Origin of the sequence: Variovorax atrisoli 110B, assembly GCF_000382045.1 — a bacterium.
Classification (GTDB): Bacteria; Pseudomonadota; Gammaproteobacteria; order Burkholderiales; family Burkholderiaceae_C; genus Variovorax; species Variovorax atrisoli.
Map to the genome: position 1 here is coordinate 1 of NZ_KB907457.1, position 110414 is coordinate 110414.

Annotated in this window: 116 protein-coding genes, 1 tRNA gene and 1 pseudogene; 49 read left to right on the forward strand and 69 right to left on the reverse strand. The window is 66.4% G+C overall.

Translation table 11 applies throughout. The features are described 5' to 3' along the window. The 14 genes and pseudogenes from G369_RS36110 to G369_RS38670 all read right to left on the reverse strand — a co-directional run. The coding region (locus G369_RS36110) for an Imm6 family immunity protein (protein ID WP_038115483.1) at positions 1–410 on the reverse strand (410 nt) is incomplete at its 3' end. Positions 411–554: 144 nt separating this feature from the next. Further along, a complete protein-coding gene (locus tag G369_RS0121400) occupies positions 555–797 on the reverse strand; it encodes a hypothetical protein (RefSeq protein ID WP_019656082.1) in 243 nt (80 codons plus the stop codon). Positions 798–966: 169 nt separating this feature from the next. After that, a complete protein-coding gene (locus tag G369_RS38660; RefSeq protein WP_157773750.1) occupies positions 967–1716 on the reverse strand; it encodes a hypothetical protein in 750 nt (249 codons plus the stop codon). Positions 1717–1846: 130 nt separating this feature from the next. Further along, positions 1847–2107 (reverse strand): hypothetical protein, encoded by a 261-nt coding sequence (locus G369_RS0121410; protein WP_019656084.1) that lies wholly within the window; start codon positions 2105–2107, stop codon positions 1847–1849. A gap of 75 nt (positions 2108–2182) precedes the next feature. Next, positions 2183–2686: a GNAT family N-acetyltransferase gene (locus tag G369_RS37715; RefSeq protein ID WP_080647880.1), complete on the reverse strand. Its 504-nt coding sequence runs from the start codon at positions 2684–2686 to the stop codon at positions 2183–2185. Between the two features lie 241 nt (positions 2687–2927). After that, positions 2928–3371, reverse strand: coding sequence for a hypothetical protein (locus G369_RS0121415; protein ID WP_019656085.1), 444 nt, complete (start codon positions 3369–3371; stop codon positions 2928–2930). Positions 3372–3415: 44 nt separating this feature from the next. Then, the gene (locus tag G369_RS39515) at positions 3416–3625 is read right to left on the reverse strand and encodes a hypothetical protein (protein ID WP_244164367.1); all 210 of its coding nucleotides are present in this window, start codon (positions 3623–3625) and stop codon (positions 3416–3418) included. Between the two features lie 218 nt (positions 3626–3843). After that, positions 3844–4710 carry a hypothetical protein gene (locus G369_RS0121420; protein ID WP_019656086.1) on the reverse strand — a complete coding sequence of 289 codons (867 nt, stop codon included), beginning with the start codon at positions 4708–4710 and terminating at the stop codon, positions 3844–3846. Positions 4711–4820: 110 nt separating this feature from the next. Beyond that, positions 4821–5129, reverse strand: a complete 309-nt coding sequence (locus G369_RS39130; RefSeq protein WP_167333972.1) for a hypothetical protein — start codon at positions 5127–5129, stop codon at positions 4821–4823. Positions 5130–5941: 812 nt separating this feature from the next. After that, positions 5942–6400 (reverse strand): hypothetical protein, encoded by a 459-nt coding sequence (locus tag G369_RS39520; protein ID WP_244164368.1) that lies wholly within the window; start codon positions 6398–6400, stop codon positions 5942–5944. Positions 6401–6550: 150 nt separating this feature from the next. Beyond that, positions 6551–7030: pseudogene (locus G369_RS39840) on the reverse strand (TniQ family protein); the annotation flags it as partial. Continuing rightward, positions 6933–7889, reverse strand: coding sequence for a TniB family NTP-binding protein (locus G369_RS36115; RefSeq protein WP_019656088.1), 957 nt, complete (start codon positions 7887–7889; stop codon positions 6933–6935). The pseudogene G369_RS39840 and the gene G369_RS36115, both read right to left, overlap by 98 nt. After that, the gene (locus tag G369_RS36120) at positions 7886–9847 is read right to left on the reverse strand and encodes an integrase catalytic domain-containing protein (protein ID WP_019656089.1); all 1962 of its coding nucleotides are present in this window, start codon (positions 9845–9847) and stop codon (positions 7886–7888) included. The genes G369_RS36115 and G369_RS36120 overlap by 4 nt, the downstream gene beginning before the upstream one ends. Further along, complete coding sequence (locus G369_RS38670) at positions 9804–10484, reverse strand: hypothetical protein (RefSeq protein WP_157773753.1); 681 nt, start codon at positions 10482–10484, stop codon at positions 9804–9806. Before G369_RS38670 ends, G369_RS36120 begins: the two co-directional genes overlap by 44 nt. On the opposite strand from G369_RS38670, the gene G369_RS38675 reads away from it, so the two are divergent. From G369_RS38675 to G369_RS0121445, 3 genes are all read left to right on the forward strand, one after another. Continuing rightward, positions 10483–10722, forward strand: coding sequence for a hypothetical protein (locus tag G369_RS38675; protein WP_157773754.1), 240 nt, complete (start codon positions 10483–10485; stop codon positions 10720–10722). The genes G369_RS38670 and G369_RS38675 overlap by 2 nt on opposite strands. Positions 10723–11543: 821 nt before the next feature. After that, positions 11544–13274, forward strand: a complete 1731-nt coding sequence (locus G369_RS0121440) for an ATP-dependent nuclease (RefSeq protein ID WP_019656090.1) — start codon at positions 11544–11546, stop codon at positions 13272–13274. Then, complete coding sequence (locus tag G369_RS0121445) at positions 13264–14691, forward strand: UvrD-helicase domain-containing protein (protein ID WP_019656091.1); 1428 nt, start codon at positions 13264–13266, stop codon at positions 14689–14691. Before G369_RS0121440 ends, G369_RS0121445 begins: the two co-directional genes overlap by 11 nt. Positions 14692–14719: 28 nt before the next feature. Here the strand turns inward: G369_RS0121445 and G369_RS0121450 are convergent, their stop codons facing one another. Then, a complete protein-coding gene (locus G369_RS0121450) occupies positions 14720–15889 on the reverse strand; it encodes an HNH endonuclease signature motif containing protein (RefSeq protein ID WP_019656092.1) in 1170 nt (389 codons plus the stop codon). A gap of 129 nt (positions 15890–16018) precedes the next feature. Here G369_RS0121450 and G369_RS0121455 point away from each other — a divergent pair, with 129 nt between their 5' ends. Both G369_RS0121455 and G369_RS0121460 read left to right on the forward strand, forming a co-directional pair. After that, on the forward strand, positions 16019–16951 hold the full coding sequence (locus G369_RS0121455; protein ID WP_019656093.1) for a hypothetical protein: 933 nt from the start codon (positions 16019–16021) through the stop codon (positions 16949–16951). 538 nt (positions 16952–17489) lie between these two features. Continuing rightward, on the forward strand, positions 17490–18473 hold the full coding sequence (locus G369_RS0121460; protein WP_020723203.1) for a hypothetical protein: 984 nt from the start codon (positions 17490–17492) through the stop codon (positions 18471–18473). Position 18474: 1 nt separating this feature from the next. Here G369_RS0121460 and G369_RS0121465 read toward each other — a convergent pair whose 3' ends face one another. The 4 genes from G369_RS0121465 to G369_RS37170 all read right to left on the reverse strand — a co-directional run bounded on the left by G369_RS0121465 (position 18475) and on the right by G369_RS37170 (position 22096). Beyond that, the gene (locus tag G369_RS0121465; protein WP_019656095.1) at positions 18475–18954 is read right to left on the reverse strand and encodes a PIN domain-containing protein; all 480 of its coding nucleotides are present in this window, start codon (positions 18952–18954) and stop codon (positions 18475–18477) included. After that, on the reverse strand, positions 18951–20072 hold the full coding sequence (locus G369_RS0121470; protein ID WP_019656096.1) for an ImmA/IrrE family metallo-endopeptidase: 1122 nt from the start codon (positions 20070–20072) through the stop codon (positions 18951–18953). The genes G369_RS0121465 and G369_RS0121470 overlap by 4 nt, the downstream gene beginning before the upstream one ends. Next, a complete protein-coding gene (locus G369_RS36125; RefSeq protein WP_019656097.1) occupies positions 20072–20656 on the reverse strand; it encodes a hypothetical protein in 585 nt (194 codons plus the stop codon). The genes G369_RS0121470 and G369_RS36125 overlap by 1 nt, the downstream gene beginning before the upstream one ends. A 396-nt stretch (positions 20657–21052) precedes the next feature. After that, on the reverse strand, positions 21053–22096 hold the full coding sequence (locus G369_RS37170) for a hypothetical protein (RefSeq protein ID WP_157773755.1): 1044 nt from the start codon (positions 22094–22096) through the stop codon (positions 21053–21055). Positions 22097–22128: 32 nt separating this feature from the next. On the opposite strand from G369_RS37170, the gene G369_RS0121485 reads away from it, so the two are divergent. Both G369_RS0121485 and rpoH read left to right on the forward strand, forming a co-directional pair. Then, positions 22129–23010 (forward strand): competence protein CoiA family protein, encoded by an 882-nt coding sequence (locus G369_RS0121485; protein WP_157773756.1) that lies wholly within the window; start codon positions 22129–22131, stop codon positions 23008–23010. A 313-nt stretch (positions 23011–23323) separates the two neighbouring features. Then, on the forward strand, positions 23324–24265 hold the full coding sequence (rpoH, locus tag G369_RS0121490) for an RNA polymerase sigma factor RpoH (protein ID WP_019656100.1): 942 nt from the start codon (positions 23324–23326) through the stop codon (positions 24263–24265). Positions 24266–24323: 58 nt separating this feature from the next. Here the strand turns inward: rpoH and G369_RS0121495 are convergent, their stop codons facing one another. From G369_RS0121495 to G369_RS0121520, 6 genes are read right to left on the reverse strand one after another with little or no spacing between them, the layout of a single operon-like run. After that, positions 24324–25148 carry a DNA alkylation repair enzyme gene (locus G369_RS0121495; RefSeq protein WP_019656101.1) on the reverse strand — a complete coding sequence of 275 codons (825 nt, stop codon included), beginning with the start codon at positions 25146–25148 and terminating at the stop codon, positions 24324–24326. Positions 25149–25164: 16 nt separating this feature from the next. Further along, on the reverse strand, positions 25165–25785 hold the full coding sequence (locus tag G369_RS0121500) for an SCO family protein (RefSeq protein WP_019656102.1): 621 nt from the start codon (positions 25783–25785) through the stop codon (positions 25165–25167). A 17-nt stretch (positions 25786–25802) separates the two neighbouring features. After that, on the reverse strand, positions 25803–26708 hold the full coding sequence (gene cyoE, locus G369_RS0121505) for a heme o synthase (RefSeq protein WP_019656103.1): 906 nt from the start codon (positions 26706–26708) through the stop codon (positions 25803–25805). Continuing rightward, complete coding sequence (locus G369_RS0121510) at positions 26705–27934, reverse strand: COX15/CtaA family protein (RefSeq protein ID WP_019656104.1); 1230 nt, start codon at positions 27932–27934, stop codon at positions 26705–26707. The genes cyoE and G369_RS0121510 overlap by 4 nt, the downstream gene beginning before the upstream one ends. 22 nt (positions 27935–27956) lie before the next feature. Next, the gene (locus G369_RS0121515) at positions 27957–28637 is read right to left on the reverse strand and encodes an SCO family protein (protein ID WP_019656105.1); all 681 of its coding nucleotides are present in this window, start codon (positions 28635–28637) and stop codon (positions 27957–27959) included. Next, the gene (locus G369_RS0121520; RefSeq protein WP_020723206.1) at positions 28624–29499 is read right to left on the reverse strand and encodes an SURF1 family protein; all 876 of its coding nucleotides are present in this window, start codon (positions 29497–29499) and stop codon (positions 28624–28626) included. The genes G369_RS0121515 and G369_RS0121520 overlap by 14 nt, the downstream gene beginning before the upstream one ends. Positions 29500–29526: 27 nt before the next feature. Between G369_RS0121520 and G369_RS0121525 the strand changes: the two genes are divergently transcribed. Further along, the gene (locus G369_RS0121525; protein ID WP_019656107.1) at positions 29527–29757 is read left to right on the forward strand and encodes a twin transmembrane helix small protein; all 231 of its coding nucleotides are present in this window, start codon (positions 29527–29529) and stop codon (positions 29755–29757) included. A 145-nt stretch (positions 29758–29902) separates the two neighbouring features. Here G369_RS0121525 and G369_RS0121530 read toward each other — a convergent pair whose 3' ends face one another. The 8 genes from G369_RS0121530 to G369_RS0121565 form a co-directional block, all read right to left on the reverse strand. Then, the gene (locus G369_RS0121530) at positions 29903–30784 is read right to left on the reverse strand and encodes a cytochrome c oxidase subunit 3 (RefSeq protein WP_019656108.1); all 882 of its coding nucleotides are present in this window, start codon (positions 30782–30784) and stop codon (positions 29903–29905) included. Positions 30785–30853: 69 nt separating this feature from the next. Continuing rightward, the gene (locus tag G369_RS0121535; RefSeq protein WP_019656109.1) at positions 30854–31072 is read right to left on the reverse strand and encodes a DUF2970 domain-containing protein; all 219 of its coding nucleotides are present in this window, start codon (positions 31070–31072) and stop codon (positions 30854–30856) included. Beyond that, positions 31069–31695 (reverse strand): cytochrome c oxidase assembly protein, encoded by a 627-nt coding sequence (locus tag G369_RS0121540; RefSeq protein WP_019656110.1) that lies wholly within the window; start codon positions 31693–31695, stop codon positions 31069–31071. The genes G369_RS0121535 and G369_RS0121540 overlap by 4 nt, the downstream gene beginning before the upstream one ends. 59 nt (positions 31696–31754) lie before the next feature. Then, positions 31755–31868, reverse strand: coding sequence for a cytochrome oxidase small assembly protein (locus G369_RS39525; protein ID WP_019656111.1), 114 nt, complete (start codon positions 31866–31868; stop codon positions 31755–31757). Positions 31869–31896: 28 nt separating this feature from the next. Further along, on the reverse strand, positions 31897–33540 hold the full coding sequence (gene ctaD, locus G369_RS0121550; protein WP_019656112.1) for a cytochrome c oxidase subunit I: 1644 nt from the start codon (positions 33538–33540) through the stop codon (positions 31897–31899). A 43-nt stretch (positions 33541–33583) separates the two neighbouring features. Further along, positions 33584–34762, reverse strand: a complete 1179-nt coding sequence (coxB, locus tag G369_RS0121555; RefSeq protein WP_019656113.1) for a cytochrome c oxidase subunit II — start codon at positions 34760–34762, stop codon at positions 33584–33586. A gap of 61 nt (positions 34763–34823) precedes the next feature. Further along, positions 34824–35300 carry a DUF2244 domain-containing protein gene (locus G369_RS0121560; RefSeq protein WP_020723207.1) on the reverse strand — a complete coding sequence of 159 codons (477 nt, stop codon included), beginning with the start codon at positions 35298–35300 and terminating at the stop codon, positions 34824–34826. A gap of 240 nt (positions 35301–35540) precedes the next feature. Further along, entirely contained in the window at positions 35541–36458 is a 918-nt protein-coding gene (locus tag G369_RS0121565) for a class I SAM-dependent methyltransferase (RefSeq protein ID WP_019656115.1), read from the reverse strand. 41 nt (positions 36459–36499) lie between these two features. Between G369_RS0121565 and G369_RS0121570 the strand changes: the two genes are divergently transcribed. From G369_RS0121570 to G369_RS0121580, 3 genes are all read left to right on the forward strand, one after another. Further along, a complete protein-coding gene (locus G369_RS0121570) occupies positions 36500–37225 on the forward strand; it encodes a ComF family protein (protein ID WP_020723208.1) in 726 nt (241 codons plus the stop codon). Positions 37226–37259: 34 nt separating this feature from the next. Beyond that, positions 37260–37721 carry a tRNA (uridine(34)/cytosine(34)/5-carboxymethylaminomethyluridine(34)-2'-O)-methyltransferase TrmL gene (gene trmL, locus G369_RS0121575; RefSeq protein ID WP_019656117.1) on the forward strand — a complete coding sequence of 154 codons (462 nt, stop codon included), beginning with the start codon at positions 37260–37262 and terminating at the stop codon, positions 37719–37721. Positions 37722–37851: 130 nt separating this feature from the next. Beyond that, on the forward strand, positions 37852–38145 hold the full coding sequence (locus G369_RS0121580; RefSeq protein WP_019656118.1) for a DUF4148 domain-containing protein: 294 nt from the start codon (positions 37852–37854) through the stop codon (positions 38143–38145). Between the two features lie 36 nt (positions 38146–38181). Here the strand turns inward: G369_RS0121580 and G369_RS0121585 are convergent, their stop codons facing one another. Both G369_RS0121585 and G369_RS0121590 read right to left on the reverse strand, forming a co-directional pair. Next, positions 38182–38652, reverse strand: a complete 471-nt coding sequence (locus G369_RS0121585) for a MaoC family dehydratase (protein ID WP_019656119.1) — start codon at positions 38650–38652, stop codon at positions 38182–38184. A 78-nt stretch (positions 38653–38730) separates the two neighbouring features. Then, positions 38731–39351, reverse strand: coding sequence for a ParA family protein (locus G369_RS0121590; protein WP_019656120.1), 621 nt, complete (start codon positions 39349–39351; stop codon positions 38731–38733). A gap of 100 nt (positions 39352–39451) precedes the next feature. On the opposite strand from G369_RS0121590, the gene kefF reads away from it, so the two are divergent. Together kefF and kefC are read left to right on the forward strand one after the other, a co-directional pair. Continuing rightward, positions 39452–40213 carry a glutathione-regulated potassium-efflux system oxidoreductase KefF gene (kefF, locus tag G369_RS0121595; protein ID WP_026346534.1) on the forward strand — a complete coding sequence of 254 codons (762 nt, stop codon included), beginning with the start codon at positions 39452–39454 and terminating at the stop codon, positions 40211–40213. Beyond that, positions 40214–42103, forward strand: a complete 1890-nt coding sequence (gene kefC, locus G369_RS0121600; protein WP_019656122.1) for a glutathione-regulated potassium-efflux system protein KefC — start codon at positions 40214–40216, stop codon at positions 42101–42103. Positions 42104–42131: 28 nt separating this feature from the next. On the opposite strand, the gene G369_RS0121605 is transcribed toward kefC, so the two are convergent. Together G369_RS0121605 and G369_RS0121610 are read right to left on the reverse strand one after the other, a co-directional pair. Beyond that, positions 42132–43082 carry a M14 family metallopeptidase gene (locus tag G369_RS0121605; RefSeq protein ID WP_019656123.1) on the reverse strand — a complete coding sequence of 317 codons (951 nt, stop codon included), beginning with the start codon at positions 43080–43082 and terminating at the stop codon, positions 42132–42134. 7 nt (positions 43083–43089) lie between these two features. Then, positions 43090–44085, reverse strand: coding sequence for a Bug family tripartite tricarboxylate transporter substrate binding protein (locus tag G369_RS0121610; RefSeq protein ID WP_019656124.1), 996 nt, complete (start codon positions 44083–44085; stop codon positions 43090–43092). A 114-nt stretch (positions 44086–44199) separates the two neighbouring features. On the opposite strand from G369_RS0121610, the gene G369_RS36135 reads away from it, so the two are divergent. Next, positions 44200–45096 (forward strand): MurR/RpiR family transcriptional regulator, encoded by an 897-nt coding sequence (locus tag G369_RS36135; protein ID WP_051127624.1) that lies wholly within the window; start codon positions 44200–44202, stop codon positions 45094–45096. Here the strand turns inward: G369_RS36135 and G369_RS0121620 are convergent. Further along, positions 45085–45981, reverse strand: coding sequence for a 4-hydroxyphenyl-beta-ketoacyl-CoA hydrolase (locus G369_RS0121620; RefSeq protein WP_019656126.1), 897 nt, complete (start codon positions 45979–45981; stop codon positions 45085–45087). The two genes, G369_RS36135 and G369_RS0121620, sit on opposite strands and share 12 nt — an antisense overlap. A 103-nt stretch (positions 45982–46084) precedes the next feature. Here G369_RS0121620 and G369_RS0121625 point away from each other — a divergent pair, with 103 nt between their 5' ends. The 10 genes from G369_RS0121625 (at position 46085) to G369_RS0121670 (ending at position 58677) form a co-directional block, all read left to right on the forward strand. Further along, positions 46085–46858 (forward strand): crotonase/enoyl-CoA hydratase family protein, encoded by a 774-nt coding sequence (locus tag G369_RS0121625; protein ID WP_019656127.1) that lies wholly within the window; start codon positions 46085–46087, stop codon positions 46856–46858. After that, entirely contained in the window at positions 46855–48714 is a 1860-nt protein-coding gene (locus tag G369_RS0121630) for a feruloyl-CoA synthase (RefSeq protein ID WP_019656128.1), read from the forward strand. The genes G369_RS0121625 and G369_RS0121630 overlap by 4 nt, the downstream gene beginning before the upstream one ends. Before the next feature lie 42 nt (positions 48715–48756). After that, positions 48757–49533: an SDR family NAD(P)-dependent oxidoreductase gene (locus tag G369_RS0121635; protein WP_019656129.1), complete on the forward strand. Its 777-nt coding sequence runs from the start codon at positions 48757–48759 to the stop codon at positions 49531–49533. A gap of 58 nt (positions 49534–49591) precedes the next feature. After that, positions 49592–50728 carry an ABC transporter substrate-binding protein gene (locus G369_RS0121640; protein ID WP_019656130.1) on the forward strand — a complete coding sequence of 379 codons (1137 nt, stop codon included), beginning with the start codon at positions 49592–49594 and terminating at the stop codon, positions 50726–50728. 44 nt (positions 50729–50772) lie between these two features. Next, a complete protein-coding gene (locus G369_RS0121645; protein WP_019656131.1) occupies positions 50773–51813 on the forward strand; it encodes a branched-chain amino acid ABC transporter permease in 1041 nt (346 codons plus the stop codon). Positions 51814–51975: 162 nt separating this feature from the next. Beyond that, entirely contained in the window at positions 51976–53787 is a 1812-nt protein-coding gene (locus G369_RS0121650) for a branched-chain amino acid ABC transporter ATP-binding protein/permease (protein ID WP_019656132.1), read from the forward strand. A 1-nt stretch (position 53788) separates the two neighbouring features. Next, positions 53789–54523: an ABC transporter ATP-binding protein gene (locus G369_RS0121655; RefSeq protein WP_019656133.1), complete on the forward strand. Its 735-nt coding sequence runs from the start codon at positions 53789–53791 to the stop codon at positions 54521–54523. 84 nt (positions 54524–54607) lie between these two features. After that, positions 54608–56353 carry a tannase/feruloyl esterase family alpha/beta hydrolase gene (locus tag G369_RS0121660; protein WP_019656134.1) on the forward strand — a complete coding sequence of 582 codons (1746 nt, stop codon included), beginning with the start codon at positions 54608–54610 and terminating at the stop codon, positions 56351–56353. 25 nt (positions 56354–56378) lie between these two features. Beyond that, positions 56379–58136 carry an acyl-CoA dehydrogenase family protein gene (locus G369_RS0121665; RefSeq protein WP_019656135.1) on the forward strand — a complete coding sequence of 586 codons (1758 nt, stop codon included), beginning with the start codon at positions 56379–56381 and terminating at the stop codon, positions 58134–58136. A 46-nt stretch (positions 58137–58182) separates the two neighbouring features. Next, positions 58183–58677: a MarR family winged helix-turn-helix transcriptional regulator gene (locus G369_RS0121670; RefSeq protein WP_019656136.1), complete on the forward strand. Its 495-nt coding sequence runs from the start codon at positions 58183–58185 to the stop codon at positions 58675–58677. Positions 58678–58701: 24 nt separating this feature from the next. Here the strand turns inward: G369_RS0121670 and G369_RS0121675 are convergent, their stop codons facing one another. Continuing rightward, entirely contained in the window at positions 58702–59355 is a 654-nt protein-coding gene (locus G369_RS0121675) for a TetR/AcrR family transcriptional regulator (RefSeq protein WP_019656137.1), read from the reverse strand. A 132-nt stretch (positions 59356–59487) separates the two neighbouring features. Here G369_RS0121675 and G369_RS0121680 point away from each other — a divergent pair, with 132 nt between their 5' ends. The 5 genes from G369_RS0121680 (at position 59488) to G369_RS0121700 (ending at position 62865) form a co-directional block, all read left to right on the forward strand. Beyond that, entirely contained in the window at positions 59488–59925 is a 438-nt protein-coding gene (locus G369_RS0121680; protein ID WP_019656138.1) for a VOC family protein, read from the forward strand. Positions 59926–59968: 43 nt separating this feature from the next. Continuing rightward, positions 59969–60496: an SRPBCC family protein gene (locus tag G369_RS0121685; RefSeq protein ID WP_019656139.1), complete on the forward strand. Its 528-nt coding sequence runs from the start codon at positions 59969–59971 to the stop codon at positions 60494–60496. A 17-nt stretch (positions 60497–60513) separates the two neighbouring features. Then, positions 60514–60933 carry a VOC family protein gene (locus G369_RS0121690; RefSeq protein ID WP_019656140.1) on the forward strand — a complete coding sequence of 140 codons (420 nt, stop codon included), beginning with the start codon at positions 60514–60516 and terminating at the stop codon, positions 60931–60933. Between the two features lie 35 nt (positions 60934–60968). Continuing rightward, positions 60969–62435, forward strand: coding sequence for a DHA2 family efflux MFS transporter permease subunit (locus G369_RS0121695; RefSeq protein WP_019656141.1), 1467 nt, complete (start codon positions 60969–60971; stop codon positions 62433–62435). Positions 62436–62505: 70 nt separating this feature from the next. Beyond that, entirely contained in the window at positions 62506–62865 is a 360-nt protein-coding gene (locus G369_RS0121700) for a DUF1428 domain-containing protein (protein ID WP_019656142.1), read from the forward strand. A 43-nt stretch (positions 62866–62908) separates the two neighbouring features. Here G369_RS0121700 and G369_RS0121705 read toward each other — a convergent pair whose 3' ends face one another. The 3 genes from G369_RS0121705 to G369_RS0121715 form a co-directional block, all read right to left on the reverse strand. Further along, a complete protein-coding gene (locus tag G369_RS0121705; protein WP_019656143.1) occupies positions 62909–63667 on the reverse strand; it encodes a sulfite exporter TauE/SafE family protein in 759 nt (252 codons plus the stop codon). Positions 63668–63753: 86 nt separating this feature from the next. After that, positions 63754–64599 (reverse strand): intradiol ring-cleavage dioxygenase, encoded by an 846-nt coding sequence (locus G369_RS0121710; RefSeq protein ID WP_019656144.1) that lies wholly within the window; start codon positions 64597–64599, stop codon positions 63754–63756. 133 nt (positions 64600–64732) lie between these two features. Further along, the gene (locus tag G369_RS0121715; protein ID WP_019656145.1) at positions 64733–66334 is read right to left on the reverse strand and encodes a glycosyltransferase family 39 protein; all 1602 of its coding nucleotides are present in this window, start codon (positions 66332–66334) and stop codon (positions 64733–64735) included. A 201-nt stretch (positions 66335–66535) separates the two neighbouring features. Here G369_RS0121715 and G369_RS0121720 point away from each other — a divergent pair, with 201 nt between their 5' ends. Then, positions 66536–67456 carry a LysR family transcriptional regulator gene (locus G369_RS0121720; protein ID WP_019656146.1) on the forward strand — a complete coding sequence of 307 codons (921 nt, stop codon included), beginning with the start codon at positions 66536–66538 and terminating at the stop codon, positions 67454–67456. Between the two features lie 235 nt (positions 67457–67691). Beyond that, positions 67692–68165, forward strand: a complete 474-nt coding sequence (locus tag G369_RS0121725; RefSeq protein WP_019656147.1) for a DoxX family protein — start codon at positions 67692–67694, stop codon at positions 68163–68165. Between the two features lie 117 nt (positions 68166–68282). Here the strand turns inward: G369_RS0121725 and G369_RS0121730 are convergent, their stop codons facing one another. Continuing rightward, complete coding sequence (locus tag G369_RS0121730) at positions 68283–68996, reverse strand: Crp/Fnr family transcriptional regulator (protein WP_019656148.1); 714 nt, start codon at positions 68994–68996, stop codon at positions 68283–68285. A 69-nt stretch (positions 68997–69065) separates the two neighbouring features. Between G369_RS0121730 and G369_RS0121735 the strand changes: the two genes are divergently transcribed. From G369_RS0121735 to G369_RS0121745, 3 genes are all read left to right on the forward strand, one after another. Continuing rightward, positions 69066–70775, forward strand: a complete 1710-nt coding sequence (locus G369_RS0121735; RefSeq protein WP_019656149.1) for an adenylate/guanylate cyclase domain-containing protein — start codon at positions 69066–69068, stop codon at positions 70773–70775. Between the two features lie 120 nt (positions 70776–70895). Then, positions 70896–71285: a hypothetical protein gene (locus tag G369_RS0121740; RefSeq protein ID WP_019656150.1), complete on the forward strand. Its 390-nt coding sequence runs from the start codon at positions 70896–70898 to the stop codon at positions 71283–71285. 31 nt (positions 71286–71316) lie between these two features. Then, positions 71317–71697 carry a hypothetical protein gene (locus G369_RS0121745; protein ID WP_019656151.1) on the forward strand — a complete coding sequence of 127 codons (381 nt, stop codon included), beginning with the start codon at positions 71317–71319 and terminating at the stop codon, positions 71695–71697. A gap of 9 nt (positions 71698–71706) precedes the next feature. Here G369_RS0121745 and G369_RS0121750 read toward each other — a convergent pair whose 3' ends face one another. The 8 genes from G369_RS0121750 to G369_RS0121780 all read right to left on the reverse strand — a co-directional run bounded on the left by G369_RS0121750 (position 71707) and on the right by G369_RS0121780 (position 80164). Then, complete coding sequence (locus G369_RS0121750; protein ID WP_019656152.1) at positions 71707–72771, reverse strand: maleylacetate reductase; 1065 nt, start codon at positions 72769–72771, stop codon at positions 71707–71709. 167 nt (positions 72772–72938) lie between these two features. Continuing rightward, on the reverse strand, positions 72939–73976 hold the full coding sequence (rtcA, locus tag G369_RS0121755) for an RNA 3'-terminal phosphate cyclase (RefSeq protein WP_019656153.1): 1038 nt from the start codon (positions 73974–73976) through the stop codon (positions 72939–72941). Then, entirely contained in the window at positions 73969–74823 is an 855-nt protein-coding gene (locus G369_RS36140) for a nucleotidyltransferase domain-containing protein (RefSeq protein ID WP_019656154.1), read from the reverse strand. Before G369_RS36140 ends, rtcA begins: the two co-directional genes overlap by 8 nt. Positions 74824–74863: 40 nt before the next feature. Beyond that, entirely contained in the window at positions 74864–75820 is a 957-nt protein-coding gene (locus G369_RS0121765; protein WP_244164369.1) for a ribonuclease Z, read from the reverse strand. A gap of 8 nt (positions 75821–75828) precedes the next feature. Then, positions 75829–76482: a zinc-ribbon domain-containing protein gene (locus tag G369_RS0121770; RefSeq protein WP_019656156.1), complete on the reverse strand. Its 654-nt coding sequence runs from the start codon at positions 76480–76482 to the stop codon at positions 75829–75831. A gap of 98 nt (positions 76483–76580) precedes the next feature. Further along, positions 76581–77810: an RtcB family protein gene (locus G369_RS0121775; protein ID WP_019656157.1), complete on the reverse strand. Its 1230-nt coding sequence runs from the start codon at positions 77808–77810 to the stop codon at positions 76581–76583. 337 nt (positions 77811–78147) lie between these two features. Continuing rightward, positions 78148–78289, reverse strand: a tRNA-OTHER gene (locus G369_RS38680). Positions 78290–78610: 321 nt separating this feature from the next. Next, complete coding sequence (locus tag G369_RS0121780) at positions 78611–80164, reverse strand: vWA domain-containing protein (RefSeq protein WP_019656158.1); 1554 nt, start codon at positions 80162–80164, stop codon at positions 78611–78613. Positions 80165–80375: 211 nt separating this feature from the next. On the opposite strand from G369_RS0121780, the gene rtcR reads away from it, so the two are divergent. The 6 genes from rtcR to G369_RS0121810 all read left to right on the forward strand — a co-directional run bounded on the left by rtcR (position 80376) and on the right by G369_RS0121810 (position 85340). After that, a complete protein-coding gene (gene rtcR / locus G369_RS0121785) occupies positions 80376–81986 on the forward strand; it encodes an RNA repair transcriptional activator RtcR (RefSeq protein WP_019656159.1) in 1611 nt (536 codons plus the stop codon). Positions 81987–82002: 16 nt separating this feature from the next. Next, positions 82003–82548, forward strand: a complete 546-nt coding sequence (locus G369_RS0121790) for a 2'-5' RNA ligase family protein (RefSeq protein WP_019656160.1) — start codon at positions 82003–82005, stop codon at positions 82546–82548. Positions 82549–82557: 9 nt separating this feature from the next. Further along, a complete protein-coding gene (locus G369_RS0121795) occupies positions 82558–83136 on the forward strand; it encodes a 3'-5' exonuclease family protein (protein ID WP_019656161.1) in 579 nt (192 codons plus the stop codon). 11 nt (positions 83137–83147) lie between these two features. Continuing rightward, positions 83148–83993, forward strand: a complete 846-nt coding sequence (locus tag G369_RS0121800; protein ID WP_240650044.1) for an alpha/beta hydrolase — start codon at positions 83148–83150, stop codon at positions 83991–83993. Between the two features lie 10 nt (positions 83994–84003). Then, on the forward strand, positions 84004–84963 hold the full coding sequence (lhpI, locus tag G369_RS0121805) for a bifunctional Delta(1)-pyrroline-2-carboxylate/Delta(1)-piperideine-2-carboxylate reductase (RefSeq protein WP_019656163.1): 960 nt from the start codon (positions 84004–84006) through the stop codon (positions 84961–84963). 146 nt (positions 84964–85109) lie between these two features. Then, positions 85110–85340 (forward strand): hypothetical protein, encoded by a 231-nt coding sequence (locus tag G369_RS0121810; protein WP_019656164.1) that lies wholly within the window; start codon positions 85110–85112, stop codon positions 85338–85340. Between the two features lie 52 nt (positions 85341–85392). Here the strand turns inward: G369_RS0121810 and G369_RS0121815 are convergent, their stop codons facing one another. Together G369_RS0121815 and G369_RS0121820 are read right to left on the reverse strand one after the other, a co-directional pair. Next, on the reverse strand, positions 85393–85755 hold the full coding sequence (locus tag G369_RS0121815; RefSeq protein WP_038115491.1) for a hypothetical protein: 363 nt from the start codon (positions 85753–85755) through the stop codon (positions 85393–85395). Between the two features lie 99 nt (positions 85756–85854). Further along, positions 85855–86463 (reverse strand): TetR/AcrR family transcriptional regulator, encoded by a 609-nt coding sequence (locus G369_RS0121820; protein ID WP_019656166.1) that lies wholly within the window; start codon positions 86461–86463, stop codon positions 85855–85857. 109 nt (positions 86464–86572) lie between these two features. Between G369_RS0121820 and G369_RS0121825 the strand changes: the two genes are divergently transcribed. Beyond that, positions 86573–87085, forward strand: coding sequence for a DinB family protein (locus G369_RS0121825; RefSeq protein WP_019656167.1), 513 nt, complete (start codon positions 86573–86575; stop codon positions 87083–87085). A 24-nt stretch (positions 87086–87109) separates the two neighbouring features. Here the strand turns inward: G369_RS0121825 and G369_RS0121830 are convergent, their stop codons facing one another. Continuing rightward, positions 87110–87532, reverse strand: a complete 423-nt coding sequence (locus tag G369_RS0121830) for a hypothetical protein (protein WP_019656168.1) — start codon at positions 87530–87532, stop codon at positions 87110–87112. Between the two features lie 219 nt (positions 87533–87751). Between G369_RS0121830 and G369_RS38685 the strand changes: the two genes are divergently transcribed. The 3 genes from G369_RS38685 to G369_RS0121845 all read left to right on the forward strand — a co-directional run bounded on the left by G369_RS38685 (position 87752) and on the right by G369_RS0121845 (position 89149). Continuing rightward, complete coding sequence (locus G369_RS38685) at positions 87752–87922, forward strand: hypothetical protein (RefSeq protein WP_019656169.1); 171 nt, start codon at positions 87752–87754, stop codon at positions 87920–87922. A gap of 167 nt (positions 87923–88089) precedes the next feature. After that, entirely contained in the window at positions 88090–88668 is a 579-nt protein-coding gene (locus G369_RS0121840; RefSeq protein ID WP_019656170.1) for a DJ-1/PfpI family protein, read from the forward strand. Between the two features lie 70 nt (positions 88669–88738). Then, positions 88739–89149, forward strand: coding sequence for a ribbon-helix-helix domain-containing protein (locus G369_RS0121845; RefSeq protein WP_019656171.1), 411 nt, complete (start codon positions 88739–88741; stop codon positions 89147–89149). Between the two features lie 19 nt (positions 89150–89168). Here the strand turns inward: G369_RS0121845 and G369_RS0121850 are convergent, their stop codons facing one another. The 4 genes from G369_RS0121850 to G369_RS0121865 form a co-directional block, all read right to left on the reverse strand. Beyond that, positions 89169–90173 (reverse strand): Bug family tripartite tricarboxylate transporter substrate binding protein, encoded by a 1005-nt coding sequence (locus G369_RS0121850; RefSeq protein WP_019656172.1) that lies wholly within the window; start codon positions 90171–90173, stop codon positions 89169–89171. A gap of 125 nt (positions 90174–90298) precedes the next feature. Continuing rightward, the gene (gene pcaF / locus G369_RS0121855) at positions 90299–91504 is read right to left on the reverse strand and encodes a 3-oxoadipyl-CoA thiolase (protein WP_019656173.1); all 1206 of its coding nucleotides are present in this window, start codon (positions 91502–91504) and stop codon (positions 90299–90301) included. Between the two features lie 130 nt (positions 91505–91634). Continuing rightward, positions 91635–92288: a 3-oxoacid CoA-transferase subunit B gene (locus G369_RS0121860; protein ID WP_019656174.1), complete on the reverse strand. Its 654-nt coding sequence runs from the start codon at positions 92286–92288 to the stop codon at positions 91635–91637. Continuing rightward, positions 92285–92986: a 3-oxoacid CoA-transferase subunit A gene (locus G369_RS0121865; protein WP_019656175.1), complete on the reverse strand. Its 702-nt coding sequence runs from the start codon at positions 92984–92986 to the stop codon at positions 92285–92287. Before G369_RS0121865 ends, G369_RS0121860 begins: the two co-directional genes overlap by 4 nt. A 138-nt stretch (positions 92987–93124) precedes the next feature. Here G369_RS0121865 and G369_RS0121870 point away from each other — a divergent pair, with 138 nt between their 5' ends. Then, the gene (locus tag G369_RS0121870) at positions 93125–93910 is read left to right on the forward strand and encodes an IclR family transcriptional regulator domain-containing protein (RefSeq protein ID WP_019656176.1); all 786 of its coding nucleotides are present in this window, start codon (positions 93125–93127) and stop codon (positions 93908–93910) included. Between the two features lie 130 nt (positions 93911–94040). Further along, positions 94041–95513, forward strand: coding sequence for an esterase-like activity of phytase family protein (locus G369_RS0121875; protein WP_019656177.1), 1473 nt, complete (start codon positions 94041–94043; stop codon positions 95511–95513). Positions 95514–95552: 39 nt separating this feature from the next. Here the strand turns inward: G369_RS0121875 and G369_RS0121880 are convergent, their stop codons facing one another. The 11 genes from G369_RS0121880 to G369_RS36145 form a co-directional block, all read right to left on the reverse strand. Then, positions 95553–96566: a Bug family tripartite tricarboxylate transporter substrate binding protein gene (locus G369_RS0121880; protein ID WP_019656178.1), complete on the reverse strand. Its 1014-nt coding sequence runs from the start codon at positions 96564–96566 to the stop codon at positions 95553–95555. A 102-nt stretch (positions 96567–96668) separates the two neighbouring features. Next, positions 96669–97709, reverse strand: a complete 1041-nt coding sequence (locus G369_RS0121885; RefSeq protein WP_019656179.1) for a branched-chain amino acid ABC transporter permease — start codon at positions 97707–97709, stop codon at positions 96669–96671. After that, on the reverse strand, positions 97706–98569 hold the full coding sequence (locus tag G369_RS0121890) for a branched-chain amino acid ABC transporter permease (RefSeq protein ID WP_019656180.1): 864 nt from the start codon (positions 98567–98569) through the stop codon (positions 97706–97708). Before G369_RS0121890 ends, G369_RS0121885 begins: the two co-directional genes overlap by 4 nt. Next, positions 98562–99290 carry an ABC transporter ATP-binding protein gene (locus tag G369_RS0121895; protein WP_019656181.1) on the reverse strand — a complete coding sequence of 243 codons (729 nt, stop codon included), beginning with the start codon at positions 99288–99290 and terminating at the stop codon, positions 98562–98564. Before G369_RS0121895 ends, G369_RS0121890 begins: the two co-directional genes overlap by 8 nt. Positions 99291–99435: 145 nt before the next feature. Further along, positions 99436–100155 carry an ABC transporter ATP-binding protein gene (locus tag G369_RS0121900; RefSeq protein WP_019656182.1) on the reverse strand — a complete coding sequence of 240 codons (720 nt, stop codon included), beginning with the start codon at positions 100153–100155 and terminating at the stop codon, positions 99436–99438. A gap of 12 nt (positions 100156–100167) precedes the next feature. Then, entirely contained in the window at positions 100168–101421 is a 1254-nt protein-coding gene (locus G369_RS0121905; protein ID WP_019656183.1) for an ABC transporter substrate-binding protein, read from the reverse strand. A 50-nt stretch (positions 101422–101471) separates the two neighbouring features. Then, a complete protein-coding gene (locus G369_RS0121910; RefSeq protein WP_019656184.1) occupies positions 101472–102452 on the reverse strand; it encodes a tripartite tricarboxylate transporter substrate binding protein in 981 nt (326 codons plus the stop codon). Positions 102453–102512: 60 nt separating this feature from the next. Further along, positions 102513–103976 carry an aldehyde dehydrogenase family protein gene (locus G369_RS0121915; protein ID WP_026346538.1) on the reverse strand — a complete coding sequence of 488 codons (1464 nt, stop codon included), beginning with the start codon at positions 103974–103976 and terminating at the stop codon, positions 102513–102515. 134 nt (positions 103977–104110) lie between these two features. Continuing rightward, the gene (locus G369_RS0121920; protein WP_019656186.1) at positions 104111–105118 is read right to left on the reverse strand and encodes a hypothetical protein; all 1008 of its coding nucleotides are present in this window, start codon (positions 105116–105118) and stop codon (positions 104111–104113) included. A 139-nt stretch (positions 105119–105257) separates the two neighbouring features. Continuing rightward, a complete protein-coding gene (locus tag G369_RS0121925; protein ID WP_019656187.1) occupies positions 105258–105791 on the reverse strand; it encodes a cupin domain-containing protein in 534 nt (177 codons plus the stop codon). Positions 105792–106016: 225 nt separating this feature from the next. Further along, the gene (locus G369_RS36145; protein WP_019656188.1) at positions 106017–106979 is read right to left on the reverse strand and encodes a LysR family transcriptional regulator; all 963 of its coding nucleotides are present in this window, start codon (positions 106977–106979) and stop codon (positions 106017–106019) included. Between the two features lie 159 nt (positions 106980–107138). Here G369_RS36145 and G369_RS0121935 point away from each other — a divergent pair, with 159 nt between their 5' ends. The 3 genes from G369_RS0121935 to G369_RS0121945 all read left to right on the forward strand — a co-directional run bounded on the left by G369_RS0121935 (position 107139) and on the right by G369_RS0121945 (position 110369). Next, positions 107139–108236, forward strand: coding sequence for a nuclear transport factor 2 family protein (locus G369_RS0121935; protein WP_019656189.1), 1098 nt, complete (start codon positions 107139–107141; stop codon positions 108234–108236). Beyond that, entirely contained in the window at positions 108236–109756 is a 1521-nt protein-coding gene (locus tag G369_RS0121940; protein WP_244164370.1) for a L,D-transpeptidase family protein, read from the forward strand. The genes G369_RS0121935 and G369_RS0121940 overlap by 1 nt, the downstream gene beginning before the upstream one ends. Positions 109757–110180: 424 nt before the next feature. Further along, the gene (locus tag G369_RS0121945) at positions 110181–110369 is read left to right on the forward strand and encodes a Flp family type IVb pilin (RefSeq protein ID WP_020723211.1); all 189 of its coding nucleotides are present in this window, start codon (positions 110181–110183) and stop codon (positions 110367–110369) included. The last annotated feature ends 45 nt before the right edge of the window (positions 110370–110414 follow it).

The window sequence follows — 110414 nt, forward strand, 5'->3', positions numbered from 1 at the left end:
CCTGCGATCCTGGCTCGGCTTTCATCGGACAGCATCGGCGCGATATTCATCAGTGCGTGCCACTCACCCTCACCGAAATTCTCGACGCTCTCGGATGGTGACATGTTCATCTCACGGCACGCCTGTAGAGCGGTCAGGCCAATTACAAGAAAAGCGGCCGTCATCGCGCGGCCCGCATCGCTGTTGGCCTCATACAGGGTCGACCGGAAGGGCAAGTTCGCTTCGCCATCGATGTATTCGCAAATCAGACGAGGGTCAACGTCGCGCCCCTTCACCCATTCCCAAGAGAGTTTTAACCCCTGCGCCAAAAGCACTCTGTCTTCGCCGGTCAGGTCGCTAGCGTCAAGAAGACGGTCTGCGATCAAAAGCCAAAGAGCCAGATTTTTTGGAAGGGTGAAATCGCAATCCATAAATCAATTCTTCTACGAACCAGATTGAATGTCGGCTCTGGGGCGCATTGTCCCAACATGTCGAATAGCCGCTTCTGGCCGATAGCCGATGCGTCACGACGAGCGGGACAGGCGTTGCAGGGGCTGAGGTTGAGATCAACCGTACTACGTCACCTCTCCCCAAATGAAGTCGCCATCGCTATCCCATAGCTCGATCTTGCCGTCGGCCTTTAGATTGCCCCAGATGTAATTGCTGTCCTGATCCCACAATTCAATTTTTCCGCCCGATTGCAGCTTTCCCCATATGTAGTTGCTCTCGCTGTCCCAGATCTCGATGGCTCCGTCCACTTTCAGGTTGCCCCAAAGGTAGTTGCTTTCACTGTCCCAGAGTTCGATCTTCCTCGTCATCTTTCCTCCTATTGAATCAGCTGCTTCATTCCCGGCAATTTACCGCTCGACGCGCACCTCCTCCTGGGCCTAAGACGGGGCTACAGCAAGGTGCCGAGTGCTTGCCGCCAGGCAAACGCCTACTAGAGGCCTGCCCGAACGTCGCGGCACAAAGTGGAAGAAGGCTGCGTTAGTTGTCGCCGGTTTCCGTCTCATCGGTGATGTCAAAGCTTGCGAATATGCAAGCATCCAGCATGCATGGGTAAATGTTGAGCGCGCGCGAGATCTGGTGCAAACAATCTTGCACGAATAGATATACCGCTTCATCAGTCAGCGAAGCACCTGAGGGAACGAAACTTGCACCAAACTCTTTGAGCTTCTTCAGGACCCGGCTGTCCAGCGGCACTTCGTAGCGGGACACTCCTAGCCACTGAATAAAGTTGCGCGACTGCTTCTGTCCCAAACCCGGGTATTTGCTCCCGAGCAGGTAATTGACTACTGCCTTTTCTTTGAGGATAGTTGGATAGGTTCGAAGTGTCTCAAGGTGTATGAGAAGTACAGGCCACTCGCCCGCCTCGAGATTCTCCCAAATTGTCGCGAGGTTGCTCGCAATCGTAGGAGCCCGCCGGAGTCCCGCATTTGTCATTTCCGTCGTCAAGAATTCGCGCAGGGTCTTGGACTTCCGACATTTGGCAAGGTCTAGTGCGAGACTAGTTGAATTCAGGAATCGACTTACCGCCGACCTGGGTCCAGAGCGTTGCTGCGTAGTGACTTGACAGCCAACGAGCGCATGCCAGACGTTCTGCTCTGAGAGGTCGATTCCGATACGCCGAACGTTCAGTTTGTAGCGACGACGAGGTAGGGACTTGCTCCTGTTGTCTCGTACTAATTGCTCCCACTTCGAGAGAGTGACCTCGTCGAACGTCCAGCTTGCGAGCATGTGTAACTCCCTTTGATACCTGATATCGCGCACGCGGCTGACTCCGCACAAGGCCAAGTAGTCCTAGCGAGCGCCTCTTGGGGCCCGAGCACGCGGATGTCGGCGTATGGCCGCATTCTGCCTGCCGGCCTCATTCCCTGAACGCGACCTTTTGAGCGCGTAGGTCCACAAGCAAGACCGTCGACCCGTCAAGCTCGACGCCCCTGTGTACCGACGTGAAGACGGCGGACCAGTGGACCGGCGTCTTTCCCTCACGCTCGCTCAGCACAGGATCAGGCTGGACGTCCAGGAGCGAACCCTCCATTCCGCTGGAGTTTGCGAACTCCACGGCGAGCGCTTTTGCCTGCGAGGCCGCCTCATCCCGAGAGAGGTGCCGAATGAAATTGCTCATGAGCTTTGAAACTGCGGGGTCGCGGTGAAGGTCGGCTTCTGGCCGACCAGTGTCGAAGCACTGCCAGCTGAATTTCTATGGAGCGAGGATTGCCCATCGCTCGTGATCGCGCCAACGCCCGTTGATTTTCAAGTAGCGAGGTGAGTACCCTTCCTGCAGAAAGCCGCAGGCTTTTACAAGCGCGATTGAGGCGACGTTGGTCGGCTGGATGTTGGCCTCCAACCGATGCAACTTGAGGTTTCGGAAAGCAAATCGAACTACTGCTTCTAATCCCTTCCGCATCAGGCCTTGTCTCTCGTGACCGGCGAAAACGTAGTAGCCGAGGTATCCACTTTGGAACGCGCCCCTGACGATATTGGTGATGTTGAAGACGCCGACGAGGCAATCGTCGGCATGCCGGAAAACAAGAAATGCTGCGTTTTCATACGTAGACATTCTTTCTAGGTACGCTCGAAAATGTTCAGGCGTGGATGGCGGCAAGGTCCAAGGGCTGTGAAGGGCTCCACTCTTCTTAACCGAGGCAAGGAACTCGCGCTCGTCAGACGATTTAGGTGGCCGAAGATAAACAGGCTGCCGCATTTCAGGTGTTAGCAATATCTGAGGGAGGCCGCGACATCTTGCCCGATCGAACAAGCATCGCGAATGACCGGTCTTGGCCGCATTGTGCCGGCACGGCGAACGGCCGGTTCTGGCCGACTGTAGCCGGTCGCGACAGCATCGCGAACGGGCCCAAACCGGCTGTGCGGATTTCTCCAAACCTGACCCTCAAATTGGCGCGATGCAAGCGGACTTTGGCTGCGACCGGTGAAGACGGAGGGGCCTACGGTTGGTCTCCAGCCGTCGGGTCTCCCAGCCACCATCGCATGGTGCGCGCGGCAGCAATCTCGCCGTCACTCAGGCCTTCAGTCGCTTGCACAGACGCGAGCGCATCGATTGCTGCCTGCTTCCCAAGCACTCGGGCGAAATACTGGGGAAGTTGCTCGACGCTGAGGTCGTAGCTTGGCAGAGACGCTCGCATGCATTCGACCAAGTCAAATTCCTTGGTCGGCTCTGCTGTATCGAGCAATCTGCCAGCCAGCTCTTGCCGCTGAGACCGAAATTCTTTGGGCGCACTCTCGACGAAGACTGCGAACAGGCCTGCAAAAACCTCGGCGGGTGCACACCGGCTCAGCCGCGACCTGAGAAAAGCAAGTTGCTGGGGGTTGTCCGCTCCGAAGCGGTCTGCCGACTGGAGCACGGCAGCAAGAACCTCATCACGTTTCATTGGCCGCCCTTCAACTTCTGGTTATGGCCGAATTCCGTCTTCGCCTACACATGTCCTAAGTCATCGAGCTGGCGAAGCTCCTCGGCCCCCTCTTCGGACGCCTGAAGGATGTTTCGCAGAATCTGCGGAGTGATTGACCGACCAGCCTCGCTGACAAGAGGTTGATGCCCATAACGCTCCAGAGTTGAAAGAAGCGCACGCGCTTTTGCAAAGACGTCTTCGGTTCGATTGGAAAAAATCTCCTGGTCAAACACGGGCTTTCCGGTGGACAGACGGTCTCGCACGTCGAGGACTCCGAGGTTTGTGATACGCCGAACTTCGCCTACCAACGAGGCGGACGGGTCACACGGAGCTGTAGAAATGGTCACACGGCTCATCTTCGTTGGGAAGTGATAGGGAATGGCTGGTCTTGGCCGAGTCCTGCCACATCAGTGCTCAGGTATAAAGCGTGCCCGCAGTCAGCGCCGCGTGACTATGCAAACTGCGGGACCGATTTGTACACCGCTTCGCATACGCACTTGGCGGCCTCTGTCGAGATGAGACTCCTGTTCCAAACCAGAACCTGTCGCAGCGAGTAATCGAGTGCCCCGTCGTCGTCAGTCCTAAACAGAAACAAGACGGCGTGGACGGTAGCCCTGAAATGCTTGAAGCGCGCCGCAGCAGCTTGAATATGCTTCGGGTAGGCAGGCTTCGGCTCCTGGAACAGGCCAAAGATTTCGCGTCTGTAATGTTTAGGGACCTCGGAATCCCCATAAGTCGCCAACATGCAGTCGTGTTGGTCGACCGTACCCAGCAAGAGGTCCGAGACGCATAGCACGACGATGTTGAAGGTTCCTTTTTCGATCGAGAGGAACTTGATGGGCTTACCTCCCGACTCGACTTTGCTAAGCAAAGTGCTCTGAGCGCGAAAGATCTCGGCTTGCTCGTCGGCACCATCTTTCATTACCTGATAGACGGTTGAAGCTGCGAGTTGCTTTGCGATATCTTCCGCTGTCTTTCGGTCCTGCTGCAGTAAGCGAAGCTCAAAATAGACGGCTTCGCCCGATGGCAGAGTCATCTTGAAATCGATAGAACTGGTCTGTTCGGCTATCTGCTTCGCTTCGTAATCCAGAGGGAATCCCGCAAGCTCAAACTGATAGGCGAAAGTGACTTCCAACAGGAGTGCCAAGAAATTGCTCTTATCGTTTGATTTGGCAATGCCTTTGAGAAGCTGGCCATAGCGGCCAATCTTTTCAAGGTAGTGAAGCTTGGCGAGAAGGCTCTCAACATGTTCAGCCGGCTGCTCCGCGCCCCCGGACGCTTTGATCGCAGCTTCGATGACTTGGCGCTCAAGGGACATATCGAGATTGTGGGTTAGTTTGGAGCGTCCGGTATCGGTCGATCATGCAGGTTGCAGGGTGATTCGACAAAAATATCTGGTCCTCACTAGAGATGAACACGGGCGAGACTTCAACAGGAATCACTCTCTTGTGGGCCAGAGTTCGCTCTCCGTCTGTCAACAGGTTCCATTCTTCCGTCGGGAAACTGCCTGAACACCACTTCATCAATGACCACCGCCTTAGGAAGTCCGAGCCGCTCTTTTTCCGCGGAGAGCTTGGCAAACCGCTCCGCCAGGCGCCGCTTGAACTCAGGCGTCTGCATCAACCGAAGCACCGATCGGGCCATAATGGTCTTCCCTGTAACTGCGATTTCGCTAGCTTGAACGCTCGTGCTTGGGCTTCCAGGCAACACCAGATGGACTAAAGGATTTTGAATCATTGAGAAGGATATATGGGCCTTCGCGTTGATATCTTGGCCCGCTATCTATTGAGGCTTGAGTCGCCAATGCTTGCCTCGCCCCATCCGCAGTCAAATGGTCTGCACGCATCGGCAGCGCCCCCATCCTTGCGAGTCGTTTCAAGTTCGATAGAGGTTTCTCCGCCTGATTATCTATACGCACTACGCCCTGACGGAGAGCGGCCAGCGTAGCTCGCCCATTTTTCAACAGCATCCAATCCCATTCGGACAGGGGCAAGTCATGAAGAGCAACCGCCTTCGCAGCTACCAACGCCCCTTCACACCATTGACATTTACTCAAATACGCGACACCTGATTTTTTTATCCCTGCGCAGACCATGTCGAAAGGCAGGACAACAGGTCGCCGGCAATGCGGGCAAGCGTCTTCCAGCAAACAATGATGAAGTGGGCAGAAGCGCCAAGGAATGAAACGGCAATGAATCTCAAAGCAACTCTCACGTCGTGTCGCCAGACAGCGCGGGCAAAACCGAGAGCGCGGCCATCCCTCTCGAGTCGTAAGCAACAGGCTGGGACCTATCGTCCCGAGGCCTTTGAGACGACCGAAAACATTGACGGCAAACGAAAACTGCTTTGATACACCACAGTGCGCGAGGACTCTTCGTCCGGCGCCCGAAGTGATTGCCAAGTCGAAATCGCGAACATCAGGAAGGTCCAGATGAGCCAGGAAGGCAACGACGGTCTCACCTTGCGAAAGCGCGGCGCGGGTCACCCAAGAAGCAGGGGACTCGAACGGAAGGGGCTCCGGCAAGCCAATCATGCCGTGCGGCAGCTGCTTAGCCTTCAACACGATCAAAGAGCTCCAGTTGCCCTTTGGCAGGCCTACCGCCGCGCCTCGGACCATGTCGAAGAGGATCCGATGCCCCGCCATCCAGCATTTTCAACAGCTGTCGAGCGGTCTCTTGATCGGCCGCTTCGACACCCTGTTTCGCCAGCCGCAACAAGCCGGGCTCGTAAACCAGCAGGCGCAACGTCTGGATTTCTTCGCTGAGTTGCCCAAGCATCGAGCCCACGCGAGCCAAGCCTCGCTCGACGATCACGGCCATCTCGTCCGGACTTGGTACTTCCACAGCGCGCGCCGAAGACATCCGCTCTCCGGGCCTGCTCAGCACACCAAAGGCATGGATCAGACGGGATGCACCATCAGGACTGATGTGATTGAGCCAGCTTGGCAGCGCGCAAGTACGCACTCCTGCGACCACTGCCGCGCTGTTGCGCTCCAGGCGGCCCTTCATGGCGCTGCACCAAGCCAGAATCCGGGCTGAGGGCCTGGCCGATGCCGCGGAGCGCCGAAGATATCGCCCGCAACAGCAAATTTCTACGGCGGGACGCTGCCATGACAAGGCGATCCCACAATGCGGGCACCGGTCTATCAGCATCGTCTGGTGGACTGGGCATGCAGGAGCAGCTGCGACCTCCCATTCCGCCTTGCAGGACATGCTTTCCTGCAAGCACTCCGGGCACACCTGAGCATGTTTGACTCTCAGCGAAGCGACGGAACCCCAGTCCCAACCAAGAAAGGAGTATCGTCTTCGTCGATCCACATGCCGCCGGTACTTCAGGCGTGTTATCAACCACTCTGGCGAAACGCCAGCCAGGAAAGCGAATGCTTCCGCGTCACGGGTCGTCATCCAGCGAATCGACTGCGCGCCCGCGTAGTTGGCAAGTTCAGAAAGCGTTACCCCGTTGGCATGGGAACACCTCAGAAGAAAGCCCAGACCGGATTCGCCTTCGCGGGCTGAAACGGCCACCGGAAGGGGTTGGAGGTCATTCAGCATACGGATTTCCCAAGCTGGCATGCTTCCCGTAGACGCGATCGAAGGCCGTCCGCAAATGCTCCGCACCAATCTGAGGAAAACCGCCATCAGCGGCAATCAATACTGCTTCCGTCACTAGACGCTTGAACGCGCGCAGGTTGCCAGCAGTAGCTTTCTGCATCCGCACGGCTTCGTCCTTCTCGGCAAGCAAGCTGAGATCAATTCCCTTGCTCTGTCTCACGAACGCCCTGATGAAACCTTGCCACATGGATCCGGCCTCAAATGACTGGAGCAAGTGACGCGCGCTGATCCGGCTTGCAAGATGGAGATCCACGCCTGTTAGATCAGCAAGTTCCTCTCCCCCAAAGAGGGCAAGTCCCAAAGGCACTTCGTCCATCAACTCCCGAAGGCAGTCGGTGACGTTGTTACCTTCCTCGGTACGGATACGCATCCGAGTCTGCAGCAGCAGGTGGTGAGCCTCATCGACAAACAGCAGACGTGTTCCTTTTTGCTTGAGCGCGTCAATCAATACGTTGCGTTTGACGCCCAGCGTATGCGCGCTGACATTGGGAAAGGGATAACGGATCTGGCGCAGCAAACTGCCGACGAGCTGGCCGACCGTCGGCCGCTTGGAAAGCCGAACCGCCAAAGCGCCATGCCCGGTCTCAAATAGGTTGGAACTCGGCAAGGAGCTACGGAAATACCGGATCAAGGCCGTCTTTCCCGAGCCTGTGGGACCACTCACGACAACTCCCTGTTGTGTCGAGAATTCGCGACTGAGCTGAAACACGCGATCGCAGCTAGCCAAGATGTCCTTGAAGCCGGGGTGACTGACCATGATGCGATCAACCGGTATCGCGGTCGCCAGGGCGTACGACGAGTAGGTGAAAAGCCGCCTTGCGATGGTCTGCCGCTCTTCTTCGTCCGGCCAATCGACATCACTTTCGTCGTTGCCGCGCGCGCTCATCGGGCCTCCAGGTCGAAAGCCTCGAACTCCGGGATCTCGCTTTCTGTCGTGATGTTCTCCACGGGGGGAGGCGCTTGCTGCGGTTCGGTGGGGCAGGATTTCGTGGGTTGCGGAAGTCCCACTGAAGTGACCCCTGCTGCGCGAGCAGCCAACAACGAACTCTTTCGGCTCTTAGGCCGGGTCGCATCCATCCAATGATCGTGGAGCCGCATTCGCGCCTCCCAAAGATCGTCCACCGTCCCTTTGGTACGTAGAACCTCGCGCTCGAATCGCCGAATCGTCCGGTGCTGATTCAACGAGAGCCCGTTCGCATAATCGGTGCGGCGAGACGGACTTTTCACCCATTCGGTCAAGCGCTTGGGATGCTGGATGTACAGATGGCTCATGTCGTCGGGATCCATCTTGCACAGCGTCTTGAAGGGCTTGTCGAATTCGTTCCGCCACGGCTTCAACTCATCCGACCCGTAAGGAACACCTTCGAAAATCACACCGCCTTGAGAGACCGTGTAGTGCTTCGAATGTCCAGTAATGAGACGCAAGTTCTCCATGCTTCCTGGGTAGACAGCCGGCGGACAGCGCTCCAACCCTTGTTGGAAGAGATCCAAGGGCCTCGCCAGCTTTTGCTCGTTGACTTTCAGGGGATGCACCTCTGCGACAAACATCGTGAGCCCTTTGACAAGGTCATCGAAGCTGATCAGGGCATCCTTGTAAGGATCGATTCGAGCCACATTGGCGATCTTCCGATGCACCCGTCCACGCGCCAGCGTCAGGAAGTCGAGCTCGCCGAAAAAACGTTCGACGTGTGGCTTCAACCATGGAGTACGTACCCTGCAATAGGTCACGTCGATCCCGAGCTCCCAGGACATTCGCTTGAAGGCGTTGGAATGAAACTCAAGCCCGTTGTCCAGGACCCATTCATCCGCCAGTCCGTAGGACAGCCAGGGATGCGTCAAGCCAAGTCCTTTCGTCAGCTCGTCTTTCGGCAGGACCGAACTACGCAGCACACCTGAAACGCTGCTCACGCCGGGGCCATAAAAGCTGAGATAGAAGCCGAGCACGTAGTACGAATAGGCATCGAGCGCAACTGTCAACAGTGGTCGTCCAAGCGGCAACCCCGTGCGAGGGCAAACGACAACGTAGTTCAGCGGGGTGTGGTCCACTTCGACTCGCTGAAGGGGATACGCAGCACCAGCACCATCGATGCTCGTTCGACAGACCATCCGCGCTCGCCCATCGCCGTCGCGCGCTGCAATACGGCGATATGCGTCGATGTCTTTGACCCGCCGTGAAAGGGTCGTGAAACTGACCGTCGCTTCTGCTTCCTGCAGCTGCCCATTGCCCACAGCGACCTTCAACTCCCGCCTCAGGCAGTCGTGCGCATGTCGCAGCGAGTGACGATCTCGGGTGAGATAGTTTGCCTCGAGCGTTTCCACGATGAGTTTCTCCACAATCCCGGGGAGGCGACGCTGACTGACTCGAGCCTTGGTCAGGCTCACCAGTGCAACGGGATTCAGCTCTGCCTTTTCATACGCGCGGATCCAGCGCATGACCGCTGACGCTGAAGGCGGGGAAGCGTCTGCGCTGGACTCTGCAACGTGGCGAATGACCCTGGCGATGCGGGAGCGCTGACCTCGGCTCACGTGCGCGGCCCGAATGGCGTGAACATAGCGAAGTCGATACTCGATTTGCTGCTGCCACTCCAGCTTGAGGGCTGACACATCGATCAGTGCAGGCCATCTTTTTTCTTCCGCCTGGCTTGTATCGGCGCTCGCCGGATCAAAGACGACCTTCAGGCGGCCACTCCAGACCCGTCGAACCAACTCGGCCTCACGCATGTTCTGAACTCGACGCGTCAGCACCTCCTCCAGCTGGACAACCCCGTCGGGCAGCACCCGGACGAGTTCCAGGCTACGTTCACCACAACGCAGTGCCAAACCAACTCTCAAGGCGAAATTCATGTGAAGCCTCCAAAGGATTCAATGGAAAGACAAGACTGGAGTCGTCTATGGCAAGCGACCTGGAAACCCGCATCGCACGCGCTGCGATCAGATGCAGGACATCGGCGCGCGATGCGGCGCTTCGTTTCGCCAGCGACCCGATTGCCAAGCCGCGTGGACATTCGCCCACGCAGGCTAGGAGACGAAGACGAGTCGCCGGGTCGATTCCGGATTTGCGGTAACGCAGAACAAGGGCCGCTCGCTCGTGCGCCTTGGCACGCCGAATCGCCCCCTCGTCCAGTACCAGGAAATCTGCTTGGTGTGTTTTCAGTTCGGCACGTGCATAGTCAAAAGCGCCTCGATAACGCTCAACGCGCGCTCCCAGCTTGACCTCGACGACGACACGGCTTCCGTCGGCGTACGTCGCCAGGAAATCCGGGGTGAACCGAGAGCCTGAGGGTTGTTTGAGCTGGAAAGGCTGATGCCGCAGTCGAACGATGCTCGGGCAGAGCGCGGCGCGCAGTACGAAGTCACGTTCAAGGGAAGACTCGCATTCCACCGGTTCTTCGAAGATGCCCGGCAAATTCAGCCGGCGCACGGTTCGAATAGGCGAACGCGAGACCACCCTGCGCGCGGGCGCAGGGAAATCAAAATCCATGGAGTTCTCCAGGCAAAAGAAGACCATCTCGACCTTCAAAAAAGTCGAGGCGATTCTTGACAGGGGAGCTTCGCCGGAAGAAACTGTGGTTGCCGACCGTTGTAGTTTCTTCAACGGGGGAAGCGCCGCCAGCCGAAAGGTTGAGCGGCGTTTTTCTTTACATGGCTACCTCCTCGTTTTTGCGGGAGCCGCGGGGTTCTTCGGACTCAGTCCGTGTGTGGGCCGCACGCTCAGCTGACAGTTCGAGCATGTCAGCGATCTCTTCAGTCCAAGCAAAAATTCCTCGCCGTCCCGGAAGATTGAACGCCAGGAATGGGAGCAGCCCGCGGCCGTGCGCCGCATTGAGCGAGGTTGTCGATCGATAGTGCAGCACCTTGCAAAGGGCGACAGCATCCATCACAGGGCCAAATTCAGACCACAGTCGCTGTTTTAAGCTCGTATGCATGATTCAACCTGGGAATCAAAGATCGAGGGAGTTTTCCTTTCCTTGAATGTTCTCTCAAAATTTCTAGGCTGTCCATGTGATTTGGGCCTAATTTGAGGCATCTACCGGCATGCTGAATATTGGGGCCTTCGGCCACAAAGCTCAAAAAACCACTTTTTCAACGGATATATCGAATTTGGATTATTTTTTCCAACGAATCTCATCGTATATATCAAAAAATTTAGCCGCTAAACTGAATGCCACGAAAGGCCCTCGAAAATCGCATGGCCCATTTCGCTGAGTAAGTTGATAGAAACGCCCGAGGTGGCCAGGAATGGCCGGCCGTGCGTGGGTGATGACACTTGCGGATCGATCGATAAGCAGCGATTGCCGTCGATCCCGGATAAGACGTCGACGGCAGCCTGGTCAGAAGCGGAGGTTGACGCTCGAATCTCGAAAGATGGCTGAAGACTGATTGCGATCACGCCCCTGGGGCCGCTTTGCGATAGACCAAGCTTCCAGTGAGCGTCAAAGGCTCTGGGTCGGTTGGCCTCTGAAGCGGCTGGCGCAGCGAACCAAGCTGGGAGAATAGAACGGATACTTGGTGACATAGTGCATGCGACCTTGGGAGGGACATGGCGCGCATCCGACGGCTGGAAATCCGCAACTTCCGCTCGATCAAGTCGCTCGATTGGGCGCCTTCACCCGGCATCAATTGCCTCATTGGTCCAGGCGACAGTGGCAAGTCGACCATTCTTGACGCCATTGATCTATGTTTGGGCACGCGGCGCAGCATTGCGATCGCCGACACTGACTTCTATGGGCTTGTCGTCACCGAGCCCATCGTAATCACAGTGACGCTGGGTGGCCTGTCCGACGAGCTATTAAGTCTGGAGGCCTACGGCGAGTTTCTGCGAGGGCATGACGCAATGACGGGACAGATCGAGCCGGAACCAAGGGCCGACATCGAGACTGCATTGACGCTACGCCTCGAGATCGGCGCTGACCTGGAACCGTCGTGGCTGCTGTACTCGGAGAGGGCGCAAGAGCAAGGTCTGGAACGTGGGCTCGCCTGGAAACATCGCGCCGCGCTGGCGCCGGCGCGCATCGGCAACTACGCCAGCGCTCACCTGTCCTGGAGCCGCAGCTCTGTGCTCAACCGGCTGACTGATGAACGCCCCGATCTCGGCGCCGAGCTGGCTCGTGCAGCACGGGACGCGAGGACAGGGTTCGGCAACCAGGCGGGAGCCCAACTGGCCGAGACCCTCCAGGTCGTGACGCGTACCGCCACCACCCTGGGCGTGCCCGTCGGCCAGGCCCAGGCGATGCTAGACGCGCACGCGGTTTCCATCGGAGATGGTGCGATCGCGCTGCACAGCGAGATCGGCATCCCACTGCGCTCGCTGGGTACGGGATCTGCACGCCTGCTGATGGCGGGGCTGCAGCGAGAGGCCGCTCAAGCGGCGACCATCGCCCTCGTGGACGAAGTCGAGTTTGGTCTGGAGCCCCATCGGCTCAAGCGCCTGCTCGATTCCCTGGGAGCCAAGGACGCAAACCTGCCCCTGCAGGCATTCATGACGACGCACTCACCGGTTGCGCTGCGCGAGCTCTCCGGCAACCAGCTGTTCATCGTCCGGCGCGAGGGTGATGGCCACGTTGTGCGCCCTACGGGCGCGACCGATCAGGTGCAAAGCATCCTGCGCACAGACCCAGAGGCTTTCCTTGCGAAGTCGATCCTGGTCTGCGAAGGGGCCAGCGAGATCGGACTGGCACGAGGCCTCGACCAATACGGCGTGGAGGATCACAACCGGACGTCGTTCTTCGCGCTCGGCGGCGCGTACGTCAACGCAGGCGGCAGCACACCGGACCAGTGTCTGGAGAAGGCGCTCGTCTTGCGCCGGCTAGGCTACAACGTGACTGCCTTCATTGATGCAGACAAACCGCCGACATCGGCGCTCCTTACGACGCTTGCCACCGAGGGCATCGGCCTCCTCACTTGGCGGGCGGGCCGCGCGTTGGAGGATGAACTGTTCATCAGCATGGCGGACGCAGCGATAGATTCCCTGCTCGGCTACGCTATCGAACGCATTGGCCGAGATGATGTGGCCGAGCATATTCGGTCCAAATCCGAAGGTCAGCAGACCCTCGAAGCCATCGAGGCTGAGAGAGCAGCGCTGGGCAGCTATTCGCCAGCGACACGAGAGCTCCTGGGGCGTGCGGCGCGGGTCAGCAAGAGCGGCTGGTTTAAGTCCGTTTCTGCCTATCAGCACGTCGGCCGCAGGATCGTGGGACCGCAGTGCAACAGCTCGGAGGCCGGATTCCTCGACGTGCTGAACCGGCTGTGGGCATGGACCCATGCCGCCTGAGCTCGACCTGACCGCGGTCGCTCGCGGGTCGGTTACAGCCCCGGCCGGTTGCGGCAAGACGCAGCTCATCGCCGATACCTTAGCGGCGCATACCGGCAGCAAGCCCATCCTGGTCTTGACCCACACCAACGCCGGTGTCGCGGCATTGCGGGCTCGCATGGCCAGAGCGGCCATCCCCAGCTCGGCCTATCGGATCTCGACGATCGACGGCTTCGCGATGCGACTCGCTGGGAAGTTTCCGCTGCGTAGTGGCCTTCCTGCCCAAACGCTGGAACTCGCCAATCCGGGCCAGGACTATCCGGCGATTCGAGAAGCAGCGGCCACCCTGCTGCAGGCTGGACACATCAACGCGCCGCTCCGGGCTACCTACGCAAGGCTCCTAGTCGATGAATACCAGGACTGCAATGCGGCGCAACATCGCCTTGTAGCCTGGGCTGCGCAGACGCTGCCGACGTGCGTGCTCGGTGATCCCATGCAGGCAATCTTCGGGTTCGGCGGCAATCCCCTGGTCAACTGGCAAGTCGATGTCGAGGCGCAGTTTCCCTCAATCGGCATGCTGCAGACACCTTGGCGCTGGCGGCTGGCTGGCACTGAGCAGTTGGGGCAATGGCTGCTGAACGCGCGGGCGCTGCTTCAAGCCGGACAGCCCGTAGACCTGCGGGGAGCGCCGCCTGAAGTGCAATGGGTGCAACTGGCCGCGGCGACGGCCGAAGAGCAGCGTCGGGCCGCCGCAAGGACGCGCGGGCGCAACGCGCAGGACAGCGTGCTCATCATCGGCGACGCGATGAATGTTCGCGGGCGCTACCAGCTGACCAGCCAGACTCCTGGCGCGACGGTTGTGGAGCGCGTCGATCTCGTGGAACTCATCCAGTTCGCACGAGTCTTTGACCCTTCTGGCGCCAATCCGCTGAGGCAAGTGGTCGAGTTTGCCGCGAGCCTAATGACTGGCGTGGGGGCGGCCGGGCTAATGGAGCGCGTGCGCGTTCTGCAGCATGGCAGGCCTCGCAATCCACCGACGCCGATCGAGGCTGCAGCCTTGGCGTTTGCTCAAGGTCCCAGCGTCGCGGAGGCTTCTCGTTTGCTGCAGGCCTTCGCTCGGCAGCCGGGCACTCATGTGTATCGCCCCGAAGTGCTGCGCTGCTGCCAAGCTGCCATGCAGGTCGCCGCTCGTGGGACTGGCACGTTTCACGCAGCAGCACTTGAAGCGCGCGAGCGTCAACGTCATATGAGCCGGCCGGTTGCTCGACGAGCAGTTGGCAGCACCTTGTTGCTCAAAGGACTGGAGGCCGATGTTGCGGTTGTACTTGAGCCACAAGCAATGACGGCTTCACACCTGTATGTTGCGTTGACACGAGGCGCACGGCAAATCGTGGTTTGCTCGCCCACCAGCATGCTTATGCCACGCCCGGGCACTTAAAGCCGCGGGCACCTTTTTCGCACTGGATCTATTCGGCGTCGGTGTCGTCCCATTCCCCGATGTCATCGGACTCTTCATCGTCCCAGCCGCCGAAGGGCCTGATCAAGCCGGATTTGTAGAGCCCCGCTTCATAAGTGCGCGTCTTCAGACCCTCCAGAGCATTCCGCATGCCGATCACAGTACCAATGATATGCAGCTTGCCCCCGTCCCCACGCTTTAACGTCTTGACCTGGACGAGGCTACCGATGTCTTGTGCGCCACGCAGCCAACCAGTCCACGCCGAATTGGAGGTTGCCTCTCGGCGGTCGAAGTCGAAAGTGACCTCCACGCGGTTGGCTGATCGCCGCGCGCGGACAGCCTGCATGTTCGCTGGCGCTTGCAGAATGTCTTCGAAGATGTGGCGCCCCTGAACATAGATAAGGTCGCCCGGCAGCACGGCCGCCTTCAAGGGCCCACGATCCAGATCGTCGGAAATGTTCCTGACGGCCGTACAGCTGAGCACCTCATAGAGCATCGCCTTGGCGTACCGGTAGAGTGCCATGCGATGCGATCCGTCGTAGATGTAGCCGCCGTCTGGCGCTGTCGCCGTGATGTCGCCGTCCTCGTTGCACACGCCGGCGCGCTCGGCCTGAACTCGCCCCGGCAAGCCGGCAAGATCGACACCGTTTGCACGTGCAAGCTCGGCTAGGCGCAGGTGATTGAAGTAGTTCCACTGATCGGACTGCAGCTGCGTGCCCATCTGGATCGCTTGTGCGTCGTCTCGCCCAGCCTGTTCTTCCCAACGCCGCTTGAAGTCGCGCAGCCGAGCTGCGGTCAGTGAGATCTGTAGATCGCGCGTCGAGTGGGCTTCACCGTGGTGCTCTGCGCACAATACGGCCAGGTTCCCCGCCGTGTGGTCATGAGTCTTCGCCCAAGGCTCGATGTGGTGGACGATGACTGGCCGACCTGGAATGCGGCAGACACAGCAGGCCCAACGGTTTGCATACAGTACCTGATTCAGGATATCGGATGGGATCGCGGGCCTGGCCCCGGCGCGCAGATTTCTCATGACCGTCTCGGAAATGCCCAGCGCGCTCAGTTCCGCATTGGTCGCGGTTTGGAGCTTGGCAGCAGTCCAACCGCGCGCGCGCAAGTGAGCAGCCTGGTCGCTTGGCATGCCCCGCGCGACCAGCGCAATCTCGGTCCGGTTTCCATTCATCCTGATAACTATATGAGAGCAGTCGGCCAGATGCCAGCCACGCTGGGCATCCGCACGAGGGACAGCCTTCGACGCGTCAATTCCAACCAAGCTGTGCGGTATGCTCGAACAAACAAGTAGGGAGGAAGCATGGACTTCAAAGGGCGTCGTGTTGTAGCGCATAACGTTTGGCCGGTCGCCACAGAGTTCCAGGCAGAAGCCGAGTTCAAGAACAAAATCGCTTCCCAGAACGGCCTGGCTCCGTTCCAGACGATTGCGCTCGCCGCCGACTCCAATCCGGCCTACCAGCGATGCATTGGTCACTTGATCGACGGCTTGGACGCCTTGCCGAACCGGCCCGACTACCTGTTCGATCATTGCGTCAAGGTCATGGATCTCGCTCAGAGGCACCTGGCGCAGGGTAAGGGCCTGCGTGGCGTGATGGAGAACCTGCCTGCTGCCTTGCTCGCACAGGACTCGACTTCATGGGAAGAAATCACCAAACAGCTAGGCCAAGCCATCCCGCGTGTCACGGTTGATTTCCTGGCAAAGCGTCTTCTTCAGGCTCATCTTGGGCAGGGCGAGAAGCCTAACCAGCTGAAAGATCGGGCTGAGACTGCGATGGGGCAGGCGCTCTACAACGCCTTCTGCCAGAAGTATTCGACTGACTCCAGCGGAAACACGCTGCAAGACTTCGGCGTCAACATTCCTAAGGCCGGATCTTTTCTGCGCCTGTACCTTTCTGGTAGGCCCGGCACCCGCAAAAAGAAGGCGTCCGCAGCAGTTCTTAACCTGACCACCAATGAAATTCCGGCCCAGACGCGGATGAAGGTCATCCTCTCTCTGCTCCTCTTCACGGTCCGCAACGAGCGCGCACATGGTGCTGTGATCAGTCCCTTCCGAACCAGCAAAGCCAACCAGGAACGGTATGAAAGCTATTACTACCTCATGCTCACGGCGTACGTTTTTGCGCTGGGGACCTTGGTCTTGCGTTTCCCCGGCAAGAGCGTGACTTCACCTGCCATCTTGGCCGGGTGCCTCGATAATCTGGCGTTGCAACAATCGTTTTTCGCGCTCAAGTGATCTGAGCTTACTTACGGAGTACGACTTCCCGCAGCGCGGGCTTCTGGAGTTGGAGCCGGTCGACATCGAGTTAGACGCTAAGGGGCTTTGGCAAAGTCCGACGCGCCCCCATCTACCTGCGTGATTCATAAGCGAGCATGCTCGAGAGTCCGCTTGGGGCGCACAGCTGCTTGGTCCCTTCCTGATCAGCGTCAGCAACCGGTCTGAAGTGGATGGACGCGAAAGACGGCTACGCAGCGCTTGCGTCAGTCAAGCCTCCGGTGCAACAGTCCGCTCGATTTCTAGAAGCAGGCGCTAATAGAAGGTAATGATCTCTCCGCGTTCTTCGACGTCTTCTACCTCACGGTGCACTCCGTCCTGACGTCTGTCCGTCCGCTCCATGGCGCGACGGCGACCGGACGCGCAAGTGGAGTAAGCTTTCTCGATGAGTTGCAACATCGTCCCTGTGGGCCGGCGCCGAGACGGCGGGACTCGGTATTGGTGCCTTGGGCATCACGCTAACGCCACGGCTAAATACGGCACCCCTGCGGAGAGGTGCGTGGCGGCTGACGACGAGCCGATCGCGCCCGAAGACACGCTGGACTTGGACTTCCGCTGCTACCCCGGCGGCATCGCGTTGTGGGGATCCGTGCCCGCCGTCTACGACACCACGAACAAGCCCATCGACCGGGGCATTCACGTGCACGCCCGGCTCGAAAAAAGCGGGGTGAAAGTGATTGACCGGACGTATCGCAAGCTGCGTATCCCGCTCGCCAAGGACTTGCTCTCGGATGGGTGGGCGGAGGTCGACGAAATCGACGCCATCAACTACATGGTTTCAGCCGTGTTCGGGTTCCAGACGATTACGGTCAACTGCACCTACTGCGGCTTCCCGCACCTAGACCGCGACTGGTTCGCCGTCCATGCGCACCGGCGCCACCAGTGCCACGGGTGCGGCAAGCAGTTCTCCGATAGCGGCGCGGGCGTGGGCAATCCCTTGGCCACCGTGAGGCATATGCTGGGCGCGCAGAAACCCAAGCTCGCACCTGCGAAGAAGAAGGTCAAGTTCAAGCAGCGCGACTTCCCCGGGGGCATTCAGATCTGGGGCTCGAATCCTGCAATCCTGTGGACCTCGGCGCGTGCCGAGGAGGATGGCATCCACGTGCACGCCTTCAAGACCGCCGACGAAGAGATGCCCAGCGGCTTGGACGACACGTTCACCGAGGTTGAGATCGACGGTGTGGTGCTCAACGCAACGCACGTGCGCGCCTTCATGGCGCAGTCGGCCATGCCGCACCTGGAGGGCAGAGTTCTGGATCTGGTCTGCCCCGGCTGCGGAGATCATCACTTTGACGAAGGCGAACACGCGTTCACGCCTCACATCGAGCATCGTTGCGGCTCGTGCGGGCTCTCCTTTGGCGCCCGCGGTCAAATGAAGAAGACGATCGCTAATCCTTTCGCAGGCGTGCGTCAGGCTCTCGCGACGCTCGCGCCCAACCCCTTGCGCAACGACAAGCTAGGGCTGCGCCCGGAGACGATCTGAGCTAGAACTCGGCTACGTCGATTGCAGGTAGGAAGCCTCCCCGCTCGCGCATCAGGCGGTAGGCGGCGAACGCCTCTGCCTGAGTGAGTAGCCCCGCCTTCACCGCTTCGCGCAAAAGGCCAATGGAGCCGGTGAGGCGATCTTCACCAAGAACTTTCACGATCACCTTGCGCGCAGCTTTGTCGTCGCAGGCGACCGAGGAGCCTACCTCCGCTGCGGCCAGGATGCACTCGGTCTCGCCATTGTCCAATTGCCACTCCGCTTTCGCCTTGAGGAAGCGCGAGACGCTGATCAACTTGTCGTCGACCAGTGCGAGACGTCCGGCCGCGACAGCCGCGTCGATCGCCTCCGCGACGGTGCGCGACTCGTCGCGCACGACGCCGCTCACTTGGAACGATGTGCCCGGAAGGCGCAGGACTTTCGAAAGGACTTCGCCGTTGGCGAGGTTCAGGAGGGTTGAGGCATCCAGGATCCGGATCACGCGGCTATTTCGGCGTTGGCAACGAACAGCGCGGAGACCGGGACGTTGAGGAGTTCCGCAGCGCGCCCTACCGAAATCTCCCCGGCCCTCACCTTACGCGCCGCCGCCTGCAGGAGCGCAGGGGAGGCGTCCACCGGGATGTCCGGGCGCGGCGGGATGCCCAGCTCTGCGGCGCGCCGCTCGGGATTCTTGTAGTCCTCCTGCAGCTTTTGATACATGGCGCGCGCACCGCGCGGCGGCACCAAGCCCAGGCCTTCACATCTGCGCGCTGCGACCTCGAAGCTGACGTGGAACAGGTGTGCCAGCCACAAGATCTCGATGTCGCCCAGCGGGCCCTTGGCCCCGAGTTGCTCTCGAATTGTCTTTATCGCCAGCAGCACGCCGTGGCGCGGCAGCACGAGGGCCGAGCCGAAAGCGTCGGCGAACTTTTCCTCGAGCTTGCGCGGAACGCCTGGAATGCCGTCGAAGTCCTCTTGACGATCAAAGTGCGCATAGCCGCTCGCCTGATCGTCGTGGTGGGCGACCAAGTGCCCGAACTCGTGGGCCATGGTGAAGAGCAGGCGCGGCTTGAACGCGCGCGCGCCTAAGATCATCAACGCGTAGCCCTCGACGATGACAGACACCCCTTCGATGGCCGAGTCGCGCGAATAGAGGACGATGACGCCGAGCTCGTGGGCGACTTGCGGCAGGCGCGGAAAGGGCTCCTTGTCATCGAGGCCAGCGAAAGCCTTGCGGAAAAGCTGCGCAAATTCTTCAGCCGCCTCGAACTTCGGCTCCATGCCCCGGAACAGATTGAGCCACGCGGTGTTGCGGGGCATGCCTCGTGCGATCGCCAGCGCGTCGCGGACCTGGGCGGACACGACGTCGACCTCCGAGGAGACTTCAACCTCGCGTTGCCCTAGCGTGTGGCGGAACAGCGCCTTAACGGGTTCGGCGGGCTCCGCATCCAGCAAGCTCTCCAAAGGCAAGCGCATGGCTTTGGCGATGGCGCGCATCTCCGCCAGGCTTGCGTCGGCGCCGGCCGCGATCTGCGCGAAGCGCTCGGACGGTAGCTTCGCCTTCGCGGCGATCTGGTCGGCGGCGAGCTTGCGGCTGGCCAAGTGCTCGCCGATGTTCATCACGCCGCCGCCTCGCGCTTAATGTCCATCAACTCCCGGCGCAGCCGGTCCGCCTGCTCGTCGGTGAGCTTGCGGTGGCGCCCCACGATCTGGGCCACGCGCGGCCCGGAGCGGTCGAAGAGGCTCGAGAGAATGTCGATGGTCCGCTCGCGCCCCAGCTCGACCTCGCGCGGGGTCTCGAGCACCACGGGGTTCTGCCCCACTAGGTAGTTCTTGATTCGGTTCTCGAAGGACTCCGGCTTGTGGGTGTCCTGAGGGTGCTGGTAGCCATCGGGGGTCACGATGATGTTGCCCATCTTCTTGCCCGCGTCGAAGCGCAGGGCGTTCTCGGGAAACTTTCGCAAGGCGGCGAGCTGGTCTTCAAGCTTCTCTGCGATCTCCAAGCCACCGATCACGTATTGCCGGTGCTTTGGCCCCATGCTGCCGCTGATCACGAAGATCTGGTCGCCAGGGCGCACGAGGCGGCGTAGGTCAGGCCTACAAGAGCCCATGGTCGGGCGCGACCCGGAGGTGAGTAACGGGTCGGCCAGCGGGTGGCCCATGCCGGGATCAGACTTGGGCGAGATGAAGATGTAGCTGGACACAGCACCCTCCTAGAAAGAGTCACATAGGCATAGAACTGTATTTTTGAACAGTATTGATTTCTGTGCAAGAACTATCGAGATCAAAGTGTTCCAACGCGCCTTCATTTCAGTGGGCGCATGTCCGCTTCCTGATCTGCTCCTCTATAGCCTGCCCGCTAAGCGTGGGCGGCTGAAACGGCCTGGTTGCCGAGCAACGGGCATGTCTTAATGTTCAGCGCTGGCTCGCGGCAGGTTTCGACTGCCCGTTCTTCCGAACAGCAGTCTTCCATCGTAAAAGGGATGACAGACCGCTGTCAGTCTGATGCGGTCGTCTGCGAGAACTGCATGACGAACACCGCAACAACGCGCCACTATGAACTGCGGTCGGTTCTCGGTTATGAAACCTAGTCAGCTGACTTATCTGACGCGTCTGCCACGCCTCGTCACTCGATCGAAAGTAAAGACATGCTCCTGAGGTGCCTCGACGCAGCAGCCGAAGAGTCTGCGTCGCTCGTTGCCCTCGCCATAGCGCAGTTCAACCGCAGCAGCGCAGACAGGGCAGGTGGCGCTGTATCGAACCATGCCGACGATGCGCGCGTTGCCATCCTTAAAGCTCTCCAACTGGGCTGGCGCCTCGCTCCACCCTAGCAGAACGTCCGCGACGGGAATGATCCGATCCGCCAATAGCCACCAAAGGCTGCGAATCGAGCTCCAGAGCATCCAGCCTAGCCCAGCACCGAAGACTAAGAAGGCCAGATCCGCCGTGGTGACCGGCCGCCTCACAAAAAGCATCAGCCATACAGTCGCGACCAAGCCGGCAACACATACCATCGGCGCGAGGCCAGTGCACGCAAACAACAGGCCTCGAAGCGACCTTGTCTTAAACCAGCCGCTTCCAAAAAGCGGACGCGCTAGCCATGATGGCCTCACGGTGCCGGCAACCGCGTAGTCGTACTCTATTTGCGCGCCATCCGCACCCAACCTCGCCTCAACCAGTTCGTTGTCGCTTTGCGCGTCAATGATCCCCACTGGGGATCCCAATAAATACGGCTCCAGAGACCATTGCGCGCGATGGCGACCCGAGGGTGAGCGCTTGCAGACTCGCAGCGCATGCTGAAGGCCGTGCCGCACAAAGAATGCCTCCTGGTCTGCAGCTCGACTCGAGAGGTACTTCTCCAGATTGGCACTCTTGATCTTCCTGGAGGCGGCATCGAAGTCATCGCACTCTGGCCATTGGCATGCCTGGGCGAGGTCAAGCGCATCGAATTCCAATTGCTGCAAATCAGTGGAACCCGCGACTTTGAGCGACTCATCGGTCAAGGCCCGCAGCAACGTCAGCGCCTTGGCCTCGTCACGCTGAGTTGCGAGCCAATCGCGGAAGCACGGCAGCAATTCCCGCACAGCCGGCAACCCGTTGGCAACCGGTTGGTGGCTGGTTGGTGAGAGTTCGGATCGCAACACTGGGGCACCTCAACTCAACTCTTGGAGCCCCTATGTTGTCACTGTTTGCACTGCACGCCTCGAATCGTTTCGTCCACATCACAGAAGTCGAGCGTGGCCTTGCCTGCGACTGCCGATGCGCGATTTGCGGTGAGGTCGTCCTAGCACGCCAGGGGGACAAGCGCGAACACCATTTCGCACACAGCCCCAACATCGAGCCGTGTGCATCCAACTACGAGTCGGATCTGCATCGCTTCGCCAAACGCGTGATCCTTGAGGCAGGCGGCCTTGTTGTACCAGTAACTGCGGCCGTGGCACAAGCGCTCGGCTTCGGTGACGACCGAGCGTCTTCTATCCTCTTGGCGTGCGCGAACATCAAAGAGGAAGTCGCCATTGATGATCGGCGACCTGACTTGCTCGCGACCACAACAGATGGTGTTGGTGTGGCAATCGAGATCGCCTACTCTTCCTTCTGCGACTTGGAAAAGCGCCGGACATACGAGAACATGCAACTACCCGCGCTGGAGATTGACCTGCGGGCGTTCACACCCTCCGCTTTTGACGTGACCCAGGTCAAGCGAGTCGTCCTGGAAAACACCGCTTGCAAGTATTGGCTCTGGCCGGTCCGGCTGGATGACACGGCGATGGCGGAGCAACTACCAACATTGTCACCTGCCGCGCTGGCGGCGCAGCGACAGTTCCTACCCGAGGAAATCGTGACGATGCGCGGACGCTGGATCTCGATCAAAGAACTCCCGAGTGGTGACATCGCCATCAAGGCGGTGCGGTTCGACCCCGAAATCGTCTCAGCAGTGCGCACAGTCGCTCGGGCTCACTATGGGCGATATCGCCAGACACATCACAACTGGGTAATTCCTCACTTTCGGGCGGAGGCCGCTCGTGCACAACTGCGGGCAATTGCCTCAGCCAGATAGCCGCGATGCCCAACCTCGACTAGGGCCACAAAATTCCAACGCTCCTCATTATTTTATCCGGGTAATATATCAACTTATCCGAAAAGAACCCGGGATCTTTGCCCCGTTGCTACGGTCGAACGCAGTGTTTTATCGGTGCCGCCAGAAGCCAGAGCAGCGCCAAGTTGTTGATTTCAAAGAAACTGGAGTTCCGTTCCCAGTGAAAAAAATTCCAAACTCAGTGAAAACCGACAATAGAAATTCAAGGGAACCCTTGGATTAGCACTCCCTCTAACCGAGTGCTAATATGGCCAACACAAAGGAGTTTCCCCTGATGACAACCCTGTCTGGAGTCTCTGCAAACCAGCTGGCCGTCGCCAACCCCTGGTCGATGGTTCCCCCGCTGGGCAACCTGGACGCCTACATTTCGGCCGCCAACCGCCTGCCGATGCTCACGCTCGAGGAAGAGCAGGGCTACGCACGCAAGCTGCGCGACCACAACGATCTCGAAGCCGCCGGCGCGCTGGTTCTTTCGCACCTGCGCCTCGTGGTTTCCATCTCCCGCCAGTACCTGGGCTACGGGCTGCCGCACGGCGACCTGATCCAGGAAGGCAACGTCGGCCTCATGAAGGCCGTGAAGCGCTTCGACCCCGACCAGGGCGTGCGGCTCGTGAGCTACGCGATGCACTGGATCAAGGCCGAGATCCACGAGTACATCCTGAAGAACTGGCGCATGGTCAAGGTCGCGACGACCAAGGCCCAGCGCAAGCTGTTCTTCAACCTGCGCTCGATGAAGCAGGGCTTCAAGGCCGACTCGGCCCTTGCCGACACCGGCACGCACCGCGACACCCTGAGCCCCGACGAGGTCTCGCAGATGGCGACCCGCCTGAATGTGAAGCCCGAGGAAGTGCTCGAGATGGAAACCCGCCTCTCCGGCGGCGACGTGATGCTCGATCCGGGCCCGACCGACGACGGCGACGAAGCCTTCGGCCCGATCGCCTACCTGGCCGATGCCTCGCAGGAACCCACCGCCCTGCTCGAATCGCAGCAGCGCGACCGCCTGTCGAGCGACGGCATCGCGACCGCGCTCGAAGCGCTGGACGACCGCAGCCGCCGCATCGTTGAAGAGCGCTGGCTCAAGGTCAACGACGACGGTTCGGGCGGCATGACGCTGCACGACCTGGCTGCCGTGTACGGCGTGAGCGCCGAGCGCATCCGTCAGATCGAGGTGGCGGCCATGAAGAAGATGAAGAAGGCGCTCGCGGAATACGCGTAAGCCTTTCCTTCTTCCCTCCTGCCCTTCACGAACGAAGCCCGGCCCTGCCGGGCTTTTTTCATTTCGAGAGCGTCCGCAGCGCCCGCTTCGCGATGTAGCGGGTCTCGGCGGCATCCGACTCCGCCAGCCATCGTGCGCAGAGCTTTTCGACCCACTCGGGCTGGCTCTTGCTCGCATCGTTGAGCCAGTTCGCCACCGAGTTCTGCACATAGCGGCTGGTGTCGGCGCGCAGCGGTTCGATCAGCGGCAGGGCGCGCCAGGGCTCGGCCTTGAGCGCCTCGATCTGCGCGCACCACACGCCGCGCGGCCGCGTGAGTTCGCTGGCGAAGCGGCGGATGTTGGGGTCGGCATCGAGCACCCACGGCTGCAGCAGCACCAGCGCTTCGTCGAGCGATGCATTCACCGCGTCGCGCACCGCCATCCACGCGATCTCGCGTACGCCGAAATGCGGGTCGGCCGCGAATCGGCGCACCGACTCCAGCTGCGCCGCCAGCGGCAGGCCCGAAAGCGTGACCCACTGCGCCGCCCAGCTGCGCGCCACGTCGCTCGCATGGGTGGCCAGCCGGTGCGCGACGGCATCACGCTCGTCGTGCAGCGCGGCCAGGTCGTAGAGGGCGCGGGCGATGTGCCCATGCCGCTGCATCGGCTTGAAGGCGCCCAGCATCGCGATCGTGTCGGCCAGCCGCTCGCTCTGCGCATCGAGGCCGATTTGGCCCGCAACGCTGCGCGCCAGCCGCGGCAGTTCGAGCGCGAGGAACTCGTTGAGGTTGACGGTTTCGATCAGCCCGTCGTTGAGGGCATCGAGCACCTCGGGCGGGATGAGCGCGATGCGGAAGGCGCCCTTGCGCCCCTTCAGGTGCCCGAGCGGATCGGTGGCGGACATCAGGCGGGGGCCCCTCTCAGGAAGCCAGCAGCGTCTTCAGGTCGGACACCATCGGCGCCACGCCCGCGCCGTAGCGCGCGTAGAGCCGCAGCCGGCCCTGCGTGTCGTAGACGTAGCTGGCGGCGGAGTGGTCCATCGAGTAGCTGGTCGGCGTCTTGCCGTCGACCTTCTTGTAGTAGACCTTGTAGTCCTTCGCGACGGCTGCGAGCTCGTCGGCCGTGGGAATCAGCGCGACGAAGCTCGGGTCGAACGCGCCCATGTAGGCCTTGAGCACCTCGGGCGTGTCGCGCGCCGGGTCGACGGTGATGAACAGCACCTGCAGCTTGTCGCCGTCCTTGCCGAGCTGCTGCTTGACCTGCGCCATCTCGGTCATGGTGGTCGGGCAGACGTCCGGACACTGCGCGTAGCCGAAGAACAGCACGACCAGCTTGCCCTTGAAGTCGGCCAGGGTGCGGACCTTGCCGTCGGCGTCCTTCAGCGAGAAGTTCTTGGCGTAGTCGGCGCCGGTGATGTCGACGGCATTGAAGCTCTGCCTGGTTTCTTCGCTGCACGCCGCAAGGCCCAGGCCGAGCGCGGCGCTGATGCCTGCCCAGCCTGCGCCTGCAGCCATCAGCCGAAGAGCGTTGCGCTTGTTCATTGAAACTTGATGCTCACTCACTGGATGTAGTGATCCACGAGCAGCGCCAGGAACAGCACGCTCAGGTGGATCAGCGAGAAACGGAAGGTCTTGCGCGCCAGCATGTCGGAGTAGTTGCGCCACAGCGCGAACGCGTAGCCGGTGAAGCCGATGCTCACCGCGACCGCCACCGCCAGGTACAGCCAGCCGCTCATGCCGTGGATGAAGGGCATCAGGCAGGCCGCGAAAAGGATGAAGGTGTAGAGCAGCACCTGCAGCCGCGTGAACTCGTTGCCGTGCGTCACGGGCAGCATCGGAAGGCCTGCCTTGCGGTAGTCCTCCACGCGGTAGAGGGCCAGCGCCCAGAAGTGCGGCGGCGTCCACAGGAAGATGATGAGAAAGAGGATCCACGCCCCCGGATCGAGGCTGCCCGTCATCGCGGCCCAGCCCAGCACCGGCGGCATCGCGCCCGAGGCGCCGCCGATCACGATGTTCTGCGGCGTGAGCGGCTTGAGGATCACGGTGTAGATCACCGCATAGCCCACGAAGGTGGCGAAAGTCAGCCACATGGTCAGCGGATTGACCAGGAACCACAGCAGCGCCGAACCCGCCGCGCACAGCAGCGCCGAGAACACCAGCGCCTGCCTGTCGCTGAGCTCGCCGCGCGCCGTGGGGCGCCAGGCGGTGCGCTTCATCTTCGCGTCGATGCCCTTCTCGACCAGGCAGTTGAACGCCGCGGCGGCGCCGGCCACCAGCCAGATCCCGATGCAGGCCACGGCCGCGCGCTTCAGTTCCGCCCATGAGGGCAGCCCGGGAATGGCCAGCACCATGCCGATCAGCGCGCAGAACACGATCAGCTGCACCACGCGCGGCTTGGTCAGCGCGTAGTACTGGCGCAGCACGTTGGTGCTGGCGGTTTGCTGAACGGAAATCGGGGTGCTCACGCGGCGGCCTTCCTCTGACGCTGACTGTTGTTGTGACCTGCCGCATTTTCGCCGGCATGCGCAGACCGCGCTGCCGGGGCGCGCCGGCTCTCGCACAGCGCCCAGGTGAGCACCACGGCGAGCGCCGCCGCGCCGCCGGTATGGAGCACGGCCGCGGCCAGCGGCCAGCCCAGCAGTACGTTGCCCAGTCCGGTGGCCAGCTGCAGCAGCGCGAGGCCGGCGAGCCATCGCGCCTGCGGCCGCAGCGCGACGATGCGGCGCATGCGCCAGGCCAGCACGCCGAGCGCGACGAACACCGCATAGGCCATCAGCCGATGCGCGTAGTGGATGGCGGTGAGCGCGGAAAAATCGAGCGGTTGGCCGTCACCGGTCACGCCCAGGTGGCGCCAGATCTCGAAGCCCTGGGCGAAGTTCATGGGCGGCCACCAGCTGTCCTGGCAGGTCGGGAACTGCGTGCAGGCCAGCACTGCATAGTTAGTGCTGACCCAGCCGCCCAGCGCGATCTGCAGCACGAGCAGCACGGTGGTCGCGATGAGGCCGTTGCGCAGCGCGGGCGACACGGGGGTGGGCAGCCGGTCGGCCGCGGCCTGCCTGTAGTGGACGGCCTGGATGCACAACAGCGCCAGCAGCACCACCGCGCCCAGCAGGTGCAGCGTGACGATGGCCGGGAACAGCTTCCACGTCACCGTGAGAGCGCCGAAGGCTCCCTGCAGGCACACCCAGACCAGCGTGAAGGCCGGCCACCAGGCGCTCAGCGTGGCATGGTGCCCGCTTCCGTCCGTCGAGGAAGGCGGTGCGAGGCGCTGCCGGCGGCGCACGATCCAGGTGGCCGCGGCGAGGGTGAGGATCAGCACCCCAACCCCGGTGGCCAGGTAGCGATGGACCATCTCGACCCAAGCCTTGCTGTGCGTCACCGGCCCGGTCGGCTGCGCCGACTGCGCCATCGCGATCTCGTGGCGCGCGCCGTGCGGGCTGGCGTTGCCGTAGCAGCCGGGCCAGTCGGGACAACCCAGGCCCGAATCGGTGAGCCGCGTGAAGGCGCCGAACAGCGTGAGGTCGAAGGTGAGAAAGAGCGTGAGCACCGTCAGCGCATGCAGCCGCCGCGCGGGGCCGCTGCCGGCATTGCGGCGCCACACCCACACCAGCGGGCCGAGCGCGATCAGCACGCCGACCGCCATGAGCCAGGCGATGGGCGTCAGGTCGTAGAGCGAGCTCGTGCTGTCCATGCGGCGTCCGTCGTTTCTTTCGTCAGCGGCCGGGCTCGTCCCACGACGCCGAAGCGCGCAGCAGGCGGTCGAGGTCGCGCTTGGCGCGGCCGGCGCCGGCGACGTCCATGCGGGCGGGAAAGCGCATCATCCAGTTGCCCATGGGGTCGACCACGTACAGGTGTTCGGCCAGGGAGTGGCCTTGCGCAGGTGCAAGCCACTTCGCCAACTGGTCGGCCGGCACGCGCAGTACGGTCGCGCCGTGCAGGCCGTTGTCCAGGCGCTCGGGCACGGGAGCGGCATCGCTCACGAGCCAGACGCGGTCCATGCGGTCCTTCTCGCGCCCCAGGCTCTCGCGCAGCTGCCGCGCCAGGTAGAGTTGCTGCTCGCAAAGCGTGTCGCATGCGGCATCGGCCACCGTCACCAGCAGCCACTGTCCCTTGAGCGTGCTCAGTTCCACCGGCGCGCCGCTGCGGTCGGTGGCGGTGAGCTTCGGCAGCTCGCGCTGCGGGTCGATCAACTCGCCATAGACGCTGCGCCCCTCGGGCCGGATCACGTAGTAGGTGAAGTAGGAGGCGATGACCGGCGAGGCGCACATCAGCATCACCGCGATCATCTTCCAGCGCCCCATGGCCGTGCGCCGGCCCTCCGCACCGTCGAGCGCCTGGTTGGGCGACGGCATCGAATGCACCGTCAGGCCCAGCGGCTCGTCAGAAGCGGCCATCGCGTGCGCGGCGCCTTGCGCGGCGGAGGGGCGTGATGAATTGGAACCAGACATAGAGGATGACGACGAGGGCCGACAGGCCGAACCACTGGAATGCGTAACCGTAGTGCCTCTCGAGGCCCAGCGCCGGGGCCGGCCAGTCGCGCTGCAGGCCCTCGGAAGCCGGGCCGCTCTGCTGCAGCGATACGTCGGTGCGCAGCGGCAGCTTGGTCTCGGCACGGAAGGCCTCCAGGTCGAGATTCTGCCGGATGGGCGAATACCCTTCGGCGACCGGTGCCGCAGCGGCGGCCTGGGCCTCGGGGGCCGAAGCGACGGCGGCAGGCGAAGGAGCGGCAGCAGAAGCGGCGGCCGTGGGCGCCGCAGCGGAGGAGCCCAGTTCCAGCAGATGGCTCGGCGGCGGCTCGATGAGGCCGGTCACTTCCACGATGCCCGCCGGCGTCTCGACCGGCTCCAGCTTCGTGCGGTCGACGAAATTGCGCTGGATCCAGCCGCGCTGCACCATCACCGTCTGCTCGGTGCCCTCGAGGGCGAAGGGCGTCAGTACGTAGAAGCCGGGCGTGCCGTGCATCTGGCGGTTGTCGAGGTACACGGTCTGAGGCGTCAGCCAGAGGCCGCGAAGGCGCACCGCACGGTGCAGCGCATCGGAGCCCTTGCCGAGCGCGAGGAACTCGGCCTGCGTCAGCGGCGGCTTCTGCTTCTCGGCGTCGATGCTGGCTTGCAGCGCCTCCTTCTGAGCGGCGCGCGAAAGCTGCCAGCGACCGAGCGAAATGGTGGCCGACACGGTCATCGCGGCGGCAATGGTGATGACCAGGAAGCGGCCCCGGCGTGGGCGTTCTTCGGGATACAGGGGTACGGGATTCACTGGAGGGGACGGGGGGTGCGGCCGATAATGCGGGTCATGAAATACTTCGTCGCCCTGGTGTTCGTGGGCATCTTCGCGAGCCTCGCGTTTGCCCTGTACTTCATGCTGAAGGACGGGCGCAACGGGCGCGCCAAGAGCGGCGGCATGGCGCGCGCGCTCACCTTTCGGATCGGCCTCTCGGTGTTTTTGTTCCTCTGCATGCTGCTCGCCTGGAAGTTCGGATACATCCAGCCAACCGGGCTCCCGCTCGGCAAGTAGATGATGCTCGTGCCAGGAGAACCAAGAAAAAGGCGCCTTCCGGCGCCTTTTTTCTGGAATGCCGCCAGCGTCCGTCACCAATGAAATGCCATCGCGAAACGCTGCCGCACGATGAAGCAAGGGTGACAGGGCCTGGCTTCCCGGCTCAAAGCCAGTAGACCAGCAGGTACAGGCCGAGCCAGACGACGTCCACGAAGTGCCAGTACCAGGCCGCGCCCTCGAAGCCGAAGTGGCGCTCGGGCGTGAAGTGGCCCTTGCGCAGGCGCAGCGTGATGAACAGCAGCATCAGCATGCCGATGAACACGTGCAGGCCGTGGAAGCCGGTCAGCATGAAGAAGGTGGAGCCGTAGGTGCCCGAGCTGAGCTTGAGGTTCAGCTCGGTGTACAGGTGGTGGTACTCGTAGCCCTGCACGCCCAGGAAGATCACGCCCAGCAGCACGGTGAGCCACATGAAGCGGATGGTCTGCGCGCGATGGCCGGCGCGCAGCGCGTGATGGGCGATCGTGAGCGTGACGCCCGAGCTCAGCAGCAGCGCGGTGTTGATCGTGGGCAGCCAGAACGGGCCGACGGTCTGGAAGGGCTCGACGATGCCCGCCGGCGAAGCGGTGGCGCCGGGCGCGACGCTGGGCCACACGGCCTTGAAGTCGGGCCACAGCAGCGCATTGTCGAGGCTGCCGAGCGTGGGCAGCGCATGGGTGCGGGCCCACCACAGCGCGGTGAAGAACGCGCCGAAGAACATCACTTCGGAGAAGATGAACCAGCTCATGCTCCAGCGGAACGAGAGGTCGATCTTGTGGCCGTACTGGCCGCTCTCGCTCTCGCCGATGGCGGCGCGGAACCACGCGAAGAGGGTGCCGAGCCAGATCACCATGCCGACCAGCAGGGACCATGCGCCCCACTCGTGGCCGTTGATCCATTGCGCGGCGCCCAGGATCACGAAGAACAAACCGATCGCGGCCGAGACCGGATAGGCCGAGGGGCCCGGCACGAAATAGTAGGGCGTGGTGCCGTGGGTGGTTGAACTCATATCAGCTCCTGGCTCTCTTTCTTCTCTCGGTTCAATGGATTCTGCTTGCCGTGGAAGGCTTCTTCTGCGTCAGGCACCGGCCGATGCGACCACATGGCGCACCACCAGCACGAGCACGACCACGAAGACCACCACCGCCACGAACGCCACCGCGATGATGTGCAGTGGGTTCAGCTTGCGCAGGTCTTCCTGGTAGGCGCTGTTCTTGCGCACGCCGAAGAACGACCAGCCCACAGCCTTCACCGTGTCCCACAGCGAAGCCCTCGGCCGGTTCGACGGATCGGTCACGAGCGCGGCTCATTCGCGGTGCCGGAAACTGCGGCCACCGGGGCCGCGGGCGTCTTGCCGCCCACCTCGAAGAAGGTGTACGACAGCGTGATGGTCTTCACGTCCTTGGAAATCTTCGGGTCGATCACGAACGCGACCGGCCACTGCTTCTTCTCGCCCGGATCGAGCGTGTACTGGTTGAAGCAGAAGCACTCGAGCTTGTTGAAGTACGGCGCGGCCTGCTGCGGCGCATAGCTCGGGATGGCCTGCGCGGCCATGCGGCGGTTCTGCACGTTCTGGAACTCGTACATCACCGTGTTGAGCTCGCCCGGGTGCACCTGGATGGTCCGCTCCGCGGGCTTGAAGTCCCACAGGCCGCCGCGCACGTTGGAATCGAACTCGACAGTGATGGTGCGGCTCTTGTCGACCTGCGTGTTGTCGGGCACGCGCACGTTCTTGCCGCCGCTCGCGCCGCCCGGCACCTCGAGCTCGGAGAGCGCGAGGATGTTGATGCCCGTCATCTCGCAGATCGCGCGGTACATCGGCACCAGCGCGTAGCCGAATGCGAACATGCCGCAGGCCACGACGGCCAGCTTGCCGACCATGCGGACGTTGGCGCGGCGGATGCGTGGACCGAGGCTCATGCGCTGTGCTCCCGTTCGTTGCTTGCTTGAAGCTGGCTTCGCGTGATCGGCGCGCCGGTTCAGCGGCCGCTGAACCAGACCATGCGGACGATGAAACCGATGAAGAACACCACCGCGATGGAGGCCAGCGTGAGCCCCATGCGGCGGTTGTTCCTTTTCTGTTCGGGTGTCATCGTGCGGTGCGAAGTGCGGGGAATCCGCTCAACCGATCACCCTGGTGGCGGTCGCGTCGAGCTTGGGCGGGTTCTCGAAGGTGTGGAAGGGCGCCGGCGAAGGCACTTCCCATTCGAGGCCCTCGGCCGCTTCCCAGGGCTTCTGCGGGGCCTTCTCGCCCTTGCCGCGCATCGTGGGCAGCACGATGAACAGGAAGAAGTAGACCTGCGCGAAGCCGAAGAAGAAGGCGCCCACCGAGGCGACGGCATTGAAGTCGGCGAACTGCATCGGGTAGTCGGCATAGCGACGCGGCATGCCGGCCAGGCCCAGGAAGTGCATCGGGAAGAAGGTCACGTTGAACGAGATCAGCGACCACCAGAAGTGCACCTTGCCGCGCGTCTCGTTGTACATCACGCCGGTCCACTTCGGAGCCCAGTAGTAGAAGCCCGAGAACATGGCGAACAGCGAGCCGGCCACCAGCACGTAGTGGAAGTGCGCCACGACGTAGTAGGTGTCCTGCAGCTGCGTGTCGATGGGGGCGACGGCCAGGATCAGGCCGGTGAAACCGCCCATGGTGAACACGAAGATGAAGCCGACGGCGAAGAGCATCGGCGTCTCGAAGGTCATCGAGCCCTGCCACATGGTCGCGATCCAGTTGAAGATCTTCACGGCCGTGGGCACCGCGATCAGCATGGTCGCGTACATGAAGAACAGCTGGCCGGTCAGCGGCATGCCGGTCGTGAACATGTGGTGAGCCCACACGATGAACGACAGGATGGCGATCGACGAGGTGGCGTACACCATCGAGGCGTAGCCGAAGAGCTTCTTGCGGGCGAAGGCCGGCACCACCTGGCTGATGATGCCGAACGCCGGCAGGATCATGATGTAGACCTCGGGGTGGCCGAAGAACCAGAAGATGTGCTGGTACATCACCGGGTCGCCGCCGCCGGCGGGGTTGAAGAAGCTGGTGCCGAAGTGGCGGTCGGTCAGCGTCATCGTGATGGCGCCTGCGAGCACGGGCATCACGGCGATCAGCAGGTAGGCGGTGATGAGCCAGGTCCAGCAGAACATCGGCATCTTCATCAGCGTCATGCCGGGGGCGCGCATGTTCAGGATGGTCACGATGATGTTGATCGAGCCCATGATCGACGACGCGCCCATGATGTGCATCGCGAAGATGCCGGCGTCCATCGAGGGGCCCATCTGCAGCGTGAGCGGCGCGTACAGCGTCCAGCCCGCGGCGGGCGCGCCGCCGGGCATGAAGAACGAGCCCACCAGCATCAGCGCCGCGGGGATCAGCAGCCAGAAGCTGAAGTTGTTCATGCGCGCGAACGCCATGTCGGATGCGCCCACCTGCAGCGGGATCATCCAGTTCGCGAAGCCCACGAAGGCCGGCATGATCGCGCCGAACACCATGATCAGGCCGTGCATGGTGGTGAACTGGTTGAAGAGTTCGGGGTTCACCAGTTGCAGTCCGGGCTGGAACAGCTCGGCACGGATCAGGAGCGCAAGCACGCCGCCCACCATCAGCATCGTGAAGCTGAACAGCAGGTAGAGCGTGCCGATGTCCTTGTGGTTGGTGGCGAACACCCAGCGGCGCCAGCCGGTGGGCGCATGGTGATCGTGGTGATCGTCGTGTGCGTGGTCGCCATGGCCTGCTGCGTGACCGTGGGGGTCGAGAACTGCGCTCATTTCGTGGTTCCTTGCAATTTCTTCGTCGCGGGGCGATCGCGCATCACTTGGCGCGCAGGGCCAGCACTTCGGCCGGCTGCACCAGCTGGCCCGTCTTGTTCGACCAGCTGTTCTTGGTGTAGGTGGCCACGGCCGCGAGGTCGGTATCGCTAAGTTGCTTCCAGGAAGGCATCGCGCCGTTGTTCTGGCCGTTGAGCAGCACCGTCAGCTGGACCTTGTGGTCGGCGTCGGTCACCTTCGGCGAACCATCGAGCGGCTTGATCGGACCGGCGCCCTTGCCGTTGGCCTGGTGGCAGGCCGCGCAGTTGGCGGCATAGACCTTCTCGCCGCGCGCCAGCATGTCGGGCAGGGTCCAGACCTTGGTCGGGTCGTCGAGCTTGGCGGCGGCTTCCTTGCGCTTGGCGGCGACCCAGGCCGTGTAGTCGGCGGCCGAGAGCACCTTCACGTGGATCGGCATGTAGGCGTGTTCCTTGCCGCACAGCTCCTGGCACTGGCCGTAGTAGTCGCCCACGGTTTCGGCGCGGAACCAGGTGTCGCGCACGAAGCCGGGAATGGCGTCCTGCTTGAGGCCCAGCTGCGGCACGGCGAAGGCGTGGATCACGTCGTTCGCGGTGGTGATGATGCGGATCTTCTTCTGCACCGGCACGACCAGCGGGTTGTCGACCTTGAGCAGGTAGTCGTCGGGCATCTGGCCCTTGGCGCCCGCATCGGACATGGCGCGCTGCGAGCTGTCGAGCGTGGAGATGAAGGCCAGGCCCTCGCCTTCGCCGTTGAGGTAGTCGTAGCCCCACTTCCACTGGTAGCCCGTGGTCTTGATCGTGAGGTCGGCGTTGGTGGTGTCCTTCTGGGCCACCAGCACCTTGGTGGCGGGCAGCGCCATGACGATGACGATGAGGAAGGGCACGATGGTCCAGATGACCTCGACCACCACCGATTCATGGAAGTTGGCGGCCTTGTGGCCCACCGACTTGCGGTGCTTCCAGATGGAATAGAACATCACCGCGAACACGCCGACGAAGATGACCGTGCACAGGATCATCATGATCGTGTGGAGCAGATGCTGCTCCTGAGCGATCTTGGTCACGCCGACCGGAAGATTCAACTGGCGCACCGAAGGGCCGCCGGGCAGATCGTTGACTGCGTGCGCCGCGCTGCTGAAAGCCGCGCCGGCCGCCAGCAACAGATTCGCCGGCCTGTACTTATTGCGCCAAATGCTCTTCATCGTGTTCACGTTTCTTCAATTTTTTCGACAAACCCAACCGTGCAGCACTGCGCAAGTCTCCTCAGGCGCCACGCAACGCCATTCGAATCTCGCGGGCCAAGGCCGCACGCAACTCCGGGCGTACATAGCGCCCCACCCTGACCGATCGACCCTGCCCCGAGACCTCGATCAGCGAGCGATCGCCGGCCTGGGGTTCGATCCGCACCTGGTGCGGAAGAAATTCCGTGCGCTCGTAGTGCCCGCCGTTCTCGAGCTCGACGACGAGACGTCCCTCCTGCAATGCGATCTTCTCGCCGTCCGTCGCATGCCTTGCGTAGACCATGAAGGCAAACCCGACAGCAGCCAGTTCGAGCCAGGCAAAAGGCAGCACCATGGGCGCACCGTGCAGCCAGAACAGGGTGCCAATGCCGAGAGATACCACGCACAGCGATGCGTAGAGCCAGCCCAGCTGGCTCGGCGTCACCGAGCAGTTGCGCTTCAGGAACCAGTGGATGCTCTGGCCTGAAACGGTGGCAAATCGAAACACGGAATTCGACACGGGCGAGTTCAGCAAATCGGTGCGTCGACGGTCGCCAAACCCTCTCGTACGAACAGGATCCGACACCCTTCGATCGCGGGACAATACCCGCGAGTTTCACGCAACGGCGGATTGTAGCGGGTAGATACCTGCGCCCGGGTGCCCTGTGAGACGCCTACGGGTCACTACTAGTAGGCAAGAAACGCCCTCTGAGACAGGCGTTTTCGAGGCACGTTTTTCGGGTGCGCCGACCGCGATCGTTCAGGCGCCCGGACGGCCTCGCTGAAGCATCGATCGCATCTCGCGCAGCGACACCGCGCTCTCGGCCGAGAGCGACACGCGCGGCACCGGCTTGAAGGCGTGGCCGTAGACGACCTCGAAGGTCAGCGCGATGCGTCCGTCGCCGCCCTCCGCCGGTGCGAGTTCGGGCAGCGCCTTCTTCAGCGATTGCAGCCAGCCCTTGCCGCGCAACGCAGGAAAGCGCGCCGGATGCAGATTGCGGCCCAGCGTGCGCAGCTCGGCCAGCGCCGCCTCGGGCGTGGCCCAGGTCAGCACGATGCGCTCCATGTCCATCACCGGCTCGGCGAAACCGGCATGCACCAGCATGTCGCCCCAGTCGTGCATGTCGGTGTACTCGTGGCCTGCGGCCGGCCAGCCCATGCGGGCATGCAGCGCACGCAGCTCGCGCACGGTGTCCGGGCCGAGGCACGAGAACATGAGGAAGCCGTCGGTCGCCACCAGCTTGTGCCAGTGCGCGATCAGCGCCTCGGGGTCGGCCGCCATGTGCAGCGACATGTTGGCCCAGAGCAGGTCGACGCCGTCTTCGGGCGGTGCCTCGAAGCGCGGCTTGCCGGCCTGCCAGCGCCGCGCGCTCCACCACGGCGCGGCCAGCGCCTGGCCGGTGGCCGGGGCCAGCGCGCCCTCGGGTTCGATCACGTAGGAAGCCGCGTCCTTGTAGCGGCGGGCGACGAGTTCGTGGGCCTCGAGGCCGCCGCGCAGCGGGGCCCAGTCGGCCCAGCTGCGGGGCTGCGCCTTGATCCATTGCAGCCGGTCTTCCATGCGGCGGCCGATTTCCTCGTGCAGCCAGGGAGAGGCGCCGTCGGCGGGCGCGAGCCGGCGCCAGCGGGCGGCCGCCGTGGCATCGATAGTCGGCGGTCGTCTTGCGGGGTCGGTGGCCATGGGGCCGTGAGTATATTGAGGCGATGCTCAGCCACCGGGCCATGTGGCCTTTCCCGTCTTCCGGCCCGACCGGCCTCTTCACCTCGCTGCTCGCGCGGCTGCCCAGCCAGTGCGCGGTCTGCCGCGCCTGGCCGTCGCGCCCGGTGTGCGACGCCTGCGTGGCCCGCTTCGCCCCGCCCGTTTCGCGCTGCAGCGGCTGCGCGCTGCGCCTGCCCGAGGGTGTCGGCCGCTGCGGCGAATGCGTGAAGAGCCCGCCGCCGCTGGATGCCTGCCTGGCCGCCTGCACCTATGCATGGCCCTGGCCGGACGCCATCGCGGCATTTAAGTTCCGCGGCGAGGCCGGCTGGGCCGGGCCCTTCGCCACGCTGCTGCGCAGTGCGCCCTGGGTGGAGCCTGCACTGGAGGCCAGCGACATCGTGCTGCCGATGCCGCTGGCGCCCGGCCGACTGCGCGAGCGGGGCTTCAACCAGTCGCACGAACTGGTACGCCGCGTGGCGCCCTCGAAGGCAGACGCCGGCCTGCTCCTTCGCACTCGAGAAACGACCGCCCAGAGCGGCCTGTCGCGCGCCGACCGGCTGCGCAACCTGCGCGGCGCCTTCGCGGTGGAGCCGCTGCGCGCCCACGAACTGCGCGGCCGCCGCATCGTGCTGGTGGACGACGTCATGACCAGCGGCGCCTCGCTGTTCGCTGCAGCGGGTGTGCTGCGCGAGGCCGGCGCGGCACACATCACCGGGATCGTGCTGGCCCGCACCGATCCGCCGCGCTGAGATGCCGGCGCCCCGGCCCGCCGACAATCGCCGGATGTTCAATATCGTCCTGGTCCACCCCGAAATACCGCCGAACACCGGCAACGTGATCCGGCTCGCAGCCAACACCGGCTGCAAGCTGCACCTCGTGGAGCCGCTGGGTTTCTCGATGGACGACCGCCTTCTGCGCCGCGCCGGCCTCGACTACCACGAGTACGCCGAAGTCAGGCGCCATGCCGACTGGCCGGCCCTGCTCGCGGCCGAGCAGCCCGCCGCCGACCGCATGTTCGCACTCACCACGCGCGGTTCTCGCCCGGTGCACGAAGTGCGCTTCCAGCCCGGCGACTGGCTGGTGTTCGGATCGGAAACCAGCGGGCTGCCACCCGCGCTGCGCGAGGGCTTTCCAGAGTCGCAGCGGCTGCGGCTGCCGATGCGCGAGGGCCAGCGCAGCCTGAATCTCTCGAACGCGGTGGCGGTGACGGTGTTCGAGGCCTGGCGGCAGAACGGCTTCGCCTGAGGCTGCTGCTGCCCCTTCCGGCAGCAGGGACAGGACACATCCATTCGGCGGATCGCGTCGTATGGAAGACATGCCGGCCGCAAGGCGGTCCGGCATTCATCCCATCCACCCTGTACCAAGGAGTCCCGCCATGAACGCCAAGCCGATCGCTCTCGCCGCACTCGCAACGCTCGCCTTCGCCGGCAGCGCGCAGGCCTTCCAGGGAGAGCAGAACCCGCTGCCGCCCGCCCCCTTCCAGTCGACGCTGTCCCGCGCGCAAGTGCAGGCCGACGCGCGCCAGCCGCTTCGCATCAGCAATGGCGGCACCGGCGTGACGCAGGCCAGGAGCGGCGAAACCGACCGCGACGCAGTGCGCGCCAGCGCCCTCAGCATCACGCGCCAGGGCGCGGCCACCTACGGCGAAGTGACCGACCGCCGGATGTAAGAAGAAAGAAAAAGAAGCAAGGATGCCGCGGCCGCTTCAGCGGTAGCGGCGCACCACCGACTCGGCCACGCAGGCCGGCTTGGCGGCGCCTTCGAGCTCGATGGTGGTTTCCCAGGTCATCTGGAAGCCGTCATCGGCAATGGGGTCCGCCGTCAGCAGCTTCATGCGCGCGCGCAAGCGCTTGCCCACCGGCACCGGCGACATGAAGCGCACCTTGTTCAGGCCGTAGTTCACGCCCATGCGCGACTCGACCACGTCCAGCGCCGTCTCGTAGAAGCGCGGCAGCAGCGACAGCGTGAGGAAGCCGTGCGCGATCGGCCCGCCGAAGGGGCCGGCCTTGGCCCGCTCGATGTCGACGTGGATCCACTGGTGGTCGCCCGTCGCCTCGGCGAACTGGTTGACCTGCTCCTGCGTGATGGCGATCCAGTCGCTCACGGCGACTTCCTGGCCGACGCAGGCGGCGAGATCCTGAAGGGTCTGGAATGTCTTCTTGGTCATGCGGGGCATTCTGGTGTCTGGGGTCGCCGCGAGGCTGTCGGCCTCGCGACAACCGGGGTCAGGGTAAACCGGGAGCCGTGGCGCGGCTCAGGCGTCGAGCCATTCGCAGATCGGCTGCCACTGCTCCAGGTCGCGCTGCACGCGGCCGGGCGCGATGTCGAACAGCGTGAGTCCGCGCGCGGCGAGTTGCACGTAGTTCTGCGTGTCGCGCAGCTCGCCGATCACCGGCACGCCCAGCCCCTCGATGAACTCGTGCAGCCGGTCGGCCGCCAGCGTGCGGGCGTTCACGCGCATGCCGACGAGGCCGATCTTCGTCTTCTCGGCGCGGCGGTTCTCCTGCAGCCGGTCGAGGAAATCGCGGGTCGCGTAGATGTCGAAGATGCTGGGCTGCAGCGGCACGATCACGCGGTCGGCCAGCGCCAGCACTTCCTTGAAGCGCCAGCCGTGCAGGCCGGCGGGGGTGTCGAGCACGGCGTGCGTGGTGCCGCGCGGCGGGCGCACCACGGCGCCTTCGCCGGTGGCTTCCCAGGTGGATATCTGCCGGGCCACCGGCGGGCGCAGGCCCAGCCAGAGGCGCGAGGACTGCTGCCGGTCCACGTCGCCCAGCATCACGGCGTGGCCCCGGCTTGCGAAGTAGCCCGCGACGTTCGTCGCGATCGTCGATTTGCCCACGCCACCCTTGGGATTGGCGACCAGAACCACCGGCATAAAAGCACTCCTCCAGAACGGCAACAGCGCGAATGGTAGTCGCAGGACGTTTATGCCCGGCGAAACCCACCCCGGCGCACTCTTGAGCTATGTTCGCGGGATGACGACAACAACATCCATGGGAACCGCAGCCGAGAGCCCCGCGGGCGGCTCCGGCGGCATCTACGTGCTGGCCGCCCACCCCCACTGGCGCGACTCGCGCGTCAACCGCCGCATGCTCGCCGCCGCGCGCGGCGTGCCGGGGGTCGACGTCAACGACCTCTACGGCACCTACCCCGACTTCGCCATCGACGTCGAGGCCGAGCAGGCGCGGCTCGCCAGGGCCAGCCTGGTGGTGCTGGTGCATCCGATCCACTGGTACTCGATGCCCGCGCTGCAGAAGCTCTGGGTCGACGACGTGCTCGCCTACGGCTGGGCCTACGGCCCAGGCGGCACCGCCCTGCAGGGCAAGGACCTCTGGCTGGTCGCCACCACGGGCAGCCCCGAAGCGAGCTACCACCCTCAGAACTACCACCGCTACTTCTTCGACGCCTTCCTGCCGCCCTACGAGCAGACCGCGGCGCTGTGCGGCATGCGCTTCCTGCCGCCGATGATCTTCTACGGCGCGCGCAGCGCCGGCGAGGCGGCGGTGAAGGCGCATGTCGAGACCTTCGCCGAGCGGCTGGGCAGCTACCCCGACTGGCCCGAGATCGAGGAGATCGACGCCTGCATCGCCTGCCCCGTGCCCGAGAGCGACCGGCCGGCCGACAATGACGAGGTCGGCAAGGTGGTCTCCGACGCATTCCGCGCGGCGATGGTCCACGGGCTGGCCAGCACCACCGCCTCCACCGCACCCGCGGACGGCAACGGGAAGGCGGCCTGAATGGAACACGCACCCGCCTGGCTGACCAACAGCCTGATCTACCTGAGCGCCGCCGTGCTGGTGGTGCCGCTGTCGAAGGCCCTGGGCCTGGGCTCGATCATCGGTTACCTCGTGGCCGGCATCGCCATCGGGCCCTGGGGCCTGGGGCTGGTCTCCAGGGTCGAGGACGTGCTGCACTTCGCCGAGTTCGGCGTGGTGCTGATGCTGTTCCTCGTGGGCCTGGAGCTCGAGCCCAAGCGCCTGTGGAACCTGCGCCGACCCATCTTCGGCTGGGGCACGGCGCAGGTGCTGAGCTGCGCCGCCGTGCTGTTCGCGGTCGGCTGCGCCGTTGGTGCCAGCTGGCGCGTGTCGCTGGTGGCCGCGCTGGGCCTTGCGCTGTCGTCCACCGCGATCGCGCTGCAGGTGTTCGGCGAGCGCAACCTGCTGAAGACGCCCAGCGGGCAGGCCGGCTTCTCGATCCTGCTGTTCCAGGACGTGGCCGCCATCCCGATCCTCGCGCTGCTGCCGCTGCTGGCCGGCGCCACCGCGGCCGAGCAGTCGATCACCGGGCTGGAGCGCGCGCTGGAAGCGGCCAAGATCATCGGCGTGATCGGCGGCATCATCCTCGGCGGCCGGCTGCTGCTGCGCCCCATCCTGCGCTGGATCGCGCGCAGCGATACGCCCGAGATCTTCACCGCCGCCGCCTTGCTGCTGGTGGTGGCCATCGCGGCGCTGATGCAGCTGGTGGGCCTGTCGATGGCGCTGGGCGCCTTCCTCGCCGGCGTGCTGCTGGCCGAGAGCGAATACCGGCGCGAGCTCGAGACCGACATCGAGCCGTTCAAGGGACTGCTGCTGGGCCTGTTCTTCATCGCGGTGGGCATGTCGATCAACTTCGGCGTGCTGATGGCGAGCCCCTGGATCATGGCGATGCTGGTGGTCGGCTTCGTGGCCATCAAGCTGGTGGTGATCTATGCGCTCGCCAAGGCGATGGGCATCGCCTACCAGGAGCGGCCGGTGTTCACGCTGCTGCTCGCGCAGGGCGGCGAGTTCGCCTTCGTGGTGTTCCAGGCGGCGGGGCCCGACGTGCTGCCGCCCGAGGTCACCTCGCTGCTGATCGGCGCGGTGGCGCTGTCGATGCTGCTGTCGCCGCTCCTGCTGGTGCTGCTCGACAGGTTCGTGCTGCCGCGCTACAGCCGCAACACGGGCACGAAGCTCGAAGAGATCTCGGAGCAGCAGGACGCCAAGGTGCTGATCTGCGGCTTCGGCCGCTACGGCCAGATCGTCGGTCGCATGCTGATGTCGCAGGGCCTGCGCGTGACGGTGCTCGACCACGACGCCGACACCGTCGAAGGCCTGCGGCAGTTCGGCTTTCGCGTGTTCTACGGCGACGCGACGCGGCTCGACCTGCTGCGCACCGCGGGAGCGGGAACGGCCAAGGTGATCGTGGTGGCGGTGGACGACATCGAGCAGTCGCTGGAGATCGTCGACCTGGTGAAGGAGAACTTCCCGCAGGCCCGCATCATCGCCAGGGCACGCAACGTGACGCACCTGTTCCAGCTGCGCGACCGCGGCGTGACGGAGGTCGAGCGCGAGGTGTTCGAGTCTTCGCTGCGCAGCGCGCGAGCCACGCTCGAGGCGCTGGGCTGGCCGCCCTCCGAGGCGCGCGAATCGGCCATGCGCTTCCGCCGCCGAAACATCGAACTCAGCAACGAGATCTACCCGCACTACAAGGACCGCGCCAAGCTGATCGCCGCCAACAAGGCGGGCCGCCAGCAGTTCGAGGAGCAGATGGCGCGCGAGCGCGAGGAGCGCCGCCGGCGGCTCGGACGCGACTGGGATGCGCTGGAGGAAGAACCCGAAGCGGAAACGGAAACGCCGCAACCCGGGCGGGAATCGCAGCCGGTTCCCTGAACCGGCTGCGCCGCGGCAGGCAGCCCGGCTAGAGCGGCACCGTCAGGTAGACGCCTTCGCGTCCTACCAGCGGCGCGCGCGTGGGCATGAAGATCGTGCAGTCGTCGCAGGGCGAGCGGATCTCCTGGCCCGCGTCGGTCGCGATCAGCTCGCCCTTGCGGAAGACTTCGAAGCCCAGCACCGGCCGCGCGAAGCTGAAGCTTTCGGTCTTCACCATGTGCACTTCGAGCAGCCGGAAGCGCCGCGCCGGCGCCTTCGCCGCGGCGCCAGGCGGCGGCTCGACCAGCCCCAGGTGCGCAAGGAAGCGCAGCGTCACGTCGGTCGCCAGGTCGGCCGCCGACTGGCTGAAATGCTGGCCGCATTCAACGACCACGGCGCCGCCGTCGACGCCCTCCTCGCCATGGCGGCCGTAGGCCGTCACACCGGTGCCCGGCGCGCCGCCAACCGGCATCACCAGATGCACCAGCGGATCGCCGATGGCCAGCGCCAGCCCGGCGTTGCGATCGAACTCCGGATAGACCCAGAAGGGCTGCACCGGTGCGCGGGTCGAATGGATGTCGAGCACGTAGTCGGCCGCGTCCAGCACCGGGCGCAGTTCGCGCGCGCGGCGCAGCTCGGGGCTCTGCCCGGTGCCCTCTAGCATGGCCTTCGACCAGATGCGATTGAGGTTGTGCACCAGCTGGCGGTTCTCGTAGGGCTTGTCGATGTCGAAGGCCTCGTAGGCCTCCACGTTGGCGAAGCTGACCGTGAGCGTGCCGATCCGCGGCCGCACGCCGGTGTCCAGCAGGTGCGTGGCGGCCACCATGCCGCAGATCTCGTTGCCGTGGGTCAGCGCGTTGACGAGCACGTGCGGCCCCGGCCGGCCGGACTCGAAGCGATGCACGTAGTCGATGCCGGTGTTGCCCTGCCTGTAGGCGGAGAGGTCGCGCGGCAGCACCTCCAGCGGGGCGGTGTCGGGCGCGAACGATGACTCGGTCATGCGGCGCTCATTCCCCGCGGATGCCGGCTCGCCGGACCAGGTCGCCGTAGACCGCGAGGCGCTCCGACATCATGGCGGTGAACTGCTCGGGCGACTGCACCTCGGGCGGCAATGCGCCGCGCGACTGCAGCGCCTCGGCCATCGAGGGCTGGTCGGCCACCGAGCGCACCGCCTTGTGCAGCGTCGCGACGATCTCCGGCGGCGTCCTGGCAGGCGCGGCGATGCCGATCCACGAGGTGGTGTTGAGCACCGGATGGCCCAGCTCCGCGAAGGTCGGGATGTCGGGCAGCGCCGCCACGCGCGCGGGCGCGGCCACGGCCAGCGCGCGCAGCTTGCCGGACTGGATAAGCGGCAGGAAGGGCGCGAGGTTGTCGAGGCCGAACTGCACTTCGTTCGAGATCAGCGCGGTGACCAGCGGGCCGCCGCCCCGATAGGGCACGTGCGTCGCGTCGAGCTGCAGCTGCGACTTCATCAGCTCCACGTTGAGCTGCCCCATGCTGCCGGGGCCCGCGCTGCAGAAGTTGAGCTCGCCGGGACGCGACTTCACCAGCGCGACGAACTCCTTGAAGTTCTTCGCAGGCACCGCCGGGTTGACCAGCAGCACGTTGATCGAGCGCGAGAGCTGGCTGATCGACGCGAAGTCCTTGATCGGGTCGTAGCCCGGATTGGGCTGGGTCAGGGGATTGGCCAGGTGCGAGCTCTGCGACGACGCGACCAGCGTGTAGCCATCGGGCTTGGCGCGCGCCACCTGTGCGCTGGCGATGGAGCCGCCGGCACCCGCGCGGTTGTCGATGACGACCGGCGTGCCCAGCGCCTTCGCGAGCGGATCGGCGTAGAGCCGTGCGATCAGGTCCACCGAGCCGCCCGGCGGGAACGGCACCACCAGCGTGACCGGCCGCGAGGGCCAGGCCTGCGCGTGCGCCGCCAGCGGCAGCACCGACGCGAGGCCGGCAGCGAGGAGCTCGCGGCGGCGCAGTGCCGCGGCGGTGAAGAGGGGTTCCATGGGCGTCCTGTCGTGCAATAGAAAGTGCGCGCATTGTTGCAAGACGATTTAATTTTTGCAATGACCATTGCAAAATCAGGCGCAACCCGGCTGCGCATGCAGAATGCCCCGACCATGAATCTGAACCAACGCATCGCGGGCTACGGCAGGAAGCTCACCAGGAGCGAGCAGCGCCTGATCGACGAACTGCAGACGCGCTACCCCCAGGGCCTTCTCGAATCTGCAACGAGTCTTGCAAAGAAGGTGGGCACCAGCGCCTCCACCGTGGTGCGGCTGCTGGCCAAGCTGGGCTATCCCAGCTATGCCGATGCGCAGATCGAGGCGCGCTCGGAGGTGACGGCGCGGCTGTCGTCACCGGCCACGCGCGCGGACGCCGTCATCGCCGACGACACGTCCGTGCGCACCTGCCTTGCCAACGCGCTGCTGCACGACCAGCACAACCTGGCCTCGACCTTCGCGGCGCTCGACGTCGCGGCCTTCGAGGGTGCCGTGCGGATGCTCACGCAGCGCAAGGCGCGCGTGCACGTGACCGGCCAGCGGCATGCCGCCGCGCTGGCCGGCCATCTGACGCTGCACCTGAACATGTGCCTGCCCGACGTGCGTGCGATGAACGGCGGCGGCCCGCTGCTCATGGAAGACCAGTTGCTGTGGATCGGCGAGCACGACGTGCTGCTGGCCCTCACGTTCAGGCGCCACGGGCTCGCCACCGCGCGCGCGGCCAGGTACTTCAGGGAAAAGGGCGCCAAGGTCATCGTCATCACCGACGGCCCCTCGGTCGCTGCGGCCTCGGCGGCCGATCACGTGATGCTGGTGCGCACCTCGAGCGCGTCGCCCTTCGATTCGTACACGGCGGCGCTCTCGCTGTGCAACGCTCTGGTCACCGCGGTCGTGCAGCGGCGCAAGAAGGAACTGGGCGCCGCGCTCGAACGTGGCGACGCCCTGTGGGAGCAGCACTGGAACGACTCGGCCGCACAGGCCGGCCGTTCGCGCAAGGCGGCATCAGCCGGCTGATGCCGCAGGTGCGGCCGGCGCGGCATCCAGCCGCAGGAGCCGCATCGCGTTGCCCTTGAGGATGCCGGGCATCACCTCCGGCTTGAAGCCCGCGTTCTCGAAGTCGCGCATCCAGCGGTCGGGCGTGATGAGCGGGTAGTCGCTGCCGAAGAGCACGCGGTCCTTCAGCAGCGTGTTGGCGTACTGCACGAGCTGCTTCGGGAAGTACTTGGGGCTCCAGCCCGACAGGTCGATCCACACGTTGGGCTTGTGCGTGGCCACGCTCAGCGCCTCGTCCTGCCAGGGGAAGCTGGGGTGGGCCATGACGATCTGCATGTCGGGGAAGTCGATGGCCACGTCGTCCAGGTGCATCGGGTTGCTGTATTCGAGCCGCAGCCCGCCGCCGCAGCGCATGCCCGAGCCGATGCCGCTGTGGCCGGTGTGGAAGATGGCCGGCAGCCCGTATTCGGCGATCACCTCGTAGATGGGCCAGGCCATGCGGTCGTAGGGGTGGTAGCCCTGCACCGTGGGATGGAACTTGAAGCCCTTCACGCCGTGCTCCTCGATGAGCCTGCGCGCCTCGCGCGCACCCATCTTGCCCTTGTGCGGATCGACGCTGCCGAAGGCGATCATGATGTCGCTGTTGTTCCTTGCGGCCTCGGCGATCTCCTCGTTCGGGATGCGGCGGCGGCCCATGTTCGATTCGGCATCGACCATGAACATCACCAGGCCGATCTTTCTTTCGCGGTAGTACGCGACGCTCTCCGCAATGGTGGGCCGGCCGCTGGAGCCGAAGTACTTGTCGGCCGCGCGGTCGTATTCCTCGCCGTAGTTGTCGAACGGGTTCCAGCAGCTGACTTCTGCGTGGGTGTGGATGTCGATCGCGATCAGGTTCTGATGGTCCATGTCTTGTCTCCGGTACGGGTAAGTCCCTAGGTCCTTGGGGCTCCAAATTCCTTGAATTGATTATTTCCCATAACCATAATTCGACGCAACCCCGGACCCCATCATGACCAATCCAGACCTCCAACTCGACATCCGCGACGAAGTCGCCATCGTCCGCCTCACGCGCGGCTCCAAGCGCAACGCGCTGTCCGACGGACTGATCCTCGCGCTGCGCGACACCTTCGAGAAGCTGCCGTCCAGCGTGCGCGCGGCGGTGATCGACGGCGAGGGCCCGCACTTCTGCGCCGGCCTCGACCTGAGCGAGCTGAAGGAGCGCGACGCCGGCCAGGGCATGCAGCACTCGCGCATGTGGCACGCCGCGCTCGACCTGATCCAGCACGGCCCGGTGCCGGTGATCGCGGCGCTGCACGGCGCGGTGGTCGGCGGCGGGCTCGAGCTGGCCAGCGCCTGCCACATCCGCGTGGCCGACCGCACCACCTTCTACGCGCTGCCCGAAGGCTCGCGCGGCATCTTCGTGGGCGGCGGCGGCTCGGTGCGCATCCCCAAGCTGATCGGCGTGGCCCGCATGACCGACATGATGATGACCGGCCGCGTCTACAACGCCGAGGACGGCGAGCGCGCCAACTTCGCGCAGTACCTCGTCGACGAGGGCCAGGCCTTCGACAAGGCCTTCGAGCTCGCCAAGCGCGTGGCCACCAACGCGCCGCTGACCAACTACGCGCTGATGCACGCCCTGCCGCGCATCGCCGAGCAGTCGGCCGATCACGGCTTCTTCACCGAGGCGCTGATCTCCGGCATCACGCAGGCCGCGCCCGAAGCCAAGCAGCGCGTGCGCGACTTCCTCGAAGGACGCGGCGCGAAAGTGAGCAAGGGATGAGCACCCCCGCCGTCCGCTACCGCCCGCTGGTCTTCGGCGTCACCCGCGCGGTGCTGCGCGACGGCGCGCCGGGCACGCAATACCTGAGCGCCGAGACGCCGCTCGCCCCCTATCGCGAGCGCATGACCGACCGCCTCGCCTACTGGGCCGAGCGCGAGCCCGATCGCACCTTCATCGCCCGCCGCGAACGGCTGGCCGACGGCAGCACCGGCGACTGGCTGCGCGTGAGCTACGCGCAGGCGCTCGAAGAAGCACGCGGCATCGGACAGGCCCTGCTGGACCGCGGCCTGAGCGCCGACCGCCCGGTCGCGATCCTCAGCGAGAACGGCATCGAGCATGCGCTGATGGCGCTGGGCTGCCTCTACGCCGGCGTGCCCTACTGCCCCGTGTCGCCGCCCTACTCCCTGGTGAGCCAGGATTTCGAGAAGCTGCGCCACGTCTTCGACACGCTCACGCCCGGCCTCGTGTTCGCGAGCGACGCGGCGCGTTTCGCCAGGGCCATCGCGGCGGTCGTGCCCGCCGGCACCGAGGTCGTGCTGGCCGACGGCCGGCTCGACGACCGGCCGGTCACGCCGTTCAGCGCCCTCGCCTCCACGCCTGCCACGCCCGCCATCGACGCGGCGATGCGCGCCACCGGCCCCGACACCATCACCAAGTTCCTCTTCACCTCGGGCTCGACCAAGATGCCCAAGGCCGTGATCAACACGCACCGCATGTGGTGCGCCAACCAGCAGCAGCTGCGCCAGTCGATCCCCGCACTGGGCGACGAGCCGCCCGTGCTGGTCGACTGGCTGCCCTGGAACCACACCTTCGGCGGCAACCACAACGTGGGCATCGTGCTGGACAACGGCGGCACGCTCTACATCGACGACGGCAAGCCCACGCCCGCCGGCATGGCCGAGACGCTGCGCAACCTGCGCGAGATCGCGCCCACCATCTACTTCAACGTACCCACCGGCTTCGAGGCCATCGCGCAGGCCATGGAAACCGACCCGGTGCTGCGCGGCAACCTGCTGTCGCGCGTGAAGATGTTCTTCTATTCGGGCGCGGCGCTCTCGCAGCCGGTGTGGGACAGCCTGCACCGCACGCAGGAGGCCGAAGTCGGCGAGCGCATCGTCATGGGCACCGGCCTGGGAATGACCGAATCGGGCCCCTTCGCGCTGTACGTGACCGGGCCCGACGTGAAGTCGGGCGACGTGGGCCTGCCTGCGCCGGGCATCGAGCTCAAGCTGATCGAGGTCGACGGCAAGACCGAGGTGCGCTACCGCGGCCCCAACATCACGCCGGGCTACTGGCGCGCGCCCGAGGCCACGGCCGAGGCCTTCGACGAGGAAGGCTTCTTCTCCACCGGCGACGCGGTGAAGTGGATCGACGAGGACAACATCCACCGCGGCCTGCGCTTCGACGGCCGCATCGCCGAAGACTTCAAGCTCGCGACCGGCACCTTCGTGAGCGTGGGCCCGATGCGCGCGAAGATCATCGCGGCCGGCGCGCCCTATGTGCAGGACGCGGTGCTGACCGGCATCAACCTGAAGGAAGTGGGCGCGCTCATCTTCCCGACGCAGAAGGTGCGCGAGCTCGCCGGCCTGCCGGCCGACGCCACCATGCGCGAGGTGCTCGAGAGCGTGCCCGTGCAGGCGCACTTCCAGCAGGTGGTCGACACGCTGGCCGCCGGCGCCACCGGCAGCGCCAACCGCATCGCGCGGCTGCACCTGATGGCCGAGCCGCCATCCATCGACAAGGGCGAGGTCACCGACAAGGGCTCCATCAACCAGCGTTCCGTGCTCAAGCACCGCGCCGCGCTGGCCGAGGCGATGCACGACGGCAGCCTGCCCTTCACCCTGAAGCCCCGCTGAGCCTTTTCCCCACCTTTCTGGACATTCCTGGAGACGAGACAAATGAAGATCGAAGGACAAGCAGCACTGGTCACGGGCGGCGCATCGGGCCTGGGCGAAGCCACCGCGCGCGAGCTCGCGCGGCTGGGCGCGAAGGTCGCCGTGCTCGACCGCAATGCCGAACTCGCCGCGAAGGTGGCCTCCGAGATCGGCGGCGTCGCGTGCGTCTGCGACATCACCGACACCGACAGCGTGAACGCCGCGCTCGACAAGGCCGAGGCCGCCCACGGCACCGCCCGCATCCTGATGAACGTGGCCGGCATCGGCAGCGCCAAGCGCATCGTCGGCAAGGACGGCAATCCCGCGCCGCTCGAAGACTTCGTGCGCGTGGTCAACATCAACCTGATCGGCGGCTACAACATGGCGCGCCTGTTCGCCGCGCGCTGCGCGAAGCTGCCGGCGCTCGACAGCGGCGATGAAAAAGGCGAGAAGGGCGTGATGCTCTTCACCGCCTCGGTCGCCGCCTTCGACGGCCAGGTGGGCCAGCAGGCCTACAGCGCCTCCAAGGGCGGCCTGGTGGGCATGACGCTGCCGATGGCGCGCGACCTCGCGCAACACGCCATCCGCGTATGCACCGTGGCGCCGGGCCTCTTCGCCACCCCGCTGCTGCTGGAGCTGCCCGAGGCGGTGCAGCACTCGCTGGCCGCGTCCATCCCCTTCCCGCCGCGGCTGGGCAAGCCCTCGGAGTTCGCCGAGCTGGCCTGCCACATCGTCACCAACGGCCACCTCAACGGCGAGGTGATCCGCCTCGACGGCGCGCTGCGCATGGCGCCGCGCTGAGGCCCTTTCCCTTTTCGCGTTCGTTCCGCCCGCTTCACAACGTACCCAGGAGACACCGATGACTTTCAAGAAGACCACCCTCGCCGCCGTGCTGGCGCTCATGGCCATGGGCCTCGCCCATGCCGACATCACCGTGGGCGTGGTTCAGCCGCTCACCGGCCCGGCCTCGGGCCTGGGCATTCCGGTGAAGAACGGCATCGCCATCTGGCCGAAGACCATCGCGGGCGAAACGCTCAAGGTGGTGGTGCTCGACGACGCCACCGACCCGACCACCGGCGTGAAGGACGCGCAGCGCCTGGTCACCGAGGACAAGGCCGACATCATCATCGGCTCCAGCGCCACGCCCGTCGCGATCCCGATGGCCGACGTGACGGCCGAGTCGGGCACGCCGCAGCTGTCGACCGCGCCGGCCGGGCTGCCGCCGGGCAAGGACAAGTGGTTCTTCCGCCTGCCGCAGTCGAACGACGTGATGGCCTACGCGGTGGTCGCCCACATGAAGAAGCAGAACGTCAAGACGGTCGGCTTCCTCGGCTACACCGACGCCTACGGCGAACTGTGGCTCAAGGCGCTGACGGCCGAGGCCGCCAAGAACGGCATCAAGATCGTCGCCACCGAGCGCTTCGCGCGCGCCGACACCAGCGTGACCGGCCAGGTGCTCAAGCTCACTTCGGCCAACCCCGACGCGATCCTGATCGTGGCCTCGGGCAGCGGCGCGGGCATGCCGCAGAAGGCGGTGATGGAGCGCGGCTACAAGGGCAAGGTCTACCAGACGCACGCCGCCGCCACGCAGGACCTGATGCGCACCGCCGGCAAGGATGCCGAGGGCACCTTCGTGGTCTCGGGCCCCGCCACCGTGGCCGAGCAGCTGCCCGACAGCCATCCCTCGAAGGCCGCCGCCGTCGCCTTCGTGCAGGGCTACGAGAAGGCCTACGGCCCCGGCTCGCGCAACCAGTTCGCCGGCCATGCGGCCGACGCGCTCACGGTGCTCGAGAAGGCCGTGCCGGTTGCGCTCAAGAAAGCCAAGCCCGGCACGCCGGAGTTCCGCGCCGCGCTGCGCGACGCGCTCGAAGGCATGGGCCGCACCGTGCTCGCGCACGGCGTGCTGAACTGGACCGCGCAGGACCACTGGGGCTACACGACCGAGACCGGCGTGATGCTCAAGGTGGTGAACGGCGCGTTCAAGGTCGAGCAGTAATCCCCTCTTCTTCACATCCGCACCGCCAACATCGCGCATACGCCATGGATTTCTCGATCGCCAGCATCCTGACGCTGGACGGCCTCACCAATGGCGCGATCTATGCCCTGCTGGGCATGGGCATCGTGCTCGTCTTCACGGTGACCCGTGTCATCTTCATCCCGCAGGGCGAATTCGTGGCGTACGGCGCGCTGACGCTGGCGATCTTCCAGACCGGCAAGACGCCGGGCACGGTGTGGCTGCTGCTCATCCTGGCCGGCGTCGCGGCGCTGATGGACCTGGTCGTCACCTGGCGCCACGCCGGCAGCGCGGCCGCCGGGCTGAAGGCCGCGCTGCGCACCTTCGCGGCGCCGGCCGTCATCTGCGCGATCTCGGCCTGGGCCGGCCCGCGCAACCTGCCCATCGGCGTGCAGGCGCTGCTCACGGTGTTCATCGTCACGGCCTTCGGGCCGCTGGTGTACCGCGTGGCCTACCAGTCGCTGGCGGGCGCGAGCTCGCTGGTGCTGCTGATCGTCTCGGTGGGCGTGCACTTCGCGATGACCGGCCTGGGCCTGCTCTTCTTCGGCGCGGAGGGTTTCCGCAACCCGCCGTTCTGGGACGAGCGCATGGCGCTCGGGCCGCTCAACGTGAGCGGGCAGGCGCTCATCATCTTCGGCATGTCGGCCGCGCTGATCGTGCTGCTGTATCTGTTCTTCGAGCGCAGCCTCTACGGCAAGGCGCTGCGCGCCACGGCGGTGAACCGGCTGGGCGCGAGGCTCATGGGCATCTCGACCCAGGCGGCCGGGCAGCTCACCTTCGCGATGGCGGCGCTGATCGGCGCGCTCTCGGGGCTGCTGATCGGGCCGACCACCACGGTGTTCTACGACTCGGGTTTCCTCATCGGCCTGAAGGGCTTCGTGGCCGGAGTGATCGCGGGCCTGGCGAGCTACCCCGGCGCGCTGGTCGGCGCGCTGGCCGTGGGCGTGATCGAGGCCTTCGGCTCCTTCTGGGCCAGTTCGTTCAAGGAAGTGATCGTGTTCACCATCATCCTGCCGGTGCTGCTGTGGCGCTCGCTGAAGAGCGGCCATTCGGACGAGGAACATTGAAATGAAACTCTCCCAGGCTTCGCGCACTTCGTGTCGCTTCGCCAACCCCCTCGCTGGGTGCGACACCTGCGGCCCGGCAAAGCCGGTTCCGCGGCGTTCCCCGCATCGGCCGTGCCGCGTGGGTGGATCGTGTGCGATGCGCACCGTGAGGGGCATCTGAACATGGAAGCGCTCCTCAATTCCTCGACGGCCAGTGCGCCCGACAAGAGCGCGCTGCGCACCTGGGGCCCGCTGGCGCTGGTGCTGGTGCTCATCGCGCTGCCGCTGCTGCCGCTGCCCGACTTCTGGATCATCCAGCTCAACTACGTCGGCATCTACACGCTGCCTGTGCTGGGCCTGGTGCTGCTCACCGGCGTGGGCGGCCTCACCTCGTTCGGGCAGGCGGCCTTCGTGGGCATCGGCGCGTACACCACCGCCTATCTCACGGTGAATACCGGGCTGTCGCCCTGGGTCACGCTCTTCATCGGGCTGGCGCTCACGGGCGTCAGCGCGGCGATCATCGGCGCGATCACGCTGCGCATGTCGGGCCACTACCTGCCGCTGGCCACCATCGCCTGGGCGCTGTCGCTGTACTACCTCATGGGCAACCTGGAGGCGCTGGGCAAGTACGACGGCATCCTCGGCGTGAAGGGTCTCACGGTGTTCGGCTTCGAGATCGGCCAGCAGCGCATGTTCTATGCGGTGGTCTGGATCTTCGCGCTGCTCGCGGCCTTTGCCGTGATCCGCCTGCTCGACTCGCGCAGCGGCCGAGCCATCCGCGCGCTGGCCGGCGGCTCTCAGATGGCCGAGGCCATGGGCGTGAACACGCTGCGCTTCAAGATCGGCATCTTCGTGCTGGCGGCGCTCTTCGCATCGGTCTCGGGCTGGCTGTTCGCGCACTTCCAGCGCACGGTGAACCCGTCGCCATTCGGGCTGAAGATGGGCATCGAGTACCTGTTCATGGCGGTGCTCGGCGGAGCGGCGCACGTGTGGGGCGCGATCGCCGGCGCGGGTGTGGTCAAGCAGCTCGAAGACCAGCTGCAGGTGCTGCTGCCCAAGCTGATCGGCACGGCCGGCAGCTACGAGCTGATCGTCTTCGGCATCATGATCGTGCTGGTGCTCAAGTACCTGCCCGACGGGCTCTGGGCCTTCGTCGACCGCCGCCTGCCGCGTCCGCGCCGCGCGGTCGACTGGCACGATGCCGGCGACCTGCCGGCACGCGCCAGGCCGGCGGCTGGCGAGGTGGTGCTCGACGTGCGCGCGATCCGAAAGACCTTCGGCGGCCTGGTGGCGGTGAACGACATCAGCTTCCAGACGCGCGCCGGCCAGATCGTCGGCCTGATCGGGCCGAACGGCGCGGGCAAGTCGACCACCTTCAACCTGATCACCGGCGTGCTCGGGCTCTCGGGCGGCGCGGTGAGCTTCCGCGGCGAGGCCATCGGCGGGCTGGGCGCGCGGCAGATCGCGCAGCGCGGCGTGTCGCGCACCTTCCAGCACGTGAAGATGGTGGCGGACATGACGGTACTGGAGAACGTGGCGCTGGGCGCCCACCTGCGCGGTCGCAGGGGCGCCGTCGCCGCCATGCTGCGCATCGACCGCGCCGAGGAGCGCGCGCTGTTCCGCGAGGCCGAGCGCCAGCTGCAGCGCGTGGGCATGGGCGCCTTGCTGCACGAGCTCGCAGGCAATCTCGCGATGGGCCAGCAGCGCCTGCTGGAGATCGCGCGCGCCCTGTGCGCCGACCCGGCCCTGCTGCTGCTCGACGAGCCCGCCGCCGGCCTGCGCCACAAGGAGAAGGAAGCGCTCGGCAAGGTGCTGCGCCAGCTGCGCGGCGAGGGCATGAGCATCCTGCTGGTCGAGCACGACATGGGACTGGTAATGGACATCTGCGACCACATCGTGGTGATGGAATTCGGCACGCACCTGATGGAGGGCACGCCCGCCGAGGTGCAGGCGAGCGACAAGGTGCGCGCGGCGTACCTGGGAACGGAACATTGACATGACGACACCCCTGCTTCGCATCCGCGACCTGCACGCCGGCTACGGCCGCGCCGAGGTGCTGCACGGCATCGACCTGCAGGCCGGCCAGGGCAGCGTGGTCACGGTGATCGGGCCGAACGGCGCGGGCAAGTCCACGCTGCTCAATGCGCTGATGGGCGTTCTGCCTTCCAAGGGCGTGATCGAGTTCAAGGGCCAGCCGGTCAACGGGCTGTCGCTCGAGGAGCGCGTGATGCTCGGGATCGCGCTGGTGCCAGAGAAGCGCGAGCTGTTCGGCACCATGCCGGTGGAAGACAACCTCGTGCTCGGCGCCTTCCGCCAGGTGCGGATGCGCAACCGCCAGTGGCGCGACCGCATCGACGAGGTCTACACGCTGTTCCCGCGCCTGAAGGAGCGCCGCGCGCAGCTGGCCGGCACGCTCTCGGGCGGCGAGCGGCAGATGCTGGCGGTGGGCCGCGCGCTGATGTCGCGTCCCACGCTGCTGATGCTCGACGAGCCCAGCCTCGGGCTGGCTCCGCTGGTGGTGCAGGAGATCTTCCGCACTGTGGAGGCCCTGCGCGCCACCGGGGTGACCATCCTGCTGGTGGAGCAGAACGCGCGCGCCGCGCTCGAGGTGGCGGACCACGGCTACGTGCTCGAGATGGGCAGCGTCAGCCTCGAAGGCGAGGCCAGGAAGCTGGCCGTCGACTCGCGCGTGATCGACACCTACCTAGGCGCCGCGAAGAAGGCCGCCTGAACCACGTCGCCTGAACCAAGCCGCAGAACCAGGCCGCCTGAACGAACGACAACGCCGCAATTGGCGCGGCAAGGAGACCACCGCATGAAGAAGCCCCAGCGCCGCTTCCACCCTGCCCTGTGCGCGACCGCGCTCGGCGCCGCAGCGCTGCTCGCGGCCTGCGCGAGCCGGTCCACCGCGCCGCCGGCCGCGCATGCGCCGCTGGCGGCCGCACGGCCGGGCACGCTGCAGTCCTGCACCGACCTCGCCGCCCGCGCGGTGCTGCCCGGCACCGTCTACACATCGGCCACCGAGGTGCCGGCCGGCACCGTCACGGTCGGCGGCGTCGCGATGGCGGCGCCCGCGCACTGCCTCGTGCAGGGCCGCATGAACGAGCGCACAAGCCCCGTCGACGGCCAGCGCTATGCCATCGGCTTCGAGATGCGGCTGCCGGTCGCCTGGAACGGCCGATTCTTCTACCAGGCCAACGGCGGGCTCGACGGCGTGGTGGTGCCCGCGCTCGGCGGCATCGGCGGCGGCGGACCGCGCAGCAGCGCGCTGCAGATGGGCTTCGCCGTCATCAGCTCCGACGCCGGCCACGCGGGCTCGATGGGCCCGCGCTTCGGGCTCGATCCGCAGGCGCGGCTGGACTACGGCTACAACGCCGTCGCGCAGCTCACGCCGATGGCCAAGAACCTGATCGCCAAGGCCTACGGCCGCGGCCCCGACCGCTCGTACATCGGCGGCTGCTCCAACGGCGGCCGGCACGCGATGGTGGCCGCCGTGCGCTCGGCCGGCCAGTACGACGGGGTGCTCGCGGGCGACCCCGGCTTCAACCTTCCGAAGGCGGCGGTGGCGCAGCTCTACGGCGCGCAGCAGTACGCAGCGGTGGCCAGCGCGAAGACGCCCGCCGGACAGCCCGACCTGCAGAGCGCCTTCACGCCCGCCGAGCTGAAGCTGGTGGCCGACAAGGTGCTGCAGCGCTGCGACGCGCTCGACGGCATCGCCGACGGCATCGTGTCGAACGTCAACGCCTGCCGCACGCGCTTCGACATCCAGCGCGACGTGCCGACCTGCGCCGCGGGCACGCGCGACGGCATGTGCCTGAGCGCGCCGCAGAAGAACGCGCTCGCCAACGTGTTCAAGGGCGCGCGCAACGGCGCGGGCCAGCCGATCTACAGCAGCTTCCCGTTCGATGCGGGCGTAAGCGGCGCCAACTGGCGCGAGTGGAAGTTCGCGAGCCCGCCGACGCGCGACGCGGGCGCGGTCGGCTTCATCTTCAGCACGCCGCCATTGGCCGACCGGCCGCAGGGCCTGCCCTTCGCGCTGGGCTTCGACATGGACCGCGACGCCCCGCGCATCGCCGCCACCGACGGCGTGTTCCGCGAATCGGCGCTGTCGTTCATGACGCCGCCCGACGCAGCCAACCTGGGCGCACTGCGCGAGCGCGGCGGCCGCATGATCGTCTACCACGGCACCAGCGACCCGGTGTTCTCCTCCGACGACACGCAGGCCTGGTACGAGCGCGTGCAGGCCGCGAACGGCGGCGATGCCTCCTCGTTCGCGCGCTACTTCCCCGTGCCCGGCATGAACCATTGCGCGGGCGGCCCGGCCACCGACCAGTTCGACATGCTGAGCGCGCTGGTCGACTGGGTCGAGCAGGGCAAGGCGCCCGCGTCCGTCACCGCCGCGGCGCGCGGCGCGGGCACGCCGGTGCCCAACGCCGAAGTGCCCGCAGGCTGGGCCGCGCAACGCACGCGGCCGCTGTGCCCCTACCCCCAGGTCGCCACCTACACCGGCGGCGACACCGAGCGCGCGGGCAGCTTCGCGTGCAAGCTGCCGACACCCTGATATCTAGTTAGCTAACGAGCCTCCGATGGATTACCAGCCCCGCCCCGACGACATCCGCTTCCTGCTGAACGCGGTGCTCGACGCCCCCGCGCGCCTTGCCGCGCTCGCGCCCTTTGCCGAAGTCGACGAGGCGCTGCAGTCGCAGGTGCTCGAGGAGGCGGGTCGATTCGTCGGCGAGGTGGTGGCGCCGATCAACCGCGGCGGCGACGAGATCGGCTGTCGCTTCTCGGACGGCGACGTCGTCTCGCCGCCGGGCTTCCGCGATGCGTACCAGGCCTTCGTCGACGGTGGCTGGCCCGCTCTCTCGGCCGCGCAGGAAGACGGCGGCCAGGGCCTGCCGGCGGTGCTGGAAGCGGTGCTCTACGAATGGCTGGCCGCGGCCAACCATGGCCTCACGATGGCACCGGGCCTGCTGCATGGCGCGTACGCCTGCCTCAAGCACCACGGCAGCGAGGAGCTGAAGCAGCGCTACCTGCAGAAGATCGCGACCGGCGAATGGCTCGCGACCATGTGCCTCACCGAGGCCCACGCGGGCAGCGACCTGGGACAGGTGCGCACGCGCGCGGTCCCGCAAGCCGACGGCAGCCTGCGGGTGAGCGGCAGCAAGATCTTCATCTCCGGCGGCGAGCACGACCTGACGCCGAACATCGTCCACCTCGTGCTGTGCCGCCTGCCCGATGCGCCGGCCGGGCCCAAGGGTCTGTCCCTCGCACTGGTGCCCAAGGTGCTGCCCGACGGCACGCGCAATGCGGTGCACTGCGAGCGCATCGAGGAAAAGATGGGCCTGCACGGCAGCCCCACCTGCAGCATGCGCTTCGACGAGGCCACCGGCTGGCTGGTCGGCGAACCGGGCCGCGGGCTGGCCGCGATGTTCGTGATGATGAATTCGGCGCGGCTGCACGTGGCGCTGCAGGGCATCGGCCTGCTCGACGCGGCCTGGCAGAAGGCCGACGCCTATGCCGCCGAGCGCCGCCAGATGCGCGCGCCGGGCCCCGTGCCCGCCAGCCGCGGCGGCGAGAGCGCCGACCTGATCGCGGAGCACCCGGCGGTGCGCCGCATCCTCGACACGCAGCGCGCCTGGATCGACGGTGCGCGCGCCATCGCCTATCGCAGCGCGCTGATGCTCGACGTGGCCGAACACGACGCCGACCCCAAGGCCCGCGAGCGCGCGCAGCGCTGGTGCTCGCTGGTCACGCCGGTGCTCAAGGCCGCGTGCACGCACCAGGCCTTCCACGGCGCGAGCGAATGCCTGCAGGTGTTCGGCGGCCACGGCTACGTGCGCGAGTGGGGCATCGAGCAGATCGTGCGCGACTCGCGGGTGACCATGATCTACGAGGGCACCAACGAGATCCAGGCCATCGACCTGCTCGTGCGCAAGGTGCTGCCCGACGCCGGCGCCGCCATGTCGGCCGTGCTGCTGGAGCTGCGCGACACGCTGGACGCCTCTCGCGAGGCCGACGCCGACGTGCAGCGCCGGCTGGCGCAGCTGCGCTACATGGGCACCACCATCGCGATGGCGGCGCATGCCAACCCGGTGCTGCCGTACGAGGTGGCCGACGACTACCTGCGCGTGACCATGCTCGCGCTGATGGCGTGGGCCTGGGCGCGCATCGAGGCTGCGGCGCCGCAGGATGCGGCCAGGGCCCGCGCGGGCGCCGCCTTCCGGCGCTGGGTGCTGCCGGAGTTCGAGATGCGCATGGGCATCATCAAGCGCTCCTGCGAGACGGTGGCGCTGACACATGCGGCCCAGGCGGCCGCGCCCGGCGTCGGTGTCTCCAACTAGCCACTCCGGGCATTCGCGGCAGTCGGCGCGGGGTTACGCTCGGGCCATGGCCTCCAACCCGAAATCCGCTTCCGCCAAAGGCGAACAGGCCGCGGCGCCGCAAGGCAGCAAGCCCGACCGGCTCGACACGCGCATGCTCGAAACCCTGGTCGGCTACAACGCCCGCCGGGCCTGGCTGATCGTCAGCGCCTTCTTCGCGGAGCGCATGGCGCCCTACGGGCTCAAGCAGATCGACTTCTCGGTGCTCTCGCTGCTGGCCCACAACCCGGGCGCCACCTCGCGGCAGCTGTGCAATGCGCTGGATATCCTGCCGCCCAACCTGGTGAGCCTGGTGGCCACGCTCGACAGCCGCGGGTTGATCGAGCGCCGCCCTCATCCGCACGACGGGCGCGCCGTCGGCCTGCATCTCACTGCCGCCGGAGAAACATTGATCCGCGAGGCGGAGCAGACCGTGATCCAGCTCGAGGCCGATGCCAGCGCCAAGCTCACGGCGCGGGAGCGCGAGACGCTGATACGGCTGCTGCAGAAGATCTATCTGTAGAAACGGTCTGTCGAAGCGCCGGCCTCAGAGGCCCCGCTCGACCATGTCGATGAGCTGCTGGCCCAGCTTGTAGGCCGCCTCGGGCGGTATCTCGCGCAGCGGCCCGTCGATGATGAGCAGCGCCAGCCCATGCACCGCGCTCCAGGCGCAGTACTCCGCGTTCGGGCGCCGCGCCGGGTCGAGCACGCCGGCGTCCACCAGCCGGTCGATGGCCTTCCCCAGCAGCTGGAACGGATCGAGCCCGCTCTCGCCGGCCTTGCCGGGGCCGAGTTCGCCGCGGCCCTCGTCGGAGATCACGAAGGCGGTGCGGAACAGGCCCGGCTCGGCCTGGGCGAAACGCAGGTAGGCGGTGCCGACGGCGCGCACCTGGCCGCGCGCGAAGTCGGCGGGCGGCTGGTCGCAGGGCTGGGCCGCCAGTTCCTTTTCCATGGCCTGCGCCGCCGCCGCCAGCGCCGCCTCGCGCACCGCGAGCAGCAGCTCCTGCCGGCTGCCGAAATGCCGGTAGGCCGCGTTGGGCACCACGCCGACGCGCCGGGTGGCCTCGCGCAACACGACCGCGTCGGGACCGCCGTCGCGGGCCAGTTCGATGCCTGCTTCCAGCAGCGCCCGGCGCAGATCGCCGTGGCGATACGTGCTGCGCGCGGGCGGCAGGCTTTCGGGGACGTTGTTGAGCTTCATCGCTTCTCCATGTGGACACTGTCCATTATCTCTGTTATTCTTTGTGGACGGTGTACACAAAGTAATCCGATTGTTTGCGGCCCATGACACCGGCGGGCCTCCGAGTCACCTCACCAGTCCAAAGGAATCGTCATGAAAGTCCAGTCGTATCTCTCGTTCGAAGGCCGCTGCGACGAAGCGCTCGGCTTCTACAGGAAGGCGCTCGGCGCCGAGGTCACGCAGCTCATGCGCTACAAGGAAGCACCCGCGGGCGCTCCGTCGGAAGCCGAAGAAACCGGCTGCGCCGGCGGCATGCCCGATGCCGAGAAGGTGATGCACGCGGTGTTCCGCATCGGCGAGACCGAGCTGATGGCCTCCGACGGCCGCTGCTCGGGCCAGCCGAAGTTCGAGGGCATCATGCTCGCGCTCACCGCCAGCACCGACGCCGAAGCCGTCAAGTGGTTCGACGCGCTGGCCGAAGGCGGCCAGGTCATGCAGCCGCTGATCCCGACCTTCTTCACTTCCAAGTTCGGCATGCTGACCGACCGCTTCGGCGTGGGCTGGCTGCTGGTGGTCGCGCAGCCGGGCTGACCGGCCTTTCCCTCGCATCAGGATCCCAGAGAAAGCTCCACCCATGCTCAAGAAAATCGCCCTCGTCGTCGTGCTCGCGATCGCCGCGCTGCTGATCTATGCGGCCACCCGGCCCGACACATTCCGCGTCGAACGCACCGCGCGCATCGAGGCTCCGGCCGAGAAGATATTTCCGCTGATCGACGACTTCCACCGCTGGGGCACCTGGTCGCCCTACGAGAAGCTCGACCCCGCCATGAAGCGCAGCTTCGGCGGCAGTGCGAGCGGCAAGGGCGCGACCTATGCGTGGGAAGGCAACGACAAGGCGGGCGCGGGCCGCATGGAGATCGTGGAGTCCACGCCTTCGTCGAAGGTCGCGATCAAGCTCGACTTCATCAAGCCCTTCGAGGGCCACAACACCGCCGAATTCACGCTTCAGCCCCAGGGCGGCGCGACGCAGGTCACCTGGGCCATGTACGGCCCGAGCCCCTACATCGCCAGGCTCATGGGCATCTTCTTCAACATGGACCAGATGATCGGCAAGGACTTCGAGACGGGTCTTGCCAACCTGAAGGCCGCCACCGAAAAGTAACCGCGAAAGGAAACACCATGCCCAACATCCACGCCTACCTCACCTTCGACGGCAACGCAGCCGAGGCCATGCGCTTCTACGAGAAGACGCTCGGCGGCACCATGCAGATGATGATGACCGTCGGCGACGCGCCCGACACCGAGCAGTTCCCGCCCGAGGCGAAAAAGCGCCTCATGCATGCCTCGCTCGCCTACGGCGGCGGCATCCTGATGGCCTCCGACTCCATGCCCGGCCAGCCGTACCAGGGCATGAAGGGCTTCGGCGTCGCGCTGACCATCGAGACCGTGGCCGAGGCCCGGCGCGTCTTCGACGCCTTCGCCGAGGGCGGCCATGTGGGCATGCCCTTCGAGAAGACCTTCTGGGTCGAAGGCTTCGGCATGGTGACCGACCGCTTCGGCACCCCGTGGCTCATCAACGGCGGCAAGCCGCTGGTCTGAGCCCCTCACCCTCCACTCCAAGAAATCCGCTTCCCATGACCAACCAACTCGACAGCCGCAAGCGCTGGCTCGCATTGATGGTGCTGTGCCTGGGCGTCCTGATGATCGTGCTCGACACCACCATCGTGAACGTGGCGCTGCCCTCGATCCGTACCGACCTGGGCTTCACCGAGACCTCGCTGGTCTGGGTGGTGAACGCCTACATGCTGACCTTCGGCGGCTTCCTGCTGCTCGGAGGCCGGCTGGGCGACCTGTACGGCCATCGCCGCGTGTTCCTCGCGGGCCTGGTGCTGTTCACGCTGGCATCGCTGGCCTGCGGGGTCTCGACCTCGCAGGGCCTGCTGGTGACGGCGCGCGCGGTGCAGGGCCTGGGCGGAGCGGTGGTGTCGGCCGTGTCGCTCTCGCTGATCATGAATCTCTTCACCGAACCGGCCGACCGCGCCAAGGCGATGGGCGTGTACGGCTTCGTGTGCGCCGGCGGCGGCAGCATCGGTGTGCTGCTGGGCGGCCTGCTCACGAGCACGCTGAGCTGGCACTGGATCTTCCTGGTGAACCTGCCGATCGGCGTGGCGGTGTATGCGCTGTGCGTGGCGCTTCTGCCCAGCGCGCGCGGCCATGCGCACGGCGAGAAGCTCGACGTGGCGGGCGCCATCACCGTGACGCTGTCGCTCATGCTCGCGGTGTACGGCGTGGTCAACGGCAACGAGGCCGGCTGGGGCTCCACGCAGACCCTGGGCCTGCTTGGCGCCGCGGTGGTGCTGCTGGCGATCTTCATCGCCATCGAAGCGCGCGTGCAGCATCCGCTGATGCCGCTGGGTCTCTTCAAGCTGCGCAGCGTGTCGGTGGCCAACGTGGTCGGCGTGCTGTGGGCGGCGGCCATGTTCGCGTGGTTCTTCATCTCGGCGCTCTACATGCAGCTGGTGCTGAACTACACGCCGATGCAGATCGGCCTGGCCTTCCTGCCGGCCAACATCATCATGGCGGTGTTCTCGCTGGGCCTGTCGGCCAGGATCGTGATGCGCTTCGGCATCCGCAAGCCGCTGGCGGCGGGACTGTGGCTCGCGGCCATCGGGCTGGCGCTGTTCGCGCGCGCGCCGGTCAACGGCAGCTTCGCGCTCGACGTGCTGCCCGGCATGATGCTGCTGGGCCTGGGCGCGGGCATGGCCTTCAACCCGGTGCTGCTGGCCGCGATGAGCGAAGTGAGCCCCTCCGACTCGGGCCTGGCCTCGGGCGTGGTCAACACCTCCTTCATGATGGGCGGCGCGCTGGGCCTGGCCGTGCTGGCAAGCGCCGCCGCCGCGCGCTCCGCATCGATGGAAGCTGCCGGTGCGCAACTGCCGCTGGCACTCACCGGCGGCTACAACCTCGCGTTCCTCGTCGGCGCCGTGTTCGCGGCGGTGGCGGGTCTGCTCGGTGCCTTGCTGCTTCGCTCCGCCATGCCGGGGCAGACGCAGAACAACGAAGAAACAGCAGCACCCCACGAAACGGCGGCCTCGCAATGAGCGGCAACCAGCCATGCAACCGCCGGTCTTCTTTCTTCAACGGTTCCACAGACTCTTCAGGAGAACAACCATGGCTCGCTATGTAGACGGCTTCGTCCTCGCCATTCCCTCGGCCAACGTCGAGGCCTACCGCAAGCTGGCGCGCAAGGCCGGCAAGGTGTGGATGGAGTACGGCGCACTCGAATACGTGGAGTGCATCGCCGACGACGTGAAGCCGGGCAAGCTCACGTCATTTCCGCAGAGCGTGAAGCAGAAGCCCGACGAGACCGTCGCCTTCTCGTGGATCGTCTACAAGTCGCGCAAGCACCGCGACGCCGTCAACGCGAAGGTCATGGCCGACCCTCGCATCACGGGGATGGACCCCAAGACCATGCCCTTCGACAGCAAGCGGATGATCTTCGGCGGCTTCAAATCCATCGTTGAGTTCTAGGCTCGCCCCCAGGCTTCGCGCACTTCGTGTCGCTTCGCCGGCCTCATGCCAGAAAGCCGTCATAGACGAGCTTGAGTCCTGTCAGGAACATGCCCAGATACACGAAGCGATAGAACCACGTCGCATCGATGCGCCGCGCGATGCGGATGCCGACCCATACGCCCAAGGGCGCGATCGGCATCAGCACCAGCGAGGTGGCGAGCGTGCGGAAGTCGAGCAGGCCGAGCCATGCGTAGGGAATCCACTTGCTCAGGTTCACCACGAAGAAGAAGTAGGCCATGGTGGCCGTGAAGATCACCGGCGAGAGCCGCAGCGGAATGACGTAGGCGTTGATCGGCGGCCCGCCCGCGTGCGCGATGAAGCTGGTGAAGCCCGACACCGTCGTCAGCACCGCGCCGACGCCGCGCGAGGGCAATGGATCGTCGGGCTTGGGCGGAAAGAGCAGGCGCTGCGCCAGGAAGAGCAGCGTGAACACGCCGACGATGCCCGCCACCGTGTGCGCCGAGAGCACGCGGAACAGCAGCGTGCCGATCGCCGTGCCCAGCAGCCCGAACGGAATCAGGAACTTCAGCAGCGTGCGGTCGAAGTCGCGCCGGAACGCCGCGAGGCCCAGCAGGTCCATCAGCAGCAGCAGCGGCATCAGGATGGCGGCCGCCTGCGGCACCGTGACGGCCAGCGCCATCATCGGCACCGCGAGCGAGCCGAAGCCCGCGCCGAAGCCGCTCTTGCTGATGCCGAGCAGCAGCACGGCGGGAATGGCGACCGCGTAGAAGTACGGGTCGGTGATCAGGGGAAAAGCCATGGGGAAGGAAGACAAGAGAAAACCCGCCTGGGGGCGGGCTTGCCTTCCGAGCGTAGCAGCATGGCACCGCGCGTGCCGGCTGCGGGCTACCGCCGAGCCGTCTGCTTCAGCGGATTGAGCACGAAGTCGAAGTCCAGGCGCCAGCGGCCGTTGTCCTGCTTCTTCCATGGCGCGACCAGCGACTGGCGCACCGCGAACACCGCATCCGAATCCAGGTACTCGTCGCCGTCGCGGAACACGTGCGTGATGAGCCGCTCGTAGCCCGGCGCCTCGATCTTGAAGTGCAGGTGCGCGGGCCGCCATGGATGTCGCCTGGTCGCGCGCAGCAGGTCGCCCACCGGCCCGTCGACGGGGATCGGGTACGCCACCGCCACCACGCTGCGGAAGTGCAGCGAACCGTCGGGCCCGGTGCGCAGCGTGCCGCGGTTCTCCGCATGGTCGAGGCCGGCGTGCTGCACGTCGTAGTGGCCGCCCGCGTCGGCCTGCCACACGTCGACGACAGCATTCGCCACCGGCTCGCCGTCGAGGCCGCGCACCATGGCGAACACGTCGCAGGGCTCGCCCTCGGCGCCGTTGGCCACGTCGTCGCCGTGCTCGTACTCGGGCGCGCCCTCGAAGTAGAAGGGGCCGAACACGGTGGCCTCGGTACAGCCGGCCGGCTTGTCGTTGTTCATCGCGATGGTGAGCATCGACAGCCCCAGCACGTCCGACAGCAGGATGAACTCCTGCCGCTTGTCGTTGCACTTCTGCCCGGTGGCCGTGAGGTACTGGATGCCCTGGAACCATTCTTCCTCGGTGAGCTTCACCTCGCGCGCGAAGGCGTGAAGGTGCTGCACCAGGCTGGTCAGGATCTCGCGCAGGCGCGGGTCGGGCGTGTCGGCGAAGCGCGCGAGCACGGCCTGGGTGATGTTGTCCTGGTTGAGGTTGCGCATCGTGGCTGTCTCCGTGTTGTCCGGTCGTCGATCGACCGCAAGGAACTGTAGGGCGGGCGACACGGCGCTTGAAGCGCCACGGTGCAAATGATTTTTCCGTGCAGCGGAAAGGTCGCCGGGCGCCGGGCCCGGGTCAGGGCGAAGCCGGCGGCAGGCAGCTCCGCAGCTCTTCCCGCACGTCGCTGCCCGGCAGGATGCCCCAGCGCACCCGCACGCTGCGCGCGTCGTCCTCGCCCGCCCAGGGCATGCGCAGGCTGCCGGTGCAGCTGGCGGTGGCCAGCAGCGGCTCCAGCAGGGCGCCTTCGGAGCGGAATTCGGGCGTGTCGAGGATCAGCACCATGCCGCCCTCGCGCGCCAGTGCATCGGGCGGCAGCCATGGCGAGGTGCGCGGGTCGCCGTCGATCAGCAGCTGCACGTCCGGGTCCATGTGCAGCACCACCGCGCCGGCGAACCAGGTGTCGCCCACCATGAGCCGCAGCGGGCGGTCGCCCGCGCGCTCGCGCCATACGGCCTCGACGGCCTCGGCGATCCGGCCGGAAGGCAGGTTGGCGCGCGTGATGTAGCCGTGGCGCGCGCTCCAGACGCCGTCGACCCAGGCCTGGCCGAACGATCCGGCAACGTGCAGGACGGCGGCCGCGACGAGCGTGCCGATCCATCGGCGGCGCGTCCAGCGCTCGGCCTCCAGGCCCGGCACCACCATCGCCGCCCACACGGCGACCGGCAGGAAGAAGGTGCTGAGCCACGAAGCCACGAGGCGCATGTTGAAGAGCACCGACATCGTCAGCACCAGGCACACCGGCCCGAAGGTCGCCCAGGCGAGGAAGCGCCGGTCGAAGCCGCCGCGTGCCGTCTTCTGATCCTGCACGGCCCCTCTTTCGCGCATGAACCAGGCCCAGGCCACGAAAAGGAGCATCGGCGACAGCCGGGCGACCTGCACCAGCAGGATGCGAAGCGGCCGCGGATGCACGTGCTTGAGCAGCGGCCCCGAGGGATGCATCGAGTGCCGCGCGTAGCCGATGGTCTGGTCGCCGTGCTGCAGCAGCCACGCGAGGTGCGGCGCCATCAGCAGCAGCGCCACCCCGGCAGCGCGCAGCAGGTCGCGGCGCACGCGCGCATCGCGCCACGAGCCCTCCCAGGCGATGAAGCCCGCACCCACCGCGAACTGCACCAGGGCGCTGTACTTGGTGAGCATCGACAGCGCCGCGAACACGCCGAGCCAGAGCCAGTCGAAGCGGCCGCCCGCCGACGGCGTGCGCAGCACCCGCCAGAGCATCCACCAGTAGCCCGCCATGGGCAGCAGCTGCACCGTGTTGTGGTTGAAGATGGTGGCGCGCTGCACGTGGTAGGTCACGAGCGAGCCGAGCAGCACCGCCAGCGCCGCCCGCATCGGCGGCATCATGCCCAGCGACCAGCGCCACATGATGTAGAGCGCGCCCACGCCGCAGCCCACGCCCGCTGCATAGGTCAGCCAGGGCTGGCGGCCAGCCAGCAGGACCGGCAGGCCCATCAGCCAGCTCGGCAGCGGCGGGTGCTTGTAGTAGCCCCATTGCATGCTGCCGCCCCAGAAGAGCTCCTCGACGTTGTCCCAGGGCGGGGTCTCGTAGAAGCCGGCCATGGGCAGCGTCCAGAGCACGACCAGCGCCAGCAGCGCGATGACGACGGCGCCGTTCAGTGAAAGATGCCGAGCGGGAGCGGGCGCCGGACGGGCGCCGGGAAGGAAGGGCCAGGAATTCATTGCCTCCCTTTGTAAAGCTTCCGGCCTAACGGGACCTGACTGGAACCGGCTTTCGCCTGGCACCCGCGCGCGCCCCGCCCAGGGCGCGCCACATAGAATCCCCAGCCTGCCCGCCCGCAGGCGTCCGGGGCCCGGTTCAGCCCCGCGATCGGTCCGGCGAGAACCGCGCACGGCAGGCAAGCCCGGAGACAAAGAACGCCCATGGACCGCTGGACCGAAATCGCCCTGCTCGTGCAGATCGCCGATGCCGGCAGCCTGAGCCGCGCCGCCGAGGCGCTGGGCCTCTCGAACGCGGCCGCGAGCCGCCACCTGAGCGCGCTCGAGGAACGGCTGGGCGCGCGGCTGGTCGAGCGCAACACGCGCCGGCTCTACCTCACCGACACCGGCCGCGAGTTCTGCGGCCGCGCCCGCACCATCCTGGCCGACCTGTCGGACGCCGAATCGGCGGTGAACGCCACCGCGCTCAATCCCACGGGCACGCTGCGCGTGACGGCCTCGCTGTCGTTCTCGATCCACCACATCGCGCCGCTGCTGCGCGAGTACACCAACCGCTACCCCGGCGTGACGGTGCACGTGGAGGCGGCCAACCGCTACTTCGACCTGATCGACAACAACATCGACGTGGCGATCCGCACCCGCGAGTTCGAGCCCGATTCGAACGTGACCATCCGCCGGCTCGGCGAGACGCGGCGCATCCTGGCCGCCTCGCCGCGCTACTTCGCGCAGCACGGCTTCCCGAAGACGCTGGAAGAGCTGAAGCAGCACAAGCTGCTGATCTACACCCACGCCAACAACCCGAACGAGCTGCGCTTTCGCCGCGGGAACGAGACGCACACGGTGTCGGTCACCGGCCTGCTCGAATCGAACGACGGGCAGGTGCTGCGCGCCGCGGCGCTCGACGGCATGGGCATCCTGGTGCAGCCCACCTACATCGTCTACGACGACATCGTGGCCGGCCGGCTGGTGCCCACGCTGGACGACTGGGACCTGCCGCACCTGACCATCAACCTGGCCTACCCGAGCCGCAAACACCTGTCGGCCAAGGTGCGCAGCTTCATCGACTTCATGGCGGCGCACTTCCAGAAGATGGAATACGAGCGCAAGTGGACCGGGAGGTTCTAGGCTCGCCCCCAGGCTGCGCGCAATTCGTGCCGCTTTGCCGCCCTCGGCCGCGGCGACACCTTCGGCCCCGCAAACCGGTTGCGCCGCGTTCCACGAAAGGGAACGCGCCGCAGCCAATGCTTGAAACATGTGCGTAAACGCACATCCCCGCCTTTCGCAGCCCCGCACACTGGAACCGCAACCGCCGCATCCCGCGGCGGGCCCACCGTCTGTTTCCACCCTGCAAGGATCTGCCATGAACACCCAGGCCACCGCCGCCAACACCCCGCGTGCGCCGATCGCGTCGCCGCTGTCCGCCCTCTCCCCCTCGTCGCTGGACGATTCCGGCAAGCTGCTGATCCGCGTGACGGTCGGCTTCCTGGTGCTGCTGCACGGCATCTTCAAGCTCTCGGCCGGCGTGGGCTTCATCGCCGGCATGCTGGCCAAGGCCGGCCTGCCGGGCGGCATCGCCTACCTGGTCTACGTCGGCGAGATCGTCGCGCCGCTGCTGATGATCGCGGGCCTCTACACCCGCGCCGCCGCCGGCGTGGTGGTCATCAACATGCTGGTGGCCTTCGGCCTGGTGCACATGGCCGACTTCTTCGCGCTGACCAAGCAGGGCGGCTGGGCGCTGGAACTGCAGGGCCTGTACCTGTTCGGCGCGCTGACCGTGGTGCTGCTGGGCGCCGGCCGCTTCTCGCTGGGCGGCACCAAGGGCCGCTGGAACTGAGCGAGCCGGCGAATCATTCGTGGAACACCGCGCAACCGGCTTTGCCGGGCCGCAGTGTTGCTCCCGGAAGGGGGTCTGGCGCAGCGACCCGAAGCGCGCGAAGCCTCAGGGAAAGCCTCAATCGCCGCGTACCTGGGAGACCATCTGCTCCAGGCGGGCCACGTCGGCGACCAGAAGGGCCTTGTCGTCCTTGCTCAGGACGCCGCTGCGCGCCAGCGCGTTGAGCTCGCGGGTCACCTGCTCGCGGTTGGTGCTGATCTGGCTGGCCAGCGCCGCGTGCTTGGGCGCCGGGTCGAGCCGGGCCTGGTTGCCCTCGACGCCGGCAGCGCGGGCCAGGCGCAGCAACTCGGCATGCAGCCGGTTCTGCACGCCCAGGGTGCTCAGGTCGATCACCCGCTCCGACAGCTGCCGCACCAGCGTCGCCAGCCGCAGCATCACCCGGCCGGCCACCAGGGGCTCGTCGCGCAGAAGGGCCATGAAGGAGGCCCGGTCGAGGCTGGCGACCACGCTGGGCTCCAGCGTGACCACGTCGGCGGAGCGCGGGCCGCCGTCGATGGCGGAAATGTCTCCGAAGTGCTCGCCGGCTTCGGAATCGCGGAAGGTCACCTGCCGGCCGTTGGCCGAGTAGGTCGTCACCCTCACCCGGCCCGAGACCAGCAGGAACACCTCGCCCTGCTGCTCGGCGCGCAGCAGCAGGGGCTTGCCGGCCTCCACGCTGTGCCACAGGCATTGCTGGGCCAGCAGGTCCAGCCGCTGGTCTGAAAGGCCTTCGAGCAGCGCGATCTGGCGAAGCGCAAGGCTGGAACGGGGGGTAGGTTCGGGTCTGGCCATGCCGGGGGGGTCGGTGGTCAACGGGGATGGGCGCGCGGATTATGCTCGGGTGCCGCTTCGAACCCGTTCATGGCCAGACGTTCCCCAGAAGCCCCCTCCGACGCCTCCCCCGCCGCCGCGTTTTCGCTGAGACCGCCCACGCGGCGCAATCTGCGCTGGGCGAGCGGGCTGGTGCTGATGGCCTACGTCACGCTGCACCTGCTGAACCATTCGCTGGGCGTCTATTCGTTCGCCGCCGCCGAGACCATGCTGCGCGGCGTACAGGCCTTCTGGCACACCATCGCGGGCACCGCGCTGCTCTATGGCGCGGCCGCCACGCACCTCGCGCTGGCCGTGGTCGCCCTGTGGGAGCGGCGCACCCTGCGCATGCCCCCGCTCGAGGGCCTGCGCGTGGCGCTGGGTTTCGCGCTGCCGCTGCTGCTGGCCACACACCTCACGGCCATGCGCGGCGCCTACCAGGCCTACGGCATCGAGGGCTCGTACGTGCGCGTGGTCTGGGGGCTGTGGGACTGGCAGGGCGCCGCCGCGCAGCTGCTGATGCTGCTCGCGGCCTGGACCCACGGCTGCCTGGGCCTGCACTTCGCGCTGCGGGCCAAGCCGGCATGGCGGCGCTTCTCGCACCTGCTGCTGGCGGTGGCCGTGGTGCTGCCGCTGTCCGCCGCGATGGGCTTCGTTTCGATGGGGCGCGAGTTCCAGTGGACCGGCGTGCCGCCGGCCGCCCTGCCCACGGCCGAGCAGTCCAAGGCCCTGGGTACCGCCGAGAACGCAATCAAGTGGGGCTACGGCCTGGCGCTGGCGGCGCTGCTGGCGGCGCGCTGGGGCCGCAACAGCTTCTCGCGCTGGTCGCGCCAGCCGCAGGTGGCGCTGCGCTACCCCGGCCGCACGGTGCAGGTTCCGCGCGGGTGGAGCGTGCTGGAGGCGAGCCGCTCCCACGGCATCGACCACGTCTCGATCTGCGGCGGACGGGCGCGCTGCTCCACCTGCCGCGTGCGCGTGGCCGGCCCTGCCGAGCACATCGGCGAGCCGGGCCGCGACGAGCGGCGCACGCTCGACAGGGTGCGCGCGCCGGCCGACGTGCGGCTGGCCTGCCAGCTGCGCCCGCGCGGCGACATCGAGGTCACGCCGCTGTTCGCGCCGCTGCCCAACGAGGGCCGGCCCGCGCCGGTGGGCAGCTTCGGGCGCGAGCGCGACGTGGCGATCCTCTTCGTCGACCTGCGGCGGTGGTCGGGCCTGTCGGAGCGGCAGTGGCCCTTCGACCTGGCCTACGTGCTCGACCGCTACTTCGCCACCGTGGGCGCGGCCGTGCGCGAAAGCGGCGGCGTGCCCAACCAGTTCATCGGCGACAGCGTGATGGCGATCTTCGGCCTCGACTGCGACCTGCCCACCGCCTGCAGGCAGGCGATGCGCGCGACCGAGCTGATCGGCCAGCGCATGGACGCGTGGAGCGAAGGCTTCGAGGCGCAGTTCGGCCAGCGGCTGGAGTTCGGCATGGGCCTGCACGCGGGCCGTGCGGCGGTGGGCGAAGTGGGCTACCTGGAGACCACCACCTTCACCGCCATCGGCGAGGTGGTCAACACCGCGAGCCGGCTGCAGGACCATTCGAAGACCGCCGCCTCGCGCCTCGTGGTGTCGCTCTTCGCGGCCGAGCAGGCCGGCATGGCGCACGCCATGGGCGAGGCCGAAGTGCTGAAGGTGCGGGGCCGCTCGGAGCCCCTGGCGGTGCTGTACGCGCCGCAGGTGACGGCGACCGCGACTGCGGCGACAACGGCCTCCCTCTAGCTGTCAGTTGGCGAAAGCGGTGCGCAAACGCACATCGCGAACCACGATGCGGTTTCACACTGCATCCCGTGGCAACGACGAATGTCCGCCGCCCACACAGTCAGCAAAGGGACTCGCATCATGAACACCAAGCAACGCATCGCCGCTCTCTCCGCCATCGCATTCGCCATGCTCGGCGCAGCGGGCGCGGTCCACGCCGAAACCTATGAAGGCGTGCATCCGATCACCTCCGCCGCCAGCCGCGCCGACGTGCATGTCCAAGCCGTGGCCGCCGCGCGCACCGACAACCCCTATGCCGACGGCGCCAGCGCCGGCCCCGCCCCGGTGATCGCCTCGTCGACCAGCCGCGCCGCCGTGCGCGCCGAAGCCGTCGCCGCAGCGCGTGCCGACAACCCCTACGCCGAAGCCGCTTCGTCGGGCGTGGCCCCGATGGTGGCCAGCACCGTCGACCGCGCCGCCGTGCGTGCCGCAGCCCGCGCTGCCGCCCGTGGCGACGCACTGCCGCTCTGATCGGCCCGAACCACTCGAAAGGAATCTCGCAATGAACAACAAGCAACGCATCGCCGCATCCGCCCTCGCCGCAGCCTTCGCCATGCTGGGCGCGGCCGGCGCCCACGCCGAAGCCTATGAAGGCGTGCAGCCCCTCACCTCTTCCGCCAGCCGCAGCGACGTGAAGGCCGAAGCCGTGGCCGCGACGCGCGAAGGCAACCGCTATTCGGACGCCGCCGCCGAAGGTGCCGTGGCCTTCAGCTCCACGCTCGACCGCGCCACCGTGCGCGAGCAGGCCGTGGCCGCCGCCAACAACCCGCTGCAGAGCCTGGACCGCCGCGCCTTCTACCGCGACGAAGTGCCCGCGGCCTACAGGAAGCCCAGCGTCTCGTTCACGCGGCAGGCCAGCCTGCCGAGCACGGCACGCCCCTGACGCGCGGGCTCAGGGCCGCACGCCTTCCCAGGCGTTCTGCAGAAGCGCGCGGATCGCCGCGCGCTCCAGCGGGCGCGGGTTGGGGTACTGGTTCTTGAGCGCGTGCTCGCAGGCCAGGTCGAGATCGGCCTCCTTCATGCCGATGTCGCGCAGCGCGACCGGCGCGCCGTTGTCGCGGGCCAGGTCGTACACGGCCTGCGCGGCGCTGCCGCTTCCAGCCAGCGCCTTCACGATCTTCGCCATGGCTTCGGGCGCCGCCGCGTCGTTGTAGGCCAGCGCATGCGGCAGCACGATGGTGTGCGTCTCGGCATGCGGCAGGTTGAAGCTGCCGCCCAGCGTGTGGCACAGCTTGTGGTGAAGCGCCATGCCGACATTGCCCAGCACCGTGCCGCACAGCCATGCGCCGTAGAGCGCGTCGCTGCGGGCGGCCGGGTCCTTGGGCGTGGCGCGGATGGCCGGCAGCGCGCGGCCCAGCGCGGCGATGCCCTCCTGCGCCATCAGGTCCATGATCGGGTTCGAGTCGACCGCATAGAGTCCTTCGGCCGCGTGCGCGATGGCGTTGATGCCGCTGGTCACGCTCATGCCCACGGGCAGTCCGAGCGAGAGCTCGGGGTCGTAGATCACGGTGCGCGGCAGCACCCGGAAGTCCTTGCCCGTCTTCTTCATGCCGGCTTCGGTGATGCCGTAGATCGGCGTCATCTCGGAGCCCGCGTAGGTGGTCGGGATGGCGAGGATCGGCAGGCCCGAATCGAGCGCGATGGCCTTGCCCAGCCCGGTGGTGGAGCCGCCTCCGATGGCGACGGCGCAGTCGGCGCCGAGCTTGCCGGCCACCTCCCTCGCCTCGCGTGCGGTCTCGATGGGCACGTGCATCACGGCGCGGTCGAACACCCCCGCCGCATGGGCGCCGAGCATGTCGGCCACGCGCTCGGCCTGCGGGCGCTGCTCGGGCGTCGAGAGCACCAACGCCCGGCGCGCGCCGAGCGCATCGATCTCGCGGGCCAGGTGCTGCAGCGAACCTGCGCCGAAAACCACCCGCTGGGGTGCGCTGGTGTAGATGAACGAGGGTGTGGTCATGGCCTGGTGCCCTGTCTCCGGTGTCTCCGATAGATGTCTGCCTGGACGAATCCGTCCACCCCCCGGACCGTGCCGGGCCACCACGATACGCCGGCTCGCCCGCAGTTCAATGGCGGAAAACGAAAAGGAGTTTTCCGCCAGCCGCAGACACCGGCCTTGCGCCCGCCTCAGGCCGGCGCGACCTGCACCGTGCAGGCCTGGCGGCTCTCGGCGATCGCGAAGCGTACCGGCAGGAAGCGCTCGATCACCGCGCAGTTGGTGCGCGTGTGCTCGGTCACCTCGCTGCAGGTGAAGGCGCATTCCTTCTTGCCCTGCCACGCCGCGAGCGCCAGCAGCAGCGCCAGCTGGTCCGCCAGGTGCGGGCCCACGGCCGCCTCGCTCTTCTGGAACGAGCGCAGCTCCTTCACCAGCCCGTGCGCGACCTGCTCGGCGCTCAGCGACTTCTCGCCGAAGGCGGTGAAAACCTCGGTCACGTGCTCGTAGGCCAGCGTGGCAAGCAGCGCATTGCCCGGACCTTCGTTCTGGCGCGCTGAGCCGAAGTGCAGCTGCTCGCCCGACCAGCCCATCGCGCCGCCGAGCGTTTCGAGTTCGCGCGTCGGCACGTGGCGCGGGATGCCGGGCGCCAGGCATTCGGCGTAGTTCGACTGGTGCGCACCACGCGCCATCAGGTCGAAGGGCCGAAGCGCATCGGCTGCGGGCACGATGACCGCCTCGACCTCCCCACCGCCGGCCGGATAGAAGCCGCAGCGGCGCAGCGTCAGTTGCAGGTCCGCACCCAGTCGGCGCACCAGCGGGGCAAACGCACGCTCCAGGAAATGGAACGGCGGCGCCATCGGGTTGTGCGTGCCACCGCTCAGGTGCACGCGGCTCTGCGAACCGGCGAGCAGCAGAGGCGGAAGCACCGTCTGCAGCACAAGCATGCAGCTGCCCGCGCCAGAAATCGCGAAGCGGTACTCGCCAGCGCGCACCGGGCCGGGCGCGAAACGCAGCGACTGCGAGCCGAGCTCGGCGCCATCGACTTGCGCGCCGCTGATGGCAGCGGCCGCGTTCACGCAGGCGAGGTGCTGTCGCATCAGGCCCGGCTTGGCGCGACCGGCGCGGATCTTGTCGATGGCCATCGGCTGGCCCGTGACCATCGACAGCGCGAGGCTGGTGCGCAGGATCTGGCCGCCGCCCTCGCCCTGGGAACCGTCGAGTTCAACCATGCGGTGCCTCCTCCTGCTTCCTCTGCTGCTCGAAACGCAGCACAGTCTCGTGCAGGAAGTCATCGAGTCCTGCCTCCTCGGCACGCGGCAGTGGCGCCACCGACTCCACCGCGTTGGCCGCCAGCTCGGCTTCGATGAACGCATGGATGCCGCTCCAGCGCAGGCTGGTTGCGGCCTCGCCGGCGCGCATCTTCACTTCGAGCAGTGCGTTGATCTCGGCGATCAGCGCGGCATCGCGGACCGGGTCGAGCGTGCGCTGAGCGAGGTCGGCGAAGCGCATCGGAGGCACGCCGGGCTGCGTGCGGATCCAGCGCGCAGCCAGCAGCGGACGCAGCACGTAGAGGTACTTCTTGTAGCGAACCTCGTCGGCCTGCAGGTGCTCGCGGAAGTTCTTCTTCGCCATCGAGGCGTAGTGATGCCAGGCGCGTGCGTTCGAGAACACCGCCTCCGACAGTTCGCGAAAGCGTGGCATCGCCGTCGCGTCGTCGCGGTACACGACGGGAGAGCGCAGCCATTCGAGCAGCGTCGGGTTCGACTCGCGCATCAGGCCCAGGGCCTTGCGCAGGTCCCAGCCGTTGATGTCGAGGTCGCCGCTGATCGGCACCTCGATCACGTCCCGGCGCGGCATCACCGTGAGGTACCACGGCAGGCGGTTCACGTAGATGAAGCGCACGTCGTAGTCGCTGTCGGGCGAGGCGAAGCCCCAGCCGCGACTGCCGGATTCGCAGGCGAAGAGCACGGTCACGTCGTGCTTCGCCTCGATGTCGCTCAGCGCCTCCATGATCTGCGCGCGCATGGTGGGTTCGATCGGATGGGCGGAGCGCAGGAATTCTTCTTCGGTACTCATCTTCGGTTCTTCCTTCTTTTTCTTTCTTGTTTCTCTCTTCTCATCGGGCTCGCGTGACGGCCACCTCGCCGGCACTGTCGAGCTCGTAGACATCCAGGTCGCTGGCCAGGAACGCATGGCCGCGGTAGTGCGCCTGCGTCTCGGCCATCAGCGCCGCCATGCCCTCCTCGTTCTGGTGGCGCGCGCTGAAGTGCGTGAGGATCAGGTTCGGTACCTCGACCGACTGCGCGAACTCGGCCAGCAGGCGTGCCGAGCTGTGCATCGGGCCGGGCCCGACCTTGTCGAGCGCGTCCTGAGTGAAGGTGGCTTCATGCACCAGCAACTGCACTCCCTGGCAGGCATCTCGCAGCAACGACGGTTCGGCGTTGTCGCCGCCGACAAGCACGCTGGCAGCGTCGACCTGCGTGTCGACGAAATCAGCGCTGAGCAGCGCCTCGCCGTTGAAGGGCACGTCCTCACCGCTCTGCAATGCACGCCACGCAGGGCCGGGCGGAAGGCCGACTGCACGCAGCGCATCCGCCTTCAGCCGCACGCGCCGCGTCTCGGCCTGCACGCGGTACGCATGGCTGGGCACGCGATGCAGCAGCGCGTGGCGCTCGATACGCACGCCGGGCGCCTCGTACACCAGTTGCTGCGCCTCGACATCCACATGCTCGACTTCGTAGGGCAGATGCAGGTCCGTCAGCATGCGCGTGGCCTCGAACCACTGCCACACCGGCAGCGGCGCGATCAGCTTCAGCGGCTTCGTCCGCTTGCCCATGCCTGCACTCGCGAGCAGCCCCGGCAGCCCATAGCAATGGTCGCCGTGCACATGCGTGATGCACACGGAGGCCAGGTCGTTCAGAGAGAGCGGCGTCTGCAGCACGCGATGCTGCGTACCCTCGCCGCAGTCGACCAGGAACCAGTCGGCGCCGAGCACAGTCTGCACGGCAAGTCCGGAGACGTTGCGATGGCGCGTGGGGGTGCCGGAAGAGGTCCCCAGGAAAGTCAGTTTCATCATCGTCGTCAAGGCCATCGCTCCGTGTTCATCAGCGCGCGCCTCGCCGCATCGGCGGCAACGCGCTCCCAGGCAAAGTATCGGCGACCGCCTTCTGGGCGGGCCGCCATCAGCTCATGCAGCTTTGCGAGGTTCGCTTCGCCGCCCCATCGCGCCATGGTCTGGATCGCCACGACGCGCAGGCTCCACCACTTGCTTTCAAGCGCGGCCTCGACCTCGGCGACGGCGCTCGCGGTCGGTTTTGCATCGCCCAGCGCACGAAGGCGATCCGTCTGCTCGCGCAGCAGGTTCGCGCCCGGCGGCGCGTTGCGCAGTCGCTCGCGCAGTGCGCGCCGGCACGCGAGGCATCGCGCGGCGCGGCTATCGATATGCCCGTGCACGACCTCGTACCACCACTTCTGCTGCGTGGCCGTCCACACTTCCTCGGCGCCGCAATCGCGGCAGGTGAAGGGGCGGTCCTCGTAGAAGGCCGGCAGCACGCCATAGGTGTTGTTGTATCGCTCGAGAACAGACCGATCCGCCGGCTCGCAGCCGAGGGCGAACGCGTAGTCGGTCTGCGGCAGACGGACATCTTTCTCTCGCAGACGTGCGGCCGATGCGGCGGCGCGCTCGAGGCGACGCGTCTTGATCTCAGCGCGCCGTTGCTTGTTGCTCTTCTTCATCTCTCGGACCTTTCCAATGCGCGAGTTGCCGCGAAGGAGGGCCCGAGCCCTTCGCTTCTACGGCATCCCCGCCACAAGGCCGTGCACCGGCCTCGCCTTCATCCCTTCACGCATACGACCTGCTTGAGCGTGTAGACCACCTCCACCAGGTCCTTCTGCGCATCCATCACCGCGTCGATGTCCTTGTAGGCCATCGGGATCTCGTCGATCACGTCGGCGTCCTTTCGGCATTCCACGCCTTCCGTCGCGGCGATCTGATCGGCCACCGTGTAGAGCTTCTTGGCCTTGGTACGGCTCATCTTTCGACCGGCGCCGTGGCTGCAGCTCATGAAGCTCTCGGGGTTTCCCTTTCCACGCACGATGTAGCTCTTGGCGCCCATGCTTCCGGGGATGATGCCCAGTTCGCCGGCCTTGGCGCTCACCGCACCCTTGCGGGTCACGAGCACGTCTTCGCCGAAGTGCGTCTCGCGGCTCACGTAGTTGTGATGGCAGTTCACCGCTTCCACGTGCGCCTCGAAGGGCTTGGTGATGACCTTGCGCGCGGCCGCGACCACGCGCTGCATCATCACTTCGCGGTTCGCTCGCGCGAACTTCTGGGCCCAGCCCACCGCGCGCACGTAGTCGCCGAAGTACTTGGCGCCCTCCTCGAAGTACGCCAGGTCCTGGTCGGGCAGGTTGCGCTGGTGCTGCTCGGCGTCCTTCTTCGCGAGTTCGATGAAGTGCGTGCCGATGGCGTTGCCCACGCCGCGCGAACCCGAGTGCAGCATGAACCACACCGATCCCGCCTCGTCCAGGCACACCTCGATGAAGTGGTTGCCCGTACCCAGCGTTCCCAGGTGCTTGTGGTTGTTGGTGTTCTTCAGGCGCGGGTAGTCTTCGCAGATCGCGTCGAACTCGTCCACCAGCCCGGCCCAGGCCACGTCGGTCTCGTTGGGAGGGGTCTCCCACGAGCCCTTGTCGCGGCCCATGCGCTTGGGGTTGGATCCGTGCGGCACGGCCTTCTCGATCGCAGAGCGCAGCGGCCCCAGGTTGTCGGGCAGGTCGTTGGCATGCAGCGTGGTCTTGCACGCCATCATTCCGCAACCGATGTCCACGCCCACTGCGGCCGGGATGATGGCCTTGAAGGTCGGTATCACCGACCCCACCGTCGCACCGATGCCGTAGTGCACGTCGGGCATGGCCGCGATGTGCTTGAAGACGATGGGCAGGCGCGCCGCGTTCTCGAGCTGCTTCTGCGCCTCGTCTTCCACGGGCACGCCGCGGGTCCACATCTTCACGGGAACGCCGTCGGCGACTTCGTGCAGGTTGTAGTTCTTGATCTGTTCCATATTTCTCTTTCCTTCTCTCTGTACCTGTCTGTCCATTCTTCACGAACGGCTGGTGGACACGGCGGGATTCGAACCCGCATCAATACGGCGACCGCGGTGTTTGAATCCAGCGGCCCAGTCGACGATTGGAAACGCGCGCCAGTGACAGACCCGTCATCGGAGCCAGCACCTGCATCCTCAACCTTGCTCGTCGACCGACTTGCCCGCCGCATCCGGTGCTACCCGGACTGCCGGCAACATCAACATTTTTGGCAGTGGCGCTCCCTTCTGTGCCTGCGTGCCCGAAAACAAAAAAGAGGTGACCAGGAGCGGCGGGTTCTGAACTGAGCTATCTACCTGGGCAGACCGGGACTCGGACCCGGGACCTTCATGGCCGAGACCATGACGCTCTTACCTGTAAACCCGCCTGCATTCACCCCAAAAACAAAAAAAGCAGCGACAAGAATCGACGAAACGGCGTGCTCTGACCACTGAGCTACGGTCTTCCGACCGACGGGATTCGAACCCGCGACCACGAGATTAAGAGTCTGTAGTTCCGCCAGCATTCGCTGCAAAAAAACAGTGCGACAAGGATGGCAAGACATGCCCACCAGTGAACTGGTGTCGGGGCTCGACCCCCGGGCGTCCAGATGTAGTCCTGCCTGCATTCACACTTCAACTTGGCGTCCCCGACCGGCGACTAACGTTCGATGTGAGGAGAACATGGCTGGATGTACTCACATCTGCATTCGCCGGACGACGACATCTATCAATTCGTGGGAGGAGTACCACGAGCCGAGCCCGCGGCACTCTCCTGTCCTTCAGATCGAGGTTTCCTCGATCACACCCACCCAGTGGTCGGCGCCCAGGCCACCCGCGGCATACACCGCCAGCAGCTTGAACACTTCATCGCTGAAGCCGCCGATGTTCAGCACATCGTCGCGCTCCTGCGCCTGGGTAGTCGCATAAGGCTGGATGTCGATGCACACCATCCGCGCCTTCGGGTTGCGCTTCTTGAACGCCGCCCATTCCTGCATGGTGGCGGTACCGCGGCCGCGTGCGGGGTCTGCCCACGACTCGTTGTCCGATACCAGCACCACCAGGTCGGCTTGCGCCTTCTCGCGGTTCAGCAATGCCAGCGGCGCGCTGCACGAGGTCCCGCCGCCGCCTACCGCCGCCAGCTTGGCCGCGTTGGTCATCACCGAATCGCGAGGATTCAGTTGCAGCGAAACCACCTTCGTCTCGAAGGGCAGCACGCGCGCATCGGCATTGCGGCGCAGCATGGCGGCAGCCACCAGCGCAGCCACGTCGATGCATCGCACCGTCGAGGTCGCCGAACCGCGGTGCCCCGTCACCGACGAGCTCATCGAGCCCGACACGTCCGGACACACCACCACGCGGCCCTCGAACTCCGGCACGTTGGCCAGCGCGAGTTCCATCGCGTCCTGCAGCGCTTCCTTCACCACATGCGGCACATCGGCACCGGCAGCCTTCCAGGCCGCCATCAGCTGGTACGGCAATACACGAGCCTTGGCCACCGCCTGCGGATCACGCAGCTTGGCAGCCACTGCTTCGGCAAGGCCGGGCAGTGCGAACACGCCGTGGCGGGCGAAGGTGTTCAGGTTCTGACGCACCATCTGCCACGAACCGCGCTGCGCAATCTGCGCCCACGCATGCTTGTCCAGCTCCAGTGCGGTCAGCATCTGGAACGGCACATCCGGAACCTCTTGCGCACGGTCACGCTTGAAGCGCTCGAAGGCCTGAGTCACCGGAGGCAGCGCCTCCAGCGCATACGGACGATCGATCAGCCATGCGAACCATGCGGCGCGCCAGGCCTCGACGGGCTTGGGGTGAACCATCTTCACCACATCGGCCAGCGACGGCGTGTTGCCCACGGCAGCGTTCAGCAGCTGAGCCTCGGTCGCCTCGAGCAGCCATTGCTGCACCAGCTTCTTCGGACGCGTACCCAGGGACTTGCGGCCCACCGCGCCGGATCGCAGCATCTGCGCGAAGTTGCGCAGCATCTTGCCGTTGTCGACCACGCGGCCGAACACCTTGGGGAGCAGCGACACGTCGCGCACCGCCAGCGTGGCGGCCAGCAGCGCCGGCATGTCCTTCATGTGGCCTGCGCGGCGGGCATACACGGCGGTCTTCGCCACGAACAATGGATCGATCTCGCGAGCGAGGGCCAGCACGGCGTCCAGTTGGTCCTGGGCCTGTGCGTGGAACGTGTTGTTCAGGCAGCCGGTGGCAGCGAGCTGCGCCAGACGATGCTTGGGGGACAGCGCATAGGCGGCGCCGCCGGCTTCGTTGCGGGCATCGGCAGCGGGTTGCAGGGCACCGCGCAGCGTCTGGAAGAGTTGAAGGTTGGCCATGCGACTTCTCCTTGTTCGGTTCTTTTTTGTCGGTTGTTTTCTTGAGTTGCGATCCTTATTGCAACGGGTGTGCCAGCGTTCAGCCTCCTGGTGATTGATCTTTCCAAGCCATTGATTTGATTGAGTTTTTTCTAATCAGACACGATCAATCGCCTCTTACCATCTTTCCCAACTGATCATTTCCTATAATTTTGGATAGCCATTTATCCAAATGAAGAAGAAACCCATCGTCGTCATCGGCTTCCTCGGCACCCAGCTCGACGCCGGCCAGGGCGCGGGCCGCTGGAACAAGTGGCGACCCACCGTCTCGCTCGCGCAGCACGAAGACATGGTCGTCTCGCGCATGGAGCTGCTCTACACGCTGCGGCACAAGGCGCTGGCCGAGGTGGTGAAGGCCGACATCGCCACCGTGTCGCCCGAGACCACGGTCAACCTCGTGCCGCTCGACCTCGCCGACCCGTGGGACTTCGGCGAGGTCTACACGCGCCTTTACGACTGGGCGCGCGGCTACAGCTTCGATACCGAGCGCGAGCAGTACTGGACCCACATCACCACCGGCACGCACGTCGCGCAAATCTGCATGTTCCTGCTGTCCGAATCGCGCGTGGTGCCCGGCGTGCTCGCGCAGACATCGCCGCCGAAGAAGCAGCGCGAGGGCGAGGCCGGCAAGTGCACGCTGATCGACCTCGACCTCTCGCGCTACGACGTGATCGCGCGGCGCTTCGACGCGGAGCAGCGCGACGCAGTCGCCTTCCTCAAGAGCGGCATCGCCACGCGCAACGCGCGCTTCAACGCGCTGATCGACGAGATCGAGCGCGTCGCCGTGCGCTCGCGCGCGCCCATCCTGCTGGTGGGGCCGACGGGCGCGGGCAAGTCGTTCCTGGCACGGCGCATGTTCGAGCTGAAGCAGTCGCGCCACCAGATGACGGGCCCGTTCGTCGAAGTGAACTGCGCGACGCTGCGCGGCGACGGCGCGGCCTCCACGCTCTTCGGCCACAAGAAGGGCTCGTTCACCGGTGCCGCCGCCGACCGCGCGGGCCTGCTGCGCACCGCGCACCAGGGCGCACTCTTCCTCGACGAGATCGGCGAGCTCGGCCTCGACGAGCAGGCGATGCTGCTGAAGGCCATCGAGGAGAAGCGCTTCTTCCCCGTGGGCGCCGACAAGGAGGTGGAAAGCGACTTCCAGCTGATCGCCGGCACCAACCGTGACCTGCGCAGCGACGTCGCCGAGGGCCGCTTCCGCGAAGACCTGTTCGCGCGCATCAACCTCTGGACCTACGACCTGCCCGGCCTCGCGAAACGACCGGAGGACATCGAACCCAACGTCGACCATCTGCTGGCCCTCCATGCCGCCGAGAACAACCGCGTGGTGCGCTTCAACGCCGAGGCGCGCGCCGCCTACCTGCGCTTCGCGCAAAGCGGCGAGGCGATCTGGAGCGGCAACTTCCGCGACCTCTCGGCCAGCGTGACGCGGCTGGCCACGCTGGCCGACGGCGGGCGCATCCCGGTCGCGCTGGTGGAAGCCGAGATCGCGCGGCTGCGTTGGCTGTGGAAGCACGCGGGCACCGCGCCGCCCACAACCGAAGGCGTGGATCTCGATGCCCTGCTCGGCGAGGAACGCAGCGCAGCGCTCGACCTGTTCGACCGCCTGCAGCTCGAGGCGGTGGTGCGCGTCTGCCGTCAGTCGCGCAGCCTGTCGGACGCGGGTCGCCAGCTCTTCCAGGCTTCGCGCGCGCAACGCAGCGTGGTGAACGACGCCGACCGGCTTCGCAAGTACCTCGCCAAGCACGGCCTGGAATGGGGCCGGATCGCCAACGCCTGAGCTATCCTCCGCCGCCATGGCCATCTCCGCATTCGCCGTGAAGGTTCCCGCCGCCGAGCCCATGGTGGGCGACCTGCGCCGGCTCTACGACGCCACCTCGGCCCTTGGCGTGCCCGCACACATCACGGTGCTCGTTCCATTCATGGACCCGGCGCGCATCACGCCGGAAGTCCTGGAGCGTGCCCGACAGGCCCTGAGCCGAACACCATCGTTCTCCTTCGCACTGAACAAGGTCGGGCGTTTTCCGGAAACCGCGTATCTCGCACCTGAGCCGGCGGCACCATTCATCGAGATGACGCTGGCGCTCGTGGAAGCGTTTCCCGAATTTCCGCCGTACGGTGGCGAGCACGACAGCGTCGTTCCGCATCTGTCTGTGGCGCACGGCAAGGCGCTCGATGCAGATGCGGCGGCGGACGAACTCCGAGCGCGCCTGGCCGCATCGGGAGCTGTGCATGCGGCCTGCATCGAGATCGCGCTGATCGAGAACTCGACAGGCAAGTGGCGCGACATGCACGTCTTTCATCTGCGGCGTGCAGCCTCGTTCTTGCCCTCCATCCAATAAGAACAACACATGCCAGAAATCTACATAAGCACCGACGTCGAATCCGACGGCCCCATACCGGGCCCGAATTCGATGCTCAGCTTCGGCTCGGCCGCCTACACGGCCGACAAGCAACTCGTCTCCACCTTCAGCGCCAACCTGCACACGCTGCCCGGCGCTCAGGCCGACCCCAAGACCGCCGCATGGTGGAAGACCCAGCCCGAGGCCTGGGCCGCGTGCCGCGCCGACCTGCAGGACCCGGCCCACGCCATGAAGAACTACGTGAGCTGGCTCAAGGGCCTGAACGCGCGGCCGGTGTTCGTCGCGTACCCGGCGGGCTTCGACTTTCTCTTCGTCTACTGGTACCTGATGCGCTTCGCGGGCGAGAGCCCGTTCAGCCACTCGGCACTCGACGTGAAGTCGTTCGCGATGGCGATGCTGAAGCTCGACTACCGCGACAGCACCAAGCGCGCCATGCCGCGCCGCTGGTTCGACGCCGGACTGCCGCACACGCACGTGGCGCTCGACGATGCCATCGAGCAGGGGGCGCTGTTCTGCAACATGCTTGCGGAAAGCCGCGCGGCTGTCGCCGGCGGGAAGCCCGCATGAAGGGCGGCGCGATGCGTCGCTGGTTCGGAAGGCTGGCGATGTGCGCCTTGCCGCTCTTGCTGGGCGGCTGCGTGCAGTCGTTGTTCTATTACCCCGACAGCGTTCGCTACGAGACGCCCGAGGCGCTGGGCATGCGCTACGAGAACGTGCAGTTCACCAGCGCCGACGGCACGCGCCTGAGCGGCTGGTTCCTGCCCGCGGAGAACCGCCAGGACCCGAGGGAAGCCAAGGGCACGGTGGTGCATTTCCACGGCAACGCGCAGAACATGAGCACGCACTGGCGCTTCGTGGCCTGGCTGCCCAAGCGGGACTACAACGTGTTCGTGTTCGACTACCGCGGCTACGGCCAGTCGGAAGGCAAGCCCGAGCCCAAGGGCGTGTTCGAGGACTCCAACGCGGCGCTGAACTACGTGCGCTCGCGCAAGGACGTCGACCCCGAGCGGCTTTTCGTCTTCGGCCAGAGCCTGGGCGGCACCAACGCGATCGCGGTGGTGGGCTCGGGCAACCGCGCGGGCGTGAAGGCCGCAGCCATCGAGTCGACCTTCTATTCCTATTCGGCGATCGCCAACGAGAAACTCAGCGGCGCAGGCCTGCTGGTGAACGACGACTACGCGGCATCGAAGTACGTGGCGGCCATATCGCCGATTCCGCTGCTGCTGATCCACGGCACGGCGGACCAGGTGATCCCGATCTCGCACTCCAGGCGGCTGCTGGCCGACGCGCGCGAGCCCAAGCGGCTGATCGAGGTGCCGAGCGCCGCGCATCTCGAGCCGATGACGGCCCTGCGCTACGGCTCGGCCTACCGCAAGGCGCTGACCGAGTTCTTCGAGTCGGCACTCCATCCGCTGCAGCAATGAGACGACGGCCATGAGGCATTTCGACGAAGCCGCCACCCGCGCGCCACTGTCCTTCGACCGGCTGGTTCCTGCGCTGCGCGCGGCCTTCGCCGCCGGGGCGCAGGTGCCGCCGCGCCACGTGCACGTCATCGAGACCGAGGCGGGCAACGGCGACGGCGGCACGCGCAAGGGCACCGTGCTCATCATGCCGGCGTGGAGCGACGCCGGCTTCCTGGGTATCAAGACGATCAACATCTTCCCGGCCAACAGCGAGCACGGCCTGCCCGGCCTGCACGCGACCTATGTGCTCTACGACGCGCGCACCGGCGTGCCGCTGGCGATGATGGACGGCAACGAGATCACCGCCCGGCGCACGGCCGCCGCCTCGGCGCTGGGTGCGTCGTTCCTGGCGCGAACCGACGCTCGCCGGCTGCTGGTGCTGGGCACCGGCCGCATCGCGCGCATGCTGCCGGCCGCGCATGCGAGCGTGCGCCCCATCGACGAACTGTGGGTGTGGAACCACCGGCCCGAAGGCGCGCAAGCGCTGGCCGCTCAGTGGCGCGCCGAAGGCTGGAACGCGCGCGCGGCACCGGACCTCGAAGCCGCGGTGCGGCAGGCCGACATCGTGAGCTGCGCGACCCTGGCCACCTCGCCCCTCGTGCGCGGCGAGTGGCTGGCTCCGGGCTCGCACCTCGACCTGATCGGCAGCTTCACCCCCGCGATGCGGGAAGCCGACGCGAGGTGCTTCGACGGCGCCCTGACCTGGGTCGACACCGACGAGGCGCTGCAGAAGGCCGGCGACCTGCTGGACGCGATGGCCGCCGGAACGCTGCGCAAGGAGGAAGTGCGCGGCACGCTGGCCGCGCTGTGCCGCGGGGAGCGCCCGGGCCGCTCGGACGACGCCGAACGAACCGTATTCAAGGCCGTCGGCAGCGCACTCGAGGATCTCACCGCCGCCACACTCGTGTGGCAGGCGGGCAACGCCGGCTAAGCCTTACGGCTTAGCCCAGGTTGTCTTCTCCTACATCTGGATACGTCATGTAGCTAATAGCGAACATGGCGCATCGCAGTTAATGTGCTCCCATCATCAAAACCGGGGGCTTGAGGCGCTCCCACCATCGAACCGGGGAGCACGCCATGCTGAGCACTGAACACAAAGCCAACATCCTGCGCAAGGCCGGGTACGCCGTGCCCGCGATCCCCGGGAGCGCCAGCAGCCCCTACCAGACGGTCCAGTGCTGGGCCAAGGCGATCGAGACGCTCTACGTGACGTACGCCGCGAGCCGCGCCGCCAAGAGCCTGCGCGACGCGGAGGAAGCCCGGATGCTGGCCCTGCTGCAGATGCGCTCGGCCAGGGCCCTGGCCTGAAGCTCAGGCCTGTTCCAACCCGGTCAGCGCCGGCACGGCGCGCCGCTCGGCTTCAGGGTTTCTTCTGCTTCTCGGGCGCGTCGTTGCTGCCGCCGCGCGACAGCTGGCCTGCCTTCATCGCCTCCCGATTGGCCGCCCGGCGCTTGGCCGTCGCGGCGCGGCGTTCTTCCCTCGACATCCGGGGCGCGGTCGTCGCCCGGACCTCACCCTCCTGCATCTGCGGTCCGCGCGCCGCGGCGGCGCCTTCGGCGCGGCGTTCCTTGCGAGCCTCGGCGCGCTCCGCCTTGGTGGTGGGCGCGGTAGGCCGGGCCTTGCCCTGGGAGGGATCCGCTTCGCCCGAGGACTGGGCGGACGCCACCTGCACGACCATCATCTGAGCCAGGGCCAGGCAAGCCGGCACGAGCATTTTTTTCATTGCGATGACCTTTCAGCACCCGCAAAGGCACGGGGCGGGGGCATTGTGGTCAGGGTGCGGGGGCAGTGTCCACGCGGGCAACCCGAATGCCGATGGAGTTCAGTCCGTGCGCCGGCGGTCGCTCAGGTAGGCCAGGACCAGCCTGACGAGCTCGGACCGCATCGCGGGAGCATCCAGGTCGCCGCGACGCGCCGCCGAGTGGACGGCCCCCTCGACCGCCGACGAGAGCATGCGGGCGGCGATGTCGGCGTCGGCGCTTTCTCTTTCTGCCGGCTCTCGGCTTTCCGCGACCAGGGCGCGGTAACGCCGCTGGTATTCCGCCTCGAACTCGGGATAGCTCGAACGCGCGGCCAGCGGCACTTCGTCGACGAGCACGCGATGCAGGGCCTGATCGACCGAATGGGCCGCGATGACGCCATCGACGAAGCGCTCCACGCGGCGCGGGAACGTGGCCGCGGGATCGCCCTCTTCGTCGCAACGGCCCAGCGCCGCGAGCACCTCGTCGAGGTGGCGCTGGCGTATCGCCTCGGCGATGGCCAGCTTGTCCGGGAAGTACTGGTAGAGCGAGCCGACGCTGACGCCCGCCACCGCCGCGATCTCGTTGGTGGTGAAGCGCGCCCATCCGCGGCGCGCCAGAACGCGAGTTGCGGCCTCGACGATCGCGTCCACCGTGACGCGCGAACGCTGCTGCCGGGGCGCTTTGCGCATGGTCCTGCGCTGTGGGGGAATGCGAGTACCCAAGTTCGAGGCTCCACTCAAGAATGGGAGCGCACGCAAAGGCGTGCGTTCAACGTTCAACTGCCGAGGGGAGATTGTGATGAGTACGCAGACGCTTCTGGCTTCGCTGTTCAGCTACAAGGCCTGGGCCGACGAAGGCCTGCTGGCGGGCCTGGCCGATCTTGCGGCCAACGGGCCTGCCGACGAATACCGCACGGCCGCACGGGTGTTCAACCACGCCTGCATCGTCGACCGGATCTTCGTCGCCAACGTGCAGCGGCTGCCGCACGGCCACACCGCGACGGGCGCACCCGAGCCGCCGCCACTGGAGACGCTGGCCGAAGCAGTGCGGGAGACCGACCGCTGGTACATCGACTACGTCGCACGCCTGGGCCCGCGCGAGCTCGAGGAGCGCATCGACTTCAGCTTCACCGACGGCGCAGCGGGCCGGATGTCGCGCGAGGAGATGCTGGCCCACGTGGCGACGCACGCGGGCTATCACCGGGGCGAGGTGGGCCGGATCCTGACCCGGCTGACCGGCTCGTCGCCGCCGGACACCTTCACCGGATTCCTGCACCAGGCCGAACCCGCGCGCCGCGCACGCAACGCGTAGCGGCGGAGTCTTCCGGCGAAGCGCTTACTTGCCCTGTGCCGACTGCAGCACCGGGTTCTGCATGGTCGAGATGACCTTGCTGTTGACGCGCGAGCCGCTGGTCACGTTCTGGTCGGGCGCGGCGGCGGTGGCCATGGCTTCGCGGTAGACCTGCTCCGGGTCGCGGCTGGAGGTGAACGGGTCCGGGCCGCGCGAACCACGCGTCACGTTCTGGTTGGGCGCGTGGGCGGTGTCGACGGCCTGCTTGTACACGGCCTCGGGGTCGGCCGTGGAGGTGAACGGATCGGCACCGCGTGAGCCGCGGGTGACGTTCTGATCCTTGGCGTGGGCGGCGGCGATGGCTTCGGCTTCGACGGCTTCGCGGGTGCGCTGCTGGGCCTGGGCAGGCAAGGAAGCGAAGGCAAGCAGGGCGAGCGCGGCAGCGAGGGTGATCTGTGAGGTCTTCATGGCTGGTCTTTTCTGTGGGTTGTCTGTCGGTCCGTGAGAGGCTTGCCCGGGGATGCGGGAAAACCCTGAGCGAGGCTATTCAGCGCAAAAGGCAGATCGGTGACGCCCCCGCTGCGGCCCACGGCTCTTGCGCATGCCCTGCAACTTCTACGAACTTCTGTTAGCCACTGCAGCCACGCACTCTCCCCTCCCACACGCGGCGACGGGGACAACCCCTTCGTGCTCGTCATCGGCCAGGGCGACGCGCAGATCGGCGTGTGCGTGATGGGCAAGGTGCGCGGGCGCGCCACCAACGGCCCGGAAGACGACCTGGGCTTCTTCTACGCCGGCATCGCGCCCGCGGTGAAGCACGGCGCGGCGCGCCGTGGCGTGGCGGTGACGCTCATCTGAAGACGCCGGGCCGGCAGACCGGTCACAGCCGGCTGCTACCCGCCGCACCTTGCTCCTTCGAATAATCCGGAAACGGCCCGCGCCCAGGTCCACCGCGCCGGGCGGGGCCGGGCCGGGCCGGGCCGGGCTGGGCCGCATTCCAACCTCATCCGAAGGAGACAAACCACATGGCGCGCAAGATCCTGATGCTGTGCGGCGACTACGCCGAAGACTACGAAACCATGGTGCCCTTCCAAGCCCTGCTGGCCGTGGGCCACACGGTCCATGCGGTGGCGCCGGACAAGAAGGCCGGCGACTGGATCCACACCGCCGTCCACGACTTCGAGGGTGCGCAGACCTACAGCGAGAAGCCAGGGCACCGCTTCACGCTCAACGCCAACTTCGCCGACGTCCGTCCCGAGGCCTATGACGCGCTCCTCATCCCGGGCGGCCGCGCACCCGAGTACCTGCGCATGAACAGCCGCGTGGTCGAGATCGCGCGGCACTTCCTCGCCACCGACAAGCCGCTGGCGGCCGTGTGCCATGGCGCACAGCTGCTCGCAGCCACGGGGCTGCTCAAGGGCCGCAAGGTGTCGGCCTATCCGGCCTGCCAGGTGGAGGTGGAACTCGCGGGTGCCGAATACATGGGCATCCCGGTCGACCAGGCCGTGACCGACCGCAACCTGGTCACCGCGCCCGCATGGCCGGCGCATCCGGCATGGCTCGCGCAGTTCCTCGCGGTGCTGGGTACGCGCATCGCGCATTGAGCTTCGGACGGGCGGACGGCGCTACAGTGCGGCGTCGCCCACCTTCCTTCGAGCAAAGGAGACAACCACCATGTGCGAGGTCTTCATCAGCGCCGATCCGCAGAGCTACGACGCGCGCACGCGCTCGGTGCGGCTGCACGGCGTGGTCACCAGCATCCGGCTGGAGAACCTGTTCTGGCAGGTGCTGGAAGAAATCGCGCGGCGCGACGGCATGGTCGTGGTGCAGCTCATCGAGCGGCTGTACGACGAGTTGGTGGCCGCGCGCGGCGAGGTCGGCAACTTCGCCTCGTTCCTTCGGGTGAGCGCCCTGCGCTACGAGGCGCTGCTGGCGCAGGGGCGCATTCCGGCGGACAACTCGGTGGCGATCCGCTCGCTCGACGCGAAGGCGGTGCTGCACGAGCTGCCCGAGGGCTGGGGCAGGCCGCTGCCTGAACAACGGCCGGCCGCCACGGTACACACGCTGCGCGCGGCGGCGCGATGAGGCGCCTGCGCCCGCCACGTCAGTCCAGCGACACGTTCGCCTTGCGGATCACGTCGGTGAAGCGCCTGGTCTCGCTCGCCACGAACTCGTCGAACTGCGGGCGCGTGGTCGGGAAGGGCTCGTAGCCGAAGCTCTTGAACTTCTCCAGCACGTCGGGCTCGGCCAGGCCCTTCTCGATGTCGCGCTTGATCTTCTCGGTGACCGATGCGCTCAGGCCCTTGGGCACGGCGATGGCGTTCCAGCCGATGACCTCGAAGCCCTTCGGGCCGCCCGATTCGCCGACCGTCGGCACGTCGGGGAAGGCTGCCACGCGCTGCGGCGCGGCGGCTGCCAGGAAGCGCAGCTTGTTCGCGCGTTGCAGCGGGCCGGCGGTGGCGCTGCTGCCCAGCGCGAAGGCCAGTTCGCCCGTGGCCACCGAGGTGTAGAGCTGCGTGGTTTCCTTGTAGACGATGTGCTCCATCTGCGTGCCGGTGGCCGATTCGAAGAGCTCCGAGCCCAGGTGCACCGGGTTGCCCACGGACCACGAGCCGTAGTCCAGCTTGCCGGGGTTGGCCTTGGCGTCGGCGATCAGGTCGCCGATGGTCTTGTACTTGCTGTTGGTCGCGACGGTGAAGAAGAAGTATGTCTTGAACAGCGGCAGCAGCGCGTCGAAGTCCTTGCTCGTGTCGTAGGGCAGCTTCTTGAAGAGCGCCGGGTATGCTGCAAGGTGCACGTTGTCGAGCACGATGATGTCGTGGCCGTCCTTCGCGCCGCGCTTGAAGGCATCGATGGCGATGAAGCCGTTGCCGCCGGGGCGGTTCTCGACCACCACGGGCTGGCCCCAGGCGCGAGAGAGCTTGTCGGCCACCAGGCGGGCCACGCCATCGGGGCCGCCGCCCACGGGGAACGGCGTGATGATGCGCACGGGCTTGGTGGGAAAGGCCTGCTGCGCGGACGCGGCCGCGGGCAACAGGGCTGCGGCGGCCAGCGCGAGAGCGGCAATGCCGGCGCCGCGGCGCGTAGTCTTCTTCGACGTGTGGTTCATCCTCTGATCCTTCTCTTTCATCCTCTTTGGTTAAAAAAATGCCATCGGGCCGCTGTTGCCGCGGCTGCCGATGGCTTGTCTTCTTGCTTCTCTGGTTGTTTTTTCGTTTCGCCGCGGTCCGGTCGTCAGACGCGTTCGAGGATCACCGCGATGCCCTGCCCCACGCCGATGCACATCGTGCAGAGCGCATAGCGGCCGCCGCCCTTGTGCAGCTGGTTCACGGCGGTGGTGGCAAGGCGCGCGCCGCTGGCGCCCAGCGGATGGCCCAGCGCAATGGCGCCGCCGTTGATGTTGACGCGCGCGTCGTCGTCCTTCAGGCCCAGCAGGCGCAGCACGGCGAGGCCCTGCGCGGCGAAGGCTTCGTTGAGTTCGATCACGTCGATCTGGTCGAGCTTCAGGCCGGTGAGCGCCAGCACCTTCTGCGTGGCGGGCGCGGGGCCGATGCCCATCACGCGCGGCGCGACGCCGGCGGTGGCCATGCCGACCACGCGGGCACGCGGCGTAAGGCCGTGCTTGGCGGCGCTGGCTTCGTCGGCCAGCAGCAGCGCGCAGGCGCCGTCGTTCACGCCGCTGGCATTGCCCGCGGTGACGGTGCCGTCGGGGCGCACCACGCCCTTGAGCTTGGCCAGCGATTCGAGGCTGGTCTCGCGCGGATGCTCGTCCTTGTTGACGACGATGGGGTCGCCCTTCTTCTGCGGCACGGTCACGGGCACGATCTCGGCGTCGAAGAAGCCCGACTTCTGCGACGCCACGGCGCGCAGCTGCGAGTTCAGCGCCATCAGGTCCTGCGCCTCGCGCTCGATCTTGTAGTCGGTGGCCACGTTCTCGGCCGTCTCGGGCATCGAGTCGACACCGTACTGCGCCTTCATGAGCTTGTTGACGAAGCGCCAGCCGATGGTGGTGTCGTACACCGCGTTGTTGCGGCTGAAGGCGCTCTCGGCCTTGGGCATGACGAAGGGCGCGCGGCTCATGCTCTCCACGCCGCCGGCGATCATGAGGCCGGCTTCACCGGCACGGATGGCACGCGCCGCGGTGCCCACGGCATCGAGGCCCGAGCCGCACAGGCGGTTGATGGTGGCGCCGCCGAGTTCGATCGGCAGGCCCGCCAGCAGCGCCGACATGCGCGCGACGTTGCGGTTGTCCTCGCCGGCCTGGTTGGCGCATCCGTAGAGCACGTCGCTCACGGCCTGCCAGTCGACGTTCTTGTTGCGCTCCATCAGCGCCTTCAGCGGCACGGCGCCGAGGTCGTCGGTGCGAACGCTGCTGAGCGAGCCGCCGTAGCGGCCGAAGGGGGTGCGAACGGCGTCGCAGATGAAGGCTTGGTTGGTCATGGTGTGTCTCGCTTGGAAGTGAATCGAATTCGGATACCGGACGCAGAGAACGCGAAGGTCTCGCGAAAGGCGCAAAAGAAAACCCGGACCATTTTCCGAAGTTCCTTCGCGCCCCGCCCGGAAGTTCGCCTCAGGCGGCGATGGGCAGACCCACGAGCTTCTCGAGCTCCTCGCGGCTCAGGCCGTCGACGAGGTCGACGAGCTTCAGGCCCTGCGGCGTGCATTCGAGCGTGGCGAGGTCGGAGTACACGCGCTTGACGCAGCCGATGCCGGTCAGCGGATAGGTGCATTCCTTCACCAGCTTGCTCACGCCCTGCTTGGTGAGCAGGTCCATCATGACCCAGGTCTGCTTGGCACCGATGGCGAGGTCCATCGCGCCGCCGACGGCGGGAATCGCGTCCTTCTCGCCGGTGTGCCAGTTGGCGAGGTCGCCGGTGGCCGACACCTGGAAGGCGCCGAGCACGCAGATGTCGAGGTGGCCGCCGCGCATCATCGCGAAGCTGTCGGCGTGGTGGAAGAAGGAGCCGCCCGGCAGCAGCGTGACGGGCTGCTTGCCTGCGTTGATGAGGTCGTAGTCCTCCTCGCCGGCCTCGGGTGCGGGGCCCATGCCGAGGATGCCGTTCTCGCTCTGCAGGATGACTTCGCGGCCCTTGGGCAGATGGTTGGCCACCAGCGTGGGCTGGCCGATGCCGAGGTTGACGACGGCGCCGTCGAAGATGTCCTGCGCCACGCGTGCGGCGAGCTGGTCCTTGGTGCGGCGTGTGTAGTTCGTGCTCATGGTCATGCTGCCTTCTTGAAGCCGCCGGCCTGGGTGGCCACGCGTTCGATGCGCACCACCTGGTGCACGAAGATGCCCGGGGTGACGATGGTCTCGGGGTCGAGGGTGCCGAGCTCGGCGATGTCGTGCACGGTGGCGATGGTCTTCTTCGCGGCCATGGCCATCACCGGGCCGAAGTTGCGTGCCGCCTTGCGGTAGACCAGGTTGCCCCAGCGGTCGCCGCGCTCCGCCTTGATGAGCGCCACGTCGCCGTGGATCGGGTACTCGAGCACGTACTGCTTGCCGTCGATCTCGCGGGTCTCGCGGTTGCCGGCCAGCTGCGTGCCGTAGCCCGTGGGGCAGAAGAAGGCGCCGATGCCGGCGCCCGCGGCGCGGATGCGCTCGGCCAGGTTGCCCTGGGGCACGAGTTCGAGCTCGATCTTGCCGCTGCGGTAGAGCCCGTCGAACACCTGGCTGTCGGCCTGGCGCGGGAAGCTGCAGATGATCTTGCGCACGCGGCCGGCCTTCAGCAGCGCCGCGAGGCCGGTCTCGCCGTTGCCCGCGTTGTTGTTGACGACCGTGAGGTCCTTGGCGCCCTGCTCGACGAGGCCGTCGATGAGCTCGTTGGGAATGCCGGCGGTGCCGAAACCACCGATGAGAACCGTGGCGCCGTCGGGGATGCCAGCGAGGGCATCGGCGACCGAGCGCGCGATCTTGTTGATCATGAAGCCTGTCTCCGGAAGTGAGGGAAGGGAACGAAGAAACGAATCCGCCTGAACGCGCCGACCGATTCTGCAAACCGCCGATTTGTTCGTCTAAAGAACATTTGTTCGTATAATGAATTCTAGAGAGGAAGGCGAACCATGGCAACCCACGCGTCACAACCCGAGACACCGGCCCCCGGCGACAGCTACGTGCAGTCCTTCGCGCGCGGGCTGCAGGTGATCCGCTCGTTCAGCGCCAATGCGCCGCACCAGACGCTCAGCGAGGTGGCCGCCGGCAGCGGGCTGACGCGCGCGGGCGCCCGGCGCATCCTGCTCACGCTGCAGACGCTGGGCTACGTGGTGACCGACGGCAAGCTCTTCACGCTCACGCCGCGCATCCTCGACCTGGGCTTCGCGTATCTCTCATCGATGCCGATCTGGAACCGCGCCGAGCCGGTGATGGAGGCGCTGGTGCAGCAGGTGCAGGAGTCGTGCTCCGCCGCCGTGCTCGATGCCACCGACATCGTCTACGTGCTGCGGGTGCCGACCAAGAAGATCATGCACATCAACCTGGGCGTGGGCTCGCGCCTGCCGGCCTACTGCACCTCGCTGGGCCGGCTGCTGCTGGCGGACCTCGACGACGACGAGGTGCGCGCGCGGCTCGAAGCCTCGAACATCGAGGCACTGACCCGGCACACGATCACCGATATCGACGCGCTCATGGCCAAGGTCGCGCAGGCGCGCAAGCAGCAGTGGTGCCTGGTGAACCAGGAACTCGAGGAGGGCCTGATCTCGGTGGCCGCGCCAGTCGTCGACAGGCAGGGCCGCATGGTGGCCGCGCTCAACATCAGCGGCCAGGCGAACCGCACCAGCGCGAAGGCGATGCAGGAGACCATGCTGCCCGCGCTGCGCGAAGCGGCGGACCGGGTCTCTCGGATGCTCTGATCGCGGCCGATCCGCACTGAACGAAAGCGAAAGGCAAACAGCGAAGGACGAAAGGCGAAAGGACATTCACGGACAGGTCACATCGGCTTCCTAGATTGCTCCCCTCACAACAACACCGGAGGATCCAATCGTGTCCAGTCGCCTCGTCCCGCTCAGCCTGCCGCGCCATATCGCAATTGCGGCCGTTGCATCCGCAGTCCTCGCCGCATGCGGGGGCGGCGGCAACGGAAACGGCATCGTCCTTCCGCCCGTGGCGGGCACGCCCGCTCCAGCACCGGCGCCCGCGCCGGCACCCGCTCCTGCTGCCCAGCCGCCGCAGGATGCTTCCGCGGGCCTGCCGCACAAGCTCACCGGCTGGGCCTCGCTGCCAGCCTCGTTCCGCCAGCCCGGGCCGACCACCGGCCAGTTCATCACCGCCGCGCTCGGCGTGACGCCGCCCTTCGTCGACGGCCAGCCGCTGCCCGGCTTCTCGGCGCTGCTGAAGAACGACGACGGCACCTGGACCGCCATGCCCGACAACGGCTACGGCAGCAAGGGCAACTCCGGCGACTTCGTGGTCGGCTTCTACAACGTGAGCATCGATTTCCGCACCGCGTCCAACGGCACGACGGTGCCCGGCACCGTGAAGGTCAACAGCCATGTCGCATTCAACGATGCGAAGGGCTTCCTGAAGGACGGCAAGGGCGTCGATTTGAAGATCACCGCCGACTTCGCCAACTACCAGACGGTCTCGGGCAACAACCTCGTCGACAGCGGCAAGCCGGTCGATCCGAGCATCGTCAGCGGCCGGCTGCTGACGGGCTTCGATCTCGACGTCGAGTCGATCGCCCGCGCGAAGGACGGCACGTACTTCGTGGGCGAGGAGTTCGGCCCCTACATCCTGCACTTCGACAAGGACGGCACGCTGATGAGCGACCCGGTGCCGCATCCCTTCCTGCGCAGCCCGTCCAACCCGCTGGTGACGAACGAGGGCGCCACCGCGACTTCGCTCTCCAGCCGCGGCTTCGAGAGCCTCGCCTTCAACGCCGACAAGACCCGCCTCTACGCGGTGCCCGAAGCGGCGCCTTCGCTGGCCTCGCTGCGCCCGGTGGCCGACGACGAGCGCTACCTGAACTTCTTCGAGTTCGATCCCGCCTCGATGCTCTACACCGGCAAGAATCCGGTCTACAGGAAGGACGGCCCCGCCAAGGACAACCAGATCGTCATCGGCGACATGACCAACATCGGCGGCAACAGGTTCGTGCTGATCGAGCGCGACAGCCTCTATGGCTCCAAGGCCGTGGTCAAGCGCCTCTACATGGTCGACCTCGACGTGAAGGACGCCGACGGCGTGCTCAAGAAGACGCTGCTGGTCGACCTGCTGAACATCTCCGACCCGGACGACATCGGCGGCCCGCTGGCCAACGTCGCGAACGGCAAGTTCAGCATGCCCTTCGACTCGATCGAAAGCGTCGAGGTGGTGGACGACTACACGCTCGCCGTCGCGATCGACACCAACTACCCGACGGAAGACGGCCGCGTGCCCGGCAAGCCGGACGACACGGAGATCATCACGATCCGCTTCGAGCAGCCGCTGTTCAAGCGCACCGCATCGAAGACCTGAGCGCGGGCGAGCGAAGCAGCGAACGACACCCGGAAGGCATCAGCCTTCCGAGTGGATGCCCTTCATGATGATCACGCCGCCCAGGCGCGTGGTGTCGGCGCGCATGCGCTTGGCCAGCGTGTCGGGCGAGCCGGGCTGGGCCTGCCAGCCGGTCTTCAGCAGCGCCTGGCTCACGTCGGGCGAGCTGATGACTTCGACCAGCGCGGCATTGAGCCTGGCGACGGCCGCGGGCTTCATGTTCGCGGGCGCGGCCAGCGCGGTCCAGATCTCGAGGTCGGCGCCGCGCACGTCCGCGTCGCGGATGGTGGGCAGCTCGCCCGCCAGCGGGCTGCGCTCGGGCGAGGTCACGCCGATGGCCTTGATCTTTCCCGACTTGATGTGCGGCATTGCGAGGCCCGGCGGCAGCAGCGCCAGCTGGATCTCGTTGGCCAGCAGGCCCGCGATGACCTGCGGATTGCCGGTGTAGGGCTTGTGCTGCGCGGTGATGGCCGCGCGGCTCTTGATGAGCTCCATGCCCAGGTGGCCCACGGTGCCCACGCCCGGCGTGCCGTACTTGGCGCCGCTGCCGAGGTTGCGCACCCACAGCAGCTGCTCGGCCGCGGTCTTGCCGGTTGCGCTGCCCGAGACGGCCAGCACCAGCGGCGCGGTGCCGATCAGGCCGACCGGCGCGAAGTCCTTCTCGGGATCGAAGGGCAGCGAGGGATTGAGCAGCTTCGCGATCGTCAGGTTGCCGTTGATCAGCGCGCCGATGGTGTGGTCGTCGGTGGCCTTCGCCACCTGGTCGGCCACGGTGTTGCCGCTGGCGCCTGGCTTGTTCTCGACGACCACCGGCTGGCGCAGGATCTTCGACAGCGGCTCGGCGATGGCGCGCGCCGCGAGGTCGGGCGATGCGCCTGCAGGAAACCCCACGAGGATGTGCACGGGCTTGGTCGGCCAGGCCGCGTCGGCGGTGCCGCTGTTGCGTTGCTGTTGAGCCCACGAAGTCTTCGCAAGCAGCGAAGCGGCAATGGCTGCCGCGCCGCCTTCGAGCAGGCGGCGTTTGGTGATCGTCAAGATGACTCCAGGAGTATGAAGGGACTGGAAGGGATGATTACATGGCGTTTACAACACGTTACAGGACGACGATGTTTTTAGCAAGTCCGAAGTGGCTTCCAGTCAGGGTCGATCACGTAGAAGCGCACTCCCTTGCGGCAAGGTGCGAAGCAGCTTGCGCTGCGTGGGGAACAGCGACCAGCCCCAGCGCTGCTGCGCGAATCCCCACAACCCCTGCTTGAAGAACAGCGTGACGAGGATCGCGAGCAGCCCCAGACCCAGCAGGTACCAGGTGCCGTAGTCGCTCAGGAACTTGTTCAGCGCCCAGAAGATGAGCGCGCCCACCAGCGGCCCCTCGATGCGCCCGATGCCGCCGATGACCACCATGAAGATGGCGAAGGCCGTCCAGTTGACGCTGAAGGCCGCGTCGGGGCTGATGCGCAGGTTGCCCACGAAGTAAAGCGCCCCCGCGAGCCCCGCGCCGAAGGCCGCGACCACGTACACCGCGAGCTTCATGCGCGCCACCGGAATGCCTTGCGACTCGGCGGCCACCTCGTTGTCGCGTATCGCCAGCAGCGCCAGGCCTCGCTTGCTGCGCAGGAACAGGTACACCAGCACGATCGCCGCGACCACGCAGGCCAGCGCCATCCAGTAGGTGGTGCTCTCGCGCGTCGCCTTGTCGATGCCGCGCAGCGCGGTCAGCGTGGTGCCCGAGCCGCCGCCCACGGCCGACACGTTGGCGAAGCTCAGCCTGAACACCTCCGCGATGACCCATGTGCCGATGGCGAAGTAGCCGCCCGACAGCCGGAACGCGACGAAGGACACGGGCACCGCCACCAGCCCCGCGGCCAACGCGCCCAGCGGTATCGCCACGAAGGGGTTCACGCCCGCGAAGTTGCCGAGCATCAGCATCACGTAGCCGCCGAAGCCGAAGAAGGCCTGCTGTCCGATGCTCACCATGCCGCCGTAGCCGGCGAGCAGGTTCCACATCATCGCGAAGATGAAGTAGCAGGCGATCTCGACGAACTCGCGCATCCAGCTCGATTCGCCCCACAACGGCAGGCTGGCCGCGACGAGAACGATGGCGATGCCGGCGAACAGCGCCGCGCGGCTCACGGCCGTTGCGCGTTCGACCGCGACGATGGAAGGAGGCATGTTGGTCATCCGCGCGTCCTGGGAAAAAGCCCCTGCGGCCGCAGCACCAGCACGGCGAGGAACACGATGTGCCCGAACCAGATGCCCCAGCCCGGGTCCAGCCTGAAGCCGATCTGCTGCGTGACGCCGAGGATCATCGCGCCCGCCAGCGTGCCCCAGAAGGAGCCCATGCCGCCGATGATCACGGCCTCGAAGGCGAAGAGCAGCAGCAACGGCCCGTCCGAAGGCGACACCGTCGTGCGCATGCCCTGCAGTGCGCCCGCGATGGCGATCAGCACGAACGCGATGGCGGTCGCGAGCGCGTAGACCTTCTTCGCGTTCAGCCCCATCAGCTCGGCGATCTCGCGGTCGTCCGACACGGCGCGGAACGACCGCCCCAGCGCCGTGCGTGCGAAGAGCCACTGCAGAGCGCCCGTCGCAGCGAGCGCGACGGCCAGCACGACCAGCGGCAGCACGCCCAGCGACATCGCGTCGCCCAGCGCGATGCCCTGCGTGCTGAGCCCGCCGGTCTCGATGGCGCGCGGATCGGCCGAGAACAGCTCGAGCAGCAGGTTCTGGATGACGATCGACAGGCCGAAGGTGACGACCAGCGAGGGCAGCGGGTCCTTGCCGAGCGTGCCGTTGAGCACGAAGCGCTGCAGCACGTAGCCGAAGCCGAAGGCCACCGGCAGCACCGCCAGCGCCACGAGCCACGGCGACTCGCCCCCCGTCAGCGACATGCCCGCGATAACGGCGAATGCGCCGAGAACGATGAAGTCGCCCTGCGCGGTGTTGGTCAACCGCATCACGCCGAACATCAGCGACTGGCCCAGCGCGAAGAGCGTGTAGAGGCCGCCCAGCAGCAGGCCCTGGACGAGCGTCTCAAGCATGGGCCGCCTCCGAGTCCTCGGAGAGGCCGAAGTAGGCCTGCGAGATCTGCTCGCGCGTGAGCTCGGCCGAACGCCCTTCGAGCGACACGCGGCCTTCCTGGAAGCAGTAGACGCGCTGCGAGACCTGCCGCGCCATGGTCACGTCCTGCTCGACGATGACCACCGTCATGCCCTCCGAGGTGATCGCCGGCATGGCGGCGTAGATCTCCCGGATGACGATGGGCGCGAGCCCCAGCGAGAGCTCGTCGCACAGCAGCACCTCGGGGTTGCTCATGAGCGCACGGCCGAGCGCGACCATCTGCTGCTGCCCGCCCGAAAGCGAGGTGCCCGGCTGGTTGCACTTCTCGGCGAGGATGGGAAAGAGCGCATACAGCCGCTGCAGGTTCCACGGCCCCTTGCGCGACGGCGTGGCGCCCATCAGCAGGTTCTCCTCGACGCTGAGGCTCGGGAAGAGCCGTCGGCCCTCGGGCACCATGGCGAGCCCGCGGCGCACGATGTCGCCAGGCGGCAGGCCGCCGATGGGCTCGCCCTTGAAGCGGATCGCATCGAGCGGCGCGCGCACCAGGCCCGTGAGGCTCTTGAGGAAGGTCGACTTGCCCGCGCCGTTGGCGCCGATGATGGCCACCAGCTCGCCGCGCTCCAGCGAGAAGTCGATGCCGAAGAGAGCCTGCGCGTCGCCGTAGAAGGCCTTGAGGTCGCGGGTGGAGAGCAGGGTGGTCATGGTGTTTGCTCCCGCGCGTTCTGCCCCCTCCCCTTCTGGGGGAGGGTTGGGGTGGAGGCAAGCGGCGTCGGAATGGCGGCGCCGTCGTGCCCCCATCCCGGCCTTCCCCCACAGGGGGAAGGAGCAATGCGAAGTCGATGCGTGCTCATGCTTCCATCCCCATGTACACCCGCCGCACCTCCGGATCGCTCATCACCGCGCGTGGCGCACCTTCCGCGAGCTTCTGGCCGAAGTTGATGACGAACAGCCGGTCCGCCAGCGACAGCAGCGCGTGCACCACGTGCTCGATCCAGATCATCGTCATGCCGCGCGCCTTGATGCGCTTGAGCTCGCCGACCAGCACCGCGGCCTCTGGTTCCGTGAGGCCGCCCGCGATCTCGTCGAGCAGCAGCAGCTTCGGCCGTGTCGCCAGCGCGCGCGCCAGCTCCAGCCGCTTGCGGTCGAGCAGCGTGAGGCCGCCCGCAGGCTTGTTGGCATGCGCCATGAGGCCCGTCTGTTCCAGCACCTCCTGCGCGGTGTGCCAGGCCTCCCGCTCGTTCTGCTGCCCGCCGAAGCAGGCAGCGGTCACGAGGTTCTCGAACACGCTCATGTTGCCGAAGGGCTGCGGCACCTGGTAGCTGCGGCCGATGCCGGCGTGGCAGCGCTGGTGGGGCTTCAGCCGCGTCACGTCGCGGCCGGCGTATTCCACGCGCCCGGCATCGACGCGCACGTCGCCCGAGATCAGGTTGAACAGCGTGGTCTTGCCCGCGCCGTTGGGCCCGAGGATGCCCAGCGTCTCGCCCTCGGCCACCGCCAGCGTGATGCCGTCGGTGACCTTGAGCGCGCCGTAGGACTTGCTCACGGCATGCAGTGCAAGCAGCGTCATGGCGTTCCCGCGTCAGAGCAGCCGCAGCTTGCCACCGGTGGGAATGTTGGTGGCCGCCTCGTTGTTCACGATGGTCAGCTCCACCTTGTACTTCTGGCCCTTGCCCCACTGGCCGAGCACCAGCGGCGTCTTGCTGACGTTCTTGAACGGCCCCTGGCCGCCCCACTTCACCGGGCCGACCACCGAATTGATCGAGGTCGATGCGACCGCGTCGCGCACGTCCGAAGCCTTCAGCGACCTGGCGCGCCCCAGCGCATTCGCCGCCACCTCGAAGAGCGCATGCGCGAAGCCGATCGGCTGCGTCCACTGCTTCCTCGTGCCGGCCTCGTAGGCTTCGGCCAGCGCCTTCGCGCTCTGCTGCGTGAGGCTCGATGTGAACGGATGCGAAGGGCTCCACCACACCTCGGTGGAAAGACCGTCGCCCAGGTCGCCCAGCGCCTCGATCGCTCCGGGGAACAGCAGCGCCTTTCCCAGCGTGATGACCTTGGGCTTGAAGCCCTGCTGCCGCGCCTGCGTGAGGAAGGTCTTTGCGTCCGGCGGAATCACCACGCCGGTGACGATCTCCACGCCGTCTCTCTTGAAGGCCGCGATCTGCGCGCTGAAGTCCTGCGTGCCGTTCTGGAAGCGGCCCGGGTCGGTGAGCGTGAAGCCCATCTGCGAGAGCGGCTTCGGAAAGCCCAGCTCCTTGTCGCCCCACGCGTTGCCGTCGCCGTCGTTGGGGAAGAGCCCGCCGACCTTCTTGTTGGTGGCGAGCGTCTTCCAGCCGTTGGTGAAGTTGGCGATGACGTCCTCCAGGCCCCAGAACATGTGGTACGTCCAGTTGAAGCCCTTGGCCGGATCGCCCTTGCGTCCGAAGAACCACGGCTGCCACGGCACCACGCTGGAGACGCAGGGCACCTCGTTGAGCTCGCAGGCGTCGCTCACCGGGTTGGCGGTCTCGGGCGTGCCCGCGGTGAGCACCAGCGCCACCTTGTCCTTCAGGATCAGGTCGTTCGCCACCTCGCCCGCGCGGTTGGGGTTCGACTGGCTGTCCTTCAGCACGATCTGCACCGCGTACTTCTTTCCGCCGACGGTCAGGCCGTCCTTGAAGGCCGCCTTCATCTGGTCGATGACCCACTTGTCGGCCTCGCCGAAGGGCGCGAGCGGCCCGGTCTGCGGCGACACGTAGCCGATCTTCAGCGTGTCGGCAGCGAACACCAGCGGTGCCGCGCCCGATGCCACCAGCGCGGCCGTGGCCTGCGTGAACTGCCTGCGATTGATTGCCATGGTTGTCTCCTTCTGTTGTCCTGTTGCCGGACTCTGCGTCGCTCTCACTGCTACTCCAGGCTCAGCTGGCGCTCGCGCACCAGCCGGGCCCACTTGTCCTGCTCGGTGCGCAGCACCGCCGCAAACTGCTCGGGCGTGCCGGCGATGCCCGTCAGGCCCTGCTCCTGCAGGCGCGCGGCGAAGGCGGGGTCGGCAACGATCTTCTTCACCTCGGCCTGGAGCCGGTCGACCACGGGGCGCGGCGTGCCCGCAGGCGCCAGCAGGCCGACCCATGAATTGACTTCGAAGCCTGGATAGCCGCTCTCGGCGATGGTGGGCGTGTCGGGGTAGGCGGCCGCGCGCTGCAGGCCGGTCTGGGCCAGTGCGCGCAGGCGGCCCGACTTGACGTGCGGCTGCGCCAGGACGGCGGAGAGGAACATCATCTCGACCTGCCCGCCGAGCAGGTCCTGCTGCGCCGGGCCGCCGCCGCGATAGGGAATGTGCGTGACGAAGGTGCCGCTCACCGCCTTGAAGTATTCGGCCGTGAGATGGTTGCTCGACCCTGGCCCGACGCTCGCGTAGTTGAGGCGCCCGGGCTGCGACTTGAGCAGGCTCACGAAGCTCCTGAGGTCGCGCGCATCGACCTTCGGGTTGACCAGCAGCACCAGCGGATTGCTGACGATCTGCGTCACCGGTTGCAGGTCGCGCGCGAAGTCGAAGCTCAGCTTCGGGTAGACCAGCGGATAGGTGGCGTAGCTGTCGAACACCATCAGCAGCGTGTGTCCGTCGGGTGCGGCCTTGGCCACTTCGGCCGCTGCCAGGGTGCCTCGGGCGCCGCCGCGGTTGTCTACGATCACCGGCTGGCCGAGCGCGGCCTGCAGGCGCGGCTGGAGCTGCCGCGCCACCGTGTCGACGATGCCGCCGGGCGGGAAGCCGATGACGACGCGCACCGGCTTCACGGGCCAGGTCTGCGCGGCGGCGGGCGCAGCGGCGGCGAACAGCGCACCGGCAGCGGCGAGGCTCGCGATGAAGCGGGCGGTGATCGAATGCATCTCTCGTGTCTCCTCGTTCTTTCTCTTGCTCTTCTCTGCTCGTCTCGATGTCCCGCTTCGTCAGCGCACGAAGTGCGGCGGTATCTGCGCGTCGATGTTCACCCACACACTCTTGACCTGCGTGTACTCGCGCATCGCGTCGAAGCCCATCTCGCGGCCGTAGCCGCTCTGGCCGACGCCGCCGAAGGGCGAGCCGGGGTTCACGCGCTTGTAGCTGTTGATCCAGACCATGCCGGCGTGCAGGTCGCGAGCCACCTTGTGGGCGCGCTGCAGGTCGCGGGTCCACAGGCCGCTGCCGAGGCCGTAGTCGGTGCCGTTGGCGATCTGCATCGCCTCTTCATCGGACTTGAAGGTGAGCACGGTGACGAAGGGGCCGAACACCTCTTCCTGCGCGACGCGGTCCTTGTACGACCGGGCGCGCATCACCGTCGGTTCGACGTAGCAGCCTTTCGCCAGTTCGCCGCCGGGCGACTTGCCGCCCGCGAGCAGCTCGCCGCCCTCGCCCTGCGCCACGTCGACGTAGCCCAGCACGCGCTCGCGGTGCTGCGCGCTGGTGAGCGGGCCCATCTCCGTCGCGTCGTCGAGCGGATTGCCCAGGCGGATCGACTTCGCGAGCGGGATGAACTGCGCGAGGAATTCGTCGGCGATCCTCTCGTGCAGCATCAGCCGCGAGCCCGCGATGCAGGCCTGCCCCTGGTTGTGGAAGATGGCCCAAGCGCTGCCGTTGACGGCCGCCTGCAGGTTCGCGTCCTCGAACACGATGTTCGGTCCCTTGCCGCCGAGTTCGAGCTGCACCTTCTTCAGGTTGCCCGCGCTGGCCTGCACGATGCGCCGGCCGGTGGCGGTGCTTCCGGTGAAGGCGATCTTCGCGATCTCCGGGTGCTCGGCGATGTACTGCCCCGCCACGCTGCCCAGGCCCGGCAGCATGTTGACCACGCCGGGCGGCAGGCCGGCCTCGGCCATCAGCTCGGCGATGCGAAGCGAGCTCAGCGGCGTGATCTCGGCCGGCTTCATCACGATGCAGTTGCCGGCCGCGAGCGCGGGCGCCATCTTCCAGCTGGTGAACATCAGCGGGAAGTTCCACGGCACCACCTGGCCGACGATGCCGACGGGCTCGCGCAGCGTGTAGTTGAGGAAGCCCTCTTCCACCGGGATGGTCTCGCCCTGGAACTTGTCGGCCATGCCTCCGAAGTAGCGGAAGCACGCCGCGGTGCGCGGCACGTCGAGCCGGCGCGAGTCGCGGATCGGATGGCCCGTGTCCAGCGATTCGAGCCGCGCAAGCTCCTCGGCGTTGGCCTCGATGAGATCGGCGAGCTTCAGCAGGATGCGGCCGCGGTCGGCGGCGGCCATGCGGCTCCACTTCGGAAAGGCGCGCTTCGCAGCGGCCACGGCCTTGTCGACGTCGGCCTTGCCGGCGAGCGCCACCTCGACGATGGGCGTGTTGTCGTGCGGGTTCAGCGTGGCGAGGGTCTCGCCGGACTCGGCGTCGACGAAGCGGCCGTCGATGAAGAGCTGGTGGCGGATGGAAGAAATAGGCATGAGCGTTCCTCTCCCTCCCCCGCTGGGGGAGGGTTGGGGTGGGGGCTTCTTCAAGGAGGGCGCGGGCTCGAAGACCCCCCACCCCTGCCCTCCCCCAGAGGGGGAGGGAGAACGTCAGTTCAGAACTGCACCGGGATCTCGGGCGACTCGCCCTTCTGGATCTCGTACACCAGGCTCGGCGAGCCGTTCTCCCACACCAGCAGCATCGAGCGCTTGGGGCTGAAGCCCTGGTGGCGGCAGTAGGCAGGCATGGCGGCCATGTCGCCTGCCTTCATGATCACGCGGGCCATGGGCCTGCCGGTGTTCTTGTCGCCGCAGTCCCAGTGGATCTCGTCGGTCATCTGGAAGAACCACTCGACGCGGTCGTTGCCGTGGATGATCGGCAGGATGTGCTCCTCAGTCGTCGGGCACATGTAGCTGTGCTTCACCACCGAGGTGAAGCTCGGGTTCCACGTCACCTGCGAACGGCTCAGGAAGCCGAAGAGGTTGAAGGCGTGCACCTCGTTCTCGAAGCCGGGCTCGGGGTGCAGCTCGGGCTGGCCCTGCGGCACGTCGGCGAAGGCGCGGTTGACCGGCGCGCCGCGCTCGTCGCTGCGCAGGTCGAGGTCGCCCTTCAGGCCCACGCAGCGCTTGGCGAGTTCGCGCGCCCTGGTGATCTTGGCGGTGTTGTTGCCGTTCTTGCGGCCGTACGGCGAGCCGGTTTCCTGCGGCGCGGCGAAGGGGTCGAAGCTCTCGTTGGTCCAGTCGTCGAGCATGGCCTCGAAGGTGGCGCGGATCTGCGCGGTCGGGAAGTTCTCCAGCAGGTCGATGCCGGCCTCCTTCATGGTGCCGTTGAAGCTGCCGGCGTACAGGTCGACCGACTCGTAGTGGTTGACGGTGCCGAACACGTCGTCGAAGTTGACCCAGCCGTAGAAGAAGCCCCAGGCCACGTCTCGCATCAGTGCGCGCAGGTAGTTGCCGGCGTCCATGGTGTGGCTCATGGGGCGGCCGTCGCGGGTCTTCCAGCCGATGTGCACGAAGTATTCGTCGCGGCGGAAGCTGAAGCTGCCGAGCGAGAAGTCCTTGTAGCCGAGTGTGGCGTCGGGCTGTGACGCGATCACCTTGCCGAGTTCTGCGGGTGCGTTCATGGTGTTTTCCTTGTCTGGTCTGAATAGGTGGCCTGCATCCTTCGCGGAACACCGCGGAACCGGCTCTGCCGGGCCGCAGGTGTTGCCCCCGCTAGGGGGTTGGCGCAGCGACACGAAGTGCGCGAAGCCTGGGGGCGAGTCAATGCGCCTGGCAGATCTCGGCCCACTTCTCCACCGAGAGATCGCCCTTGCAGCTCTGCAGCACGATCACGCCCGGTTCGCCGGCGTTGCGGAACTGGTAGGCGGTGTTCTTCGGCAGCAGGCCCTGGTGGCCGCGCGAGAGCTTCATCCAGCCCATCTTCTTTCCCCTGGGCTCGCCCTTCACGAGCACGGCGCCGTTCTTGTCCTTGTCGGCCACCACCTGGCTCTCGTCGAGCTGCACCAGGTGCACTTCGACGTCGCCGTCCATCACCAGCGCGAACTCGTCGTGCGCGCACGTGTACCAGGGCGAGGTGCCTTCGGCGCGCAGCGTCTCCAGCACGTAGATCTGGTTCTGGCCGAACACGACCTTCTCGTAGGGCTTGCTGAGGCTCGCGATCTCGAAGCAGTTGGAGAAGGCGTAGTGCCGCACGTCGTCGTCGATGGCTTCGACGTGGCCCTTCTCGAAGTCCTTGAGCGATCCGAAGCGGGTCCTGTAGGCCGCGGCCGGGGCAGTGGAATGGGTGGCTGTCATGTTTTGTCTCCTTGGATGAGCGAACTCTAGGAGCCATGCGGCAACACCGGTAGGGACCAGTTTGGAAGAGGATTGTTCGGAGCTTCCGAATAATCGCTGGGGTTTACCCCGTACCGGACCGGCGCCCGGGAGCGAGCCACAGGGCTCGTTCGCTAGGCGCCGCAGAACCGTCTACGCCGGGCCGTCGGCGAAACGAATTACGCAAAGCCTGAAGGAGGGCTCACCTCATCCGCTGGTGCGGCTGAACTCGATGAGCTCTTCGGGGATCAGCCCGCGCTCGATCAACGTCGCGTCCCAAGGCGGCACGCGCGTGAAGCGGGTGGCGATGTGTTCGATGAACAGGCGCAGCTTCAGCGCATTGCGCGAGGTGCCCGCGTAGACCGCGCTCAGGGAGAACGACGACAGCTGGTGGTCGGCCAGCACCACGCTGAGTTCGCCGCGCGCGATGGCGTCACCCGCCACCAGCGTGGGCAGGCAGACGATGCCCGCATGCTCCAGCGCATATTCGCGCAGCAGGTGCACGCTGTTGGTCAGCAGCGCGGCCGCGAGATAGATGGTGGTCTGCTCGCCGCCGTGGTGGAAGGTCCAGCGGTCGCGCGTGGGGTAGCCCGAGTACAGGCCCAGCTTGTGGCGGTGCAGCTCGCGCGGCGTGGCCGGCGTGCCGTGCGCCTTCAGGTACGCCGGCGTGGCGCACAGCACGCGCCGCACCGGAAAGAGCGGCCTGGCCACCAGCTCCTGGGAGGCCGCGGGAAAGATCTGCAGCGCGCAGTCGACGCCGGCCTTCACCGGGTCGGCCACGGCGTCGCTCACGATCAGCTCGAGGTGGATGTCGGGGTAGGTCGACTGGAACTCCCGCAGCAGCGAGGCGAAACGCCCCAGCACCATGCCGGTCAGCGCATGCACGCGCAGCGTGCCCGAAGGCGTACCGCGCGCATCGCGCATCTGGTCGACGATGCTGTCGGCGCGCGCCACCAGCTCGGTGCAGTCGCGCAGGAAGGCCTGGCCCATGTCGCTGAGCCGCACCACGCGCGTGCTGCGGTGGAAGAGCGGCGCGCCGAGGAACTCCTCGAGCTGCTTGACCCGCGTGGTGACGACCGAGTTGGCCACGCGCAGCTGCCTTGCGGCTTCGGCGAAGCTCTGGGTCTGCGCGACGCGAACGAAAGTTTCAATGCTTTGAAGGCGGTCCACGGCGGCACTGTACTGCGGGGCCGCCCCGGGCGGGGGCGCGGGCAGGCGTTGCGGGCGCGCCGAAAGGCTTCGAAAGGCCTGTCATCCCTGTATCGGGGGGTTACCCGCCCCACTTACAATCCCTGCCGCATCACCCACCCCTACGAGGTCTTGTCCGCAATGCCCAAGAGCCCCAGGCCACGCGCCCGTTTCAGCTTCTCCCCCACCGTGCGCGCCCTGCTCCTGGCCGCGGCCACCTGTGGCGTCGCGCTTCCGGCGCTGGCGGCCATCGAGCACGAGGAAGTCGACAAGCTCATGCAGGCCGGCAAGCTCGACGAGGCCATGGCCAAGGCCGAGGCCTTCCTCAAGGACAAGCCGCGCGATCCGCAGATGCGCTTCCTCAAGGGTGTGATCCAGCTCGACACCGGCAAGCGCAACGAAGCCATCGCTGCCTTCACGCAGCTCACGCTCGACGCGCCCGAGCTGCCCGAGCCCTACAACAACCTCGCGGTGATCTACGCGAGCCAGAACCAGTTCGACAAGGCCCGCGCCGCGCTCGAGAGCGCGATCCGCACCAACCCCAGCTACGCCACCGCCCAGGAGAACCTCGGCGACGTGTACGCCCGGCTCGCGAGCCAGGCCTACAGCAAGGCGCTGCAGCTCGACCAGAACAACACCGCCGTGCAGCCCAAGCTCGCGGTGATCCGCACGCTCTTCACGCCGACGCCGCCCGGCGGCAAGCCGACCGCGCTGATCGCGGCCGCACCGGCGCCTGCGCCTGCCGCCAAGGCAGCCCCGGCTCCGGCGCCCGCGCCTGCGGCACCGCCGCCGCCTGCAAAGGTCGCGGCAGCTCCCGCGCCGGTGGCCGCGGCGCCCAAGGCACCCGAAGCAGCACCGGCTCCCGCACCTGCCCCGGCACCCGCAGCAGTCAACGCCTCTGCCAATGCCGAAGTCGAATCGGCCGTGCGCGCATGGGCTTCTGCCTGGGCCAGCCAGGACATGGATCGCTACCTCGCGGCCTACGGCTCCGACTTCACGCCCGCCGGCGGCCAGAGCCGCAAGAGCTGGGAAGAAGACCGCCGCGCGCGCATCGTCGGCAAGTCGAGCATCAGCGTGAACATCGAGAACCTCGCGATCAAGGTCGACGGCCAGAACGCGACGGCCAAGTTCCGCCAGATCTACCGCGCGGACAACCTCAACGTTTCGAGCCGCAAGACGCTGGAGATGCAGCGCTCCGGCAATCAATGGCACATTCGCAAGGAAAGCGTCGGCGGCTAGTGGCAGACATCGTCCGGCAGGGCCGGCTTCAGCATCCCCCTTTTCGTGTGCGCAGCGGACAGCAGCTGCTCGCGGCGATTGCCGCCGCGTCGGCACTGATGTTCGCGGCGCCCGGTGCCGCGCTGGCGTCGAACGCCGCAGGCAAGACGGGCGGCTCCGCCAAGGCGGGCAGTGCGGCTCACAAGGAAAAAGGCGGCAAGACAGCCGTTGCAGGCAACGGCCGCAACGGCAGCCGCGCCACGGCGCGCAACGGCACGAACAGCCGTGTCGCCTCGGCCAGGGAAGTCAGAGAGCCTCGCGGCGCCAAGGGCAGGAAGAGCACCGGCAACGCCGAGCTGCGCACGGCTGCGGCACCAGCAGCGAATGCCAAGCCCGCACGCAGGGCGGCACCGGCCGGCAGCATCCAGGAAGCCAGCAGCGCCGAAGCCCGACTGATCGCCGTCTACGAGATGTTCGGCCGTGGCCAGACCCGGCCCGCGCTGGCCAAGGCGCGCGACCTGGTGCGCGACTACCCGAACTTCCAGCTGGCACAGCTCGTCTACGGCGACCTGCTCGCCGCGCAGGTGCCCCCTTCGAACTCGCTGCCCGACACCGCCAGCATCGCGAAGATGCGCGGCAACCCGGCCATGGCCGAGCTGCACGAGGAATCGAAGCGCCGCCTGCAGGCCCTGCGCGACCGCCCGCCGGCCAACACGGTGCCCTCGCAGTTCCTGGCGCTGTCCACCCGCAGCCGCTACGCCATCGCGGTGGACGCCTCGCGCTCGCGGCTCTACCTGTTCGAGAACTCGGACAAGGGCCTGAAGCTGGCGGCCGACTACTACATCTCGGTCGGCAAGGCCGGCACCGACAAGGCCACCGAAGGCGATGCGCGCACGCCGCTGGGCGTGTACTACATCACCAGCAGCCTCGATCCGAAGACGCTGAAGGACTTCTACGGCGCGGGCGCCCTGCCTATCAACTACCCCAACCCGTACGACGTGCGGCGCGGCAAGACCGGCAGCGGCATCTGGCTGCACGGCACCCCGCCGCAGCAGTTCGCCCGGGCGCCGCTGGCGAGCGACGGCTGCGTGGTCATGGCCAACCCCGACCTCAGGCAGCTATTGCGCAAGGTGCAAATCGGCGCCACGCCGGTGGTCACCGCGCGCAGCCTGCAATGGATTTCGCAAACGCAGGCAGAAAAAGAAGCCCAGTCAATTACAAGTGCTATCACCGGCTGGAAAGACGCCCGCGCCAGCGGAAATGAAGCGCAATTGAAGAAATTCTATTTGCCCGATTTCCAGCGCATCGCCAAAAAGTCCAATGAGGGAATTTCAGTCGTCGACGACGAAGTGAAATACGCGCAGGGCAAGCGCGTCCAGCTCAAGGACATGTCGTACCTCCACTGGAAGGACGGCGACGACACCATGGTTGTCACCTTCGGCGAAGTGTTCGAAGGCGAGAAGAGCGGACGTTCCCGTCGCCAGTACTGGTTACGCCAGGGTACCGACTGGAAGCTCTTCCACGAAGAGATCCTGGGCTGAGGCCCGGGTCCTAGACCCTCCTGCCCTTGGGGCGACCCCCTCGAAGTCGTGACTTTTTGCTCACGAACTGGGCCTTTTTTGACCGTTACATCTAAGGCTCAGGGGCCCGTGCTACGTAACACGTAACGCGTTTGTTCCCGTAACGCCCCCGTCCCGAGCGTTCCCCGCGCCGTTACGCCACATCCCCCCTTCATGGGAGGCGCACTGTGGTCCACAGAGGGAAAAATTGGTTTCCTGATCGTTAACTGGCTGAGCAGGTCACCCCTGTCTCCGGCTGGCGAGAGGCTGGCCGCTATCCTGCTATACCCCTTTCGGCTAGCACACTCTGACGAAAGACTTGCGGGTTTGCCTTGTTGATACACGGAGTTACGCTGTATAACATCCACCTCGCAAGCCTTTGTTAACACTCCTGAAAGGGGAAATCATGCTCAGCTCAATAAAGCGCTTTTTGCACGATGAGGAAGGCGCGACCGCAATTGAATACGGAATTATTGCGGGCCTTATTTCTATTGCCATCGTCGGTGTTCTTTCTGGCGATACCGGCCTTGGGAAGAAGCTCTCGGGCGTCTTCACCTATATCAGCGACAAGCTCGCAGCCATCGCGACCCCCTGAGCGGAGTTATTGGCACACGGTTTCCCCATCGACTCTCGAGATCAG

What these genes read in the sequence shown, in the direction of transcription:
- G369_RS0121400 (WP_019656082.1), bottom strand. Translation starts at nt 797, where the DNA reads ATGACGAGGAAGATCGAACTCTGGGACAGTGAAAGCAACTACCTTTGG.
- G369_RS38660 (WP_157773750.1), bottom strand. Translation starts at nt 1,716, where the DNA reads ATGCTCGCAAGCTGGACGTTCGACGAGGTCACTCTCTCGAAGTGGGAG.
- G369_RS0121410 (WP_019656084.1), bottom strand. Translation starts at nt 2,107, where the DNA reads ATGAGCAATTTCATTCGGCACCTCTCTCGGGATGAGGCGGCCTCGCAG.
- G369_RS37715 (WP_080647880.1), bottom strand. Translation starts at nt 2,686, where the DNA reads ATGCGGCAGCCTGTTTATCTTCGGCCACCTAAATCGTCTGACGAGCGC.
- G369_RS0121415 (WP_019656085.1), bottom strand. Translation starts at nt 3,371, where the DNA reads ATGAAACGTGATGAGGTTCTTGCTGCCGTGCTCCAGTCGGCAGACCGC.
- G369_RS0121420 (WP_019656086.1), bottom strand. Translation starts at nt 4,710, where the DNA reads ATGTCCCTTGAGCGCCAAGTCATCGAAGCTGCGATCAAAGCGTCCGGG.
- G369_RS39130 (WP_167333972.1), bottom strand. Translation starts at nt 5,129, where the DNA reads ATGATTCAAAATCCTTTAGTCCATCTGGTGTTGCCTGGAAGCCCAAGC.
- G369_RS39520 (WP_244164368.1), bottom strand. Translation starts at nt 6,400, where the DNA reads ATGAAGGGCCGCCTGGAGCGCAACAGCGCGGCAGTGGTCGCAGGAGTG.
- G369_RS36115 (WP_019656088.1), bottom strand. Translation starts at nt 7,889, where the DNA reads ATGAGCGCGCGCGGCAACGACGAAAGTGATGTCGATTGGCCGGACGAA.
- G369_RS36120 (WP_019656089.1), bottom strand. Translation starts at nt 9,847, where the DNA reads ATGAATTTCGCCTTGAGAGTTGGTTTGGCACTGCGTTGTGGTGAACGT.
- G369_RS38675 (WP_157773754.1), top strand. Translation starts at nt 10,483, where the DNA reads ATGGAGTTCTCCAGGCAAAAGAAGACCATCTCGACCTTCAAAAAAGTC.
- G369_RS38670 (WP_157773753.1), bottom strand. Translation starts at nt 10,484, where the DNA reads ATGGATTTTGATTTCCCTGCGCCCGCGCGCAGGGTGGTCTCGCGTTCG.
- G369_RS0121440 (WP_019656090.1), top strand. Translation starts at nt 11,544, where the DNA reads ATGGCGCGCATCCGACGGCTGGAAATCCGCAACTTCCGCTCGATCAAG.
- G369_RS0121445 (WP_019656091.1), top strand. Translation starts at nt 13,264, where the DNA reads ATGCCGCCTGAGCTCGACCTGACCGCGGTCGCTCGCGGGTCGGTTACA.
- G369_RS0121450 (WP_019656092.1), bottom strand. Translation starts at nt 15,889, where the DNA reads ATGAATGGAAACCGGACCGAGATTGCGCTGGTCGCGCGGGGCATGCCA.
- G369_RS0121455 (WP_019656093.1), top strand. Translation starts at nt 16,019, where the DNA reads ATGGACTTCAAAGGGCGTCGTGTTGTAGCGCATAACGTTTGGCCGGTC.
- G369_RS0121470 (WP_019656096.1), bottom strand. Translation starts at nt 20,072, where the DNA reads ATGAACATCGGCGAGCACTTGGCCAGCCGCAAGCTCGCCGCCGACCAG.
- G369_RS0121485 (WP_157773756.1), top strand. Translation starts at nt 22,129, where the DNA reads ATGTTGTCACTGTTTGCACTGCACGCCTCGAATCGTTTCGTCCACATC.
- rpoH (WP_019656100.1), top strand. Translation starts at nt 23,324, where the DNA reads ATGACAACCCTGTCTGGAGTCTCTGCAAACCAGCTGGCCGTCGCCAAC.
- G369_RS0121495 (WP_019656101.1), bottom strand. Translation starts at nt 25,148, where the DNA reads ATGTCCGCCACCGATCCGCTCGGGCACCTGAAGGGGCGCAAGGGCGCC.
- G369_RS0121500 (WP_019656102.1), bottom strand. Translation starts at nt 25,785, where the DNA reads ATGAACAAGCGCAACGCTCTTCGGCTGATGGCTGCAGGCGCAGGCTGG.
- G369_RS0121510 (WP_019656104.1), bottom strand. Translation starts at nt 27,934, where the DNA reads ATGGACAGCACGAGCTCGCTCTACGACCTGACGCCCATCGCCTGGCTC.
- G369_RS0121515 (WP_019656105.1), bottom strand. Translation starts at nt 28,637, where the DNA reads ATGGCCGCTTCTGACGAGCCGCTGGGCCTGACGGTGCATTCGATGCCG.
- G369_RS0121525 (WP_019656107.1), top strand. Translation starts at nt 29,527, where the DNA reads ATGCGGGTCATGAAATACTTCGTCGCCCTGGTGTTCGTGGGCATCTTC.
- G369_RS0121530 (WP_019656108.1), bottom strand. Translation starts at nt 30,784, where the DNA reads ATGAGTTCAACCACCCACGGCACCACGCCCTACTATTTCGTGCCGGGC.
- G369_RS0121540 (WP_019656110.1), bottom strand. Translation starts at nt 31,695, where the DNA reads ATGAGCCTCGGTCCACGCATCCGCCGCGCCAACGTCCGCATGGTCGGC.
- G369_RS39525 (WP_019656111.1), bottom strand. Translation starts at nt 31,868, where the DNA reads ATGACACCCGAACAGAAAAGGAACAACCGCCGCATGGGGCTCACGCTG.
- ctaD (WP_019656112.1), bottom strand. Translation starts at nt 33,540, where the DNA reads ATGAGCGCAGTTCTCGACCCCCACGGTCACGCAGCAGGCCATGGCGAC.
- coxB (WP_019656113.1), bottom strand. Translation starts at nt 34,762, where the DNA reads ATGAAGAGCATTTGGCGCAATAAGTACAGGCCGGCGAATCTGTTGCTG.
- G369_RS0121565 (WP_019656115.1), bottom strand. Translation starts at nt 36,458, where the DNA reads ATGGCCACCGACCCCGCAAGACGACCGCCGACTATCGATGCCACGGCG.
- G369_RS0121570 (WP_020723208.1), top strand. Translation starts at nt 36,500, where the DNA reads ATGTGGCCTTTCCCGTCTTCCGGCCCGACCGGCCTCTTCACCTCGCTG.
- trmL (WP_019656117.1), top strand. Translation starts at nt 37,260, where the DNA reads ATGTTCAATATCGTCCTGGTCCACCCCGAAATACCGCCGAACACCGGC.
- G369_RS0121580 (WP_019656118.1), top strand. Translation starts at nt 37,852, where the DNA reads ATGAACGCCAAGCCGATCGCTCTCGCCGCACTCGCAACGCTCGCCTTC.
- G369_RS0121585 (WP_019656119.1), bottom strand. Translation starts at nt 38,652, where the DNA reads ATGCCCCGCATGACCAAGAAGACATTCCAGACCCTTCAGGATCTCGCC.
- G369_RS0121590 (WP_019656120.1), bottom strand. Translation starts at nt 39,351, where the DNA reads ATGCCGGTGGTTCTGGTCGCCAATCCCAAGGGTGGCGTGGGCAAATCG.
- kefF (WP_026346534.1), top strand. Translation starts at nt 39,452, where the DNA reads ATGACGACAACAACATCCATGGGAACCGCAGCCGAGAGCCCCGCGGGC.
- kefC (WP_019656122.1), top strand. Translation starts at nt 40,214, where the DNA reads ATGGAACACGCACCCGCCTGGCTGACCAACAGCCTGATCTACCTGAGC.
- G369_RS0121605 (WP_019656123.1), bottom strand. Translation starts at nt 43,082, where the DNA reads ATGACCGAGTCATCGTTCGCGCCCGACACCGCCCCGCTGGAGGTGCTG.
- G369_RS0121610 (WP_019656124.1), bottom strand. Translation starts at nt 44,085, where the DNA reads ATGGAACCCCTCTTCACCGCCGCGGCACTGCGCCGCCGCGAGCTCCTC.
- G369_RS36135 (WP_051127624.1), top strand. Translation starts at nt 44,200, where the DNA reads ATGAATCTGAACCAACGCATCGCGGGCTACGGCAGGAAGCTCACCAGG.
- G369_RS0121620 (WP_019656126.1), bottom strand. Translation starts at nt 45,981, where the DNA reads ATGGACCATCAGAACCTGATCGCGATCGACATCCACACCCACGCAGAA.
- G369_RS0121625 (WP_019656127.1), top strand. Translation starts at nt 46,085, where the DNA reads ATGACCAATCCAGACCTCCAACTCGACATCCGCGACGAAGTCGCCATC.
- G369_RS0121630 (WP_019656128.1), top strand. Translation starts at nt 46,855, where the DNA reads ATGAGCACCCCCGCCGTCCGCTACCGCCCGCTGGTCTTCGGCGTCACC.
- G369_RS0121635 (WP_019656129.1), top strand. Translation starts at nt 48,757, where the DNA reads ATGAAGATCGAAGGACAAGCAGCACTGGTCACGGGCGGCGCATCGGGC.
- G369_RS0121640 (WP_019656130.1), top strand. Translation starts at nt 49,592, where the DNA reads ATGACTTTCAAGAAGACCACCCTCGCCGCCGTGCTGGCGCTCATGGCC.
- G369_RS0121645 (WP_019656131.1), top strand. Translation starts at nt 50,773, where the DNA reads ATGGATTTCTCGATCGCCAGCATCCTGACGCTGGACGGCCTCACCAAT.
- G369_RS0121650 (WP_019656132.1), top strand. Translation starts at nt 51,976, where the DNA reads ATGGAAGCGCTCCTCAATTCCTCGACGGCCAGTGCGCCCGACAAGAGC.
- G369_RS0121655 (WP_019656133.1), top strand. Translation starts at nt 53,789, where the DNA reads ATGACGACACCCCTGCTTCGCATCCGCGACCTGCACGCCGGCTACGGC.
- G369_RS0121660 (WP_019656134.1), top strand. Translation starts at nt 54,608, where the DNA reads ATGAAGAAGCCCCAGCGCCGCTTCCACCCTGCCCTGTGCGCGACCGCG.
- G369_RS0121665 (WP_019656135.1), top strand. Translation starts at nt 56,379, where the DNA reads ATGGATTACCAGCCCCGCCCCGACGACATCCGCTTCCTGCTGAACGCG.
- G369_RS0121670 (WP_019656136.1), top strand. Translation starts at nt 58,183, where the DNA reads ATGGCCTCCAACCCGAAATCCGCTTCCGCCAAAGGCGAACAGGCCGCG.
- G369_RS0121675 (WP_019656137.1), bottom strand. Translation starts at nt 59,355, where the DNA reads ATGAAGCTCAACAACGTCCCCGAAAGCCTGCCGCCCGCGCGCAGCACG.
- G369_RS0121680 (WP_019656138.1), top strand. Translation starts at nt 59,488, where the DNA reads ATGAAAGTCCAGTCGTATCTCTCGTTCGAAGGCCGCTGCGACGAAGCG.
- G369_RS0121685 (WP_019656139.1), top strand. Translation starts at nt 59,969, where the DNA reads ATGCTCAAGAAAATCGCCCTCGTCGTCGTGCTCGCGATCGCCGCGCTG.
- G369_RS0121690 (WP_019656140.1), top strand. Translation starts at nt 60,514, where the DNA reads ATGCCCAACATCCACGCCTACCTCACCTTCGACGGCAACGCAGCCGAG.
- G369_RS0121695 (WP_019656141.1), top strand. Translation starts at nt 60,969, where the DNA reads ATGACCAACCAACTCGACAGCCGCAAGCGCTGGCTCGCATTGATGGTG.
- G369_RS0121700 (WP_019656142.1), top strand. Translation starts at nt 62,506, where the DNA reads ATGGCTCGCTATGTAGACGGCTTCGTCCTCGCCATTCCCTCGGCCAAC.
- G369_RS0121705 (WP_019656143.1), bottom strand. Translation starts at nt 63,667, where the DNA reads ATGGCTTTTCCCCTGATCACCGACCCGTACTTCTACGCGGTCGCCATT.
- G369_RS0121710 (WP_019656144.1), bottom strand. Translation starts at nt 64,599, where the DNA reads ATGCGCAACCTCAACCAGGACAACATCACCCAGGCCGTGCTCGCGCGC.
- G369_RS0121715 (WP_019656145.1), bottom strand. Translation starts at nt 66,334, where the DNA reads ATGAATTCCTGGCCCTTCCTTCCCGGCGCCCGTCCGGCGCCCGCTCCC.
- G369_RS0121720 (WP_019656146.1), top strand. Translation starts at nt 66,536, where the DNA reads ATGGACCGCTGGACCGAAATCGCCCTGCTCGTGCAGATCGCCGATGCC.
- G369_RS0121725 (WP_019656147.1), top strand. Translation starts at nt 67,692, where the DNA reads ATGAACACCCAGGCCACCGCCGCCAACACCCCGCGTGCGCCGATCGCG.
- G369_RS0121730 (WP_019656148.1), bottom strand. Translation starts at nt 68,996, where the DNA reads ATGGCCAGACCCGAACCTACCCCCCGTTCCAGCCTTGCGCTTCGCCAG.
- G369_RS0121735 (WP_019656149.1), top strand. Translation starts at nt 69,066, where the DNA reads ATGGCCAGACGTTCCCCAGAAGCCCCCTCCGACGCCTCCCCCGCCGCC.
- G369_RS0121740 (WP_019656150.1), top strand. Translation starts at nt 70,896, where the DNA reads ATGAACACCAAGCAACGCATCGCCGCTCTCTCCGCCATCGCATTCGCC.
- G369_RS0121745 (WP_019656151.1), top strand. Translation starts at nt 71,317, where the DNA reads ATGAACAACAAGCAACGCATCGCCGCATCCGCCCTCGCCGCAGCCTTC.
- G369_RS0121750 (WP_019656152.1), bottom strand. Translation starts at nt 72,771, where the DNA reads ATGACCACACCCTCGTTCATCTACACCAGCGCACCCCAGCGGGTGGTT.
- rtcA (WP_019656153.1), bottom strand. Translation starts at nt 73,976, where the DNA reads ATGGTTGAACTCGACGGTTCCCAGGGCGAGGGCGGCGGCCAGATCCTG.
- G369_RS36140 (WP_019656154.1), bottom strand. Translation starts at nt 74,823, where the DNA reads ATGAGTACCGAAGAAGAATTCCTGCGCTCCGCCCATCCGATCGAACCC.
- G369_RS0121765 (WP_244164369.1), bottom strand. Translation starts at nt 75,820, where the DNA reads ATGAAACTGACTTTCCTGGGGACCTCTTCCGGCACCCCCACGCGCCAT.
- G369_RS0121770 (WP_019656156.1), bottom strand. Translation starts at nt 76,482, where the DNA reads ATGAAGAAGAGCAACAAGCAACGGCGCGCTGAGATCAAGACGCGTCGC.
- G369_RS0121775 (WP_019656157.1), bottom strand. Translation starts at nt 77,810, where the DNA reads ATGGAACAGATCAAGAACTACAACCTGCACGAAGTCGCCGACGGCGTT.
- G369_RS0121780 (WP_019656158.1), bottom strand. Translation starts at nt 80,164, where the DNA reads ATGGCCAACCTTCAACTCTTCCAGACGCTGCGCGGTGCCCTGCAACCC.
- rtcR (WP_019656159.1), top strand. Translation starts at nt 80,376, where the DNA reads ATGAAGAAGAAACCCATCGTCGTCATCGGCTTCCTCGGCACCCAGCTC.
- G369_RS0121790 (WP_019656160.1), top strand. Translation starts at nt 82,003, where the DNA reads ATGGCCATCTCCGCATTCGCCGTGAAGGTTCCCGCCGCCGAGCCCATG.
- G369_RS0121795 (WP_019656161.1), top strand. Translation starts at nt 82,558, where the DNA reads ATGCCAGAAATCTACATAAGCACCGACGTCGAATCCGACGGCCCCATA.
- G369_RS0121800 (WP_240650044.1), top strand. Translation starts at nt 83,148, where the DNA reads ATGCGTCGCTGGTTCGGAAGGCTGGCGATGTGCGCCTTGCCGCTCTTG.
- lhpI (WP_019656163.1), top strand. Translation starts at nt 84,004, where the DNA reads ATGAGGCATTTCGACGAAGCCGCCACCCGCGCGCCACTGTCCTTCGAC.
- G369_RS0121810 (WP_019656164.1), top strand. Translation starts at nt 85,110, where the DNA reads ATGCTGAGCACTGAACACAAAGCCAACATCCTGCGCAAGGCCGGGTAC.
- G369_RS0121815 (WP_038115491.1), bottom strand. Translation starts at nt 85,755, where the DNA reads ATGAAAAAAATGCTCGTGCCGGCTTGCCTGGCCCTGGCTCAGATGATG.
- G369_RS0121820 (WP_019656166.1), bottom strand. Translation starts at nt 86,463, where the DNA reads ATGCGCAAAGCGCCCCGGCAGCAGCGTTCGCGCGTCACGGTGGACGCG.
- G369_RS0121825 (WP_019656167.1), top strand. Translation starts at nt 86,573, where the DNA reads ATGAGTACGCAGACGCTTCTGGCTTCGCTGTTCAGCTACAAGGCCTGG.
- G369_RS0121830 (WP_019656168.1), bottom strand. Translation starts at nt 87,532, where the DNA reads ATGAAGACCTCACAGATCACCCTCGCTGCCGCGCTCGCCCTGCTTGCC.
- G369_RS0121840 (WP_019656170.1), top strand. Translation starts at nt 88,090, where the DNA reads ATGGCGCGCAAGATCCTGATGCTGTGCGGCGACTACGCCGAAGACTAC.
- G369_RS0121845 (WP_019656171.1), top strand. Translation starts at nt 88,739, where the DNA reads ATGTGCGAGGTCTTCATCAGCGCCGATCCGCAGAGCTACGACGCGCGC.
- G369_RS0121850 (WP_019656172.1), bottom strand. Translation starts at nt 90,173, where the DNA reads ATGAACCACACGTCGAAGAAGACTACGCGCCGCGGCGCCGGCATTGCC.
- pcaF (WP_019656173.1), bottom strand. Translation starts at nt 91,504, where the DNA reads ATGACCAACCAAGCCTTCATCTGCGACGCCGTTCGCACCCCCTTCGGC.
- G369_RS0121860 (WP_019656174.1), bottom strand. Translation starts at nt 92,288, where the DNA reads ATGACCATGAGCACGAACTACACACGCCGCACCAAGGACCAGCTCGCC.
- G369_RS0121865 (WP_019656175.1), bottom strand. Translation starts at nt 92,986, where the DNA reads ATGATCAACAAGATCGCGCGCTCGGTCGCCGATGCCCTCGCTGGCATC.
- G369_RS0121870 (WP_019656176.1), top strand. Translation starts at nt 93,125, where the DNA reads ATGGCAACCCACGCGTCACAACCCGAGACACCGGCCCCCGGCGACAGC.
- G369_RS0121885 (WP_019656179.1), bottom strand. Translation starts at nt 97,709, where the DNA reads ATGACCAACATGCCTCCTTCCATCGTCGCGGTCGAACGCGCAACGGCC.
- G369_RS0121890 (WP_019656180.1), bottom strand. Translation starts at nt 98,569, where the DNA reads ATGCTTGAGACGCTCGTCCAGGGCCTGCTGCTGGGCGGCCTCTACACG.
- G369_RS0121895 (WP_019656181.1), bottom strand. Translation starts at nt 99,290, where the DNA reads ATGACCACCCTGCTCTCCACCCGCGACCTCAAGGCCTTCTACGGCGAC.
- G369_RS0121900 (WP_019656182.1), bottom strand. Translation starts at nt 100,155, where the DNA reads ATGACGCTGCTTGCACTGCATGCCGTGAGCAAGTCCTACGGCGCGCTC.
- G369_RS0121905 (WP_019656183.1), bottom strand. Translation starts at nt 101,421, where the DNA reads ATGGCAATCAATCGCAGGCAGTTCACGCAGGCCACGGCCGCGCTGGTG.
- G369_RS0121910 (WP_019656184.1), bottom strand. Translation starts at nt 102,452, where the DNA reads ATGCATTCGATCACCGCCCGCTTCATCGCGAGCCTCGCCGCTGCCGGT.
- G369_RS0121920 (WP_019656186.1), bottom strand. Translation starts at nt 105,118, where the DNA reads ATGAACGCACCCGCAGAACTCGGCAAGGTGATCGCGTCACAGCCCGAC.
- G369_RS0121925 (WP_019656187.1), bottom strand. Translation starts at nt 105,791, where the DNA reads ATGACAGCCACCCATTCCACTGCCCCGGCCGCGGCCTACAGGACCCGC.
- G369_RS0121935 (WP_019656189.1), top strand. Translation starts at nt 107,139, where the DNA reads ATGCCCAAGAGCCCCAGGCCACGCGCCCGTTTCAGCTTCTCCCCCACC.
- G369_RS0121945 (WP_020723211.1), top strand. Translation starts at nt 110,181, where the DNA reads ATGCTCAGCTCAATAAAGCGCTTTTTGCACGATGAGGAAGGCGCGACC.